The sequence below is a fragment of the Stenotrophomonas sp. STEN147 genome (assembly GCF_056757995.1).
Map to the genome: position 1 here is coordinate 1 of NZ_JBRRCG010000006.1, position 113,013 is coordinate 113,013.

At 67.0% G+C, this 113,013-nt stretch carries 104 protein-coding genes and 8 tRNA genes (1 of these 112 only partly in view); 56 read left to right on the forward strand and 56 right to left on the reverse strand.

What is annotated here, in order from left to right; translation table 11 throughout:
• Positions 1-127: 127 nt before the first annotated feature.
• The 7 genes from ACVOKU_RS08145 to ACVOKU_RS08175 all read right to left on the reverse strand — a co-directional run bounded on the left by ACVOKU_RS08145 (position 128) and on the right by ACVOKU_RS08175 (position 8,009).
• On the reverse strand, positions 128-1,012 hold the full coding sequence (locus ACVOKU_RS08145; protein ID WP_481559591.1) for a hypothetical protein: 885 nt from the start codon (positions 1,010-1,012) through the stop codon (positions 128-130).
• Positions 1,013-1,123: 111 nt separating this feature from the next.
• Positions 1,124-2,824: a D-lactate dehydrogenase gene (gene dld, locus ACVOKU_RS08150; RefSeq protein WP_481559592.1), complete on the reverse strand. Its 1,701-nt coding sequence runs from the start codon at positions 2,822-2,824 to the stop codon at positions 1,124-1,126.
• On the reverse strand, positions 2,821-3,960 hold the full coding sequence (lldD, locus tag ACVOKU_RS08155) for an FMN-dependent L-lactate dehydrogenase LldD (protein ID WP_481559593.1): 1,140 nt from the start codon (positions 3,958-3,960) through the stop codon (positions 2,821-2,823). The genes dld and lldD overlap by 4 nt, the downstream gene beginning before the upstream one ends.
• Before the next feature lie 4 nt (positions 3,961-3,964).
• Positions 3,965-4,729, reverse strand: coding sequence for a transcriptional regulator LldR (gene lldR / locus ACVOKU_RS08160; RefSeq protein ID WP_481559594.1), 765 nt, complete (start codon positions 4,727-4,729; stop codon positions 3,965-3,967).
• Positions 4,730-4,800: 71 nt separating this feature from the next.
• Complete coding sequence (lldP, locus tag ACVOKU_RS08165) at positions 4,801-6,459, reverse strand: L-lactate permease (protein WP_481559595.1); 1,659 nt, start codon at positions 6,457-6,459, stop codon at positions 4,801-4,803.
• A gap of 214 nt (positions 6,460-6,673) precedes the next feature.
• Positions 6,674-7,123 (reverse strand): MgtC/SapB family protein, encoded by a 450-nt coding sequence (locus tag ACVOKU_RS08170; protein ID WP_053517640.1) that lies wholly within the window; start codon positions 7,121-7,123, stop codon positions 6,674-6,676.
• A gap of 127 nt (positions 7,124-7,250) precedes the next feature.
• A complete protein-coding gene (locus tag ACVOKU_RS08175) occupies positions 7,251-8,009 on the reverse strand; it encodes an SDR family NAD(P)-dependent oxidoreductase (protein WP_481559596.1) in 759 nt (252 codons plus the stop codon).
• A 172-nt stretch (positions 8,010-8,181) separates the two neighbouring features.
• On the opposite strand from ACVOKU_RS08175, the gene ACVOKU_RS08180 reads away from it, so the two are divergent.
• Positions 8,182-9,273, forward strand: coding sequence for an alkene reductase (locus tag ACVOKU_RS08180; RefSeq protein WP_459062104.1), 1,092 nt, complete (start codon positions 8,182-8,184; stop codon positions 9,271-9,273).
• Between the two features lie 59 nt (positions 9,274-9,332).
• On the opposite strand, the gene ACVOKU_RS08185 is transcribed toward ACVOKU_RS08180, so the two are convergent.
• Together ACVOKU_RS08185 and ACVOKU_RS08190 are read right to left on the reverse strand one after the other, a co-directional pair.
• Positions 9,333-11,243, reverse strand: a complete 1,911-nt coding sequence (locus ACVOKU_RS08185) for a CocE/NonD family hydrolase (protein ID WP_481559597.1) — start codon at positions 11,241-11,243, stop codon at positions 9,333-9,335.
• 268 nt (positions 11,244-11,511) lie between these two features.
• Entirely contained in the window at positions 11,512-14,307 is a 2,796-nt protein-coding gene (locus tag ACVOKU_RS08190; RefSeq protein ID WP_481559598.1) for a beta-glucosidase family protein, read from the reverse strand.
• A 334-nt stretch (positions 14,308-14,641) separates the two neighbouring features.
• Here ACVOKU_RS08190 and ACVOKU_RS08195 point away from each other — a divergent pair, with 334 nt between their 5' ends.
• The 5 genes from ACVOKU_RS08195 (at position 14,642) to ACVOKU_RS08215 (ending at position 21,026) form a co-directional block, all read left to right on the forward strand.
• The gene (locus ACVOKU_RS08195) at positions 14,642-15,076 is read left to right on the forward strand and encodes a VOC family protein (RefSeq protein WP_053517644.1); all 435 of its coding nucleotides are present in this window, start codon (positions 14,642-14,644) and stop codon (positions 15,074-15,076) included.
• 211 nt (positions 15,077-15,287) lie between these two features.
• On the forward strand, positions 15,288-15,902 hold the full coding sequence (gene imuA, locus ACVOKU_RS08200; RefSeq protein ID WP_053517646.1) for a translesion DNA synthesis-associated protein ImuA: 615 nt from the start codon (positions 15,288-15,290) through the stop codon (positions 15,900-15,902).
• A 9-nt stretch (positions 15,903-15,911) separates the two neighbouring features.
• Positions 15,912-17,321: a Y-family DNA polymerase gene (locus ACVOKU_RS08205; RefSeq protein WP_481559599.1), complete on the forward strand. Its 1,410-nt coding sequence runs from the start codon at positions 15,912-15,914 to the stop codon at positions 17,319-17,321.
• 6 nt (positions 17,322-17,327) lie between these two features.
• Positions 17,328-20,438 (forward strand): error-prone DNA polymerase, encoded by a 3,111-nt coding sequence (locus tag ACVOKU_RS08210; RefSeq protein ID WP_481559600.1) that lies wholly within the window; start codon positions 17,328-17,330, stop codon positions 20,436-20,438.
• Positions 20,439-20,519: 81 nt separating this feature from the next.
• Positions 20,520-21,026, forward strand: a complete 507-nt coding sequence (locus ACVOKU_RS08215; RefSeq protein ID WP_481559601.1) for a hypothetical protein — start codon at positions 20,520-20,522, stop codon at positions 21,024-21,026.
• A gap of 14 nt (positions 21,027-21,040) precedes the next feature.
• On the opposite strand, the gene ptsJ is transcribed toward ACVOKU_RS08215, so the two are convergent.
• Positions 21,041-22,324, reverse strand: coding sequence for a MocR-like B6 salvage transcription factor PtsJ (gene ptsJ / locus ACVOKU_RS08220; protein WP_481559602.1), 1,284 nt, complete (start codon positions 22,322-22,324; stop codon positions 21,041-21,043).
• A 76-nt stretch (positions 22,325-22,400) separates the two neighbouring features.
• On the opposite strand from ptsJ, the gene ACVOKU_RS08225 reads away from it, so the two are divergent.
• The 8 genes from ACVOKU_RS08225 to ACVOKU_RS08260 all read left to right on the forward strand — a co-directional run bounded on the left by ACVOKU_RS08225 (position 22,401) and on the right by ACVOKU_RS08260 (position 29,689).
• Positions 22,401-23,174, forward strand: coding sequence for a YggS family pyridoxal phosphate-dependent enzyme (locus ACVOKU_RS08225; protein WP_481559603.1), 774 nt, complete (start codon positions 22,401-22,403; stop codon positions 23,172-23,174).
• On the forward strand, positions 23,171-23,872 hold the full coding sequence (locus tag ACVOKU_RS08230) for a glutamine amidotransferase (RefSeq protein ID WP_481559604.1): 702 nt from the start codon (positions 23,171-23,173) through the stop codon (positions 23,870-23,872). The genes ACVOKU_RS08225 and ACVOKU_RS08230 overlap by 4 nt, the downstream gene beginning before the upstream one ends.
• Entirely contained in the window at positions 23,869-24,093 is a 225-nt protein-coding gene (locus ACVOKU_RS08235) for a hypothetical protein (RefSeq protein ID WP_481559605.1), read from the forward strand. The genes ACVOKU_RS08230 and ACVOKU_RS08235 overlap by 4 nt, the downstream gene beginning before the upstream one ends.
• A 134-nt stretch (positions 24,094-24,227) precedes the next feature.
• Positions 24,228-24,737 (forward strand): RNA polymerase sigma factor, encoded by a 510-nt coding sequence (locus ACVOKU_RS08240; protein WP_053517659.1) that lies wholly within the window; start codon positions 24,228-24,230, stop codon positions 24,735-24,737.
• Positions 24,734-25,660, forward strand: a complete 927-nt coding sequence (locus tag ACVOKU_RS08245) for a FecR family protein (protein ID WP_481559606.1) — start codon at positions 24,734-24,736, stop codon at positions 25,658-25,660. Before ACVOKU_RS08240 ends, ACVOKU_RS08245 begins: the two co-directional genes overlap by 4 nt.
• 64 nt (positions 25,661-25,724) lie before the next feature.
• Positions 25,725-28,196 (forward strand): TonB-dependent receptor, encoded by a 2,472-nt coding sequence (locus tag ACVOKU_RS08250; RefSeq protein WP_481559607.1) that lies wholly within the window; start codon positions 25,725-25,727, stop codon positions 28,194-28,196.
• 10 nt (positions 28,197-28,206) lie between these two features.
• Positions 28,207-28,983, forward strand: a complete 777-nt coding sequence (locus ACVOKU_RS08255; RefSeq protein ID WP_481559608.1) for a ChaN family lipoprotein — start codon at positions 28,207-28,209, stop codon at positions 28,981-28,983.
• Positions 28,976-29,689: an energy transducer TonB family protein gene (locus ACVOKU_RS08260; RefSeq protein WP_481559609.1), complete on the forward strand. Its 714-nt coding sequence runs from the start codon at positions 28,976-28,978 to the stop codon at positions 29,687-29,689. The genes ACVOKU_RS08255 and ACVOKU_RS08260 overlap by 8 nt, the downstream gene beginning before the upstream one ends.
• 125 nt (positions 29,690-29,814) lie before the next feature.
• On the opposite strand, the gene ACVOKU_RS08265 is transcribed toward ACVOKU_RS08260, so the two are convergent.
• From ACVOKU_RS08265 to ACVOKU_RS08290, 6 genes are all read right to left on the reverse strand, one after another.
• Positions 29,815-32,103, reverse strand: a complete 2,289-nt coding sequence (locus tag ACVOKU_RS08265) for an Orn/Lys/Arg family decarboxylase (protein ID WP_111185977.1) — start codon at positions 32,101-32,103, stop codon at positions 29,815-29,817.
• A gap of 20 nt (positions 32,104-32,123) precedes the next feature.
• The gene (gene adiC, locus ACVOKU_RS08270) at positions 32,124-33,476 is read right to left on the reverse strand and encodes an arginine/agmatine antiporter (RefSeq protein ID WP_053517667.1); all 1,353 of its coding nucleotides are present in this window, start codon (positions 33,474-33,476) and stop codon (positions 32,124-32,126) included.
• 77 nt (positions 33,477-33,553) lie between these two features.
• Positions 33,554-34,984, reverse strand: a complete 1,431-nt coding sequence (locus ACVOKU_RS08275) for a DcaP family trimeric outer membrane transporter (RefSeq protein WP_481559610.1) — start codon at positions 34,982-34,984, stop codon at positions 33,554-33,556.
• Between the two features lie 459 nt (positions 34,985-35,443).
• Complete coding sequence (gene dsbG / locus ACVOKU_RS08280; RefSeq protein WP_481559611.1) at positions 35,444-36,286, reverse strand: thiol:disulfide interchange protein DsbG; 843 nt, start codon at positions 36,284-36,286, stop codon at positions 35,444-35,446.
• 30 nt (positions 36,287-36,316) lie between these two features.
• On the reverse strand, positions 36,317-37,120 hold the full coding sequence (locus ACVOKU_RS08285; protein WP_481559612.1) for a TlpA family protein disulfide reductase: 804 nt from the start codon (positions 37,118-37,120) through the stop codon (positions 36,317-36,319).
• Between the two features lie 83 nt (positions 37,121-37,203).
• A complete protein-coding gene (locus ACVOKU_RS08290; RefSeq protein WP_065182735.1) occupies positions 37,204-38,277 on the reverse strand; it encodes a GlxA family transcriptional regulator in 1,074 nt (357 codons plus the stop codon).
• A gap of 181 nt (positions 38,278-38,458) precedes the next feature.
• On the opposite strand from ACVOKU_RS08290, the gene ACVOKU_RS08295 reads away from it, so the two are divergent.
• The 7 genes from ACVOKU_RS08295 (at position 38,459) to ACVOKU_RS08325 (ending at position 39,796) form a co-directional block, all read left to right on the forward strand.
• Positions 38,459-38,857, forward strand: a complete 399-nt coding sequence (locus ACVOKU_RS08295) for a heavy metal-responsive transcriptional regulator (protein WP_481559613.1) — start codon at positions 38,459-38,461, stop codon at positions 38,855-38,857.
• Between the two features lie 110 nt (positions 38,858-38,967).
• A tRNA-Ala gene (locus ACVOKU_RS08300) sits at positions 38,968-39,043 on the forward strand.
• 54 nt (positions 39,044-39,097) lie between these two features.
• Positions 39,098-39,173: transfer RNA gene (locus ACVOKU_RS08305), tRNA-Glu, on the forward strand.
• A gap of 180 nt (positions 39,174-39,353) precedes the next feature.
• Positions 39,354-39,429: transfer RNA gene (locus ACVOKU_RS08310), tRNA-Ala, on the forward strand.
• A gap of 49 nt (positions 39,430-39,478) precedes the next feature.
• A tRNA-Glu gene (locus ACVOKU_RS08315) sits at positions 39,479-39,554 on the forward strand.
• Positions 39,555-39,596: 42 nt separating this feature from the next.
• A tRNA-Ala gene (locus ACVOKU_RS08320) sits at positions 39,597-39,672 on the forward strand.
• A 48-nt stretch (positions 39,673-39,720) separates the two neighbouring features.
• Positions 39,721-39,796, forward strand: a tRNA-Glu gene (locus ACVOKU_RS08325).
• Positions 39,797-39,834: 38 nt separating this feature from the next.
• Here the strand turns inward: ACVOKU_RS08325 and ACVOKU_RS08330 are convergent.
• A complete protein-coding gene (locus ACVOKU_RS08330; protein ID WP_481559614.1) occupies positions 39,835-40,251 on the reverse strand; it encodes a GNAT family N-acetyltransferase in 417 nt (138 codons plus the stop codon).
• Between the two features lie 77 nt (positions 40,252-40,328).
• Here ACVOKU_RS08330 and ACVOKU_RS08335 point away from each other — a divergent pair, with 77 nt between their 5' ends.
• The gene (locus tag ACVOKU_RS08335) at positions 40,329-41,285 is read left to right on the forward strand and encodes an SOS response-associated peptidase family protein (RefSeq protein WP_481559615.1); all 957 of its coding nucleotides are present in this window, start codon (positions 40,329-40,331) and stop codon (positions 41,283-41,285) included.
• 40 nt (positions 41,286-41,325) lie between these two features.
• On the opposite strand, the gene ACVOKU_RS08340 is transcribed toward ACVOKU_RS08335, so the two are convergent.
• Positions 41,326-41,706 (reverse strand): response regulator, encoded by a 381-nt coding sequence (locus ACVOKU_RS08340; protein ID WP_053520434.1) that lies wholly within the window; start codon positions 41,704-41,706, stop codon positions 41,326-41,328.
• A 140-nt stretch (positions 41,707-41,846) separates the two neighbouring features.
• Here ACVOKU_RS08340 and ACVOKU_RS08345 point away from each other — a divergent pair.
• Positions 41,847-41,932 (forward strand) — tRNA-Leu (locus tag ACVOKU_RS08345).
• Between the two features lie 205 nt (positions 41,933-42,137).
• Positions 42,138-43,574 carry a GGDEF domain-containing protein gene (locus tag ACVOKU_RS08350; RefSeq protein WP_481559616.1) on the forward strand — a complete coding sequence of 479 codons (1,437 nt, stop codon included), beginning with the start codon at positions 42,138-42,140 and terminating at the stop codon, positions 43,572-43,574.
• Here the strand turns inward: ACVOKU_RS08350 and ACVOKU_RS08355 are convergent.
• The gene (locus ACVOKU_RS08355) at positions 43,571-45,406 is read right to left on the reverse strand and encodes a methyl-accepting chemotaxis protein (protein ID WP_481559617.1); all 1,836 of its coding nucleotides are present in this window, start codon (positions 45,404-45,406) and stop codon (positions 43,571-43,573) included. The genes ACVOKU_RS08350 and ACVOKU_RS08355 overlap by 4 nt on opposite strands.
• 426 nt (positions 45,407-45,832) lie before the next feature.
• Between ACVOKU_RS08355 and ACVOKU_RS08360 the strand changes: the two genes are divergently transcribed.
• Positions 45,833-46,921, forward strand: a complete 1,089-nt coding sequence (locus ACVOKU_RS08360; RefSeq protein ID WP_481559618.1) for a DUF5694 domain-containing protein — start codon at positions 45,833-45,835, stop codon at positions 46,919-46,921.
• Between the two features lie 9 nt (positions 46,922-46,930).
• Here ACVOKU_RS08360 and ACVOKU_RS08365 read toward each other — a convergent pair whose 3' ends face one another.
• The 10 genes from ACVOKU_RS08365 to ACVOKU_RS08410 form a co-directional block, all read right to left on the reverse strand.
• Complete coding sequence (locus tag ACVOKU_RS08365) at positions 46,931-47,170, reverse strand: hypothetical protein (protein WP_053517894.1); 240 nt, start codon at positions 47,168-47,170, stop codon at positions 46,931-46,933.
• A gap of 62 nt (positions 47,171-47,232) precedes the next feature.
• Positions 47,233-49,428 (reverse strand): PAS domain S-box protein, encoded by a 2,196-nt coding sequence (locus tag ACVOKU_RS08370; protein ID WP_481559619.1) that lies wholly within the window; start codon positions 49,426-49,428, stop codon positions 47,233-47,235.
• 208 nt (positions 49,429-49,636) lie between these two features.
• Positions 49,637-52,018 carry a Tex family protein gene (locus ACVOKU_RS08375; RefSeq protein WP_481559620.1) on the reverse strand — a complete coding sequence of 794 codons (2,382 nt, stop codon included), beginning with the start codon at positions 52,016-52,018 and terminating at the stop codon, positions 49,637-49,639.
• Between the two features lie 205 nt (positions 52,019-52,223).
• Complete coding sequence (locus ACVOKU_RS08380) at positions 52,224-52,439, reverse strand: hypothetical protein (RefSeq protein WP_005410085.1); 216 nt, start codon at positions 52,437-52,439, stop codon at positions 52,224-52,226.
• A gap of 761 nt (positions 52,440-53,200) precedes the next feature.
• Positions 53,201-53,638, reverse strand: coding sequence for a hypothetical protein (locus ACVOKU_RS08385; protein ID WP_481559697.1), 438 nt, complete (start codon positions 53,636-53,638; stop codon positions 53,201-53,203).
• Positions 53,639-53,649: 11 nt separating this feature from the next.
• On the reverse strand, positions 53,650-53,853 hold the full coding sequence (locus tag ACVOKU_RS08390; RefSeq protein WP_481559621.1) for a PspC domain-containing protein: 204 nt from the start codon (positions 53,851-53,853) through the stop codon (positions 53,650-53,652).
• A gap of 63 nt (positions 53,854-53,916) precedes the next feature.
• On the reverse strand, positions 53,917-54,288 hold the full coding sequence (locus ACVOKU_RS08395) for a YfeK family protein (protein WP_312551313.1): 372 nt from the start codon (positions 54,286-54,288) through the stop codon (positions 53,917-53,919).
• Between the two features lie 32 nt (positions 54,289-54,320).
• Positions 54,321-55,394, reverse strand: a complete 1,074-nt coding sequence (gene phaC / locus ACVOKU_RS08400) for a class III poly(R)-hydroxyalkanoic acid synthase subunit PhaC (protein ID WP_481559622.1) — start codon at positions 55,392-55,394, stop codon at positions 54,321-54,323.
• A 3-nt stretch (positions 55,395-55,397) separates the two neighbouring features.
• On the reverse strand, positions 55,398-56,489 hold the full coding sequence (gene phaE / locus ACVOKU_RS08405; RefSeq protein ID WP_481559623.1) for a class III poly(R)-hydroxyalkanoic acid synthase subunit PhaE: 1,092 nt from the start codon (positions 56,487-56,489) through the stop codon (positions 55,398-55,400).
• 22 nt (positions 56,490-56,511) lie between these two features.
• Positions 56,512-57,126, reverse strand: a complete 615-nt coding sequence (locus ACVOKU_RS08410) for a CDP-alcohol phosphatidyltransferase family protein (protein WP_053517884.1) — start codon at positions 57,124-57,126, stop codon at positions 56,512-56,514.
• Between the two features lie 343 nt (positions 57,127-57,469).
• Between ACVOKU_RS08410 and ACVOKU_RS08415 the strand changes: the two genes are divergently transcribed.
• Positions 57,470-58,120, forward strand: coding sequence for a class I SAM-dependent methyltransferase (locus tag ACVOKU_RS08415; protein WP_481559624.1), 651 nt, complete (start codon positions 57,470-57,472; stop codon positions 58,118-58,120).
• Positions 58,121-58,219: 99 nt separating this feature from the next.
• Here the strand turns inward: ACVOKU_RS08415 and ACVOKU_RS08420 are convergent, their stop codons facing one another.
• The 5 genes from ACVOKU_RS08420 to ppsR form a co-directional block, all read right to left on the reverse strand.
• A complete protein-coding gene (locus tag ACVOKU_RS08420) occupies positions 58,220-59,581 on the reverse strand; it encodes an MATE family efflux transporter (RefSeq protein WP_481559625.1) in 1,362 nt (453 codons plus the stop codon).
• A 115-nt stretch (positions 59,582-59,696) separates the two neighbouring features.
• Positions 59,697-60,326 carry a DUF2239 family protein gene (locus tag ACVOKU_RS08425; RefSeq protein ID WP_481559626.1) on the reverse strand — a complete coding sequence of 210 codons (630 nt, stop codon included), beginning with the start codon at positions 60,324-60,326 and terminating at the stop codon, positions 59,697-59,699.
• 93 nt (positions 60,327-60,419) lie between these two features.
• On the reverse strand, positions 60,420-60,908 hold the full coding sequence (locus ACVOKU_RS08430) for an NUDIX hydrolase (protein WP_053517878.1): 489 nt from the start codon (positions 60,906-60,908) through the stop codon (positions 60,420-60,422).
• 40 nt (positions 60,909-60,948) lie between these two features.
• Entirely contained in the window at positions 60,949-61,461 is a 513-nt protein-coding gene (locus ACVOKU_RS08435) for a DUF1249 domain-containing protein (protein ID WP_481559627.1), read from the reverse strand.
• Between the two features lie 177 nt (positions 61,462-61,638).
• The gene (ppsR, locus tag ACVOKU_RS08440; RefSeq protein WP_053517875.1) at positions 61,639-62,460 is read right to left on the reverse strand and encodes a posphoenolpyruvate synthetase regulatory kinase/phosphorylase PpsR; all 822 of its coding nucleotides are present in this window, start codon (positions 62,458-62,460) and stop codon (positions 61,639-61,641) included.
• Between the two features lie 145 nt (positions 62,461-62,605).
• On the opposite strand from ppsR, the gene ppsA reads away from it, so the two are divergent.
• Positions 62,606-64,984 carry a phosphoenolpyruvate synthase gene (gene ppsA / locus ACVOKU_RS08445; protein WP_481559628.1) on the forward strand — a complete coding sequence of 793 codons (2,379 nt, stop codon included), beginning with the start codon at positions 62,606-62,608 and terminating at the stop codon, positions 64,982-64,984.
• A 150-nt stretch (positions 64,985-65,134) separates the two neighbouring features.
• Positions 65,135-66,028 (forward strand): mechanosensitive ion channel family protein, encoded by an 894-nt coding sequence (locus tag ACVOKU_RS08450; protein ID WP_481559629.1) that lies wholly within the window; start codon positions 65,135-65,137, stop codon positions 66,026-66,028.
• 86 nt (positions 66,029-66,114) lie between these two features.
• Here the strand turns inward: ACVOKU_RS08450 and ACVOKU_RS08455 are convergent, their stop codons facing one another.
• The 4 genes from ACVOKU_RS08455 to tadA form a co-directional block, all read right to left on the reverse strand.
• The gene (locus ACVOKU_RS08455; protein ID WP_481559630.1) at positions 66,115-67,230 is read right to left on the reverse strand and encodes an alkene reductase; all 1,116 of its coding nucleotides are present in this window, start codon (positions 67,228-67,230) and stop codon (positions 66,115-66,117) included.
• A gap of 170 nt (positions 67,231-67,400) precedes the next feature.
• Positions 67,401-68,273, reverse strand: coding sequence for an EcsC family protein (locus ACVOKU_RS08460; RefSeq protein ID WP_481559631.1), 873 nt, complete (start codon positions 68,271-68,273; stop codon positions 67,401-67,403).
• 64 nt (positions 68,274-68,337) lie between these two features.
• Complete coding sequence (gene orn, locus ACVOKU_RS08465; RefSeq protein WP_263174920.1) at positions 68,338-68,910, reverse strand: oligoribonuclease; 573 nt, start codon at positions 68,908-68,910, stop codon at positions 68,338-68,340.
• A gap of 75 nt (positions 68,911-68,985) precedes the next feature.
• The gene (tadA, locus tag ACVOKU_RS08470) at positions 68,986-69,510 is read right to left on the reverse strand and encodes a tRNA adenosine(34) deaminase TadA (protein ID WP_180877036.1); all 525 of its coding nucleotides are present in this window, start codon (positions 69,508-69,510) and stop codon (positions 68,986-68,988) included.
• Positions 69,511-69,621: 111 nt separating this feature from the next.
• Here tadA and ACVOKU_RS08475 point away from each other — a divergent pair, with 111 nt between their 5' ends.
• Positions 69,622-70,059 (forward strand): acetyltransferase, encoded by a 438-nt coding sequence (locus ACVOKU_RS08475; protein ID WP_481559632.1) that lies wholly within the window; start codon positions 69,622-69,624, stop codon positions 70,057-70,059.
• Between the two features lie 10 nt (positions 70,060-70,069).
• On the opposite strand, the gene ACVOKU_RS08480 is transcribed toward ACVOKU_RS08475, so the two are convergent.
• The gene (locus tag ACVOKU_RS08480; protein ID WP_481559633.1) at positions 70,070-70,576 is read right to left on the reverse strand and encodes a GNAT family N-acetyltransferase; all 507 of its coding nucleotides are present in this window, start codon (positions 70,574-70,576) and stop codon (positions 70,070-70,072) included.
• A gap of 312 nt (positions 70,577-70,888) precedes the next feature.
• Here ACVOKU_RS08480 and ACVOKU_RS08485 point away from each other — a divergent pair, with 312 nt between their 5' ends.
• From ACVOKU_RS08485 to ACVOKU_RS08515, 7 genes are all read left to right on the forward strand, one after another.
• A complete protein-coding gene (locus ACVOKU_RS08485; protein WP_481559634.1) occupies positions 70,889-72,100 on the forward strand; it encodes an MFS transporter in 1,212 nt (403 codons plus the stop codon).
• 139 nt (positions 72,101-72,239) lie between these two features.
• The gene (locus tag ACVOKU_RS08490) at positions 72,240-72,509 is read left to right on the forward strand and encodes a hypothetical protein (protein WP_065176253.1); all 270 of its coding nucleotides are present in this window, start codon (positions 72,240-72,242) and stop codon (positions 72,507-72,509) included.
• 128 nt (positions 72,510-72,637) lie between these two features.
• A complete protein-coding gene (locus ACVOKU_RS08495) occupies positions 72,638-72,892 on the forward strand; it encodes a hypothetical protein (protein ID WP_481559635.1) in 255 nt (84 codons plus the stop codon).
• Between the two features lie 108 nt (positions 72,893-73,000).
• A complete protein-coding gene (locus ACVOKU_RS08500; RefSeq protein ID WP_262100293.1) occupies positions 73,001-73,240 on the forward strand; it encodes a hypothetical protein in 240 nt (79 codons plus the stop codon).
• Between the two features lie 4 nt (positions 73,241-73,244).
• Positions 73,245-73,430 carry a hypothetical protein gene (locus ACVOKU_RS08505; RefSeq protein ID WP_481559636.1) on the forward strand — a complete coding sequence of 62 codons (186 nt, stop codon included), beginning with the start codon at positions 73,245-73,247 and terminating at the stop codon, positions 73,428-73,430.
• Between the two features lie 89 nt (positions 73,431-73,519).
• On the forward strand, positions 73,520-75,223 hold the full coding sequence (locus ACVOKU_RS08510) for an ATP-binding protein (protein ID WP_481559637.1): 1,704 nt from the start codon (positions 73,520-73,522) through the stop codon (positions 75,221-75,223).
• Positions 75,224-75,325: 102 nt separating this feature from the next.
• Positions 75,326-77,464: a TonB-dependent siderophore receptor gene (locus ACVOKU_RS08515; protein ID WP_481559638.1), complete on the forward strand. Its 2,139-nt coding sequence runs from the start codon at positions 75,326-75,328 to the stop codon at positions 77,462-77,464.
• Between the two features lie 54 nt (positions 77,465-77,518).
• Here the strand turns inward: ACVOKU_RS08515 and ACVOKU_RS08520 are convergent, their stop codons facing one another.
• Together ACVOKU_RS08520 and ACVOKU_RS08525 are read right to left on the reverse strand one after the other, a co-directional pair.
• The gene (locus tag ACVOKU_RS08520) at positions 77,519-77,917 is read right to left on the reverse strand and encodes a hypothetical protein (RefSeq protein ID WP_481559639.1); all 399 of its coding nucleotides are present in this window, start codon (positions 77,915-77,917) and stop codon (positions 77,519-77,521) included.
• A gap of 20 nt (positions 77,918-77,937) precedes the next feature.
• Positions 77,938-78,630, reverse strand: coding sequence for a hypothetical protein (locus ACVOKU_RS08525; RefSeq protein WP_481559640.1), 693 nt, complete (start codon positions 78,628-78,630; stop codon positions 77,938-77,940).
• 268 nt (positions 78,631-78,898) lie between these two features.
• On the opposite strand from ACVOKU_RS08525, the gene ACVOKU_RS08530 reads away from it, so the two are divergent.
• The 3 genes from ACVOKU_RS08530 (at position 78,899) to ACVOKU_RS08540 (ending at position 82,137) form a co-directional block, all read left to right on the forward strand.
• Entirely contained in the window at positions 78,899-79,453 is a 555-nt protein-coding gene (locus ACVOKU_RS08530; protein ID WP_340043996.1) for a hypothetical protein, read from the forward strand.
• 68 nt (positions 79,454-79,521) lie between these two features.
• Positions 79,522-80,811, forward strand: coding sequence for a retropepsin-like aspartic protease (locus ACVOKU_RS08535; RefSeq protein ID WP_481559641.1), 1,290 nt, complete (start codon positions 79,522-79,524; stop codon positions 80,809-80,811).
• 48 nt (positions 80,812-80,859) lie between these two features.
• Complete coding sequence (locus ACVOKU_RS08540) at positions 80,860-82,137, forward strand: HlyD family secretion protein (RefSeq protein WP_128989242.1); 1,278 nt, start codon at positions 80,860-80,862, stop codon at positions 82,135-82,137.
• On the opposite strand, the gene ACVOKU_RS08545 is transcribed toward ACVOKU_RS08540, so the two are convergent.
• Genes ACVOKU_RS08545 through ACVOKU_RS08555 form a run of 3 tightly spaced genes read right to left on the reverse strand, consistent with a single transcriptional unit; the run spans position 82,052 to position 86,105 of the window.
• Complete coding sequence (locus ACVOKU_RS08545; protein ID WP_481559642.1) at positions 82,052-84,256, reverse strand: peptidase domain-containing ABC transporter; 2,205 nt, start codon at positions 84,254-84,256, stop codon at positions 82,052-82,054. The genes ACVOKU_RS08540 and ACVOKU_RS08545 overlap by 86 nt on opposite strands.
• The gene (locus tag ACVOKU_RS08550) at positions 84,256-85,068 is read right to left on the reverse strand and encodes a Fic family protein (RefSeq protein ID WP_481559643.1); all 813 of its coding nucleotides are present in this window, start codon (positions 85,066-85,068) and stop codon (positions 84,256-84,258) included. Before ACVOKU_RS08550 ends, ACVOKU_RS08545 begins: the two co-directional genes overlap by 1 nt.
• Complete coding sequence (locus tag ACVOKU_RS08555; protein WP_481559644.1) at positions 85,068-86,105, reverse strand: DUF6932 family protein; 1,038 nt, start codon at positions 86,103-86,105, stop codon at positions 85,068-85,070. Before ACVOKU_RS08555 ends, ACVOKU_RS08550 begins: the two co-directional genes overlap by 1 nt.
• Before the next feature lie 169 nt (positions 86,106-86,274).
• Here ACVOKU_RS08555 and ACVOKU_RS08560 point away from each other — a divergent pair, with 169 nt between their 5' ends.
• The gene (locus tag ACVOKU_RS08560; RefSeq protein ID WP_253119975.1) at positions 86,275-86,919 is read left to right on the forward strand and encodes a hypothetical protein; all 645 of its coding nucleotides are present in this window, start codon (positions 86,275-86,277) and stop codon (positions 86,917-86,919) included.
• On the opposite strand, the gene ACVOKU_RS08565 is transcribed toward ACVOKU_RS08560, so the two are convergent.
• Positions 86,916-87,347: a hypothetical protein gene (locus tag ACVOKU_RS08565; RefSeq protein WP_193396701.1), complete on the reverse strand. Its 432-nt coding sequence runs from the start codon at positions 87,345-87,347 to the stop codon at positions 86,916-86,918. The two genes, ACVOKU_RS08560 and ACVOKU_RS08565, sit on opposite strands and share 4 nt — an antisense overlap.
• A gap of 109 nt (positions 87,348-87,456) precedes the next feature.
• The gene (locus ACVOKU_RS08570; RefSeq protein ID WP_481559645.1) at positions 87,457-87,864 is read right to left on the reverse strand and encodes a hypothetical protein; all 408 of its coding nucleotides are present in this window, start codon (positions 87,862-87,864) and stop codon (positions 87,457-87,459) included.
• Between the two features lie 517 nt (positions 87,865-88,381).
• Between ACVOKU_RS08570 and ACVOKU_RS08575 the strand changes: the two genes are divergently transcribed.
• Genes ACVOKU_RS08575 through ACVOKU_RS08585 form a run of 3 tightly spaced genes read left to right on the forward strand, consistent with a single transcriptional unit; the run spans position 88,382 to position 90,622 of the window.
• Positions 88,382-89,572 carry a PAAR domain-containing protein gene (locus tag ACVOKU_RS08575; RefSeq protein WP_481559646.1) on the forward strand — a complete coding sequence of 397 codons (1,191 nt, stop codon included), beginning with the start codon at positions 88,382-88,384 and terminating at the stop codon, positions 89,570-89,572.
• A complete protein-coding gene (locus ACVOKU_RS08580; RefSeq protein WP_481559647.1) occupies positions 89,569-90,084 on the forward strand; it encodes a hypothetical protein in 516 nt (171 codons plus the stop codon). Before ACVOKU_RS08575 ends, ACVOKU_RS08580 begins: the two co-directional genes overlap by 4 nt.
• 28 nt (positions 90,085-90,112) lie before the next feature.
• Positions 90,113-90,622: a hypothetical protein gene (locus ACVOKU_RS08585; RefSeq protein WP_481559648.1), complete on the forward strand. Its 510-nt coding sequence runs from the start codon at positions 90,113-90,115 to the stop codon at positions 90,620-90,622.
• Between the two features lie 37 nt (positions 90,623-90,659).
• On the opposite strand, the gene ACVOKU_RS08590 is transcribed toward ACVOKU_RS08585, so the two are convergent.
• Entirely contained in the window at positions 90,660-91,109 is a 450-nt protein-coding gene (locus ACVOKU_RS08590; RefSeq protein ID WP_481559649.1) for a hypothetical protein, read from the reverse strand.
• A 220-nt stretch (positions 91,110-91,329) separates the two neighbouring features.
• Positions 91,330-91,419: transfer RNA gene (locus ACVOKU_RS08595), tRNA-Ser, on the reverse strand.
• Between the two features lie 158 nt (positions 91,420-91,577).
• Between ACVOKU_RS08595 and ACVOKU_RS08600 the strand changes: the two genes are divergently transcribed.
• Entirely contained in the window at positions 91,578-92,924 is a 1,347-nt protein-coding gene (locus ACVOKU_RS08600; RefSeq protein ID WP_481559650.1) for a DUF7256 domain-containing protein, read from the forward strand.
• 67 nt (positions 92,925-92,991) lie between these two features.
• Here the strand turns inward: ACVOKU_RS08600 and ACVOKU_RS08605 are convergent, their stop codons facing one another.
• Positions 92,992-93,984 carry a LysR family transcriptional regulator gene (locus ACVOKU_RS08605; RefSeq protein WP_053520355.1) on the reverse strand — a complete coding sequence of 331 codons (993 nt, stop codon included), beginning with the start codon at positions 93,982-93,984 and terminating at the stop codon, positions 92,992-92,994.
• A gap of 124 nt (positions 93,985-94,108) precedes the next feature.
• On the opposite strand from ACVOKU_RS08605, the gene ACVOKU_RS08610 reads away from it, so the two are divergent.
• Positions 94,109-94,696 (forward strand): FMN-dependent NADH-azoreductase, encoded by a 588-nt coding sequence (locus ACVOKU_RS08610; protein ID WP_074899233.1) that lies wholly within the window; start codon positions 94,109-94,111, stop codon positions 94,694-94,696.
• Between the two features lie 237 nt (positions 94,697-94,933).
• On the forward strand, positions 94,934-95,284 hold the full coding sequence (locus ACVOKU_RS08615; protein ID WP_481559651.1) for an SH3 domain-containing protein: 351 nt from the start codon (positions 94,934-94,936) through the stop codon (positions 95,282-95,284).
• 103 nt (positions 95,285-95,387) lie between these two features.
• Here ACVOKU_RS08615 and serS read toward each other — a convergent pair whose 3' ends face one another.
• Entirely contained in the window at positions 95,388-96,668 is a 1,281-nt protein-coding gene (gene serS / locus ACVOKU_RS08620) for a serine--tRNA ligase (RefSeq protein WP_414488341.1), read from the reverse strand.
• Between the two features lie 113 nt (positions 96,669-96,781).
• On the opposite strand from serS, the gene ACVOKU_RS08625 reads away from it, so the two are divergent.
• Together ACVOKU_RS08625 and ACVOKU_RS08630 are read left to right on the forward strand one after the other, a co-directional pair.
• Positions 96,782-97,420 carry an energy transducer TonB gene (locus tag ACVOKU_RS08625; RefSeq protein ID WP_279942677.1) on the forward strand — a complete coding sequence of 213 codons (639 nt, stop codon included), beginning with the start codon at positions 96,782-96,784 and terminating at the stop codon, positions 97,418-97,420.
• 119 nt (positions 97,421-97,539) lie between these two features.
• On the forward strand, positions 97,540-98,109 hold the full coding sequence (locus ACVOKU_RS08630) for an energy transducer TonB (protein WP_053515518.1): 570 nt from the start codon (positions 97,540-97,542) through the stop codon (positions 98,107-98,109).
• Positions 98,110-98,254: 145 nt separating this feature from the next.
• Here ACVOKU_RS08630 and aroA read toward each other — a convergent pair whose 3' ends face one another.
• The 4 genes from aroA to ACVOKU_RS08650 form a co-directional block, all read right to left on the reverse strand.
• Positions 98,255-99,562, reverse strand: a complete 1,308-nt coding sequence (aroA, locus tag ACVOKU_RS08635; RefSeq protein ID WP_481559652.1) for a 3-phosphoshikimate 1-carboxyvinyltransferase — start codon at positions 99,560-99,562, stop codon at positions 98,255-98,257.
• Between the two features lie 75 nt (positions 99,563-99,637).
• Positions 99,638-100,834: a prephenate dehydratase gene (pheA, locus tag ACVOKU_RS08640; RefSeq protein ID WP_481559653.1), complete on the reverse strand. Its 1,197-nt coding sequence runs from the start codon at positions 100,832-100,834 to the stop codon at positions 99,638-99,640.
• A gap of 52 nt (positions 100,835-100,886) precedes the next feature.
• A complete protein-coding gene (serC, locus tag ACVOKU_RS08645; RefSeq protein WP_481559654.1) occupies positions 100,887-101,972 on the reverse strand; it encodes a 3-phosphoserine/phosphohydroxythreonine transaminase in 1,086 nt (361 codons plus the stop codon).
• 162 nt (positions 101,973-102,134) lie between these two features.
• On the reverse strand, positions 102,135-102,938 hold the full coding sequence (locus tag ACVOKU_RS08650) for an FHA domain-containing protein (protein ID WP_065176024.1): 804 nt from the start codon (positions 102,936-102,938) through the stop codon (positions 102,135-102,137).
• Between the two features lie 124 nt (positions 102,939-103,062).
• Between ACVOKU_RS08650 and ACVOKU_RS08655 the strand changes: the two genes are divergently transcribed.
• From ACVOKU_RS08655 to ACVOKU_RS08665, 3 genes are all read left to right on the forward strand, one after another.
• Positions 103,063-103,338 carry a polyhydroxyalkanoic acid system family protein gene (locus ACVOKU_RS08655; protein ID WP_053515509.1) on the forward strand — a complete coding sequence of 92 codons (276 nt, stop codon included), beginning with the start codon at positions 103,063-103,065 and terminating at the stop codon, positions 103,336-103,338.
• An 80-nt stretch (positions 103,339-103,418) separates the two neighbouring features.
• Positions 103,419-103,910 carry a phasin family protein gene (locus ACVOKU_RS08660; protein ID WP_053515508.1) on the forward strand — a complete coding sequence of 164 codons (492 nt, stop codon included), beginning with the start codon at positions 103,419-103,421 and terminating at the stop codon, positions 103,908-103,910.
• A 237-nt stretch (positions 103,911-104,147) separates the two neighbouring features.
• Entirely contained in the window at positions 104,148-105,152 is a 1,005-nt protein-coding gene (locus ACVOKU_RS08665; protein ID WP_481559655.1) for a restriction endonuclease, read from the forward strand.
• Between the two features lie 24 nt (positions 105,153-105,176).
• Here the strand turns inward: ACVOKU_RS08665 and hutC are convergent, their stop codons facing one another.
• Together hutC and ACVOKU_RS08675 are read right to left on the reverse strand one after the other, a co-directional pair.
• A complete protein-coding gene (gene hutC / locus ACVOKU_RS08670) occupies positions 105,177-105,905 on the reverse strand; it encodes a histidine utilization repressor (RefSeq protein WP_481559656.1) in 729 nt (242 codons plus the stop codon).
• 27 nt (positions 105,906-105,932) lie between these two features.
• Complete coding sequence (locus ACVOKU_RS08675) at positions 105,933-107,303, reverse strand: formimidoylglutamate deiminase (protein WP_481559657.1); 1,371 nt, start codon at positions 107,301-107,303, stop codon at positions 105,933-105,935.
• A 67-nt stretch (positions 107,304-107,370) separates the two neighbouring features.
• Between ACVOKU_RS08675 and hutI the strand changes: the two genes are divergently transcribed.
• The 5 genes from hutI to ACVOKU_RS08700 form a co-directional block, all read left to right on the forward strand.
• On the forward strand, positions 107,371-108,594 hold the full coding sequence (gene hutI / locus ACVOKU_RS08680; RefSeq protein ID WP_481559658.1) for an imidazolonepropionase: 1,224 nt from the start codon (positions 107,371-107,373) through the stop codon (positions 108,592-108,594).
• Positions 108,591-110,132: a histidine ammonia-lyase gene (hutH, locus tag ACVOKU_RS08685; RefSeq protein ID WP_461289484.1), complete on the forward strand. Its 1,542-nt coding sequence runs from the start codon at positions 108,591-108,593 to the stop codon at positions 110,130-110,132. Before hutI ends, hutH begins: the two co-directional genes overlap by 4 nt.
• Entirely contained in the window at positions 110,129-110,983 is an 855-nt protein-coding gene (gene hutG / locus ACVOKU_RS08690) for an N-formylglutamate deformylase (RefSeq protein WP_481559659.1), read from the forward strand. Before hutH ends, hutG begins: the two co-directional genes overlap by 4 nt.
• The gene (gene hutU / locus ACVOKU_RS08695; protein WP_481559660.1) at positions 110,980-112,647 is read left to right on the forward strand and encodes a urocanate hydratase; all 1,668 of its coding nucleotides are present in this window, start codon (positions 110,980-110,982) and stop codon (positions 112,645-112,647) included. Before hutG ends, hutU begins: the two co-directional genes overlap by 4 nt.
• Positions 112,648-112,787: 140 nt before the next feature.
• Positions 112,788-113,013, forward strand: partial view of a serine hydrolase domain-containing protein gene (locus tag ACVOKU_RS08700; RefSeq protein ID WP_481559661.1) — the start only. 1,208 nt of this gene lie beyond the right edge of the window; the window shows 226 of its 1,434 coding nt (coding positions 1-226); the start codon lies at positions 112,788-112,790; its stop codon lies off the right edge, out of view.

The following is a 113,013-nucleotide window of genomic DNA, read 5'->3' on the forward strand; positions in this document are numbered from 1 at the left end:
CGCTGGTCTCACCCCCCGCGGGGGCTCCTGTACACCCGCGCCCCCGCCCGGGGCCCACCCCCCCCCCCCCGCGCGGGGGCTCGGCTCTACACAGAACGCGCGTCGGGCATGGCCAGCGTGACAGGGCTCAGGGCTCGGTATAACCGGCACAATCCGGCAGTGGCTGGTCGGGGTGAAAACGGCCCTCACTGAAACGGAAAAGACGCGAATAGCTGCACGCCGGGTCCTGCTCGGTGCGCAGGTCCTTCGTCTTCAACGGCCCCTTCGCCAGCGAATCCTCGAAACGCGATGCACCTGCGGGGAAGCGGGTCGCCACCGTCTGGTAACGAAGCACCGGCATGCCCTGCACGGCCGGATCCAGCCCCAGCTTTGCCGAGAAGCCATACTCATCGTGGCAGGCACCGGCACGCTGCCTGATGTCCTGCTCGCTGAAGCAGGCACGGATCATCGCGTTGCCCACCCACGGCACGGTCAGCACATCATCGTCCACCTGGATGCCATCCTGCAGGTGGCGCACGCGTGCCAGCTGCAGCGTCGATGCGTCTGCACCACCGCCGGAGTACATCATGCTGAAGGTGACCGTGGCGCCTACCAGTACGTTCTGGCGGGCACGCGGCTGCGGGTCAATCACGTCCTCATCCGCGCCGACACCGGGTGCCAGGCGTACGATCCACGGCCACAGCTTCAGTTCGCTTTCCTGCGGCACGTCAATGCGGACGTGGTAGCTGTGCGGCTTGCCCTGGCCCGGCACCTTCTCAAGCACTTCCAGCACGGTGGGCCGCTTCCCCTCTTCGGCCACCGGTTGCACGCGTACGCACCAGTTGCCGTCCCGGGTGCACTCATAAAGTCCTGCCGGGCCTGCCTCCTGGGTGATCAGCACCTGCCCCAGCGGCTCCATCACATTGCCGGCGGCATCGCGCTGCTGTGGCAGGATCGAGCCCTGCGCCAACACCAGCAGCGGAGCGGCCAGTAGTGCAGCGCACACGGACGTGCGGGCAACGAGGGGGGGCATGGGCGGCTCCTGCGGTTGGGATTCCGATGGTAACCGTTGCCCTTGTAGAGTCGAGCCATGCTCGACTGCTCCCTGCCGGGAAGAGCAGCCGAGCACGGGCTCGGGTCTACATCATCCGCAGTCGCAGCCACCCCAGCCCTTGGCCTTCGAAGTCTGCCCGATGCCCGGGTTGAAGGTGTTGCTCGGGTCCAACTGTCGGTAGAACCCAGCCAGCGCCGGCTTGGCCGGGTACAGGTGACCGACGTTGTGCTCGGCCGGATACTCGGCCCCGCGCCGGTCGAGCAGTGCCCACATCGCGTGCTCGATCGCCATCGGATCTTCGCCCTTGCGTGCAATGTAGTCCTGGTGGAACACGTGGCACAGGAAGTGGCCGTAGTACAGTTTGTGCAGCAGGCGACTTTCGATGGCGGCGGGCAGCTGCTCGAACCAGTCTGCGTCGTCGCGACGCAATGCGATGTCGAGCGCGACGATGTCCTGCACCTGTTGGCGATGCACCTCGCGATAGCGCACGGCAGCACCGGCCACGGCAAAACGATGCAGGAAGGCCTTGCGCCCTTCTTCGGCCGTGCAGTGGAAATAGCCGCCTTCGTGCTCGGCGAAGAATTGCTGCAACCAGGCCTCGGTCTCCGCTGCATCCTGTGCGGAGACCTTCAGCAGCAGATGATGCTCGTAGCGCTGCCGGAACTCGCCCATGCGCTGGGGCAGGTGCGAGGGCAACAGGCCGGTCAGCACCTGCATTACCCGGTCGGTCACGCCGCGCAGGCCCAGCCGCTCGAACCAGCCGTCAACCCTGCTCTTCAGTGCGAATGCCGCGGGCACCCGTGCGGTCCCGAGCCGGTCGATCAGCAGGAATGTGTCCTTTCCATAGCGCTCGCCGATATCGTAGGCGTCTCGGTGGATGTACTCACCGGCGATCGGCAGCCGATCGAAGCCGGTCAGCAGTTGGCGGCGGATGGCGGTGAAACTCCCGGTACGGTTGCTGCCGATGTAGAAGACCTCGGCGGGCTCCTTCTCAAACGTATCCAGGCGCACCGCGAACACCGCCAGTTTGCCGGCTGAACCCGCCGCTTCGTAGTGACGACTGGGATCGGCATTGAAGCGCGCCGGTGTATCGGCATCGACCCTGCGCACCTCGTCGGCGTAGCGCGGGTCGGACGCGGAACGGCCGTCGCCGTCGCTGACATCGGCGGCATCGTAGTCACCGGCCTGCAAGCGCTGCAGGATCTGCTCGGGCGTATCGCCCAGCGCGATGCCCAGGTGGTTGACCAGCTGCAACCGGCCCTGCGCATCAACCTGCGCATATAGCGCCAGCTCGGTATAGGCGGGGCCACGCCGCACCAGCGCACCGCCGGAGTTGTTGCAGATGCCGCCCAGCACCGAGGCGCCGATGCAGGACGAGCCGATCACCGAATGCGGCTCGCGCCCCAGCGGCGCCAGCGTCTGCTCCAGCCGGTCCAGGGTGGCGCCCGGCAGACACACCACCTGGCGGCCTTCGTTCAACAACTGGATGCCGGTCAGGCGCAGGGTGCTGACCAGCACGACCGGGCGCCCATAATCATTACCATCCGGGGTCGAGCCGCCGGTCAGGCCGGTATTGGCGGCCTGCAGGATGATCGCTGCCCCACCCTGCACCGCCGCCTGCAGCACACGCCACAATTCCAGCAACGTGCCCGGGCGCACCACCGCCAGCACGGCGCCGTCGCCGAAGCGGTAGCCCCGGCGGAAGCGGCGGGTCGCCTTGTCGCGGGTCAGCACATGGCGGCTGCCGACAGCAGCACGCAGCTGCGACAGCATGGCCTCGTGGTCAGTCATGGCAGGCGCACCAGTGAATCACGGCCGATGTCGGCAATGCGGTGCGCGCCGGTCAACGTCATCGCCACGCGCATCTCCCTGGCGATCAGGTCCAGCAGGTTGGCCACGCCGGCCTCACCCTGCGCCGCGAGCGCATAGACGAAGGCACGTCCCAGCAGCACGGTGTCAGCGCCCAGCGCCAGCATGCGCACCACGTCCAGTCCGGTGCGGATGCCGGAATCGGCGAGGATCTTCAGGTCGCCCTGTACCGCGTCAGCGATGGCCGGCAGCGCGCGTGCGGTGGACAGCACACCATCGAGCTGGCGTCCCCCGTGATTGGAGACCACGATGCCATCGGCACCGAATGCAACCGCGTCGCGTGCGTCTTCCGGGTCGAGGATGCCCTTGATCACCATCGGTCCTTTCCAGAACTCGCGGATCCACTCCAGGTCCTTCCACGAAATGGATGGATCGAAGTTGCTGCCCAGCCAGCCGATATAGTCCTCCAGCCCGGTGGGATTGCCGCGATAGGTGGAGATGTTGCCGAGATCGTGCGGACGTCCGAACAGACCCACGTCCCAGGCCCAGCGCGGATGGGTGATGGCCTGGCCGATGCGGCGCAGCGGAGCATTCGGACCGCTCATGCCGGAGTGCGCGTCTCGATAGCGCGCACCCGGTACCGGCATGTCCACGGTGAACACAAGCGTCGTAACGCCCGCCGCCTGGGCGCGCTCCAGGGCGTTGCGCATGAAGCCGCGATCGCGCAGCACGTACAGCTGGAACCACATCGGCCGTTGGATCGCCGGGGCGACTTCCTCGATCGGGCACACCGACACGGTGGACAGGGTGAACGGAATGCCGCGGCTGTCAGCTGCCCGCGCCGCCTGCACTTCACCGCGGCGTGCATACATGCCGGTGAGGCCGACCGGTGCCAGTGCCAGCGGCATCGCCAGCGTCTGGCCGAACAGCTCGGTCTCCAGGCTCAGATCGGACATGTTGCGCAGGACGCGCTGGCGCAGTGCGATGTCGGACAGATCCGAAACGTTGCGCTTCAGCGTGTGCTCGGCATAGGCGCCGCCATCGATGTAGTGGAACAGAAACGGCGGCAGCCGGCGTTTGGCTGCGGCGCGGTAATCGGTGGAGGCGGAGATGATCATGGGGTCAACCGTGTGGGGAAGGCAGGCGCGAGGCCCGCGCGCGCCGGGCTTCGTTGTCGTCGAGTATGCGCAGCGTGGTGTGCACGAACTCCAGGTGGGCATGCGCAGCGGCGCGAGCGCGTTCGGGATCGCCGGCCAGCACCGCATCCATCATCTCGCGGTGCTGGTCGGACAACGGCGAGAAGGTCCTCGCCGAGGTATAGAGTTTCTCGCGGCTCTGCGAGATGTTGGTCTGCAGCAGATCGAACAGGCCACGCATCACCTGCAGCAGCACCAGGTTGTGCGACGCTTCGGCGATGGACAGGTGGAAGGCCGCATCGGCCTCCGCCTCGCCGGAAGGATCATCCTTGCCATGTGCATCCATCATGGTCTGGAAGGCCTGGGCGATGCGCGCCCGATCCTCATCGGTGGCACGCAGCGCTGCATGCCAGGCCGTCGCGCCTTCCAGCGCGTGACGGATCTCCAGCACGTCGAAGCGGTATTCCGGGTCGCCCTGGAACAACGGCAGGTACGGAGCCAGGGGTTCATCCAGCGCCTGCCGCGCGCGCGTGGCCGGCTCTGCCACGTAGGTGCCGCCGCCCACGCGTGCGCTCAGCAGGCCCTGGCTGGACAACTGCGCGATGGCCTCGCGCAGCGCCGTACGCGAGACACCCAGCTGCACCGCCAGCGCGCGCTCGGCCGGAAGTCGGTCACCCGGCTGCAGTTGCCGCTCCTGCACCAGACCACGCAGCTGCGCGGCCACCTTGTCTGAAATCCGTTGCGTGCTCATGGCGCCATTGTGGCCCGAAGCGCCTGGCAGGTGCGGCCCATGCTGCGCGGATAGGTCGTCGGCTGCATGGCTCAGGGAATCATGCAGGTCAGCCAGTACGCCTGCGCGGTGGTGATCAGGCCGACCATCACGGTGAAGATCAGGCTGTGCTTTACGGTGAAGCGGAACAGGTCCGATTCCTTGCCGGCCAGGCCGACCGCGGCGCAGGCGATGGCAATCGACTGCGGCGAGATCATCTTGCCGGTGACGCCGCCGGTGGTGTTGGCCGCCACCAGCAGCACCTCGGACACGCCGATCTGCTGCGCAGTGGTGGCCTGCAGGGCCGAGAACAGCGCGTTGGAGGACGTGTCCGAGCCGGTCAGGAACACGCCCAGCCAGCCCAGGAACGGCGAGAAGAAGGTGAATGCCTTGCCGGTGTGGGCCAGCGCCAGCGCCAGCGTGGCCGACAGGCCCGAATAGTTGGCGATGAAGGCGAAGGCCAGCACCATGCCGATCGAGTAGATCGGTGTGCGCAGCTCGCGCACGGTCTCGCCGAAGGTCTGCAGCGCTGCCTTGGCCGGCATGCGCAGGGCGATGATGGCAATCACTGCGGCGAGGATGATCGCCGTGCCGGTGGCCGAGAACGCGTCGAATTTATAGACCGCCTCGTAGCTCAACGGCGCAGGCACGATCGGTGGCATCTTCTGCACCATCTGGTCCAGGCCCGGCACCGGGATCTTCAGCACCCAGCTTTCCAGCGGGCCACCCGCCGCGAACAGCGACTTGAACGGCTTGATGCTCCACAGCGTGACCATCGCGGTAAGGATCAGGAACGGCGACCACGCCTTGGCGATCTGGCCAACGCTGTAGCGCGGCGCTTCCAGCGCCTGGGCGGCCGCCTCGGCGCTGGTTTCGGTATCAAAGCGGAAGATCCGTACCGGCTTCCAGCGGCGCAGGAACAGGGTCAGGCACACCAGCGACGCCAGCGACGCGGTGATGTCCGGCAGCTCCGGCCCGATGAAGTTGGACGTCAGGTACTGGGCAATGGCGAACGACCCGCCGGCCACCAGCACCGCCGGCCAGGTTTCCCTGACGCCACGCCAGCCATCCATGATCGCCATGATCCAGAACAGCACGATGATGGTCAGGAACGGCAGCTGGCGACCGGCCATCTGGCCGATCTCGAAGGCATCCAGCCCGGTGACCTGTCCCGCCACGATGATCGGAATGCCCATCGCACCGAATGCCACCGGCGCGGTATTGACGATCAGGCACAGCCCCGCTGCATACAGCGGCTTGAAGCCCAGCCCGACCAGCAGCGCTGCGGTGATCGCCACCGGCGCGCCAAACCCCGCCGCGCCTTCCAGGAAGGCACCGAAGGCGAAGCCGACCATCAGCATCTGCAGGCGCTGGTCTTCGGTCACCGACAGGATCGAAGCGCGGATGATGTCGAACTGCCCGGTCTTGACCGAGACCTTGTACAGGAACACCGCGCCGATGATGATCCAGGCGATCGGCCACAGCCCGTAGACGAAACCGAAGCCGGCCGCGCCCAACGCCTGGGTCAGCGGCATGCGGTAGAACAGCAGGGCCACGGCCAGTGCGATGGCCACGGTGATCGTGCCAGCCAGCCAGCCTTTCATGCGCAGCACGGCCAGGGCAACGAAGAAGAACGCGATCGGCAGCAACGCGATCAGGCTGGACAACCACAGGTTGCCGGCGGGGTCGTACAGGTGTTGCCAGGGCTGCATGGAGGCTCTCGACGGGGGCGGAATGTTTCCCCACCGCATGCGGTGGGACGCCGTGGTCACGATTATTGGTATTACCAATAATCAGATTCATCGGACCACTTGAAGCGGATTGAACCGCCATTTCGACGAAGAGCCTATTAGACCATAGAGTTACCGGGCATATTGGTATTACCAATAAAGCGCCGCATGACAGAAGCTGGAAGGGGCTGCCCCGCTAGAGCCGGTCCGCCAACCGTCGCATCACCGCCAGCACCAGCAGGCACAGCACGCTCACGCCAAGGGCAATGACGTACTTGCCGATGCCCACCGCAATCCCGATGGCGGCGGCCATCACCAGCGAACTGGCCGTGGTCAGCCCGCTGACCTGGTCCTCGCGGCTGCCACGCAGGATGGTGCCTGCGGCAACGAAGCCGACGCAGGCCACCACCGCTTCGATCAGGCGCACCGGGTCGACCTGCAGCAGGTCGCGGTAGCGCTCCTGCTGGAAATGCTCGGCCACGGAATCGCCGAGGCCCACGATGAGCGCTGCGGCGCCGGCAATCATCATGTGCGTGCGCAGGCCCGCCGCATGCTTGCCCATCTCGCGCTCGATACCGAGCACGCCACCGAACAGCATCGCGGCGGCCACGCGCAGCAGGATCGATACATCCTGGTTGAGTTCCATCGACGTCTCCGGGAGTTTCCCGGAGCGTTGCGCGTCAGCCGTCGGATCGCGGTGAAGGACGCACCACGGCCCGTTCACCCGGTAGCGCCGGGCCCTGCCCGGCACCACCGTCCCTGCGGTCACCGCATCACTGCGCCAGATAACCGCCATCGATCGCGTAATAGGCGCCGGTCGCGAACGAGGCATCGTCGCTGGCCAGCCAGGCCACCAGCGCCGCCACTTCCTCGGCCTTGCCCAGGCGCTTCAAGGCGTGGCGGTCTTCGAGCGTGGCGCGCACCTTCGGATCCATCTTCTCCAGCAGCGGCGTGGCGATGAAGCCCGGCCCCACCGCATTGACACGGATGCCATCGGCGGCATGCTCCCACGCTGCGGTCTGCGTCAGGCCGACCACACCATGCTTGGCTGCCACGTACGCGGTCGAACCGGCATAGCCCACCTGGCCCAGGATCGAGGCCATGTTGATGATGCTCCCGCCCTTCCCGGCCGCGCGCATGGCCTGGATCTGCGCACGCTGGCACAGGAATACACTGGTCAGATTCACATCGACCACCCGCTTCCAGCCATCGACGGGATAGTCGCCGCTGCTCGCCGCCGGGCCGCTGATGCCGGCGTTGTTGACCGCGACGTGCACGCCGCCCAGCTCCTTCACCGTGCGCTGCACCGCCGCCTCCACGGCAGCCTCATCCGTGACATCCAGGGCGATGCCGATGGCGCGGCTGCCACGCCGGGCCAGCGCTTCCACGGTGGCGTCCACCGCGTCCTGCTTCAGGTCCCACACTGACACCGCAGCACCGGACGCTGCCAGCAGTTCGGCCACGGCCAGGCCGATGCCGGAAACGCCACCGGTCACGATCGCCGTCTTGCCGCCGAGCTGATAGTCGATCATCTGTGTTCTCCATCTATCGGGAATCGATGTGGACACGCGTCCACCCGCGGCCCACGGTACGCCCCGCCGTGTTACGGCCGCGCCACTTCCCGGCGCTGCAACGAACCTTCCCATCGCTGCAACGCGTTCGACCGTATGCTCGACCTCACCCTCCCCTGCTGTGGAAACTCCAATGAATCCCGCTGACGCCCTGCTGTTCACGCCCACTCACCTGGGTGACATCGCTGCTGCGAACCGCATCGCCATGGCGCCGCTGACGCGCAACCGCGCCCTGCCCGACCGCGTCCCTTCTCCGCTGGCGATCACCTATTACCGCCAACGTGCCAGTGCCGGCCTGATCATTGCGGAAGCCACCCAGATCAGCCCTCTGGGCCAGGGCTACCTTGATACGCCGGGCATCTACAGCGCCGAGCAGGTCGCTGCGTGGAAATCCATCACCGACGCGGTACACGCCGAAGGTGGCCGCATCGTGCTGCAGCTGTGGCATGTGGGTCGCATCTCCCACACCAGCCTGCTGCCGGAAGGCGAAGTGCCGGTGGCACCCAGCGCCCTCCGCGCCAACGGCAAAACTTTCACCGCCAATGGATTCGAGGATGTCTCCGCGCCGCGCGCATTGGCGCTGGAGGAAATCCCGCAACTCATCGAGGATTACCGCATCGCCGCGCGCAATGCCATTGCCGCAGGCTTCGATGGCGTCGAGGTACATGCAGCCAACGGCTACCTGATCGACCAGTTCCTGCGCGATGGCAGCAACCATCGGGACGATGCCTACGGTGGAAGCATCGAGAACCGTACGCGGCTGCTGTTCGAGGTGGTCAGCGCGGTCGCCGAAGCAATCGGCGCCGGCCGCACCGGCGTGCGCCTGTCACCGGTCACGCCGGTCAATGATGCCCATGACAGCAACCCGCAACCGCTGTTCAACCGTGCAGTGGAGCGCCTGGACACGATCGACGGACTGGCCTTCATCCATGTCATCGAAGGTGCAACCGGTGGCGATCGGGACAACATCCCGTTCGACTACCCTGCGCTGCGCGCACGCTTCCGTGGCGCCTGGATCGCCAACAACGGATACGACGCTGAGCGTGCCGGGCAGGCCCTTGCCAGCGGCTATGCCGACATGATCGCGTTTGGTCGGCCCTTCATTGCCAACCCGGATCTGGTCGCGCGACTGCGCAGCGGTGCGCCGTTGGCCGAGCTCGACCCGGCCACGTTGTATGGCGGTGGCGAACACGGCTACATCGACTACCCGGCACTGGATGCCTGACAACGGGTGCAAGCCCGGTCCACCGCGACCGGGCCAGGCCCGGCGTTGCCCGCCCCGTTTCAGTACACCGGCAGATCGATGTAGCTGGCCTGCGCCGCGCTGTGCCAGACCCGCTGCGTGGCCTTCTGGTAGTCGCCCGGCTTGGCCAGGTAGATGTTCGGCACATAGGTCTGCGGGTTGCGGTCATACAGCGGGAACAGGCTCGACTGCACCTGCACCATGACCCGGTGCCCCTTCTGGAAGGTGTGGTTGGCGTTGGGCAGGTCGAAGCGGTAGGGCAGTACCTGGTTGGCTGCCAAGGGCTTCGGATCGCTGAAACTCTCACGGTAGCGGCCGCGGAAGATCGCAAGCGAGACCGGCAGCTCATAGCTACCCATCTCCGGCGTCGAGGCTTCCTGGTCCGGATACACATCGATCAGCTTCACCACCCAGTCGCTGTCGGTGCCACTGGTGGACGCCTGCAGGTGCACTACCGGCGCGCCGCCGATGCGCAGTGGCGCGGTCAACGGTTCGGTGACGAAGGTCAGCACGTCGGGACGGCCATCGACGAAACGCTGATCCTTGACCAGCCAGGTCGTCCACATGTCGCGGTCGCCGAAACGCACCGGGCGCGGCACGAACGGCACGGGCTTGGCCGGGTCGGACACGTACTCCTCGAAGTCGCCCTCGCCCGCCGCTGGCGCCTGGAACGCCAGCTTGCCGCCGGCACGCAGATAGAGCGGCTTGCTGCTGGCGGCGCACCCCTGGTCGCAGCTGCGCGGCCAGCCCTTCAGGCGATCCCAGTGGTTTTCACCGGTGTTGTAGATCAGTACCGGCGGTGTGTCCGCCTTCGGCGCGCCGTCCACCAGATACTGGTCGAAGAACGGCTTGAGCACGTCGCGACGGAACTGCAGCGCGGTATCGCCGTCGAACTTCAGCGCGCCCAGTTCGCTGGCGCTGTAGTTCACCTGGCTGTGGCGCCACGGGCCCATCACCAGGTAGTTGCGGTCGTTGCCGCTGTCGCGCCCTTCCATCGCCTGGTAGGCGTGGTTGGCACCCCACATGTCCTCCTGGTCCCACAGGCCCTGCAGCCACAGGGTCGGCACCTTCAACGGCGTCTTGGCCATCACTGCATCCAGCGCCTGGCCCTGCCAGAAGGCGTCATACGCCGGGTGCTCGACCAGCTTCTTCCACCAGGTCAGCTGGTCCACGCCGGTGAAACGGGCGTAGTCGCCAGCCGAGCCGATGCGCAGGAAAGTGCTGTAGTCGTCATAGCCCAGGCTCGGCAGCGGCGTGCCCTTGCCGCGCTTCTCGGTCTGCATCGCGAAGTAGTTGAAGTTGACCTGGCGGAAGGCACCGTAGTTGAGCCAGTCGTCGCCCATCCAGCCATCGACCATCGGGCTCTGCGGTGCCGCCACCTTCAACGCCGGATGCGGATCGGTCAACGCCATCACCACGGTGAAACCTTCATAGGACGAGCCCAGCATGCCGACCTTGCCGTTGCTCTCGGGCACGTGCTTCACCAGCCAGTCGATGGTGTCCCAGGCGTCGGTGGAGTGATCCACCTTGGTGTTGTTCAACGGCCCGCGCAGCGGCCGGGTCATCACGTAATCGCCTTCGGAGCCGTACTTGCCACGGATGTCCTGGAATACGCGGATGTAACCGCTGTCGACGAACACCTCGTCGCCCTGTGGCAGCAGGTCGCGCATGCGCGGCGAGTCACTGCGGTTGGCGCGGCCGGCAGCATCGTAGGGCGTGCGGGTCAGCAGGATCGGCGCGTTATGGGCGCCCTTGGGCACCACGATCACCGTATACAGCCTGGTGCCATCACGCATCGGCACCATCACCACGCGCTTGTCGTAGTCGCGCCCCACATCCGGGGCAACGAAAGGCTTGCCGCTGATGTCCGGGGTCATCGGCGGAGTATCGGCAGCCAGCACGCTGCTGGACAGGCAAAGGGCGATGGCTGTTGCAACGGCACGCACACGCATGGACAACCCCTTCCGGCGGGAAAGAGCCCAGCCTACTCCTGCCCGGCCCTGTGAAGGGTGTGACGGCTTTGCATTCTGCGGCGGATGCGGGCAGGACTGATGGCACATGTGCCTCCGCTGCCGCTGCGCTCGCCGGGCATGGCCCGGCGCTACCGCTCGTGCGGGTCATGGGGTAGCGCCGGGCCATGCCCGGCGAGCGCAGCGGCAGGCCGCAAACAGACACGGCCCCTTGCGGGGCCGTGTCTGCAAGCGTGAGTACCACGCGGTGTCAGCGCAGCACCTGCTCCACCAGTTGCACGTCCGCGCTCTGCAGCGGTTCGGCGGCATTGCGCGACAGCTGCACCTGGTAGGTGCCACCTTCAATCTTCCACTGGCGGGCCTGCGCATCGTAGTGGGCCAGGGTCTTCGGCTCGGCTTCGATGCGGATGCGGCGCTGCTCGCCCGGCTGCAGCTGCACCTTGTCGTAGCCGATCAGCCGGATCGGCGTGCTGCTGCCGGCCGGCAGCTTCAGGTACAGCTGGGCCACGTCGGCACCGGCGCGCTTGCCGGTGTTGCGGATGTCCACGCTGGCGACCAGGCGCGAACCTTCCACACTCACCTTCAGGTTGTCGTAGGCAAAGGAGGTGTAGGACAGGCCATGGCCGAAGGCGAAGGTCGGAGTCAGGCCCTTGGCGGCCATCCACTTGTAGCCGACGTTGGCGCCTTCGATATCGAAATCGAACACATCACCGAACGGCTTAGCCGGCTTGAAGCCCAGGCCATCGATATGCGGGCGCGGCAGCTGCGACTCGTCCGTCACCCAGGTTACCGGCAGGCGGCCGGACGGATTGGCCTGGCCGGTCAGCAGTGCGGCGATGCCCTCGCCACCGCGGATGCCGGGATACCAGGCCTGCAGCATCGCCGGCACCTGCGCCAGCCACGGCGTGCGCACCGGGCCGTTGGTTTCCAGCACCAGCACGGTCTTCGGGTTGGCCTTGGCCACCGCCGAGATCAGCGCATCCTGGTTGTCCGGCAGCTGCATGTCCGGCAGATCCACCGATTCGGCGGCCCACTGCGTGGCGAACACGATGGCGACATCCGCCTGTGCGGCAGCCTTGGCTGCAGCCGCGGCATTGCTGCCGTCCACATACGCGATGGTGGCGTCCGGGCGCGCTGCACGCAGCGCCTCCAGCGGCGAGGACGGATGGAACATCACCGGGCCCGGCCAGGTGGTCGGCATCACGCCCGGCACCGCGTTGGTGCCCTTGGCGGTCACGCCCACCATCGACGAACCGCCACCACCGATCACGCCCTTGTCGGCATGGCCGCCGATGATGACGATGCGCTTCACGCTGTCGGCCAGCGGCAACAGGTTGCCTTCATTGCGCAGCAGCACGCTGCCCTCTTCCACCGTGCGCTGTGCCACGGCAAAACCGGCCTCGGCATCGACCTTCTGGTGCTGCGGCGGGTTGTCGAAGTTGCCGTGCAGGAACATCGTGCGCAGGATGCGCGCCACCATGTCGTTCAGGCGCGCCTGAGGCACCACGCCGCCGTGCACGGCCAGGCGCAGCGGCTCGTCGAAGAACACCGCCGCGTCGAACACTTCACCGGCCGACTGCTGGTCCAGGCCGGCCAGCGCCGCCTTCGAGCCACTGTGCACGCCACCCCAGTCGGACATCACGAAACCGGGGAACTTCCATTCCTGCTTCAGCACCTGGTTCATCAGGTAGCCGTTCTCGCAGCCGTAGGTACCGTTGATCTTGTTGTACGAGCACATCGCCACGCCCGGGCGGCCGGTCTCCAGCGCGATCTCGAAGGCCAGCAGGTCCGACTCGTGCATGGCCTGTTCGCCGATGCGCACGTCATGGAAATTGCGGCGGGTCTCCATGTCGTTCAGCGCGAAGTGCTTCATTGAGGAGATCACGTGCTGGCTCTGCACGCCCTGGATCAACGCGCCGACCATCGAGCCTGCCAGCAGCGGATCTTCGCCGGCGTACTCGAAGTTGCGGCCGTTGCGCGGATCGCGCTGCAGGTTGACGCTGCCGGAAAGCAGGATGTTGAAACGCTGCTGCCAGGCCTCGCGGCCCATCGTCGCGCCGCCTGCGAAGGCCACTTCGCGGTTCCAGCTCGATGCGGTGGACGGGCCGGAGGGCATGGCGGTGGCGAAGTCGCCGGGCCGGATGCCGCCGGGGTTGGTCACACCGACGCCGGCGTCGGCCGACTGCTGCGAGGGAATGCCCAGGCGCGGCACGCCCGGCACGAAACCGGCCGAACCGACCGCGCCGTCCGGCAGCGGGCCGCCGTCCTTGCCCAGCCCGAAGTAGCTGTGCAGCATCTGGAATTTCTCATCCTCGGTCATCGCCTTCAGCAGCAGCGCAGCGCGGGCGTCGGCGTTGAGGGTGGTGTCCATCCACGGCGCATCGCCCCCCTTGTCGGCGGCATAGGCCAGGGTCAGCAGGGTCGCGCGCAGGGCGCTGCCCTCAACCTTGAACGGCGCACTGCTGGCGGCCTGGAAGCCATCGCTGAAGTAGCTGGCATCGGCTTCCAGGGCCACCCGCGCCGGATCGAAACCGGCAGCCTTGGCGGAATCGCCAGCAACAGCGCCGAGCAGCACCGCTGGCGCACCCAGCCGCGAACGCGACACCAGGGCCGGCAACTGCAGGGCACCCGCACCGGCATCGGTGTAGACCGCAACGGTGTGGCGACCGTCATCCAGGCGCAGGTAGTTCAGCCCCGGCTGGTCCGGGCCGGATTCCGCCGCGATCGGCAGCCGGGTCAGCACGGCCTGACCGCGCTGGGTCCGGCCATCGTCCTTCCCGGCGGCGATGAAGCGGTATTCGTAGCCCAGGCCATCGGCCAGCAGCTGCAGCGGATCGACCTGGTCGATGCTGCGCTGCGCCTGCCGCACGCTCACGGCATCCACCTGCAGGGATTCAAGCTGGGTGGCCAGGGCCGGCATCGCTTCGGCCGGCGGCGCCTGCTCCAGGGTCAACACGGTGAACGCGGCGGGATCGGCCCACGCCGGCGCGATGACGGCGGCGGACACGGCGAGGGACAGGGCAAGCGGCTTTGTAAACGTTTTCATCGACGGGCGTAATTCCGTTGCCAAGGCAATCGGTCCAGGGAAAATGCCGCCGAAGGGTGCAGCGTTCATGCCGTACAGGTGTTGCCGGGCAACACCTCAGGCCGGAGAGCGGACCGGTCTGCGCGCGGGACCCTCCTCCCGGCGTGACAACCTGCCTGCCCGGGCCACGCACGTGGCCCAACCTGTGAAGATTGTGCGAGGGCGTTCATGCCTGTCAACAGGACCTAAGGCACAGGCCAACCCCTGCACGCCGGTTATCAGTCCATCACCGGCGGTCATCAGTGGGGTGCGCGGCGCTGCCGATAATGGAAGCCCCTGGCCACGGATCACGCCCATGAACGTACATCGCGACTTCGACCATCTCTGGCGCGACCGCTGTGACACCTCCAGCCAACGCAGCCCGCGCGTGCTGATCCGCGTATTCGTCGCTCCCGGCGAACTGGAGCGCAGTGTGGCGTTCTACGAGCAGCTGCAGGGTGTGGTCGCCGATGCCGGGTTTCCGTTTCCCGATGCAGGACTGCGCCTGGCCATGGTCGGTGCCTTCCTGCTGATCGAAGGCAGCGAGACCGCACTGGCACCCTTCACCTCGACCACGGGCACCCTGCTGGTCGACGATGTCCGGCCCTATCACGACAAACTGATCGCTGCCGGGGCCGAGATCATCTTCCCGCTGCAGATCGTCCCGACCGGTGCGGCGTTCAATGCGGTACATCCCGATGGCACCGTGGTCGAGTACGTGCACCACCGCCCGGATCCGCAGGGGCGGTGAGTGCGGGGCACGTTGATCGATGAACCGCGCCCGCTCTTCAGCAACCTGAAACGCGGCTCCCGAATTCATTAGTAATTCTACTCACAAGGCGAGTAGCATGTCCGGTCTCAGCCCTTGATACCGGCCTGTCGATACTCGCTCCATGCCAGCCGTTTCCGACAACTATTGTCGCTCTCAGCCAGCCCCCCACGCGTTTCCGGACGGTGGGCTGATGGGTGCGGTCATTGCCCTCGACCGTCTCCTGGACGGTCGCCAGCTATGGCGCGGTCCGGCGCGGCACGGCCCGGCCAGCGACCATCTGGCCAGTGGCCACCCCGCCCTGGATGCACGCCTGCCCGGGGGGGGATGGCCGGCCAGCGGGCTGTGCGAGGTGCTGCAGGGCGCGCCGGGTGTAGGCGAACTGGCGCTGGTCTGGCCGGCATTGGCAAAGCTGAGCCGCCGCGAGCGGCCGATCGTGCTGGTCGCGCCGCCTTACCGGCCGCATGCGCCGGCCTGGGCCGCGGCCGGGCTGGATCTGGCGCAGCTGCAGATCATCCAGGCCGGGCCGAAGCAGGCGCTGTGGGCCACCGAACAATGCCTGCGCTCGGCGGCCTGCGCGGCAGTGCTGTGCTGGCCACAGCAGGCCGACGACCGCGCCCTGCGCCGCCTGCAGGTAGCCGCCGACAGTGGCCAGTGCCTGGGCTTCGTGTTCCGCGAGGCGCGTGCGGCCCGCAACCCGTCCCCGGCCAGCCTGCGCCTGCAGCTCGACCACGGCCAGGTCCGGGTCCTGAAGTGCCGTGGCGGATTGCCGCCGGCACAGCCGCTGCCACTGGCCATCGCCCACTGAGGCGGCCGCATGGACTGGGCCTGCCTGTTGTTGCCGCAGCTGGCGCTGGATTGCGTGCTGCGCCTGCAAGCGGATCCGCAGCGGCCACTGGTGCTGCTGCAGGGGCCGGCGCAGCGTCGCGTGCTGCGCGCCGTCAGCCCTGCTGCGCGTGCAGCCGGCCTGCGTCCGGGCATGCTGCTGTCGGCCGCACAGGTACTGGTGCAGGACCTGCAGCTGCATGACTACGATCCGGCCACCGAGCTGCACACCCGCCAGTTGCTGGCCAGCTGGCTGTACGGCTTCAGTTCGCAGGTCAGCCTCGACTTTCCGCATGCACTGGTCCTGGAGATCGGTGCCAGCCGTGCCCTGTTCGGCGATTGGCTGGCGATCGAACGGCGCCTGCGTGATGGCCTGCATGAACTTGGATTCCGTCACCGCCTGGTCGCGGCGCCCAATCCCCATGCCGCACGGGTGCTGGCCAACGTGCATGATGGCCTCGGTATCGATGCAGGACAGTTGCCAGCCCTGTTGGCGCAGCTGCCCTTGCCGCGCAGCGGATTGCCGGCCGATGCGGTGACCGTGCTTGGCCGCTCCGGGCTGCGTACGCTGGGGGCAGTGTTCGACCTGCCGCGCGACAGCCTGGCGCGCCGCTTCGCGCCGGACGTGCTGCAGCAGCTGGACGCGCTGCGTGGCCTGCCCACCGCCCCCCTGCGCTACTACCAGCCACCAGACCGTTTCGACGCACGCATCGAATTCGAGTACGAGATCGAATCCAGCCAGGCCCTGCTGTTTCCGCTGCGGCGCCTGCTGCTGGATCTGGCGGCCTTCCTGTGCTCGCGCGATGGCGGCGTGCAGCGTTTCGACCTGCATTTCGAACACGACCTGCTGCCCGCCAGCGTGCTGACCATCGGCCTGCTCGCACCCGAGCGCGATGCCGCGCTGCTGTTCGAGATCGCCCGTAACCGAATGGAGGCCTTCCCGCTACCGGCGGGCAGCCGGGCCCTGCGCCTGCAGGCCGAACAGCTGCCGCCCTTCGTGCCCGCTGCACGCGATCTGTTCGACACCCGCCCGGCACAGGCGATGCCCTGGACCCAGCTGCGCGAGCGCCTGCGTGCACGGCTCGGCGATGATGCCGTGCAGCCCCTTGCCGTGCAGGCCGACCATCGCCCCGAACGCGCCAGTGGCACCCAGGCACCCGCCAGGCCACCGGCGTACTGGCCGCTGCGCCCCGGCTGGTTGCTGGACACACCGCAGGTGCTGCGTGACCCGCGGCTGCGCGTCGTCACCGGGCCGGAGCGGATCGAATCAGGCTGGTGGGACCAGGCCGATGCGCGCCGCGACTACTACGTGGTGGAAACCGCACACGGCCAGCGCGGCTGGGCGTTCCGTGAGCGCAATGATCCCCATGCACCGTGGATGCTGCACGGCTGGTTCGGCTGAACCACCATGCATGATGAACTGCCCGGCTATGCCGAACTGCACTGTCTGTCGGCCTTCAGCTTCCAGCGCGGTGCCTCCACCGCCGAGGAACTGTTCGCACGTGCCCGCGGCCAGGGCTACCGCGCGCTGGCGATCACTGACGAGTGTTCGCTGGCTGGCATCGTGCGCGCCTGGCAGGCAGCGAAGACACAGGGCGTGGCGCTCATCGTCGGTGCCGAGTTCCAGGTCGAAGAGGGACCGAAGCTGGCGCTGCTGTGCACCGACCAGGCTGCCTACGCCGGGTTGTGCCAGTTGATCACCACCTGCCGGCGGCGGGCCGGCAAGGGCGAGTACCGCTGCCTGCGCGATGACCTGCCCGGCCTGCCCGACGGCCTGTTGTGCCTGTGGCTGGACCGGCAGCCCGCCGCCACCGATCTGCCATTGCTGCGCGCAGCCTTCAAGGATCGCCTGTGGCTGGCGGTGGAACTGCACCATGAGCACGACGACGCGCACCGCCTGCAGCAGCTGCAGGCGTTCGGCGAACGCCACGGCCTGCCGCTGGTCGCCAGCGGCGATGTGCACATGCATGTGCGCCGCCGCCGCGCACTGCAGGACACGCTGACCGCGATCCGTCACCGCTGCAGCGTGGCCGAAGCCGGCTGGCGCCTGTTCCCCAATGGTGAACGCCACCTGCGCCCACGCACCGCGCTGGCCCGGTTGTACCCGCCTGCACTGCTGGCCGAGACCGTGCGCATCGCCGAGCGCTGCCACTTCACCCTGGATCAGTTGAAGTACACCTACCCGCGTGAACTGGTGCCGGAAGGTCATGACCCGGACAGCTGGTTGCGCGAGCTGGTGGAAGAAAAGATTCCCTGGCGCTGGCCGGAGGGCATCCAGGAACCACAGCGCAGGCAGATCGAGCATGAGCTGGCATTGATCAGGGAGAAGAACTATGCCTCCTACTTCCTCACCGTGCACGACATCGTGCGCTTCGCCCGCAGCCAGGACATCCTCTGCCAGGGCCGCGGCTCGGCCGCCAATTCAACGGTGTGCTTCGTACTGGGCGTGACCGAGATCGACCCCGCGCGCAGCAATCTGCTGTTCGAGCGCTTCATCTCCGCCGAGCGGAATGAACCACCGGATATCGATATCGATTTCGAGCATGAGCGGCGCGAGGAAGTCCTGCAGTACGTGTTCAAGCGCTATGGCCGCGAACGCGCCGCGTTGACGGCGGTGGCGATCAGCTATCGCGGCCGCAGTGCGATCCGTGATGTCGCCCGTGCGCTGGGACTGCCGATGGACCAGGTCAATGAACTGGGCGCAGCGATGGACCATTGGGGTGGCAACATTCCGCTGCCGGAAACCCTGCGCGAGCGCGGCTTCGACCCGGAGACGCCGCTGATGCGGCGACTGCTGTCATTGACCGCCGAGCTGATCGACTTCCCGCGCCACCTGTCGCAGCATCCGGGCGGTTTCGTGATTTCCGAACACCCGCTGTCGACCCTGGTGCCGGTGGAGAACGCAGCGATGGCCGACCGCACCGTCATCCAGTGGGACAAGGACGATCTGGATGCCACGGGCCTGATGAAGGTCGACTGCCTGGCGCTGGGCATGCTCACCGCCATCCGCAAATGCCTGGCGATGCTGAAGCAGCATGGCCTGCACGAAGGACGCATGGATGCGATCCCGCCCAAGGATGCGAAGACGTTCGACATGATCTGCGCCGCCGACACCATCGGCGTGTTCCAGATCGAATCGCGCGCGCAGATGGCGATGCTGCCGCGCATGCAGCCGCGCACGTTCTATGACCTGGTGATCGAAGTCGCGATCGTGCGGCCCGGTCCGATCCAGGGCGACATGGTGCATCCCTATCTGGAGCGGCGGCGGATCCTGCGCGAACACGGCCCTGATGCACTGAACGATCCACACAATCCGCTCTACCCACCGCGGCTGGAACGCGTGTTCGCACGTACGCTGGGCGTGCCATTGTTCCAGGAACAGGTGATGCAGCTGGCGGTGGATGCGGCCGGTTACACCCCGGGCCAGGCCGATGCCCTGCGCCGTTCGATGGCGGCCTGGAAGCGCCGCGGCGGGCTGGAACCGCATCGCGAGAAGCTGTTGGCCGGCATGCTGGAGAACGGCTTCAGTCGCGAATACGGCGAGCAGCTGTTCGAGCAGATCAAGGGCTTCGGCGATTACGGCTTCCCGGAAAGCCACGCCGCCAGCTTCGCCCTGCTGACCTATAACAGCTGCTGGCTGAAGTGCCATCATCCGGCCGCGTTCACCGCCAGCCTGATCAACAGCCAGCCACTGGGGTTCTACAGCCCCGACCAGCTGCTGCAGGATGCGCGCCGGCACGGCATCATCGTGCTGCCGGTGGACGTGCGCCACAGCGACTGGGACTGCACGCTGGATTTCAGCAGGGGTCCCGCGGCGATCCGGCTGGGCCTGCGCCTGGTCGATGGCTGCAACGAACAGGTGGCACAGGCCATCATGCGCGAACGTGCGCGACGGCCGTTCGACGATGTCGGCGATCTGTGCCAGCGCACCGTCCTGGACCGGCGCCATCAGGGCCTGCTGGCCGATGCCGGCGCGCTGCGCGGCCTCAGCGGGCATCGTCATCGTGCGCGCTGGGATGTCTCCGGCGTGGAAAACCGCCTGCCGCTGTTCGATCAGGCCCGCACCACCGCTGAAGCACGCGTGCCATTGCCGTTGCCCAGTGCGTGGGAAGACATGCAGGCCGACTACCGCAGCATCGGCACTACCCTGGGTCGCCATCCCATGTCATTCCTGCGCACGCAGCTGCGCAGCCGCGGCTGCCTCGACGCCGCACAACTGGCCGGCCACGGCCATGGCCGCCGCGTACGCATCGCCGGGCTGGTACGCATGCGCCAGCGTCCCCAGACCGCCAGCGGCGTCACTTTCCTTACCCTGGAAGATGAAACCGGCATGGTCAATGCCGTGGTCTGGCGGCACCTGGCCGACCGGCAGCACCGTGTACTGGTCGATACCCAGTTGATGCAGATCGACGGCCGCCTGGAGCGTGTCGATGGCGTGCAGCATGTGATCGTGCAACGCATGCACTGCCTGGATGAACTGCTGCAGGGCCTGCGCAGCCGAAGCCGCGACTTCCACTGAGGACACACCGCCTCACACAGCGAACTGGTCATGAGCGGCCCGCTTCCGTTATCGTCGGCACATCCAAGGAAGGACGATCCGATGCCCCGCGTACTCACGCTGACCACGCTGCTGGTCTCCACCCTCGCCCTGCTCGTTTCCGGCTGGACTGCCTGGAGCCTGCATCGCAGCCAATCGCCGCAGCGGGTGATCGAAGCCCGGGGCCTGGTCATCCACGATGGCGCCGGTCAGGCGCGGGTGATCCTGGGCGCCCCGGTGCCCGACCCACGCAGTCATGGCCAGGTGCAGGGAACACGTGCCAGCGCCCTGTCCGGCCTGGTTCTGCTGGGTCCGGACGGCTCCGAACGCGGCGGCTACGGCACGACCGACCACGGTGGCGAAGCCCTGCTGACGCTTGACGATGCAGCCGGCACCACCGAAGTGTTCAAGGTGGTCGCCAACCCCGACCGCGGCGCCAGCCTGATGGTCAAACACCAGAACAACACCGGCGCGATGCTGACCTCCTGGCAGGGCAAGCCGGAGTTGATGTTCGTGGATGACAGCGGGCAGTCCTACTACGTGCGCCCCGGCGTCAGTGCCGCGCCCTGAAGGACGCGGGTTCATCATTCCAGCACGGCCGCCAGGTCATCGGCCAGCTGTCGCTGCTGCGGTGTTCCCAGCGCCGCACAGGTGATGCGCAGGCCATGGCCAGGGGCGGAAACCGCGAACACTTCGCCGGCGCGCACATGCCAGCCGCGGGCGGCCAGCGCCAGTACCTGCGGGCGGCTGTCATCCGGCAGCGGCAACCACAGGTTCAATCCCTCCATCGGCACGGCCTGCTGCACGCCCCGCGCCTGCAGCAGCATCTGCAGCGACTGCAACCGCTGCTGGTAACGCACGCCGGCCGAAGCGATCTTCGCCCGCTGCGGGGCTGATTCCAGCACCGAGACCGCCGCGTCCTGCAGCAGGTGACTGACCCAGCCGGTTCCCGCTGCCAGCCGCAGGCGCAGCCGTACCGCGGTTTCCTCATCGCACGCCAGCCATGCCAGGCGCAGATCCGGGCCCAACGGCTTGGACAGCGAGCGCAGCAGTGCCCAGCGCCGGCCATCGACGGGCAGCACCGAGTGGTAGGCCTGCTGCGAGAGCAACGCGTAATGATCGTCGATCAGCACCGCCACCTGCGGGTAGCCGGCCAGCAGCTGGCGCAGTGCCCGCGCCCGCTTCGCATCCAGGCTGGCGCCGGTAGGATTGTGTGCGCGCGGCGTCAGCAATACCGCGCGTGCGCCAGCCTCCAGCGCCCGCCGCAGCGACGCCACCTGCATCCCATGCGTGTCCATCGCCACGGGCAGCGGCGTGTGGCCAGCGGCATTGAGCACGTTGAGGCTGCCAAGGAAGCAGGGATCCTCCACAGCGATGCGGTCGCCGGGCAGCAGCCAGGCAGCCAGCAGGCGTTCGATGCCATCGACCGCACCGTGGCTCAGCTCCAGGGCATAGCCCTGCGGACAATCGGCATCCAGCGACGCACGTGCCAGCCGCTGCATGCGCGGGTCAACCGTACCCACGCCATACAGCCGAGGTGGCGCCGGTGCCAGGCGCAGGCTCGGCAACAGCCGTGGGTCCGGATTGCCACCTGCCAGATCGTGCAGCGCCAGCCCCGGCGGACTGCCTTCGCGCGCGACGGGGGCCGGCACGCCACGCACCGTGGTACCGCGCCGCCCCCCCGTACTGGCCAGGCCCGCCGCGTCCAGCCGCTTGTACGCGGCCGCCACCGTGTTGCGGTTGACGCCCAGCCGCTCGGCCAGTTCGCGTACCGGCGGCAGCACGCTGCCGGCGGTCAGCCGCCCGTCGCCGATGCCCTCGCGGATGCTGTCGAAGATCGATTCGGCACTGTGCCCGGTGATTTTCATTTTGTCCTATGCCAAAATAAATCTTGTCCTGTGCCAGTGTATCCCACCCTGGCCACCCTGCATTGGAGGTGCACGCATGCCCCTTGCCGCCGCCGACTGGCCTGTCGCCCAGTCCGTCGAACAGATCGCCACCAACCTGCTCACGGTGCGCCAGCGCATCGCGCGTGCCTGTGCCCGCGCGGGCCGCGACCCGCAGAGCGTGCGCCTGCTGCCGGTCAGCAAGACCGTGGATGAGGCGCGCATCCGCATGGCCGTAGCTGCCGGCTGCCATGAGCTGGGTGAGAACAAGGTGCAGGAGGCACAGCGCAAGGCCGAGTCGATGGCCGACCTTGGCGTGCACTGGTCGGTGATCGGCCACCTGCAGACCAACAAGGCCCGCCATGTGGCGCGCTTCGCCAGTGAATTCCAGGCGCTGGACAGCTTGCGCGTAGCCGAAGCGCTGCAGCAGCGCCTGCTGCTGGAGGACCGCACTCTGGACGTGTTCGTGCAGGTCAACACCTCCGCCGAACCCAGCAAGTACGGCCTGGAGCCCGGCGCCGTCGACGCTTTCGTGCAGCAGCTGCCCATGTTCGACCGCCTGCGCGTACGCGGATTGATGACCCTGGCCATCTTCACTCCGGAGGTGGAACGCGTACGCGCCTGCTTCGTCCGCCTGCGCACGCTGCGCGACCAGCTGCAGCGCAGCGCGCCGACCGGCATCGACCTGTCGCAGCTGTCGATGGGCATGTCCGGCGACTTCGAGGTCGCCATCGAGGAGGGCGCCACCGTGGTCCGCGTCGGCCAGGCCATCTTCGGGGCACGCCCGACACCGGACAGCGCCTACTGGCCCACCCGTGGAGGGGCCGCATGAAGCACGCGGTCGTCCTGCAACACGTTGCTTTCGAAGACCTCGGCACGCTGCAGCCGCTGCTGTTGGCCCAGGGCTGGCAGCTGAAGGTTCTGCAGGCCGGCATCGATGCGCTTGACGCGGCCGAAGCGGCTGATCTGCTGGTCGTACTGGGGGGGCCGGTCAGCATCAACGATGGCCTGCTCTACCCTTTCCTGGCTGACAGCATCGCGCTGCTGCAACGGCGCCTGCACCTGCAGCGGCCAACCCTCGGCATCTGCCTGGGTGCGCAGCTGATGGCACGTGCGCTGGGGGCGGAGGTGGCGCCCAGCGGAGGCAAGGAAATCGGATTCGCGCCACTGCTGCTGACCGACGAGGGCCAGCGTTCTCCCCTGCTGGCATTGCAGGGCATTCCTGTGCTGCATTGGCATGGCGAAGCCTTCGAACTCCCGGACGGTGCGCACCGTCTTGCCAGTACACCCGCCTGCCGCCACCAGGCCTTTTCCATCGGGAAGCATGCTCTGGCCCTGCAGTGCCACCCGGAACTGGACGCGCGGCAGTTCGAACGCTGGCTGATCGGCCACACGCTCGAGCTGGCCCAGGCGGGCATCGACCCGAACGATCTTCGCGCCCAGGCACGTCGCTATGGCGCCCCGCTGGCCGCAGCCGCGACTGCGATGTTCAACCACTGGCTGCAGGAACTACAGGAGAACGCTCGATGAACTACCGCCTGCTGGTCCACCGTCACGGCGCCTACTGGGGTCATTTCGACTGCCAAGGGGCCGACGCGCTGCAACGCATGGAGACCATCGCCGCGCACCTGCCCGACGCAGCGGGATTCCAGCTGCAACGCCAGAAGGGCATTGGCGAAGAACGCATCCTGTCCAGCAGCGCCGAAGGCCTGCGCGTGCTCGCTGCACAGATCCAGTACCGCGACCTCTGACGCAGAGCGCGCTGCCGGCCCGCTCGCCTTCGATGCACCGGCACCATGGATGCAAATGATTCTCTTTTACTGTAAGGTGCAGGCGCTGCCCTTGCCGCCGCGGGCTGTTCCCTTTCCCAGTTGTAGCCCGCCCCGTGTCCACGCCTGTCGAACCGACGGATGTCGCGCATCTGTGCGCCGCCCATTACCGGCCGCTGCACGCCCACGTCCGCCGCAAACTCCCGCAACGCAGCGATGCCGATGACGTCGTCCAGGAGACCTGGCTGCGTGTCGTCAAGGTCGCCGCCAGTGGCCTGCTCAGCAATGGCCGCGCCTACCTGTACCGCGTCGCCCACAACCTGATCGCCGACCATTACCGGCAACGCCAGCGCCGCCGGGAAGACCCGCTGGACGAAGCATCTCTGACCACCCTCGCCGATCCGGCGCCCCTGCCGGAACAACGCCTGCTCGATCTCGAGCAACTGCGTCACCTGGACGCGATCATCGCCGCCCTGCCGCCGCGCTCGCGGCAGGTGTTCCTGCTGGCCCGGGTCGAACAGATGGCCTTGGCCGAAATCGGTCGCCAGCTCGGCATCAGCCGGCAGACCGTGCATGGACACCTGCTGCGCGCGCTGGTCGCGCTGCAACAGGTGCCCGGCCCATGAGCCAGGACACGATCGCACGCGAAGCCGCACGCTGGTGGCTCGACGGCCATGACGGTACGCGCGACGAGCGCGCGTTCGCCCACTGGTATCAGGCAGACCCGCGCCATGCAGCACAGTACCTGCACCTGCAGCAGCTGTGGCAGGCCGGTGCCGGCCTGCCCAGCCTGCAACGCCAGCAGCAGCGTCACCGCCGGCACGCCCTGCGCGAGGCGGGCATCGGCGCCGTGCTGCTGTGCGTGCTGGGCCTGTCACTCCGCCAGGACGCACCGCCGACAGAACTGGTGCTGCGCACCACCGTCGGCGAGATCCGCGAGACACCCTTGCAGGACGGTTCGCGCGTCGTGCTGTCTCCGGGCAGCGAGGTGCGCGTCCGCATCGACGGGCAGCGCCGGCAGTTGCAGCTCAAGAACGGACAGGCCTGGTTCCAGGTTGCCGCCGATGCCGGCCGGCCGTTCCAGGTGCGCACGCCGCATGGCAGGGTCACCGCGCTGGGCACCGCATTCGATGTCGCCGTGCAGAACGGCAGCAGCGTGGTGACCGTCACCGAACACCAGGTGCGGGTGGACAGCGGCAGCGGCAGCGGAGAGGCAAGCCAGGGCGAACAACTGCGCTTCGATGGCCAGACACCGGGCACCCCGTCGGCCGCACCGGCAGGCGTGCTCGCCTGGCGCGAGCGGCGCCTGCACTGGGTATCGGCCCCATTGGAGGATGTCGCCCGGGGGCTGGACCGCTGGGACGGGGGGCACACCTGGATCATGGGCGCGCACCTGCGCCAGCAGCGGGTCACCGTGCTGGGCAATGCCGCCGGCGCCACCGGCACCCGCGACCAGCTCGCCCGGCAATTGCAGGTCCGCGTGCTGCGCATCGGTCCCGGACTGCAGCTGTGGCTGTCATCAACGCACGGCACCGGCCATGCACCCTGACATCGTCCCTGCCCGTGCGTCTTCCCAGGCTGACGACGCTCTGCGTCACTCCCTGGAGACCTCGATGCTGTCCCACCGCCCCCTTGTCCTGGCCTTGTCGCTGGCCTGCGCCAGCCCGGTTCCGTTCCTGTCCGGCCACGCCCAGGCACAGACCGCAACCCGCCACTACGACCTGCCTGCACAACCGCTGGCCGGCGCACTGGATGCCTACAGCCGGCTCACCGGCATCGATCTGGTGATCGGTGGCGCGCTGCCCCAGCGCCAGATGGCGCCCGCCCTGCGCGGCAACTTCGACGACAGGCAGGCGCTGTCACAATTGTTGGCCGGCACCGGCCTGCGGCCCCGCTTCATCGACGCACGGCGTGCCACCCTCGAGCCGGCGCCTGCCGAGTCCAGCGATGGCAGCCGCCGCACCGGTCCGTTGCGCGTGCAGGGCACTCCTGCACAGGGCCATGCGCCCGGCACCGGCGCCAGCCAGTACGTCCCCGCCACCCGCGATGGCTTCGCGCCAGCCGTTGGCAGCGAACGCGTGGCGATGGCCGAACGCCAGGAAGGCAACAGCCTGCTGCGCTCGATGCCCGGCACGCACAGCTTCCACTCGCGCAGCCAGCCCGGCCTCCAGGTCAACATCCGTGGCATGACCGGCGCCGGCCGCGTCAACACGATGATCGACGGTGTCACCCAGACCTTCCGCAACAACGCCGGGCACGGCTCCGGGGGCCCGTTCGCCTATGTCGATCCATTCCTGCTGGCCGGGGTGGATGTGCAGCGCGGTGCCGTCGCTGGCGGCGATGGCGCTGGCACCCTGGCCGGTACCGCCAACTTCCGCACGCTGGATATCGATGACCTGCTGGGTGAGAGCCGCGACTGGGGCCTGCGCGCCGGCTACCGGCACGGCGACAACGGCTATGGCAGTGGCCGTACCTTCGCCGGCGCCTGGCGCCACAGCGAGGAAGGCGGTGACCGTCAGTTCGGCCTGCTTGCGGCGGCCAGCAGCAGCCGCAGCAGCGAGTACGCGACCGCCAACGGGCAGAAGAACAGCGCCGACCCGGGCAGCCAGCACCCCAGAAGCTGGCTGCTCAAGGCCCGCCTGCAACCCAGTGAGCTGCACCGGCTGGACCTGAGCCACATGCGCTACGAGAACGACTTCTATCACAACTACCCGTGGCAGATTTCGGCACGCAACCAGCGCGCCAGCTATCACTACACGCCCTATACACCGTGGATCGATCTGCGCGCCAGCTTCGCCGCCAACAAGACGCGGCTGTTCTATCCGCCGGTGGAAGTGTCCAGCTACATCGGCCGGCGTACCCACAGCAGCCTGAGCAGCTGGAACATCGACAACACCAGCCGCTTCGAGATCGGCTCGCTGCAGGCACGCTGGAACACAGGGCTCAAGCACCAGTCGGACATTTTCGTTGCTGATACGCCCACCCTGCGCGGCGCCAACCCGCAGGGGCGCAGCCAGCTGGACAGCGTGTTCAGTACGCTCGAACTGCAGTACGGCATCTACGCACTGACCACCGGGCTGCGCCAGGATCGCTACGGCATCCGCGGGCATATCCCGACCTGTTCGGATGTTCCGGGCCAGTGCACCCGGATCAACGGCGGGGGCATCGACATCCACCGCCGCCAACATGCACTCAGTCCCAGCCTCTCGGTTTCGTTGCAGGCAACCGACTGGCTGCAGCTGTACGCCGAGGCCTCGCGGACATCGCGGCCGCCACGCGTGCAGGAGATGTTCTTCGAGAAGATTCCGCTGGAAGGCATGAGCGATGCCGATGGCGTAGGCGCCAATCCATTCCTGCGCCGCGAACGCTCGCGCAACCTGCAGTTCGGCGCCAACCTCAGCATCGACTCGCTGCTGCGCGACGGCGACCTGGCCCAGTTGCGGGTGACCCGCTTCGACAACCGCATCCGCGACTACATCAAGCCGCAGTACCTGCTGATCGTGCATCCACCGGAAATCGAGCCCGTCGTGGTACCGATCGACAGCGACCCGCAGCTTTCGGCCTGGACCGATGCGCTGGATGTGGACGACTTCAGCGTCACCACCCGCTGGATGAACGACCCGGGCGTGGTGCGCATGCGTGGCATCGAGCTGGAGGCCCACTACGCCAGCGAGCACTATCACGCGACGCTGAGCTGGACACGATCACACACCAGCGCGCCCACCATCGAGTTCGTCAACCTGGAAGACATCACCGCGCTTCCCGACCGCTACTGGACGCTGGACGTCGGCGGTCGCTGGTGGCAGCAACGCGTGCAGGCCGGCGTGCGTGCCGAATACTCCGGCCCCACCGAGGAAGGCTACGACTTCTTCCAGACCCGCAAGACCCGCGGCACGGGTGTGCTGCTGGACTTCTACGCCAGCTTCAAGCCACAGGCCAGCACGACCGTGTGGCTGAACATCGAAAACCTGCAGAACAAGGCCTATGACAACAATGCCTCGATCGACAGCATCTTCAGCCCGATCCTGGACCGCGGCAACGGCCGCGGCCGCACCATCTCGATGGGCGTCAACGTGGCGTTCTAGCCGACGCTGGTTGCCGCTGTGCCTGCTTGCCGTGCTGGTGACCGGACAGGCCCAGTCGATGCCCGGCACAGTGATCGACCTGGCCAGCGGCCGGCCGTTGCAGGAAGCGGCGTTCGTGCAGCGCGTCGCCGCCGCCCAGCACCTGCTGCTGGGGGAACGCCATGACGTCGCCGCCGACCATGCCGCCGAACGCTGGCTGTTGCAGGTCCTGCACCAGCAGCGACCACAGGGTGCGCTGGTCCTGGAGATGATCGGCAGTGAACGCCAGCCCCGCCTGCAGCGCGTGCAGCGCTGGCTGGACAAGGGCAACCGTGCCGACGGGCAACACCTGCAGGAACTGCTGGGCTGGGACCCCCGCTGGCCGTGGTCGGCCTATGGCGGACTGGTGCAGGATGCCGCCGCTGCAGGCATCGCCCTGCACGGTGGCAACCTCTCGCGTGCGGAGGTCGACGCGCTGCTCGCTTCGTCGGCACCGGCGCGCTTCCCGGTGCCTGGCGCACGCCACCGCCTGTCGAACGTAGTGCTGGCCCAGCACGCCGACGCCGCACCGCTGCTGGAAGGCATGCTGGCCGTTCAGCAGGCCCGCGATTCGCGTATGGCGCAGGTACTGGCGGCCGCACAGACACCCGCGCTGCTGGTTGCCGGCCGCTGGCATGTGCTGCGCGGCACCGGCGTACCGGGCTATCTGCCCGCATCCGCGCCTGCGCTGGTGGTCGCTCTGGCATCGGCGGAAGAAGCCATCGACGCCAGCGACGCCGACCTGCTGTGGGTGATCGCAGATGAGTGAACGCAGGCAACACTGGCAGGCAATGGCGATCACCGTCGGGATCCACCTGCTGCCGCTGCTGCTGCTCGTGCACTGGGTGGCAGTCCCGCCTACGCTGCCGCCGCCAGAGCAGGATGTGCGCATCAGCCTGCGCCTGCTTGCGCCGGCTGCACCGCCACAGCCTGTGGAGGAACGCCAGGCCGAACAGCCCAGCCAAGCGCAACAGGCGCGCGCCGCGCAGCCACGGAAATCGCCGCCGCCACCCGCGCCGACCCACGCGCATGAAGGCGAACTGGCCGCCAGCGAGATCGCCGGCGCCGGCCGGCAACCCACGCGGGTCGCCCCACCTGCGGCCGCGGCCGATGCCCGTCCCGCACCGGCATCGATCACGGCCGCGCCGCCTGCTCCAGACGCCCCACCCGCGGACGTCCAGGCCGGCGCTGCCAGCGACCAGTGGGAAGCGCGGCTGATGGCACGACTGGAGCGATACCGCTACTACCCCTCCAGCGCCAGATCGCGGCGCCAGCAGGGCACCAGCTGGGTCCGCGCCAGCATCGACCGCGACGGACGCCTTCTGGCGCTAAGGCTGGAGCAGTCCAGCGGCCAGTCCCTGCTCGATGACGCGGCGCTGCAGACCTTCCGCCGCGCACAGCCGCTGCCACGCATTCCCGACGAAATGAAGGCACCGCAGGAACTGGTGGTGCCCGTGGAGTACTACCTGCGCTAGGCGCTGTACGCTTACGCTTCGATCTCCAACAGCATGACGCAGCAGCGGAATCGGCGTGCCCGTGCACGGGTTCGCCGCCCGGCAGTCCTCCGCACCGCGTTGCGTGCGGAGGACCAGGGAACGGCTCAGGCCTTCAGCACTTCCACCTTGTACGAAACGGTCTCGCCGTCGTGCTCGATGATCAGTCCATGCACGTCCGACTCGAAGCCCGGGAAGCGCGCATTCTGCTCGCGTGCGATGCGCAGCGACTCGATGATGGGCTCATCGCTGGCACCGAAGCGCTCGCCCGGCATGATGGTAGGAATGCCGGGCGGGTACGGTACCAGCATGGTCGCCGCGATGCGGCCACTGAGCTGTTCGATGTCCACCCGTTCGATTTCCCCCTTCACCAGATGGTTGTAGGCATCGGCCGGGGTCATCACCGGCGTCGGCAGGTCCACGTACATCTCGCGCATCACCCGGGCCACTGCGAACTCCTGGTTGAAGGCGTGCAGCGCATCGCAGAGGTCGCGCAGTCCCCAGCCGGCGTAGGCAACGGGATAGTCCGCCGCCAGCGTGGGCAGCGCCTGGCTCAGGGGGGCGTTGCGGTCATACAGCTCCTTGAACGCCATCAGCTCGGTGACCAGCGTGCTCCACTTGCCCTTGGTGATCCCCATCGAGAACAGGAACAGCACCGAGTAGAGGTTGGTCTTCTCCACAGTGATGCCACGGCCCCACAGGAACTTGCTCAGCACCGCCGCTGGAATGCCCAGCCGGCCCATTCCGCCATCCATCGACAGGCCGGGGGTCAGCAGGGTCACCTTGATCGGATCGATCAGTACATAGTCGTCCACCAGATTCTCGAAACCATGCCAGTGCCCATCCGGCTGCAGGTACCACTCCTCCCGCTTGGCCACCATCGGCGCCGGCGTGTCGCCCTTGTCAAGGCTGCGCTCGACCTTGGTCGGCTGCCACACGCTGAACCACCAATCATCACGGCCGAGATCGTCGCGCACATGCAGCATGGCGCGCCGGAATGCGATCGCCTCGTCGTGCATCTCCTGCACCAGCGAGCGACCGGCCTCGCCCTCCATCATCTTCGACGCGACATCACAGGCAGCGATCACGCCGTAGTGCGGGCTGGTGGAGGTGTGCATCATGAATGATTCGTTGAAACGCTCGGCATCCAGATTGCGCTGTGCCGAGTTGCGCACATGGATCATCGAGGCCTGCGAGAACGCGGCAAGCAGCTTATGGGTGGAGTGCGTGGTGAAGATGATCGCATCCTGCTCGCGCGGCTTGCCCTTGGCCATGCCGTAGTGGTTCTCGTAGAAGGGATGGAATGCGGCGTAGGCATACCAGGCTTCATCGAAGTGCAGAAAGTCCACCGCACTGCCGATCTCGTCGGCGATCTTCTCGGCGTTGTAGCACAGGCCATCGTAGGTGGAGTTGGTGACCACGGCGATACGCGGCTTGGAGCCCGCCGTGTATGCCTTGCTCGCCAGCGGGTTCGCGGCGATGCGCTGCTGCAGCGATTCCGGAGTGAACTGGTCCAGGCTGATCGGGCCGATGATGCCGTGCGCGTTGCGGCTGGGCGTGAAGTACACGGGTACCGCGCCCGTCATGATCAGCGCATGCAGGAGCGACTTGTGGCAGTTGCGGTCGACGAACACCACATCGCCCCGCGCCACCGTGCCGTGCCAGACGATCTTGTTGGCCGTGGAGGTGCCATTGGTCACGAAGAACGTATGGTCGGCGCCGAAGTTGCGGGCCGCTTCGTTCTCGGCGTCCTTGATCGGCCCGGTGTGGTCCAGCAGCGATCCCAGCTCCGGCACCGAGATCGACAGATCGCTGCGCAGCGTGTTCTCGCCATAGAACTGGTGGAATGCACGGCCAACCGGCGATTTGGTGAAGGCCACGCCACCGGCATGGCCGGGCGTATGCCAGGAGTAGTTCGACTCGGCGGCATGATGGATCAGTGCCTTGAAGAACGGCGGCAACAGGTGCTGCATGTAGTCTTCAGCGGCCCGCATCACCTGCCGGGAGATGAAGTTCTTGGTGTCCTCGAACAGGAAGATGAAGCCGTGGATGTACTTGAGCAGCTTGCTCGGTACCTTCTCGATGGTACGGCGCTCGCCATACAGGAAGACCGGCAGGTTCGCGCGGCGCGCACTCTGCTCGCGCAGGAACGCGGTCAGGCGCTGGAACTCGCCATCAACCTCTTCGCTGCCATCGATCGATATCAGCACGGCCGACGCCGCGACATAGGTGCGCGCTCCTGCACGGGCATCATCCAGGTTCAACCCGCACAGCACGCGCTGGTCGTTGCTGCGCAGCTCTTCCACCAGCGCGCGGATCAGGATGCCGCCGATGCGCGGTGAGTCGTAATCACCGTCGATGACTATGATCGGATAGTCCAATGACTTGAAATACACGTTGTTTCTCCTTGTCCGAATCAGGAATGCTGCGCGCCGGCAGAAATCGCCGCCGCCTCGCGGGCACGCTGCCGCTGCTGGCGGCGCTCCTCGCTGAAGAAGGGATAGAACACGGTGATGAACAGGACGAACAGGAAGGCGTACTGCACGATCGTTCCCGACGAGCCATAGATCGCCCACAGGCAGTACACGACGGTGAGGCTGGTCAAGGTCCAGAACGCGCCGGTATGCACCAGGGTGTGCGAGCGTTCGACCACGAAGTAGCAGGCCACGCAGGAATAGATGTAGGGCAGCAGGGTCAGCACCACCGCGGCCGAGGTGATCACATCGAATTGCGCGGATGCCGTTTCCGAGGTGGAGGTGACCAGCACGGCCAGCGTCATCAGCACCGCCACGATCAGCACACCCTTGACCGGCACGTCATCCTTGTTGGTTTTGCTGAAGATGCTCGGAAACAGGCCATCGTCCGATGCGGCCTTCGCACTCTGTGCGGTCAGCAGGATCCAGCCACCGAGCGAGCCGGCCGCACCGATGAACGCGCACAGGCTGACCAGCGCACCGCCCCACCCCCCCACGGCCTTGGCCGCCGCCAAGGCGAACGGCGCGTCCGAAGTCTGCAGTTCACCGTTGGGGACCATGCCCATGATCACCGACGAACTGGCGATGTAAGCGATGGCCGCAAGGAACACGCCGGCCAGCGTAGCGCGCGCGACATTCTTCTCCGGGTTCTCGACCACGCCGGCGGTCACCGATGCCGACTCCACGCCGATGAACGCCCACAGCGTCAGTGCGGCTGCACTGGAGATCGCACCGAAGTTGGATTCACCGGAGACGTTGTAGGCCCCTTTGAAGATGTCGGCATCGAAGAAGAACCAGCCGAAGATGGCGATGCCCAGGATCGGCACCAGCGCGAAGCTGGTGGTGACGGTCTGCACGCGGCTGACGAAGGCCGGACCGATCACGTTGGCGAAACTCAGCGCCCACACCAGCACCAGGACCGCGATGCAGCGCACCAGCGGCTCGGACAGGATCGGGAAGAAGTAGCTGAAGTAACCCACCGCCGCGATCGGGATGGCGACATTGCCGATCCAGTTGGCGAACCAGTAGATGGTATTGGTCTGGAAGCCCATGTAGGGGCCGAACCAGTCGCGCGCATAGGCATAGGGGCCGCCGGCCTTCGGGGCCAGCTTGCCCAGTTTGGCGAACACGAACGCCAGCAGCAGCGCACCCGCCGTGGTGATCAGCCAGCCCCAGATCGAGGCGGTACCGATCTTGGCCAGGCTGGAAGGCAACAGGAACACGCCTGAGCCCATCATGTTGCCCGCGACGAGGAAGGTGGCTCCCACCACCCCGATCTTCTTTGCTTCTGCCATGACAATCTCCTGTACCGGCATCAGCCCGGTTGCGCCGGGCGTGGGGGTTGGCTGCGCTGGCGTGCTGCCGCTGGCGCCTACTTGATGAAGTTGTACTGCAGGCTGCCCTGCACTCTTACCGTGTCGCCGCGTGCACCGTCCTGCTGCTGCAGGCGACCGTAGAGCAGCTCCATGCCCATCGTCCAAGAGGGTGCGGGGCTCCAGATCAGGTTGAATACGCCATAACGGCTTTGCCGGAATGCGTCACTGGCAAGAGCGGCGTTCCGCTCCAGCGTGAGCTGCCCGAAAATCAGATTCGAGCGCCACAGATCGGACCAGTAATGGGTGTAACCGACGAAGCCGCCGTGCAGATCCAGTGCCTCCAGGCGACCGTCCGCATCCACCACAGCATCCAGGCCGGAGCCGGTCAGATCAGCGGTGTAGCGGCTCAGGCCGCGGCCGCCCAGCACACCGAACAGCAGCAGGTCGCGCGTGCCCACGGAAGCAGAACCGCTGAGCTGCAGGCCGCCGGCGATGCGCCGGTCGCGCTGGTCCTGGCCGTCATAGGCGAGACTGCGAGCCACCGCACCCAGCTGCAGGTGGCCCCAATCGCGCTCCATGCGCGCGGTTACCGTGACGTCCGGCAGCCGGTTCACCGCCGCCAGCGTCTCGCTGGCCCCGGCCAGTTCCGTCTCCGGGTCTTCGGCAGCGATCGTCAGCGTGCTTCCCTTGCCCAGCGCGAAACTGTGGTGGATGCCGGCCACCAACAGGTAGCCAGCACCTCCCGGGCCTGCGAAATCCAGCGTATCGGGCAGGCTGTCGGCATCCATGAAGCTGGAGTAGCCATAACCGGCATAGGTATTGCCAAGCTGCCCATAGGCGTGGCGCAGGCGGAACTGGTATCCGTCGCTGCTGCCGAAGAAATCATTCTCCAGATAGAAGCGCAGGTTGCCGTGCGTGGTCGGTCGGCGCGCCTCGAAGCTGAACCGCGTCTGCTTGGCGTGGATGTTGAAGTTGGAAACGTCGCGATGGCTGTCCCCTATCGGCATCGATGAAGGGATGAACTGGTCCTCGTCCCCCGCCCGGCGCGAGTCGGCGATGGCATCGAGCTTGGCATAGCCGCCGATGCGGATGACCGTGTCGGTTCCGGGGATGGCGAAGAAGCCTTTCAGATCCGCGTCGGTGGGGCTGGCAGCGTTATCTGGACGCGAGGCGGCCGTCGACGGGTCCGCCACTGATTCGCGCGCCGGCAGCACCGGTTGCGCCACGCCGGGCACGCGGGTGGGCTGCAGTGTGGCGGCCGTCGTCGCCGGAGCTGGCGACACGGGCGTAGCCGTAGCAGCAGGCGCGACGCCCGCATCATGCCGCTCGAGCTGGTCCAGGCGTTGCTGCATGCCTTCCAGGGCCTGTCGCATCGCCGCAATCTCACGGCGCAGCGCCTGCGCGTCGTCGTCGGCAACCGCCTGCGCCTGCAGCGGCGCAGCGGCCAGCGCGGCCAGGCAGGCAAGACTCAGTACTGCCATGCGCATTGCATCCCCCGTGCACGAACACTCGCCACGCGATGCCGGACCGCACGCGTGCGCCATCCTGGCTTCGCTCCGCCGTTGCTGGAAATACGGATACTGCGTTTAAGACAGATGGCCGCCGGCAGGTTCGCACCGCCGATGAGGCAGCGACCGGAGCGGTCTGGGTAGCAAGCGCAGAGTGAGAGTGTCGTGAATTGCCATGCAGGCGTGCTCTGCATAGAGCCCTGCGTGCGCAGCCGTGCAGAGGCGATATCGCTGTATTTCATGCGTCACAGGCTAATGCGCATGTCGTTTTTGGCCTTGATTGGAATCAAGGCACGATGCTTGATCTCAGTCACGATTCAGACGTGACGGCGAACAAGCACTGCGCAGCCGTTCACGCTGTCATGGCCATGCAAACGTAGCAGGCCCGCACGTTTCCGTACGGGCCTGTCGATGACACCCTGCATGCAGGATCGCTTTTCAGCGTGGACCCAGCACCGTCTGCAGATCGGCACCCTGTGGAAGACCGGAGCGACGCTGCACCTGGCCCTGCGCGTCCTGGAACAGGATGCCCGGCGTACCCTGGAAGCCCAGCTCGATCATCAGGACCTGGTTGGCATCCAGCTTCCCGGCGATCTCGCGGCTGATGTTCGGCAGCGGTTTGATGCCACCGCGGTCGAACTGGCGCTCATTCTCCAGCAGTGCCGCGCTGGGGTCGCGTGCGGCCAGAATCGCGGCCGCCTTGGCCGGGCTGTCCTCGCGGATCACACCGACCATCACATGACGCAGCTGCACCTTCCCGGCATCTACCCATGGGCGTGCCGCCTCCCAGAACGTGTGGCAGTACGGGCAGTTGGCATCACTGAACGTGTAGACCACGCGCGGTGCATCGGCCTTGCCATCCCGCACCCACGCACTGGCGTCCAGCTTGCTCCACATCTTGGCCGACATCGGCGCGGCCACCAGCTTTTCCACTGCATCAGCGGCGACATCGTTACCCTCGGCATCGAACAGACTGCCTACCACCACGTGCTTGCCGTCCGCGGTCACGTAAGCGGCGGCAGGCTGCTGGCCACCGACCACGCCGGCAAAGCCGCGCAGCCCACTCGGTGCGTCGAACTCGGCGACGACCTCGAAACCATGCTTCTCGATGCCCTTCAGGACCTCCGGGCGATCCCCCTTGGCAGCGGAGGCCGGCGCACCGGCTGCCGGCGCAGCTCCTGCCTTGCCCGGTGGCGTCTGCGCCTGGCTGCAGGCGGCCAAGGCCAGCAGGGCCGGCAGCAACAGCACCGCAGGAACGGTGCGCAGGGAAATCAACGACATGGGAACTCCATAGTGGGATGCCAGCGCAGGCTACCGCAGCCGGCGCAGTTTGTGTTCAAGCCCTGCCATGGTCAGTTCACCCAGATGCAGCTCCTGCAGGCGTCCGTCAGCATCGAAGAACAGGGTGGAAGGATACGCCTGCACCCCGAGCGCCGCAGATGCGGCAGCATCGCCATCCAGCAGCACGTTGCGCAGCTGCAGGCGCTCGCCGGCAATGAAACCCTGGACCTCGTCCAGACTTTCTCCCTGATTGAGAAACACGAACCGCACATCGTCATGTGCGTCCTGCGCGGCTGCCAGCACGGGCATTTCACGTCGGCACGGACCACACCACGTCGCCCAGAGATTCACGACAACCGGTCTGCCACGGAACTGCTGCAGATCGATGACACGGCCCTGCAGGTCCATCACCTCCAGCCTGGGCAGCGGCATATGCCGCGCCTGCCACCCGGACACGCCGTGAGTGGCCGCGCCCCACAGCAGCGTACCTGCCAGCGCTGCTGCCAGTACCGGCCGGCGCAGCGCAGGATGTCCACGCAGCCGCCACAATCCCCACGCCAACGCAGCCATCAGCACGACGACCAGGTGGTATCCACCATCGGTGATCTGCAGAACGCTCCATGGCGAGTCGCGATACAGCGCCGCATTGACGGCGACGAAGCTGATGCGGCCACACAGCAGCCCCACCAGCAGCATATCCAGCACCATGCCGGCCGCCGAAGGCTGCGGCCCCTGCGCACGGCGACCGGGCCAGAGCCGGGCGATCGTCATCGCAATCAGTAGACAGATCAGAATCAGAACGACCGGCATCGGCACCGGCCCAACGCTGGACATCACTCCACCCACTCGACGATCGACTGACCGCATGGTCGAAGCGTCGCGCCTGCGATGCAAGCGCGACGACAGACCGTCAATCGTCAAGCCGCGCTGCGCCCCATCTGAATGCCCGGCGTCGGCGCCGGCGCCAATCCGCGCAGGCTCCCTGCCACGGAGGGCAGCAGCGGGCGCTCGCGACGCTTGTTGCTGACATGACGTCGATAGTTCGCCGGCGTCATGCCGACGATGCGCAGGAACAGTCGCCGGAACGCACTCTGATCGGCATAGCCGACCCCCCAGGCCACTTCATCGATACCCGCCCCCTGCTGCAGCAATGTCTGCGCCTTGGCCACCCGCAGTCGCTGGCAGTATTCGATCGGACGCAGCCCGGTCGCTCTCAGGAAGCGGCGCTGCAGAGTGCGCGGCTCCAGCCCGGCCACTTCACAGATCGAAGCGAGTGTGGCGCCGCGCGCCGCCGTGGTGTGCAGCCAGCGCTGGGCCTTCAGCACGTCGCGGTCCCCATGGGCGAAGTTGGCGCTGAAGCGCTCCAGATCCTGCTGGATCGGCTCCGGAACGGTGATCGCGAGCTGCGTGGCCACCGCGCTGGCCACGCCCTGACCGAACAGCCGGTGCAGCAGTCGCAGGCCGAGAAAGCGCCATGCCTGCACACCTGCGACGGTCAGCAGATCACCATCGTCCACCAGTGCGCGTTCGCTGGGTACCCAGCTGACAGCCTGCGCCACCAGTCCGGGATGGCGGCTGAGATCCGGACCCGACACGGTCCGGCCCGCCAGCAGGCCGGCCCGGGCCAATACGCTCACCCCATCCGCCGCGGCGGCCAGCAGACTGCCGCCGTCGTAGTGCGCACGGAGCCAGTCGAGCAGGATTTCATCGGTACGAAGAGAGGCCGTCGAACTGACTTGGCCCGGAACCGCGATCACCGCGGGAATAGCGGCATCCAGCATGTCCGCGCCCGCGATGCGATGTACCCCGCTGCGGCTGGCCGGCACGATCCAGCGGGTCACCAGCACCCGCTTGAACGGGCGCCGCTGCTGCTGCGCCACGCGGTTGGCCACATGTGCCATTTCAGCCAGTACCGATGCTGCCGACGGGTCGCCACCGGGGTACTCGACCACCCCCACTTCAACGAACCCCTCGCTCCTGATTCCCTCCACGGTGCACCTCCTCGGTTCTGGCCAGCGAATGACCGGTTCAGGTGCAGGGTAGAAAGTGCTCCATCGGCGAGGCTATGAAGAAAGTTGCAAAGTGCACTGGATGCGTATCTCACACATCGCATTGACCCTGGACCAGACTCAAGGGTTCAGAATGGCGGCCGGAAACCCGAGGACTTCCGCCATGAACATTGGTCAGCTGGCGCGCCGGGCCGGCGTCCCGATCGATACGGTCCGCTACTACGAGCGCCAGCAGCTGTTGCCCACCGCGGCACGTTCGGCCGGTGGCTACCGCATCTTCGGCGAGCAGGACCTGCGTCGCCTGCGTTTCATCCGCCGTGCGAAGTCGCTCGGTTTCAGCCTGGAGGAGATCGCTGAACTGCTCGCACTGAGCGACCAGCACCAGCACGACATGGGCAGCGTGCGTGACACCGCACGGACGCGCCTGCTCGACATCGAGCAGCGCATGAGCGAACTGCAGCGCATGCATGCGGCACTGTCGCGACTGGTCGAGGCCTGCCCTGGCCACGGTGCGCTGGTGCACTGCCCGATCCTGGCGGCGCTGACCGAAGACGGCGAGTGACCGGACACCCGGCGGAACGATGGCGCACCCGGCCGCGGACGTGAAGAAAAGTGCAACAAATGCTTGCCAACCCCAGGGGGCATCGCTATTATTTCGCTCCTCAGCGACGTGGGGCCATAGCTCAGCTGGGAGAGCGCCTGCATGGCATGCAGGAGGTCAGCGGTTCGATCCCGCTTGGCTCCACCAATCTTTCGGCATTAGGCCGTCGAAAGGTCGCTAAAGAACATTGATGAGAATTGCGTCCCCATCGTCTAGAGGCCTAGGACATCACCCTTTCACGGTGGCGACCGGGGTTCGAATCCCCGTGGGGACGCCACTCATCACGAACAACGAGGACCCGGCCGATAACCGGGTCTTTTTTGTTCACCGCCAACCGGCATTCAGGTTGTGGCGTCACGGTGGTCTCCCGGATCGTATGCGGAGCGCCGGAACGAAAAAAGCTCAAAAGGCTTCCACAAACGTGAACACGCAGGTATGATAGGCGGCTCGGTAACACGGGGCCATAGCTCAGCTGGGAGAGCGCCTGCATGGCATGCAGGAGGTCAGCGGTTCGATCCCGCTTGGCTCCACCACTTTCGACATTAGGCCGTCGAAAGTTCTACAACTTGAAGTTTTTCGTGCGTCCCCATCGTCTAGAGGCCTAGGACATCACCCTTTCACGGTGGCGACCGGGGTTCGAATCCCCGTGGGGACGCCAGTTTCAAAAGGACCCTGCTCCCGGCAGGCATCCTGGTTTCATGGGGCCATAGCTCAGCTGGGAGAGCGCCTGCATGGCATGCAGGAGGTCAGCGGTTCGATCCCGCTTGGCTCCACCACTTTCGACATCAGGCCGTCGAAAGTTCTACAACTTGAAGTTTTCGTGCGTCCCCATCGTCTAGAGGCCTAGGACATCACCCTTTCACGGTGGCGACCGGGGTTCGAATCCCCGTGGGGACGCCAATTTCTGAAAACCCCGGCTTCGGCCGGGGTTTTTCTTTTCAGAAGCGTCGATACATTCCGATCGAGGCTGGCGCCGTCGGCGCGAATCCGTACTGCGCATACAACCGATGTGCCTCGCCATCGGCGAGCAGGCTCACATAGGCCGAAGGCGGAAGGGTGGCCTGCATCCATTCGTCCAGACGCCGCATCACCTCCTTGCCCAGTCCCTGCCCCTGCAACCGCGGCAGTACGGCGATATCACAGACCTGCAGGTGGCAGCCGCCATCGCCGACGATCCGGCCCATCGCCACCAGCTCACTGCCCTGATAGGCGCAGACACCGAACAGGGTATTGGGCAGCGCACGTGCAGCCGCTTCGGCGGTCTTGGCGCTGAGCCCGGCCAGCGCCCGGAGCTGGCAATAGGCCTCGACCGTGGGCGCGCCTTCACGGAAATGGCAATGGGCCGGATCGTTCATGCGGAATCTCCCTGAGTGTCAGGCTATCCTGCCGCATCCGCGTCGCAGCTGCAGCGACCCACCCCGACAGATATCGCATGTGCTACTCCGCTTTGATCCGGGCCGACTACGCCAAGCTGGTGCGCGAGTTCGGTGCCGTGCTGTCGCTTGAGGAGTTCGCCGAGCTGTACGCGTACGACCCCGGCAAGAAGCAACCCAGGACGCCCAAGGCCATGGATGACGGCTTCGCTGGCGCGCGCACGGAGCTCGGCCGCGACATCGTGGCCCGGATCCAGCGGTGGCATGCACAGGAGCAGGCCACGCTGGAAGCCGAGCTGGCCCAGCAGCGCGAACGCCGCGACATCGCAATCGCAGCCCTGGCCACCCGTCCCACACTGAAGGCGCGCAACGAGCTGCGCATCGCCGGCAACCGCATCGATCGCGCGCAGACCCGGCTCGACGACCTGCATCGCGTGCAGCTGCTGCCACGCGACAACCGCATTTTCCCCGGCACCTACGCGCCGGTGATGGTGAGCGAGAACGGGCAACGGGTGATCAAGCCGATGCGCTACCGGTGCCGTCTGCCGGATGCGCCCGCGCGCAACGACGTGCTCTATCCGGGCAGTTACAACGCCCGCCGTGACAGCCTGGAAGGCTACTGGCGCGGCGCGTTCGGGCAGCGTCATGGCGTGGTCGTCATCCAGGCCTTCTACGAGCATGTGTCCCGGGATGCGGTTGGCGGACGTGCACCGGCCCCTGATGGCAGGACGGGGGACGTAGTCCTTGAGTTCCGCCCCGACCCGCCCCGCGACCTGCTGGTCGCCTGCCTCTGGTCCGAGTGGGACGGCCCCGAAGGACGCCTCCTCTCATTTGCGACCATCACCGATACGCCGCCGGCCGATGTCTCCGCCGCCGGCCATGATCGCGGCATCGTGCCGATCCGGCCTGAGCACCTCGATGCATGGCTCAATCCGGAACCTGGCGATCTGGCCAGCCAATACCGCATCCTCGACGATCGCGAGGAGATCCGTTACGTCTTCGAGGAGTCCGCCTGAGCACGCACTGCGGCCGGATCGTCCGGGCACCGCGCCTGGATCAGGCGCGGGCGCTGGAGTGCCCGACCGCGCGGGCCAGCGCCTGCGACAGCTCCGCGGACAGGTAGGGCTTGACCAGCAGCACACCCGACTGCATGGCCTGTGGCAGCTGCTCCGCCGACATGCCGGTCGCGAGCACGAAGGGCACGCCGCGGGCGGCCAGCGCCGCCGCGACCGGCTCACTGGTTTCCTGGTGGGCCAGGCGATAGTCCAGCAGCGCCACGTCCGGCGTGGTTTCTTCCAGCAGCCTCAGCGCTTCGCCGACGCTCGCAGCCAGCCCCACCACCTGTGCACCGGCCTGCACCAGTTGCATCTGCAGCAGGGCCGCGCTCATCTCGTCGTTCTCGACCACCAGTACCCGCAGGTCCTGCAACGCCGCCATCGATTCCCGCTCCTGTGCATATCACGCCGGCGCAGTATAGCGATCACGGGGGCAATGCCGGCAGATTCGGCCGCGATCGTCCCGCGCCGGGCAGCCCCTATGAAAGTGCGCTCGACCTCGGGTAAAATCACCCGCTGCCTGCCGGTGTGGCGGAATGGTATACGCAGCTGACTCAAAATCAGCCGGGGGCAACCCCATGAAGGTTCGAGTCCTTTCACCGGCACCATGCATCAAAGGCCAGGTCCACGACCTGGCCTTCTGCATTTCCGGCCCGTCACCTGCCTCGCCCCTCCCGCGCGGCGACCGCCCGGCGCCGCCACCGTGCGCGCCCCGGCTGACAACGTTGCCAGCGGATCCACGCCGCGGAATTCTTGCAAGGCGCACGCGCATCTGCCTATCGTGACTGGCCGTACCTGGGGGCGGGGGAATGCATGACGTTGCCGGCAGCACTGCTTTTTCTGGTCACGCATGCATTCGTCGTCGGCCTGGCAGGCCCTGGAGATCCGGTGGGTTCGTTCCTGATGTCGAGCGCCGCGCCGCTGCTGGCGGCCATGGCATGCGCGCGCCGTGCGCGTGACAGCCACGCCGCCTGCAAATGGCGGACCTTCGCTTTCGCCGTCAGCCTGTTTCCGGTCGCACTGCTGCCACTGCTGTTTCCCGGCATCACCGATGCCTGGCCGGCGCAGGTCGCACTGACATCGTTGATCCTGTACGTGTTCTATCGCATCCCGCTGACCTACGTGGCCGCCAGCGCCGACAGCAGGAACCGCCATGTCCGCAGCGTCGACCTGTCGATCATCTGCCTGCTCTGGCTGCTGTACTACACGCATGCGCAATCGACTGCGCAGCTGGATACCGCGCTGTGGACACATGGCCTGAACCCCATCAGCACCACGCAGAACAGCCTGCTGTTCAGCTTCGCGGTGATCCGCTACCTGGCCGAGGACAACGCAGATCGCCGCGACTTCTTCCGCACCCTCACCCTGTTCCTGCTCGGCTACTTCCTGATCGAACAGTACGTCAGCCGGTATCGGCCGCAGACCCCGGACGGCGGATGGGGAGATCTGCTCATCAGCGGCCTGTTCCTGCTGCTGGCGGTGATCGCCGGCAGTCCGCGGCGCAGGACCGCGCCGCCTGTACCGCGCAACCTGCGGCGTTTCGTCGAGGCCAGCGTGCCGTTGATGCTGCCGCTTCTGCTGATGCTGGTTGCATTGCTGATGGCGCGTACGAACCAGACGATGGCGACGGTGGGCTTCATCGGCGCCATGCTGGGCTATGCACTGCGCAGCGTGCTGAGCCAGGTGGACATCCAGCGCCAGCGCGACGAGCTGGCAGCGCTGGCCCGGCGTGACCCGCTGACCGGGCTGGGCAACCGCCGCAGTTTCGATGAATCGCTGCCGGGTGCCCAACGGCGCGCGCGGCGCCAGGGCCTGGGCCTGGCGGTGCTGATGATCGACATCGACCACTTCAAGCGCCTCAACGATACCTACGGGCACCCGGAGGGCGATCGCCGCCTGCAGGCGGTGGCCGCGATCATCGATGGCTGCCTGCAGCGCGGTGACGACCTGCTCGCCCGCTACGGCGGCGAGGAATTCATCGCTGCGCTGCCTTCCCCCGACGTGGCCCATGCAATGGCCATGGGCGAGCGCATCCGCCTGGCGGTCGAAGACGCCGCGCTGCCGTCCGGCCCGTCCAGCGTGACCGTCAGCATCGGCGTGGCATGGTTGGCTGCCGATGCTCGGCAGGACCCGGACAGCGTGGTCGAACGTGCCGACCAGGCCCTGTACCGGGCCAAGCGCGCGGGCCGCAACTGCGTCTGCGGCGACGCTTTGCCGGAACGTACAGCGACCCCTGCCCTGCGCGCCTAGACCACGCGCAGGGTCGGCACGCCATGCTGCAGGGCAGCGCCGCCCGCCGCCCCCTGCACACGGAATCCGGCGACGGTCTGCAGCAGGTGGGCCGACTGTTCTTCCATGCTGCGCGCCGCGGCAGACGCTTCCTCGACCAGCGCCGCGTTCTGCTGGGTTCCCTGGTCGATCAGGTCCACCGCGTGGTTCATCTGCTGGATGTCATCGCTCTGCTGCTGCGAGGCGCTGCTGATCTCGGTGACCAGGTCACTGACCCTGCGCACGTTGAGCACGATCTCGTCCATCGTGCGGCCAGCACTTTCCACCTGCGCAGTACCCGCACCGACATTGGCCACCGATGTGTCGATCAGCTGCTTGATCTCCTTGGCGGCGCTGGCCGAGCGCTGCGAAAGTTCGCGGATCTCGGTGGCGACGACCGCGAACCCACGGCCGTGCTCGCCGGCACGCGCCGCCTCCACGGCAGCGTTCAACGCCAGGATGTTGGTCTGGAATGCGATGCCGTCAATCACCCCGATGATGTCGACGATGCGACGCGAGGAGGCGTTGATCAAGGCCATCGTCGCCACCACCTCGTGCACCACGCTGCCGCCGCGCGCAGCCACCTCCGCTGCGCCGCCGGCCAGCTGGCTTGCCTGGCGCGCATTGGCCGCCGTGCGCTGCACCGTATCGGCCAGGCCCTTCATGGACACGGCGGTTTCTTCCAGCGAGGCCGCCTGCTGTTCGGTGCGCTGCGACAGGTCGCTGTTGCCCTGCGCGATTTCGGTCGCGCCGACCGCAATGGTATCGGCAGCGAACTTGATCTGGCCGATGATGCCCGCCATGGCTTCGACCAGCGCGTTGACGCCATCGCACAGCTCGGCGATGGGGCCACTCTTGTCGGCAATGGCGACGGTACGGGTCAGGTCGCCCTGCTTGGCCGCCGCCACGACCTCCCGGGTCTGCGCCACCGCACGCTGCATGGCCTGGTTCTCATGCACCTGCGCGGTGATGTCGGTAGCGTATTTGACGACCTTGAAGGGCCTGCCGTTGCCATCCAGGATGGGGTTGTAGGAGGCCTGGATCCAGATCTCGCGGCCGCCCTTGCCGAGCCGCCGGTACTGCCCGGCGTCGTACTCGCCGCGCCCGAGCTTTTCCCAGAACCGGCGGTACTCGAGGCTGCCGCGAAGCTCGGGCTCCACGAACAGCGCATGGTGTTGGCCGCGCACCTCTTCCAGGCTGTAGCCGGTGGCGGCGAGGAAGTTGGCGTTCGCCGAGAGAATGTGCCCGTCCAGGCTGAACTCGATCACCGCCTGCGACTTGTCGATGGCGGCAAGCTGCCCCGCCCAGTCCGCGGCCTGCAGCTTCTGCGCGGTGATGTCGGTCGCGAACTTGACGACCTTGAAGGGCCGGCCCTGCGGGTCCAGCACCGGGTTGTAGGACGCCTGGATCCAGATTTCGCGCCCGCCCTTGCCCAGCCGTCGGTACTGCCCGGCGTCGAACTCGCCACGTCCCAGCCGGGCCCAGAAGTCCCGATACTCGGCGCCGGACGCCTGATCGGGGTCGACGAACAGCGAATGATGCCTGCCCTGGATTTCGTCCAGACGATAACCCACCGCCTGCAGGAAGTTGTCGTTGGCCTGCAGGATGGTGCCATCCAGATCGAATTCGATCACCGCCTGCACGCGATGCAGTGCGGCCACCTGGGCGGCCAGTTCGGCGTGGCCGCGGTCGCTGTCGACACTGCCGGGCCGAGGCGGTCCCGCCAGCGCGCCCAGCAGGGAACGCCACGGCGACCAACGGGCGTGCAGCTCGGCTGACGCCTGTGCGCCTGCCGTAAGGCCTGGAGTGAGCATTGTCTGATCCTCGGTGTCCGGTAAGCGGTTGCGATCCGGCAGGCGGGATGCCCGACGGCGACATCAATTGCTTGGACTACAGGTGCCGGCAGGCACCTCTCGAGCAACGGGCAAGAACATCTGGGGGCGGGTGCGATCGGTATCCGGGAGCGGCGGAACACACTGCGCGGGCCGCCCGACGGGGCAGCCTGGGGTCCTGCAGCGGGTGACGGGAGCGGGATCCAGTGAGGTTATCGGCACCTCCGTTCCGGGCTTTAGGCCCCTCCGCAGCAGGCCCTGTCCAGCCCCCTCCCCCCCTGCAGCGCCTGACGGCGCCCGCGATGCAGCCTGCAACGAAAAGGTTGCCATGACCAACGGGGCTGTCGGCAAGGGGGTGGACAGGCAAGGATGCGCCCATCACGGACCGTCCATCGACACGGAGATCGCATGTTTTCACGCCTGGCTGCTCTTTTCGCCCTCGGCCTGTGCAGCAGCGGCGCGCTGGCCGCCGATGCAGGCTATCGGCCGAGTTTCAATCCCGCACAGCTCAAGGGCCCGCCCGCCGGCCGCGTCAACGAAGTGCTGGTGCTGGGCTCACCGCACCTGTCCGGCCTGCCCCCGACCTTCCAGCCGGCAATGCTGGAGCCGCTGCTGCAGCGCCTGCAGGCATGGCGGCCGACGGCGATCGCGGTGGAGAACCTGTCCGGACTGCAATGCGATTTCATGCGCCGCAATCCCGCCCGCTATGCCGAGAGCGTGGAAAGTTACTGCGTCGATCCTGCACCTGCCCAGGCCGCCACCGGTCTGGATGTTCCAGCGGCCAATGCCGAAGTCGATCGCGTGCTGGCGGCATGGCCCGCCACACCGACGCACGCACAGCGTCGCCGGCTGGCCGCACTGTTCCTGGCCGCAGGTGAGAACGGCTCTGCGCTGGTGCAGTGGCTGCGCCTGCCGCCGCAGGAGCGTCGCGCCGCAGACAGCCTGTCACCGCAACTGGTGCAGTTCCTCGACAAACGCGCCGTGCGACGCAACGAAGTCAGCCTGATCGCGGCCGAGCTTGCCGCACGCCTGGGCCTGGAACGCCTGTGGGCAGTCGATGACCACACCGCTGATTCGCCCACCCCTGCGGCACTGGAGAAGGCGGCTGGCGAAGCCATCATGAACGCCTGGAACAATCCCGCCAGCAAGGCACGACGGGCCGCCGATACGGCCCTGCACGCCGAACTCGGCAGCACGGATGGCCTGCTGGCGCTCTATCGGAACTACAACGCGCCCGACACCATCGCCCAGGTCTACAACAGCGATTTCGGCGCGGCCCTGGTCGAACCATCGCCAGAAGGCTTCGGCCGCAACTACGTCGGCTACTGGGAAACCCGCAACCTGCGCATGGTCGCCAACATGCGCGAGGTGCTGGGCCAGCACCCGGGCACCCGCATGCTGACCCTCGTCGGCGCCTCGCACAAGGGCTACTACGAGGCCTACCTCAACCAGATGCACGACGTGCGGCTGGTTGATGCCAACAGCGTGCTGGACTGAGCGCCAGGGCTAGCAGCGTGCCGGCGCATCCCCGCGCCGCGACCGCCACAGCAGCACGCAGGCGGCCACGATGGCACCCAGGGTCAGCATCAGCAGCACCACCACGCCGCCCTGCAGAGTGGGCAGCAGCGCCTGCGCCCGGGCATCGCCGTGCAGTTGCTCCAAACGCAGGCAGGCGGCTACCGCCAGCCACCAGCCGACCATTGCCGGCGCGAAGGCACGCAGGGCATCCGGGGTCCAGAAACGCATGTCGCTCTCCAACGGGGTGGGTGTGCGCGCAGTATTCGCGGCCGCCCTCTCACAGACTGAGATCAGCCGCCACCGGCGTCGCTGTCCACGCCCTCAGCCGGCCATTCGCCGGCTTCCCCCTGCACCTGCACGTTGTTGCGTCCCATTGCCTTGGCCCTGTAGCACTGCGCATCGGCCGCAGCCACGGCCTGGTCCACCCCCATGCCGCCCAGCAGCGGTGCGATACCGATGCTGGCGCCCACCCGCAGGCGGTGCTGGTCCCAGGGAATGGAGAGACTGGCCAGGGTCTGCAGCAGTTCGCCGCCGATCCGCGCCGCGCGGCGCGGCGTGCAGCCGGACAGGATCACCGCGAACTCGTCCCCGCCCAGCCGGGCCACCACGTCCGAATCGCGCACGCCGTGGCGCAGCACGCTGGCCACCGCCCACAGCACCGCATCGCCGGCCAGGTGGCCCCAGGTGTCGTTGACCGGCTTGAAGCGGTCCAGGTCGATGTACATCAGCGATGCCGCCTGGCCTGTCCGCTCGACCCGGGTGATGGCCTGCTGCAGATGGACTTCGAACCCCCGCCGGTTGCTCAGTTCGGTCAGCGGATCGATCTCCGCCAGCTGGCGCGCTTCGCGCTGCCGTGCACGCTGCTGGGTATCGTCGCGCAGCACCCACACCGCACCGCGCACATGGCCCTCATCGTCGCGCAGCCAGGCGCGGGTCAGATCCACCGGCACCGTCGCCGTGCCCAGCCGCAGCAGCAGGTCGGCATGCAGGTCGACCGCGTTGCTTTCCGGGTCCAGCAGTACGGCCACGTCCAGCATCGAGCCGGGGGCGTACTCGGTGGTCAGTTGCAGCACCTCCTGCACCCTGTAGCCGGCCAGCGCCTGTGCGCCGTCGCCGGCCAGCATGCGCACGGCAGCGGCATTGGCATATTCGATGCGGCCCTCCAGGCTGACGCTCAGCACCAGGTCGGCGACGGCATCGAGGGTGATGCGGCTGCGCTGCTCGCTTTCAAACAGGCGCTGTTCACTGCTGCGTTGTGCGCTGATGTCCTGGATCTGCGAGACGAAATGCACCGGCTCACCGCGTTCGTTGCGCACCAGCGATACCGACAGCCGCGTCCAGATCACCCTGCCGTTGCGATCGAGAAAGCGCTTCTCCAGGTGGTAATGGCTGCACCGGCCTGCCAGCAGGTCCTGCACCAGGGCCAGGTCGGCCTGCAGATCGTCCGGATGGGTCAGCCGCTGGAAATCGACCTGCAGCAGCTCCTCGCGCGCATAGCCCAGGATGCGGCACAGCGCGTCATTGACATCCAGCCAGCGTCCTTCCAGCGAAACCAGCGCCATGCCGAGCGCAGCCGAGGTGAAGGCGCCTGCGAACTTCTCCGCCGCCATGCGTGCTTCCGCACGTGCCTGCAGGATCTCGGTGATATCGATGGCCATGCCGACATAGCCGATGCGCGCGCCATCGGCGCCGTCCATGCGGCTGATCGAAAGCCGCACCTGGCGTTGCCGGCCATCCTTGCGCAGCAGCGTCCATCGCCGCGAATAGGTCTGCCCTTCGGCATGCGCACTGAGGGCCTCGAACACGTCCGGCAGGTGACCCTGCGAGTCGGCCTGCGGTTGCAGCCAGGCCTTCAGCTCATCCGGCTCATGAAACGCATCGAGCCTCCGTAGGCCGACCACCTCGGCGGCGCTGTAACCCAGCAGGCGCTGCGCCCCCGTGTTGAACAGGGTGATGGTGCCATCGGTATCGGTCGCGATCACCGCGACGTCGTCGGAAGCGTCCACCACCGACTGCAGGCGCTGGCGGCTCTCGGCCGCGTCCTGTCGTGCCTGCTGCAGCTCGGTGACGTCGGCGTGGGCACCTGCCATCCACAACGGCCGCCCCTGACCGTCCCATTCGAACACGCGACCACGGTCATGGACCCAGATCCACTGGCCGTTCTTGTGGCGCATGCGCACCAGGCAGGCGTAGTTGTCGCTGCGCCCGTCGAAATGCTCCTGCAGCGCGGCGTCTGACAGCGCGATGTCGTCCGGATGCACCAGTGCCGCGAAGGTCTTCTGGCAGATCGGCTCCAGCTCTTCCAGCCGGTAGCCGACGATCTCGGCCCAGCGCGCGTTGACCCGCATTTCGCCGGTCTGCACGTTCCACTCCCAGGTGCCCGCAGCGGTGCCTTCGATGATCATCGCAAGCCGCCGACGTTCCTCGGCCAGCGCATGCAGACGGCGTTCGAGCAGATCGTTGCTGTTGTTGCCCTGACCCGCCATCAAACCCTTCTCCGTCCCGCGCAGGCGTGAGCGAGCCGCAGCAATCCGCTGCAGCTGTCACGGAATCGGACGGGGCGTGCTGGCGTCATGGTCCTCCCCAGCGACAGCGGGTCGGCCACGCGCCTCCCCAGATGCGCAAGTGTGCGCAATCACGGGGAAAATCGACAAGTCCCCCGTCCCGGTTCAACCGTGACGGGGGACACGCTCCTCAACTGCGCTTGGCGCGGGCGAAGGCTTCAGCCAGTGCGTTGTTGGCCGGGGCTGCCGAGGGGGCGGGCCGACCGCCGTTGCCCTGGCCCCGCCCTGGGCTCCGGCCCGGCCCGCCAGCGTCACGCCGAGGGCCCTGACCACGCTCGTCACGGCTGCCGGGGCGACTGGTGGCCTGGCCGGGGGTATCGTCCAGGCGCCGGGTCAGCGCGATGCGCTTGCGCGGCACATCCACCTCAAGCACCTTCACCTTGACGATATCGCCAGCCTTGACCACGTCGCGCGGGTCCTTCACGAAGGTGTCCGAGAGCGCCGAAATGTGGATCAGGCCGTCCTGGTGCACGCCGATATCGACAAAGGCACCAAACGCGGCGACGTTGCTGACCACGCCTTCCAGCACCATGCCCTCGCGCAGGTCCTTGATGTCCTCCACGCCTTCGGCGAAACGTGCGGCCTTGAACTCCGGGCGCGGGTCACGGCCGGGCTTTTCCAGCTCCCTGAGGATGTCGCGCACCGTCGGCACGCCGAAGGTCGCATCGGTGAACTGCTCGGCCTTCAGCCCACGCAGGAAGCTGCCATCGCCGATCAACGCCTTGATCGGGCGCTGGGTACTGGCGACGATGCGCTCGACCACCGGATAGGCTTCCGGATGCACGGCCGACGCGTCCAGCGGCTCGTCGCCGTCGGCAATGCGCAGGAAGCCGGCACACTGCTCGAAGGTCTTCTCACCCAGCCGGGCGACTTTCAGCAGGTCCTTGCGGCGCTTGAACGGACCATTGTCATCGCGATGGCGCACGATGTTCTCGGCCACCGTCGCCGAGAGGCCGGACACGCGCGACAACAGCGCGGCCGAGGCGGTGTTCACGTACACCCCGACCGCGTTCACGCAGTCCTCCACGCGTGCATCCAGCGCGCGCGCCAGGCGGTACTGATCGACGTCATGCTGATACTGGCCCACGCCGATGGCCTTCGGTTCGATCTTGACCAGCTCCGCCAGCGGATCCTGCAGGCGGCGCGCGATCGACACCGCGCCACGCAGCGAAACGTCCAGGTCCGGGAACTCCCTGGCTGCGAGCTCGGAAGCCGAGTACACCGAAGCACCGGCCTCACTGACCACCACCTTCTGCAGCTTCGGGTTGCCGACCGCCTTGATCGCTTCGCCGGCCAGCTTGTCGGTCTCGCGGCTGGCGGTTCCGTTGCCGATCGCGATCAGTTCCACGTTGTGCCGGATACACAGCTGCCGGATCGTCTGCAGCGACTGCTCCCACTGGCGCCGGGGCTCGTGCGGATAGATCGTCTCGGTGGCGACCAGCTTGCCGGTGGCATCGACCACTGCGATCTTGCAGCCGGTGCGGATGCCTGGATCCAGCCCGAGCACGGTCTTCGGGCCCGCCGGCGCAGCCAGCAGCAGATCCTTCAGGTTGTCACCGAACACGGTGATCGCGTCCGCTTCGGCCTTTTCGCGGGCCTGGTTGAACAGGTCCAGCAGCAGGTGCATGTGCAGCTTGGCACGCCAGGTCAGGCGGCAGGCATCGAGCAGCCAGCGGTCGGCGGCACGGCCCTGGTCGGCGATGCCGGCCTTGCGGGCCACGCGCCCTTCTGCGTACTGATGGCCTGCCTCGGCATCGCTGCCCGGGTCCAGCTCCAGGTACAGGATCTCCTCGCGACGCGCGCGGAACAGCGCCAGCAGGCGATGCGACGGAATTTTCGCCAAGGCTTCGGCGTGCTCGAAATAGTCGCGGTACTTGGCGCCCTCGGTCTCCTTGCCCTCGGCCACGCGGGCGCGGATCACGCCGTGTTCGCCCAGCCAGGTGCGCAGTTCGCCCACCAGCGCGGCATCTTCCCCCCAGCGCTCCATCAGGATCGCCCGCGCGCCCTCCAGCGCCGCCTTGGTATCGGCCACGCCCTTGTCGGCATCGACAAAGCTGGCCGCGAAGGCCTGCGGGTCCTGCGTCGGATCGGCAAGCAGTCCATCGGCCAGCGGCCCCAGGCCGGCCTCGCGGGCAATCTGCGCGCGGGTACGGCGCTTGGGCTTGTAGGGCAGGTACAGGTCTTCCAGACGGCTCTTGGTATCGGCGGCGAGGATGTCGTTGCGCAGTTCGTCGCTGAGCTTGCCCTGCTCGTCGATGCTGGCCAGCACCGCCGCACGGCGGTCTTCCAGTTCGCGCAGGTAGGTCAGGCGCACTTCGAGATTGCGCAGCTGGGTGTCGTCCAGGCCACCGGTCACTTCCTTGCGGTAGCGGGCGATGAACGGAACGCTGGCACCTTCGTCAAGCAGGCCGACCGCGGCGCGCACCTGGCTGGGCTGGGCACCGATTTCCTCGGCGATGGTCTGGGCGATCTGCTGGGCGAGCGCGCTCTGGGCGTTCTTGGCGTCGTGCATTGCTTCAGGTCTGTGCCGCGTTACGGGAAGACCCCATTCTGGCAATCCGCGACGGAGCCGGACAAGGCATTGACAGCAGACGAGGTTCAGCGGCATTGCCGGTCTGGACGCCGGCATCCTGGCGGGGAGGGCTCGGACTGGCCCGAGGCTGGGATGCCGGCGCGGGCGCGCGATGGTGGGCGCGCCCTGCCGCGTGTTGCGAGGGTCAGCGGTAGTGGCGGGCGGCGCGCTGCATGACGATCTCGTCACGCATGCCTTCCAGTGCCATCAGCCTGACCTTGCCGACACCCTGCAGTTCCATGAACCGCTCGGTGTAGAACTCCGGCCCCAGCGCGGTGTCGGCGCGCGATTTGCTGAAGCCATAGGGCACCACGCCCTTCTCGCCATCCTTGCTACCACCGACATAGAGAACGATTGCCATGTGATGTATTCCTCCAAATTGCTACTGCGTACTGCACTCGATGAGCGATGCTGCGAGCCCATCGGAGAGGAGCTTACCGCGTCGTACCTGACTGGAACGTCACGCAGGCTAATGACGATCGGTTGCATGCAGATGACGGCGGGATCGCAGCAGAATGCTTACGGATCTTTAACTTCCAGCTAACGAATTCCAAGGGAATTCCCGCCAACGGCGCAGCCCCTCGCGGGCGGTCGTGTAACGCGTTTCATGTGATTGGGCCGGGCGTGGTGGGTTCGCGGGACACGCCGTAAACCCATCCCTGGGGGCTCGATGGCGCCATCCATGGCGCCAACGGTCCCGCGAACCCACCCCGCCCGGCCACTGACAGTTCTTCGGGCACGTTCACCCGCGGAAAAGAAAAAGAAGATCAAAAGCAAAAGCAGCCTGGCCGGCTGCATTTTGTAGAGCCGAGCCCACGCTCGGCTGCTTTCAGGTCAGTCCACGAAGCCGAGCGCAGGCTCGGCTCTACACAAGCACGCGCAGCGGGCGACCGGCTTCTGCTGTTCTATCTTCTTTTCCGTGGGTGGTGCAGGCCACAGCCCTCTATCAGAGGGCGGTCGGGTTGGGGTCGCGGGGTATCCGCGCCATGGATGGCGCGGCTAAGCCCCCAAGGACGGGTTCACGGCGTCCCCGCCAGTCCCACCCACCCGGCCAGCCCACAGTAGACCGACTTTCCGCAACCCACTTCGCTACCCACGAGGGGCTGTGCCGTTGGCTGCAGACTACGGCCACCAGCCGTGCCCGAACCGGGCGTAATGATCCGCCGCCCGCTCGAACGGGTTGCGCGCACTCACCCCGCCGCACAGCAGGTACACCGGCAGGTACAGCGGCCCCAGCACCAGGTACTGGTAGACGTGCGCGCGCTCATGGTCATCCAGCCGGATCAGCGGCTCCGCCCCCCACCCCGCCTGATGCGCATAGGTCCGGCACGGCATGGCCAGATCATGGCCGGTATGCAGGATCACGTTGCCCAGGGTGATCGCGCCGCCGGGCCCCCACGGCCAGCGATCGAACACCAGCGCGCAGTCACGGCCGCTCCAGCGCACCGTCGCACCGCCCAGCAGCCCGGCCAGGCCTCCGACCAGGCCGATCAGCGAATTGGGGACGGTCCAGGCTGCGCCCAGCACCTGCAACGCACGCAGCCAGATCGGCCGGACCATGGCAGGACGGTTCAATCGGCCTCGTTGGGAATCAGCAACCACAGGATCAGATAGACCAGGATGCCGGGGAATGCCGCCGATGCCAGCGACACCACTACGAAGACCACCCGCAGCAGCGTGGAATTCCAGCCGAAGCGATGCGCGATGCCGCCCATCACCCCGGCGATCATCCGGTCGTTCAGCGAACGCGACAACGTGCGGGGCGCGGTACTCATGGCGGTTCCTCCTGGGAGTGCATAACGCAGTCGAACAGGGCTCGACTCTACACCGCCCCCTGTCTACGGCGTGCGTTGGCGCAGTGCCTGCAGCCGGGCGCTGAACCATGCGGCCGACGCCTGCTCCGGTTGCCCGGGGCACTGGATGCGGTAGGCCTTGCCGCTCATGCTGCTCTGGGTGGCCGCGCGTTCGATGAACTGCTCGGCGCTGTCCACCAGATCCTTCTTCAGCAGGTAGTCGTACTTGCGCTGCAGGTGCGCGCGCGCACTGCTGCCGTCGTACCAGCGGCCGTTGCGCTGGAAACGGCACTGGGACCCGTCCAGGCTGGAGATCAGCTGCGCGATTTCGCCGCGCGCTACGGGGCCCGGGGCGGCATGGGCCCATGCAGGGGTCAGCAGCAGCGCTGCAACCAGCAGTGATTTGCGCGACAGCATCGTTGGCTCCAGCCCGTCCAGGGCGCCTGAGACTAGCCCTTCCCGTCCCGGGCCTTCAACCAGCCATCAATCGTGGCCGGCACTTCGCGCTGCGCCCGTCCGGACACATAGATTCCAATATGCCCCCCGCGGAAACTGGACTCGGTGTAGTCCTTCGTGCCCAGGCGCCCCCGCATCGCGCGCGACGCATCCGGTGGCACCAGATGGTCCTGTTCGGCATAGATGTTCAGCACGGGCAGGGTCACCTGCGACAGATCCACGGCTTCCTCGCCGATCCGCACCGTACCGTTCACCAGCGCGTTGTCCTGGTAGAACTGCTTGATGAAGTCGCGGAACGCCTCGCCCGCCAGATCCGGCGAATCGAAGATCCATTTCTCCATGCGCAGGAAATCCTCCAGCGCGGCCTTGTCATCGAGGATGTCCAGCAGGCCCACGTACTTCTGCACGTTCAGGCGGAACGGCTTGAGCATCAGGTAACTGGCATTCATCAGGTCGGCCGGGATGTTGCCCAGCGTGTCCACCAGCAGGTCCACGTCCACCTGCCGCGCCCAGTGCGAGAGCATGTTGTCGGCGGTGTGGAAATCAACGGGCGTCACCATGGTGATCAGCTTGCCCAGCTTCTGCCGGCGCAACGCTGCATAGCACAGCGCGAACACACCGCCCTGGCAGATGCCCAGCAGGTCCACCGGGCCGCCGCTGCGCGCGCGCAGGGCATCCACCGCGCCCTCGATGTAACGCAGCAGGTAGTCCTCCAGCGTCTGGAACCGCTCGGATCGATCCGGGTAGCCCCAGTCCAGCACGTACACATCCTGCCCCAGTGCCAGCAGCTTCTGCACCAGCGAGCGATCGGCCTGCAGGTCGACCATGTAGGGGCGGTTGACCAGTGCGTAGACGATCAGCAGTGGTGTCCGCCGGGTCGGTGCCTGTTCGCCGACGAAGCGATAGAGCACCACCTTGCCATCACGCCAGACTTCCTCGCGGGCGGTCACCCCGTAATCGACATCTTCCACCTGTGGCAGCAGCTTCAGCCCTTCCATCAGCTTGCGCTGCATGGCCAGGGTCTCCTGCATCAGGTCATCGGCATTGAAGCCCAGAGGTCCCTTCATCGGTCATGTTTTCCGCGAGGAAGTACGGGATGTCGCCTTCCTGGCTGGCGCACGCTTTGCAGTGGCCTTCTTGACTGTCGCCTTCTTGACTGCCGCCTTAGGCGTTGGCGCCGCCTTCTTCGCGGCCGCCCTGCGAGTGCCAGGCTTCACCCTGGCCGGGGCCGGCTGTGCGGCCGGATCCACCGTCGCCGTGCCCGCCAGCACCGTCACCTGCGCCTGCAGGCGACGCAGGCTGCGCTCCAGCTCGGCAATGCGACGGTGCGCGGCATCCATTTCGGAACGGGTCGGCAGGCCGATCCGCTCACTCACCTGCTCCACCTCACGCTGCAGCCCAGCGCGCAGGCGCATCTGTGCGTTGCCGAGGGCGGCGTAGACCTGCTGGAACGGCTCGGACAGGGCCACCTTGGCGTAAGCCTCTTCGGCCGCCTCGATCCACAGGTCGAACATCGCCCGCGCGCTGGTCAACTGGCTGCCGGGCTGCTCATGCTGGGCCAGCCGCTGCTCGAACAGCTCGAAGGCCTCGTCCAGCGCCTGCCGGATCTGTTCGACATAGGCGCGTGACTGCTGCTGGTAATCCTCCTGCGCGCGCAGCAGGGCCTGCCAGCGCGCCTGGTGTTCACGGCCGGGACCGAAGGCGGGGCTCTGCAGCCACGGGCCCGCCTGCAGCTGCCATTGCTGCAGCCAGTTGGCGAACTCCGGCAACGAACCGCCGGCCTGGGTGCTGCCGCGCGCGCCCTGCAGCATCCATTGCAGCAGGCCATCCCCCTGGCCCTGCACTGCCTCACGCCAGGCCTGTGCCACTTCTGCGCTGCTGGCATCGCGACCGGCGAAGCGGCTGGCGACCTCCTGCATCGTGCCGTACCAGCTGCCCGCCTGCTCGCGGAACCGGCGCACCGCGTCCTCCGGCGCACCCGGCCCCTGCTCGGGCAGCATCTGGCTCCAGCCGTCAAACAGGCGCTGCCAGCTGCCCGCATCGCCGCTGCCCGGCGCACCAGCGGCGGAGGCATGGCGCAGGGCATCGCCCCAAGCCCCGAAATACTGCCGGGCCAGCGTCTCGAAATCGCTGCTGCCGGCGTCATGGGCCGAACTGGTCATCGCAGGCCTCCGCAGGATGCCGTCATGGCTTGGGAATACGCAGGGTCTTGCTGATCATCAGCGACCCGGACAGGGCGAACAGCAGCACCATCGGATGCAACTGCCACGGACCCAGCTGCCATTGGCCAAGCCAGATGTCCGGGCCGATTGCGTCGGTACCCGCCGCGATGGCCAGCACGATCACCAGCACCAGGCTGGTCGGGATCGGGGTGCCCTCGAAAAACTTCACCTTGCCCTCGTCGCCGGCCAGCGCCTCGGCAGTCACGTTGTAGCGGGCCAGGCGGCTGACGCCACAGCAGACGAAGTAGCTCAGCACCAGCCAGTCCCACCCGCCCTGCATGCCACAGGCATAGGCCAGCGCGGCCGGGGCCACGCCGAAGGAGATCACGTCAGACAGCGAATCCAGCTCGCGGCCCAGCGTCGAACTGGATTTGCGCCAGCGCGCGATGCGGCCGTCCAGCGCGTCGAAGATGAAGGCCAGCGGGATCAACGCCATGCCGAACAGCAGGTAGCCACGCTCGCCATCCTGCAGGAAGCGCATGGCGGCGAACACCGCGCCGGTGCCGCAGAAGGCGTTGGCCAGGGTGAACCAGTCCGCCAGCTGGAACTCGCGCAGCATCGAGAAGTGACGTTTCATGAAGTCTCACGGGGCATCAAGGGCCACAGGTTACCGCGAGCGCAGCCGCTGGCGACAGCACGGCCCGCGTTCCGCCTTCACCGGTCGCTCACGCATCGTCACCAGCGGTGAATTTTTCGCCACCCATCTTGACAGCCTAGGGGGGTGGCGCCTGTCGAGGCTTATCCACAAAGTTGCCCACGCGTAATCCACACCCCCTGTGGACAACCCGTTCTCACCGACTGCGACGGTGGACATTTGCTCATCACTTCTGGCGGGGTTTCCGCCCTTCCCAAGCCGGCTCTCTGGCGCTATGGTCAGCGGCGGACCCGCCGCCGCCACGTCCTGATCCCCTCACCGGACGATGCCGATGCTGGACGCAGCCACCCTGGCCGCTCAACTGCGGATGCCCCATGGCGACCACGCCCTGGACGTGGCCGACGCGATGAACCGCAGCAATGGCGGGCTCAACCAGGCCGCCATCCGCCTGCTCGCGACCGCTGCAGGCGAGAGCGTGCTGGAAATCGGCCCGGGCAATGGCGCGTTCGCGCCCCTGCTGCTGCAGGCGGCCAACAGCCGCTACCTCGGTATCGAGTTGTCCACCGCCATGGTTGCGGCCGGCAACCAGCGACTGGCCTCGGCCGGCCTGGGTGACCGCGCGGCGTTGCGCCATGGCGACGCCCACGCCCTGCCCGTGACCGATGCCTGCATGGACGCGGCGCTGAGCGTAAACACCCTCTACTTCTGGCCAAACCTGGCACCGGTGCTGGACGAACTGGCGCGGGTGCTGCGCCCTGGCGGGCGCCTGTGCCTGGCGTTCGGCGATGCCACCTTCATGCGCGGCCTGCCGTTTGCCTCGACCTTCCACCTGCACGAACTGGAGGCGGTGGAACGCGCGCTGCGGATCTCGGGCTTCCGTGTTTCGGCCTGGCGGGCACACCGTGAAACCGCGGAAGGCAACGATGGCCAGCAGCGCGAGAAGCACTTCCATCTGCTGCTGGCGCACCGGCAGTGATCGTTTTCCGTCGGGGATGGCCCGGCGCTACCTCAAGGATGCCGGCCCGGTAGCGCCGGGCCGTGCCCGGCGAGCGCAGCGGCCAGGCGCCCCAGGCGCTCAGCCGGCAATCCGGCGCCGCCAACCGGCGAAGCAGAACAGCTGCAGCACCAGCATCATCACCAGTCCCAGCGGCCAGGCCCACCACAGTCCCGCCAGGCCATGCCGCGCATGCAGCCAGGCCGCCAGCGGCAGTTCCAGCAGCACGATGGCCGCCATTCCGAGCAGCGCCGGCCACACGACCGTGCCGCTGCCGCGCATCACGCCGACCAGCACCGAAGCGCCGCCCATCGCCAGCACACCCCAGGCCACCGTGCGCAGCTGCGCTGTCGCCAGCGCGCGTACGTCCGGTGCGTCCAGGATCAGGCCGACCAGCCATGGTGCCGACAGCATCACCAGCCCCACCACCGCGGCCAGCAGCCCGCCCCCCAGCCACGCACCGGTGCGGGCGATCGCAGGCAGCCGGGCCGCGCGCCCTGCGCCCATCGCGTGCGCAGCCAGTACGGTGGCGGTGATGCCCAGCGACATCGCCGGCAGCTGCACCCAGCTCATCAGCTGGTTGACCGCGCCATAGGCGGCGGTCGCCAGGTACCCGTGCCGGTTGATCCAGCCCAGCAGTACGATTTCGGCAACGGCCAGGCTGAGCATCTGCAGCGACGACGGCACCCCGATCCTCAGCATCGATCGCGCCGTGCCCGCATCCACGCGCACCGCACGCAGCAGATCACGGTCGGGTGCCAGCGGATGCCCCTGTCGGCGCCAGCGCCACAACAGCCAGGCCAACGCCAGCGTGGAAGCCAGCACCGCGGAGAATGCGGCGCTGGCTGCTCCCATCCTCGGCAGGCCTGCAGCACCGACAATCAGCAAGGGTGTACACAGCAGGCCGATCAAGGTGGCGATCAGCAACGCGTGCAGCGGCGACATCGCATCGCCCACCGCGCGGCTGACCGACGTTGCCAGCCAGAGCAGGAAGATCACCGGTACGCCGCCCAGCATGATGCGCGCGTAGGCGATGGCCTCACCCAGGATCGGCGCCGGTGTGCCGAGCGCCTGCAGCAGCTGCGGTGCGAACAGGTTGCCGACCACCATCACCAGCAACGACACCGCCAGCATCAGCGCGACCGCCGTTCCGGCGACCCGCCGCACCCGCACCACATCGCCGCAGCCCCACGCCTGCCCGATCAGCACCGTGGCGCCCGTAGCCAGGCCCATCGCCAGGGCCAGCAACAGGAAGAACATCGGAAACACCGCTGCCGCCGCGGCCACTGCATGCGCACCGAGCAGGTGGCCGAGGTAGACGTTGTCAAGCGTTCCAGACGCCAGCTGCAGGGCGTTGGTCAACAGCATCGGCAGCAACAACCCGAGATAGGCGCGCCACAGGGAGGGCGCCACAGGCGGTGCGGACAGTGATGTGGGATTCATGGGCATTCCATCGGCAAGGCGTTGCCCTGCCCGGCCAAGGGGCCAGCAGGAAACGCAGGTGGGAGGAGCGATGGCCCGCGGTCAGCGCGGCCGCTTGCATCTGCGGGGCGGCAGGTCAGTCGTCGGTGCTGCCGGCAGGTTCGTCGAAGGCCAGGCGCAAAGCGTGACTGCGTACGTCGACGGGCCAGCTTTCCAGCACGGCCTGCAGGCGCGTGCGGTCATGCGCGAACAACGCACGCGTGGCTTCCTCGAAGCCGGGCAGATCGCCGCCGATGGTCTGCAGGAAGTGATACGCGCGTTCGGCGTTGCGGCGCTGCCGGTCCAGATCGGCACCGGTCCGGCTGGCCGCTTCCACCAGCCGCCGCAGCGCCACCGAGGCGCCGCCCGGCTGTCCGGCCAGCCAGGTCCAATGACGCGGCAGCAGCGTGACCTCGCGTGCAACCACGCCCAGTTTCGGTCGCCCGCGCCCGCGCGCCACCGGTTCATCGGTGGCCGCCGTCTGCACATCGGCGTCCGGGTGTGATGCCGGGAAGGCCTGGGCGATACGCGCCAGCAGCTGCGCGACGCTGCCACGCGTGTCGAAATCCCGGGTCAGGCCGGTGGCGTTGTCGAACACCAGCAGCGGGCCGGCAGCCGCATCGGCACGCAGCTGCCTGAGTGCCAGCGCGGCGACGTCCGGCGTACCGGAAGCGACAAGTCGATGACCGTCGAAGCAGCTGAACGGCGGAAGGGGAGCATTGGACATGGCACGGGCACCGGGGCGATGCGGAAATATTACCCGGGCAATTTTATGGCGTCAATATTCCCCGGGTATTAATCAGCGCTGCCTTGATGCGATTCACAGCCGGCTGAACGACCAGCTCTGCATGCGTCCGTCCTTGTAGGGCATCACCCCGTGGAATGGGCGCGGGTCCGCATCGAACACCAGCGGCAGGAAATTGCGGTCGCCCTCCCACATCGGCAGCGTGTCGAGCTTGTCCAGGTCCACCCACTCCAACGTGCCCTCATGGTTGCCGCCATGCGGGCTACCTTCAAAGCCGTCGATCACGAACACGAACCCGAACCAGTCCTCACCGTGCTTGCCGAAACCCGGCCAGCTGATGGTGCCGCGCAGGCGCATCGAGGTGCACGCGATGCCGGCTTCCTCTGCGATTTCGCGGCGCATGCCGGCTGCCACGTCCTCGCTCGGCTCGATCTTGCCCCCCAGGCCGTTGTACTTGCCCAGATGGTGGTCGCCGGGGCGGGTATTGCGATGGATCATCAGCACCTGGCGCCCGTCGGGCGAAAGCACATAGCCCAGGGTGGCGACGATCGGGGTATACGGCATGGCGGCATCCGGCGGCGGGTCAGCCCCGGATTATGGCCGATCAACGCACCAGCGACAGGCGACGCTCGCCATCGACTGCCGCGCTGCCGTCCGGATCGCGGCGCAGGGTGGCCACGCCATGGCCACGCTCGGCCAGGTATTCCAGCCACTTGCCGAGGAAGGTGTTCATCCGCATGCGATGGCTGATCAGTTCGGCCGGCGGCGGATACAGGCCCATGGTGTCCTGCCAGCGGCGGCCGACGTAGCAATGGGTGGTTTCAGCCTGGCGTGCGTCGCGGTACAGGCGCACATAGGCCGACGGGTCCGGCTCGCCGGTCACCGGGTCGGCCAGGTCGTAGGTCAGGCGCAGTTCGACGGTGTAGCGATGGCACTCGATCACATCCAGGCGCACATCCAGGCCATCACCCACCGAAGAGATGTAGCTGCCCGCAACCAGCTCGGCCGGTGCGAACAGGCGCACCAGATGCCGGTAGTTTTCCGCATACAGGCCCATGAGCCAGCTCAGCCGGCTCAGGCGGGGAATGCGTTCGGTACGGGGCAAGGCTCGGGCCATGGGTCGATCCTACACGTTGGTGGTTCAACGTGGGGGCGGTTCAAGCCGCAGCCAACCCACCGGCCGCGATCGTCCCTGTGCAGCCACGCGCCGACGGGTAGCGCCGGGCCATGCCCGGCGAGCACGCAGCGCAGCCATCAAGCGTGGCCCGGCATCGCCGGCGCCGCCGGGACAGGATCAGTACATTTCGCGCTGCAGCCCCAGCGTGCCCAGCACCTTGCTGGAGATTTCCTCGATGGAGGTGTGCGTGGTGCTCAGGGTCGGAATCCTCTCCATGCGAAACATGGTCTCGGCCGCAGCCACCTCGCGCCGGCAGGTTTCCAGATTGGCGTAGCGCGAGTTCGGCCGGCGCTCCTGGCGGATCTGCTGCAGCCTGTCCGGGTCGATGGTCAGGCCGAACAGCTTGCGCCGGTAGTTGCGCAGCCGCGCCGGCAGGCGGTCGCTTTCCAGGTCTTCATCGGTCAGCGGGTAGTTGGCCGCGCGCACACCGTAGTGCAGGGCCAGGTAGATGCAGGTCGGGGTCTTGCCGGCCCGCGACACCGCCACCAGGATCACGTCGGCATCGTCGTAGTTCACCGCGATGCCGTCGTCGTGGGTCAAGGCGAAGTTCATCGCATTGATGCGGCGGTGGTAGGTGTCGAAATCGACCATGCCGTGGGCCTGGCCGACCCGGGCCAGGCGCGGGCTGGACAGTTCCCGCTCCAGCGGCTCGATGAACGGTGCGAATACGTCCAGCATCAGTGCCCCGCTGTCGGCCAGGATCAGGCTCAGGCTCTGGTCCACGCAGGAGTTCACCACGATCGGCCGGACCTGGTAGCGCTCCCCCGCCGCCTGGATCCGGGCACAGGCTTCACGGGCCTTTTCGGGGTCATCGACGAACGACATGCGATCGGTAATGAAGCTGAACCCGGAGAACTGGGTCAGCAGGCTATGTCCAATGGTTTCAGCGGTGATACCGGTTCCATCGGAAACATAGAACACCGGGCGGATGGTCGACATGCGCGCTTTTACCCCCTACGAAGCCTAAAAAGGCCGCCAGCACAAGCTTGTGCCGACGGTACTCTGCCCGGCATCATATCGGCTTCTTCCTACGGACGCGGCCATTACAGCCCGCCTCGGGCGATGGCCAAACGGAGCATCGCGCTTGAACGAGAACATCCTGTGGTTGCACGAACTGCGTCTGGCCGACCTGGCCCGCGTAGGCGGCAAGAATTCGTCGCTGGGCGAGATGATCGGCAATCTGGCCGGTCTGGGCGTGTCGGTGCCAGGCGGTTATGCCACCACCGCTGAAGCCTTCAAGGACTTCATCGCGCACAACGATCTGTCCAAGCGCATCTTCGACAAGCTGGCCACGCTGGACGTCGAGGACGTTACCGCGCTGACCGCGGCCGGCAAGGAAATCCGCGGCTGGGTGATCGATGCCCCGCTGCAGCCGCAGCTGGACCAGGACATCCGCGCCGCCTATGCGCAGCTGAGCAACGAGAACGGTGGCGGCGACGTGGCCGTGGCGGTGCGCTCCTCGGCGACCGCCGAAGACCTGCCGGATGCCTCCTTTGCCGGCCAGCAGGAAACCTTCCTCAACGTCACCGGTGCCGACGATGTCGTGCACAAGGTCAAGGAAGTGTTCGCTTCGCTGTACAACGACCGCGCCATCGCCTACCGCGTGCACCACGGCTTCAAGCATGAGGACGTGTTCCTGTCCGCCGGCGTGCAGCTGATGGTGCGCTCGGGCGTGGGTTCCTCCGGCGTGCTGTTCACCCTGGATACCGAATCGGGCTTCCGCGACGTGGTGTTCGTCACCTCGTCCTTCGGCCTGGGCGAAATGGTCGTGCAGGGCGCGGTCAACCCGGACGAGTACTACGTCTACAAGCCCACCCTGCAGGCCGGCAAGCCGGCGATCCTGCGCCGCTCGCTCGGCAGCAAGGCGATCCGCATGGTGTATTCGGACGTTCCCGGCGAGCGCGTCAGGATCGAGGACACTCCGGCCGAACTGCGCAACACCTTCTCGATCAGCGACGAGGACGTGCAGGAACTGGCCAAGCAGGCGCTGGTGATCGAAAAGCACTACGGCCGCCCGATGGATATCGAGTGGGCCAAGGACGGTGTCAGCGGCAAGCTGTTCATCGTGCAGGCGCGCCCGGAGACCGTGAAGTCGCGCAGCCACGCCACCCAGATCGAGCGCTTCGCGCTGACCGAGAAGGGCGGGAACGTGCTGGCCGAAGGCCGTGCCGTGGGCGCCAAGATCGGTTCGGGCGTGGCCCGTGTGGTGAAGACGCTGGACGACATGAACCGCGTGCAGCCGGGCGACGTGCTGATTGCCGACATGACCGATCCCGATTGGGAGCCGGTGATGAAGCGCGCTTCGGCCATCGTCACCAACCGCGGTGGCCGTACCTGCCACGCCGCGATCATCGCCCGCGAGCTGGGCGTACCGGCCGTGGTCGGCTCGGGCAACGCCACCAAGGTCATCGAAGACGGCCAGCTGGTCACCGTCAGCTGCGCTGAAGGCGATACCGGCTTCATCTACGAAGGCAAGCTCGGCTTTGAGCGCACCACCACCGATCTGGGCAACATGCCGCCGGCTCCGCTGAAGATCATGATGAACGTGGCCAACCCGGAACGTGCCTTCGACTTCGGCCAGCTGCCGAACGCCGGCATCGGCCTGGCGCGCCTGGAAATGATCATCGCCAGCCACATCGGCATCCATCCGAACGCGCTGCTGGAGTACGACCGCCAGGACGCGGCAACGAAGAAGAAGATCGACGAGAAGATCGCCGGCTACGGTGACCCGGTCAGCTTCTACGTGGACCGCCTGGCCGAGGGCATCGCCACCCTCACCGCGTCGGTCGCGCCGAACCCGGTGATCGTGCGCCTGTCGGACTTCAAGTCCAACGAGTACGCCAACCTGATCGGCGGCAGCAACTACGAGCCGCACGAAGAGAACCCGATGATCGGCTTCCGCGGCGCCAGCCGTTATGTCGATCCGAGCTTCTCGGCCGCCTTCGCGCTGGAGTGCAAGGCCGTACTGCGCGTGCGCAACGAAATGGGCCTGGACAACCTGTGGGTCATGATTCCGTTCGTGCGCACCCTGGAAGAAGGCCGCAAGGTGGTGGAAGTCCTCGCCCAGAACGGCCTGAAGCAGGGCGAGAACGGCCTGAAGATCATCATGATGTGCGAAGTGCCGTCCAACGCACTGCTCGCCGATGAGTTCCTGGAGATCTTCGACGGCTTCTCGATCGGCTCCAACGACCTGACCCAGCTCAGCCTGGGCCTGGACCGCGACTCGTCGATCGTCGCCCACCTGTTCGACGAACGTAACCCGGCGGTGAAGAAGCTGCTGTCGATGGCGATCAAGTCGGCACGGGCCAAGGGCAAGTACGTCGGCATCTGTGGCCAGGGCCCGTCCGATCACCCGGACCTGGCCGAATGGCTGATGCAGGAAGGCATTGAGTCGGTGTCGCTGAACCCGGACACCGTGGTCGATACCTGGCTGCGCCTGGCCAAGTTGAAGGCCAACGCATGATGCGTTGAAGCTGCAGGCTGACGTCGTTTTCATCGACGTATGCCCATACTGCTGCTGCATGCAAGCCCCGCCTCTGCGGGGCTTGCTGTTTCTGGCGTGCGCGCACGCCCTGCCCTAGGCAGCCCACTTCCGCAGCAGAGGACTACCCGCATGATCGCCGCCGCACCCGCTACGCCCGCCACATCCTCCTGGTTCCACACCTTGAACTGGGAGCGACTGCTGGAAACCTATGGCGTGCCCCTGCTGGCCGCCATCGTGGTGCTGCTGGTCGGCCTGTGGGTGGCACGCCGCCTGTCCAACGCGATGCCGCGCGCGACCGCGCGAATGGGCGCCGACCCGATGCTGGGCAGCTTCCTGCGCAACATGGTGTATGCGGCGTCGCTGGTGATCGTGGTGGTGCTGGCCATCGGCACGCTGGGCGTAAAGATCACCCCGCTGCTGGCCGTGCTCGGTACTGCAGGCCTGGCCGTCGGCCTGGCGCTGAAGGATTCGCTGTCCAACATCGCTTCAGGTGTGATGCTGGTGACCCTGCGCCCGTTCCGCGTGGGCGATGTGGTGACGGTCGCCGGCCAGACCGGCACGGTACGCGAAGTGCGCATTTTCCAGACCGTCATCACCGGCGCTGACAACCAGCACACCACCATCCCGAACACCCTGATCACCGCGGCGCCGATCATCAACCTCACGGCCGAACCGACCCGTCGCGTCGAGCTGGTGGTCGGCATCGGCTACGACGACGACATCCAGCTGGCGCGCGATACCGCCCTCGCGCTGATGAAGGCCGACCCGCGCGTACTGCAGACGCCGGTGCCGGACGTGGTGGTCTACGAGCTGGGCGCGCACGCGATCAATCTGGGCATCCGCTGCTATGTGAAGTCGGCCGACTGGTTCGGCACCAAGGTGACGCTGCTCGAGCAGATCAAGCTGGGCTACGACAAGGCTGGCATCAACATTCCTTACCCGCAGCAGGACATGCATCTGTACCTGCACGGCAAGGACGGTGGCGTGGTCGAGGCCGACGCACTGGTGCGCGATACGCCCTGAACGCCGCGCTCGCCGGGCATGGCCCGGCGCTACCTGCTCAACCGGCCGGCAGGGGTAGCGCCGGGCCATGCCCGGCGGATGCGGAATCAGGCAGCGACGCTCTCTTCCAGCGTCGGGTAATCGGTGAAGCCCACCGCTCCGCCTCCGAAGAACGTCGCGCGGTCCGGCAGGTTCAGTTCCGAACCTTGGCGCAGCCGCTCCGGCAGGTCCGGGTTGGCGATGAACGGCCGGCCGAAGCCGATCAGGTCAGCCCAGCCTTCGGCCAGTGCCTGCTCGGCGCGCGCGGCAGTGTACTTGCCGGCGTAGATCAGCGTGCCCGGATAGACCATGCGCAGCGCCTGCTTGAATGCCAGCGGCATCGGTGGTGCGTCGTCCCAGTCGGCTTCGGCGATGTGCAGGTAGCCCACGCCCAGCCCACCCAGCAGATGCGCGGCCGCCAGATAGGTGGCCTGCGGCGTATCGTCCACCGCCCCCTGCAGCGTGGTCAGCGGCGCCAGGCGCACCCCCACCCGGTCGCCGCCCGCCACCGCGACTACCGCCCGCGTCACCTCACGCAGGAAGCGCAGCCGGTTCTGCAGCGCGCCACCATAGCCATCGGTGCGCTGGTTGGCCTGCGAATCGATGAACTGGTTGATGAGATAGCCATTGGCCCCATGCAGCTCGACCCCGTCGAAGCCCGCCGCCAGTGCATTGCGTGCCGCCCGTGCGTAGTCCTCGACGATGCCAGGAATCTCGTCCTCGCGCAGGGCGCGCGGCATCGAGTGCTGGATCATCTCGCCGACGCCGGCCTCCGGGCCGGCACCGGTCGGGTCAACGAACACCTTCACGCCTTCGGCCAGCAGTGCCGACGACGACACCGGCGCCTCACCGTTCGGCTGCAGGGCAATATGCGAAACGCGGCCCACGTGCCACAGCTGCGCATAGATGCGTCCGCCCGCCGCGTGCACCGCATCGGTGACCTGGCGCCACCCCTGTACCTGTTGCGGACTATGGATGCCCGGGGTCCAGGCATAGCCCTGGCCCTGCGGGCTGATCTGGGTGCCTTCGCTGATGATCAGGCCGGCGCCGGCACGTTGCGCGTAGTACGCCGCCATTTCGGCGGTGGCAACATTGCCGTGGGCCGCACGCGAACGGGTCATCGGCGGCATCACGATGCGGTTGGGCAGGGTCAGTGCGCCCAGGCGGTGGGGAGTGAACAGCATATCGGCCATCTCTTGCGGGGGAGTGCCGGCAAGGATGGAGACGGCGACCGCGCGGCAACAGGTGCGCGCTGGCAAAACAGTTGTTCCGCCGGGGCAATGATAGGCTCGCCCGAGGTCTCGCCCGGGGTCAGATGCCTTTGCACGGCAAAGGGACCTGCTCCCGACACCGGTTACAGTGTCGGCTCGATCAGGGCGCCGCCCTGTGCCACGCGGTCATAGCAGGTGCGCACTACATCCTCACCGTACTTGCGCTCCAGCCGGCGCACGATAAAATGCCCGCGTGCCATGTCCTGGTAGTAGTCGGTGAACATGGTGTTGAGCGTGGCGCCGGCGGCAGCACCCACGATGGGAACCGCCTGCGCGGCGAACTTCTCGGTCACCACCACACCGAAACGCGCGGCGACCTTCTCCACCAGCTTGGCCAACAGCTTGCCGGCCTCCTTCGGGGCCACGCCCAGGGTGAGGTCGCGGCCTGTCACCACGCGGCCGGCCAGCTCGGCCGACAGGTGGCGCATCACATCGGTGGTGAAGCCGCGGGCCAGGTAGTAGCCGGTCTCGCTGGCGTCGTCACGCGGCGAATTGCCGCCCAGCGCGAACACCTCCAGACAGGCCTGGCGGGTGCTGAACTCGGACAGGTCGAAGCCTTCGCTGCGCGCCACATCGGCCACGGCGCGCATCATGATGGTGGTCGACACCGGCAGTTCGATGAACAACGCGGCAAACCCGAAGGCACCACCGACAGCGCCGGAGGTTGCGGCAGCCACCTTGTGCCAGCGGGTGGATGCGCGCTTGCCGGGTGAATTGTCCATGCTCCACAGCGCCGCCTGCGCGGATTTCGACAGCGCCGCCTGCACCGCGCCGTGGATGCGGCTGGACACCGACGTCGGCAGGGCCTTCACTGCGAACTCCAGCGGCGTGCCGACCAGGTTGGCCATGCGCGCGGTGAGGGTCGGCGCCTCCAGCAGGGCCACCGCCCGCTGCAGGTCGGACCAGTCGCGGGCGTCGTGGGCGATATCGCGCGGGAGCAGGATCGGCTCGTTCATGGGCCGATAGTAGCGCCACGCGGTTGAACGATGGGTAGCGCCGGGCCATGCCCGGCGTCGTCGTTCAGGCGGCCGGCAACCCCGAAAGCGCGCCCATGAACCGGCGGTAGTGGCGCAGCTCGTTGATCGAATCATGCACGTCGCTGAGTGCGGTGTGGCTGCTGTTCTTGCCGACGCCAGCAGCCACGCCCGGCGCCCAGCGCCTGGCCAGTTCCTTCACCGTGGACACGTCCAGGTTGCGGTAGTGGAAGTACTTCTCCAGGCGCGGCATCTGCCGGTGCAGGAAGCGGCGATCCTGGCAGATCGAATTGCCGCACATCGGCGACAGGCCAGCCGGAATCCACTCCGCCAGGAAATTCACCGTCTGCGCCTCGGCCTGGGCAAGGGTCACGCTGCTGTCCAGAACACGCTGCCACAGGCCGGAGCGACGATGCTGGTTGCGGTTCCACTCGTCCATCGCCTCCAGCGTCTCCAGCGGATGATGGATGGCGAACTCTGGGCCTTCGGCCAGCACGTTGAGCTGGGCATCGGTCACTACGGTGGCGATCTCGATGATCGAATCGTTGTCGGTATCCAACCCGGTCATTTCCAGGTCGATCCAGATCAATCGCTCGTTGGCCGCGCCGTTCTCCACCATCGTGTCGTCTCGCTGCAGGGCTGGCCCGCGGGCCGCCGGAAAAGGAAAGGGGCGCCCATCATACCCTTTCGCTGCTCAACCCTCGTCCGCCGGGCGTTCCAGCAACAGGGGCGGCTTGCCGCGCTTGGCGCGGAAGTAGTTGGTCAGCCGCGTGCTCGCCTCCTTGGCCAGCACCCCGCCGTGGATCTCCACGCGGTGGTTGTGGCGCGCGTCGCCCAGCAGGTCGAACACGCTGCCACAGGCACCGGTCTTCGGGTCGCTGGCACCGTAGACCAGCCGCGACACACGCGCATGCACGATTGCCATCGCGCACATCGCGCAGGGCTCCAGCGTCACGTACAACGTGCTGCCCAGCAGCCGATGGTTGGCCAGCGCCTTGCCGCCGGCACGCATCGCCACGATCTCGGCGTGCGCGCTGGGATCGTGCGAAGCGATATTGAGGTTCCAGCCCTCACCCAGCAGTTGGCCGTCGGCACCGACCAGCACCGCACCGACCGGGATCTCGTCGAACTCGCGCTGCGCGCGCTCGGCCAGCGCCAACGCATGGCGCATCCACTGTTCGTCGGCGTCGTGCACCGGTACACCCGGAGCGTCGGTCATGGCAGTTTCCGTGAGGCGGCGGAGCTCAGGCGCACAGTGTAACGCCGGGCTGCGCAGCGGATGCCAGAATGACGTCATACTGTGCCGCCTGCCCGCTTCACGTTCCCGCCCATGACCACCCTGCGCCCCTCGCGCGCCGATGACGGTGCCGCACTCGTCGACCTGTGGCGACGCGCCGTCGACGCCACCCACGACTTCCTCAGCCCTGAAGACCGCCTGGCCATCGATGCCGAAGTGGCTGGTTTCCTGCCCCAGGCGCCGACCACCGTGGCCGTGGATGCAGATGATCGTCCTCTGGGCTTCATGTTGATCGACGGGATGCATCTGGACGCCTTGTTCATCGACCCGGACGTGCGCGGCACCGGCATCGGCCGTCAGCTGCTGCAGCACGCACTGGCCGTGCATCCGCAGCTGAGCACCGACGTCAACGCACAGAATGCGCAGGCAGTGGGGTTCTACCTGCGCATGGGCTTCATCGAGACCGGCCGCTCAGCGCTGGATTCGCAGGGCCGTCCGTATCCGCTGATCCACCTTCGGCACGCGGGCTGAACGCCCGCGATCAGGCGGTCGCTTTGAACGCCGGGGAGTAGCGCACCTCTCCCTGCGCCAATGGCGGCTGCAGGCACAGCGCCTGGAAGTACTCGGCGGGAACGCCCGGCAGCACCAGCCCCGGCTCGGCGCGGAAACCGAAACGACCGTAGTACGCCGGCTCGCCCAGCAACACGCAGCCTCGCGCGTGCTGCTGGCGAAGGGCCTCGATGGCTGCGCGCATCAATGCGGTACCGATGCCCTGCCCCTGTCGCTCCGGCAGCACCGAGATCGGGCCCAGGCCGTACCAGCCGCTGCTGCCGTCGCTGACGGACACCGGCGAAACAGCGACGTGGCCGATGACTTCTCCAGCCGCGTCGGCCACCAGCGAGATGCTCAGCTCGCCGCGCTCGCGCAGCGCATCAACGATGTACTGCTCGGTGTGACTGCTGTGTCCGGCCGTGGCGAAAGCGGCGGTGGTCAGGGCATGGATGGCGGCGATGTCGGCCGGCGTTTCAGTACGGATGGAAAGTGTCATGGAGCACCTTGAGCTGGGCCACGTGTCGGCCCGGAGGCCGCCGCGACAGGGAACGAAAGGGTGTATCGACCGTGCATCCGCGATTGTCCAACTGAGGAAGTGTCGCGGGGAACGGCGCTGCAGCTGCTTTGGGCGAGTACATGCCGTGTGCTCTGCTCCGCTATGAAGATATTCACTGAAATGGAGATTCCCTCAACATGCGCTGCGCAGCACTACCAGTGGCCAAACGCTGATTCTTGGCAGCCGGCGATGACCCCTGCTGCGGTGCAGCAGTACAATAGGCTGCTCCCCCGCCCCCCCTGCGTCCCCCGCATGAGCCCCAATTCCTCCCTGGCCGCGCAGCTGACGCCCCGCCAGCGCACCCTGATCATCCTCGCCCTGTCGCTCGGCGGCTTTGCCATCGGTACCAGCGAGTTCGCCAGCATGGGCCTGATGCTGGAAATCAGTCGTGGCCTGTCGATCACCGAAACACAGGTCGGCCATCTCATCAGCGCCTACGCCATCGGCGTGGTGGTCGGTGCACCGATCCTGGCGTTCGTCGGCGCCAGCTTCCCACGCCGTCGCCTGCTGCTGGCGCTGATGGGCTTCTACGCGGTCGGCAATCTGGCCAGCGCGCTGGCACCGAACTACGCCACCATGCTCATCGCGCGCTTCGTCGCGGGCCTTCCGCATGGCGCTTACTTTGGCGTGGCGATGCTGGTGGCGGCGGCAATCAGCCCTGCCGGCCAGCGTGGCCAGGCGATGTCGCGCGTGCTGCTCGGCCTGTCCATCGCCATCCTGATCGGCAACCCGCTCACCACCTGGCTTGGCCAGCAACTGAGCTGGCGTACGGCGTTTGCGCTGGTCACCCTGCTGGCCATTGCCACCGTTGCGATGATCGCGCGCTTCCTGCTGCCCGACCCGGAGGAGGTGCGCACCTCGCCGATGCGCGAGCTGCGCGCCTTCAACACCACGCAGGTATGGCTGGCACTGGCCATCGGCGCGGTCGGATTCGCCGGCATGTTCTGTGTGTTCACCTATCTTGCGCCGACCCTGGTGCAGGTGACCGGGGTTGCCGAATCGTGGATGCCGCTCGCCGTGGGTGTGTTCGGCATCGGCGCCATCATCGGCAACATCGCCGGCGGCTGGCTGGTGGACAGATTCCACTTCAAGGCTGCCGCGCTGGTACTGGCGTGGTCGATCGTGATGCTGCTGCTGTATCCGCTGGCTGCGCAGTCGGTGTGGACCATCGGCCCGATGATCATCACCGTGGGCACCATGGGTGCGCTCGCCGCCGTTCTGCAGACCCGCCTGATGGATGTGGCGGGAGAAGCGCAGACGCTGGCTGCGGCCTCCAACCATGCCGCGTTCAACACCGCCAACGCGCTGGGGCCGTGGCTGGGTGGCATGGCCATCAGCGCCGGCTTCAGTCCCGCCACCACCGGCTATGTCGGCGCAGCCACGGCCTTCGGTGGCCTGCTGCTGTGGTGCGTAGCAGTGATGCTGGAAAAGAACCGCGCACGCACGGTCGCCCGCAGTCACTGACACTCCTGTCCTCCGGCCGTGCCGCAGCGCCGCACGCGGCGGGCATTCCTGCGGCGGCCGCCGACGGGACTACACATGGCGTGGATATCCGTTCGGGCAGACTTCGATCACCCCCCCCTGGTCGATCGTCCGGACCGCAATGCCTCCCCGCCGTGCCCCTGCCCACCATGACGCGGTCGCCCTGCAGGCCGGCGTGCTGGGCAGTGTGCTGGGTATCGCGCTGTTCAAGGCGTCCGCCCTGTCAGCCATCGCTGCGGGGTCACTGATGACCATCGGCCTGTGGCTGCTCACCTGCGTCCTGCTGGCGGCCTGGGCCCTGGCCGCCTGCCTGGCCTGCCTGGCCCTGAGCCGACGGGTCTTCATGCTGATGCTGGCGCTGTCCGCACTGTTCATGATCTGCGTCGCGTAGCCCGCAGATGCCACAACCGCAGAGTATCGCCACACTTGTTACTGAATAACAAGTGCAGGTGGGCCGATTGCGTCGGCACGGGGTCACATCATTGAATCAGGGCACCCCCTCTTTCCAGGATGCCGTCCATGTCGATCTGCTCCGCCCCCGCCGCGCTGCGCGCCTCGGTCTGTGCCGTCATGTTCGCCTCGCTCGCTGCCTGCGCCACCTATGACGACACGGCCATGCATTCGGGCTGCCAGGAGTCACCGCACCTGAAGGACCTGCCGCCGCAGGTCGCCGCACGCGAAAGCCGCTGCAACAGGAGTCTTGAAGTCTGGTCCAGCGAGCGCAAGGGCGATGACACGCCATTGGATCTGAGCGGCAAGAAGAAGGACCTCTGAAGGAAGGAGCTCTGGCGGTGAGTATCTTGATCCGGTCGATGCACGCAGCTGACTGCGCCGTCACGGATGGCAGGCGAGGATGCGGACGTGTACTACTCGCGAGTGGTTATGTCCCACCCTGTCATCCGCGCTTTCGAAGCCGTCTTCAACCTGTCCGGTGGCGTTGAACGCATCACCGCGCTCACCGTCACCTGCCACCATTGCGCGGAGACCACCTCCGCCAGTGAGGACACACTGCTGCAGCTGCCAGGCGGTGCCCTGTTCCGCTGCGAGCGTTGCGGCTGCCACCAGCCGATCAGCCACGCGCGTGTTTCGGAGTGGCGGCTCCCGTCGCTGCTGGGGGTATGAGGCGATGGAGCTGACTGCAGCGCAGATCAGGATCCTGCAGGACATCGCCGACGCGCAGCCGGTGCGGGGTGACGCTGCGACCTGGGCAGTGAATGCCGGCTTCGCGGTGCAGGCCGAGGATGCGGACATCGACCTGGCGCCGGCAGGCCGGCACGCCCTGGCCGGGCAACCCGGCCAGGAGCCAGGCTAGCCGCTGCGGCTGCCCCGACGCATTGGCGATGTGCAGGCCCTGCTGACATCGGTTCGGCTATGCTGCCGCACCTTCCCGCGCCGACGGCCATGCATCCTTTCCCCCTTCCCGTCTCCGCACCCGACCAGCTTGCCTATCGCCTGCTGCAGGACAGCGACTGGGCACGCTCGCCGGCGGCGGCACAGGCGCCCTGCGAGCTGCGCACGCTGCTTGCGATGATCCTCGACTCTCCGGAACCTCTGTGGATCGCCTGGGGCCAGAGCGAAAAGGCATTCTTCTTCAACGATGCCTACCTGCCGATGCTGGGTGACAAGCTGCACGGCGCCATGGGCAACCGCCTGGACGTGGTGTGGTCTGACGTCTGGGCCGATGTGGAGCATGCCGTCGATGCGGCGTTCGCGGGCCGCAGCCGCAGCTTCAAGAACCTGCCGCTGATGATGGACCGCGACGGCACGCTGCGGGAGACCTTCTGGACCTTCTCCTATTCGCCTCTGCGCGATGCCAGCGGTGCCGTCGCCGGGATCATCTGCGTGGTCAGCGAGCAGACCGAACGCGTGATCGAGCGCGACCTGCACAGCCGCCAGGTGGCCGCGATCACCGAACAGGCGCGCGAGGCGCACCTGGAACTGGTACGGGCCCGCGAGCAGCTCAGGCAGTCGCAGAAGCTGGAAGCCATCGGCCAGCTCACCGGAGGCGTCGCACACGACTTCAACAACCTGCTGCAGGTCATCACCGGCTCGGTGGACATGCTGCTGCATACCTGGCCAGAGGAAGATCCGCGACGCCGCTACGTGCAGGCGATCGGCAACGCGTCGGACCGCGCCACACGGCTGACGGCGCAGCTGCTGGCCTTCTCGCGCCGGCAGAGCCTGTCACCGGAGGTCTTCGACCTGTGCGAGAGCGTGCAGGCCCTGTCGGACATCATCACCACGGTACTGGGGGCACGCATCCAGGTGTCGGTCAACCTGCCTGATCGCCCGCTGCCGGTGCTGCTGGACCGCACACAGCTGGACACCGCGCTGATCAACATCGCCGTCAATGCGCGCGATGCGATCGACGGCCACGGCACGGTCACCATCGACGTCGAGCAGGTTACGGCGGTGCCTTCGGTCCGCTTCGCGGCACCGCTGAAGGGTGACTTCGCCGCCATCAGCGTCACCGATACCGGCTCCGGCATCGACCCGGGCGTGGTGGATCGCATCTTCGAACCCTTCTTCACCACCAAAGGTATTGGTGCCGGCACCGGCCTGGGCCTCAGCCAGGTATTCGGTTTCGTCAAGCAGTCCGAAGGCGAGGTGGACGTCAAGAGCGAGGCTGGCGTCGGTACCCGGTTCACGCTGTATCTGCCGCTCACCCGTTCCAGCGAGACAGTGGCGCGGCCGGCGGCACAGCCGGGCCTGCTGCACGGGCACGGGCTGTGCGTGCTGGTGGTGGAGGACAACGTGGATGTGGCCGAGTTCGCGGTCGGAGCCCTGCGCGAACTCGACTATGAGGTGGTACTGGCCCGCAACGCCAATGAGGCCCTTGCCGAACTGGAACAGGACGCCACGCGGTTCCATGTGATGTTCAGCGACGTGGTGATGCCCGGCACCAACGGCCTGGAACTGGCCCGGCACGTGCGCGATCGCTTTCCGGATCTACCCATCATCCTGACCAGCGGCTACAGCGAGTTGCTGGCACGCGACCCCGGCCACGGCTTCACCCTGCTGCGCAAGCCCTACTCGCTCAAGCAGCTCGCCGTCGTGATGACCGAGGCCGCGGGCCGGAGGGAGGTTGCGACGATACGGGCGTAACGTCCTCCGCACGGGCCCAGACGTCCATCGCGCCATCAGGGAATAGGCACAGCATCACTGCAAATGCTAATCTTTCTCATTTGCGGCTGCCAATCCCCTCCCATGACCCTGTTCCCGCTCCGCCGCCGCGCGCTGTGCGCGGCCCTCGCCCTGCCCCTGGCCCCCCTGGCACAGGCCGCCCTCCCCACCACCGCGACCACCGAGCTCGACAAGGTCGAAGTGCGTGGCCGTGCGCAGACGCTGTACCGGGTTGACGACGCCGCGGTTGGCACCCGCACCGATACCCCACTGGAACTGGTGCCGCAATCGGTGCAGGTGGTGCCGCGCGAGTTGATCGACGACCAGGCTGCGCGCCAGGTGACCGACCTGTACCGCAGCATCAGCGGCATCAGCTTCTTCAGCTATGCGGGCGTGACCCTGCGTGGCTTCCGGCAGGAAAACGTGCTCTATGACGGCCTGCGCGGCGACCCGTATGCGGGCTTCGCGGTGCCCCAGCTGTTCAACATCGAGCGGGTGGAGGTGCTGAAGGGTCCGGCCGGCGCACTGTATGGCGGTGGTGATGCCGGCGGCGTCATCAATTATGTGACCCGCAAACCGCGGGCCACGGCTGAGCGCCGCATCGAAGTCCAGCTGGGCAACGAGGATTTCCGCGCCGGCTCGGTCGAGGCCACCGGCCCCCTGGATGCGGCCGGCCGCGTGCGCTACCGCGCCGGTCTGTACGGCGACACCGAGCAGGGCGTGCGCTGGAACACCGACAGCGAAAGCGTGATCGGCGATGCATCGTTGGCCTTCGATGTGGGCGATACCGGCGAGCTGACCCTGCAGTTCACCGACATCACCCAGAACCTGGGCGGCAACCGCCTGCGGGGTGTACCGGTGAATGACGCAGGTACGTTCCTGACCGATCGCCGCTGGAACCACAACGAGGCCAGCGACTTCCTCGACATGCGCGCGAAGGTTGCTCTGGCGCAGTATCGCTTCGCGCCGGCCTCGAATCTGGATGTGGATTTCGCCGCGCGATGGTTCACCAACAACGAGCATCAGATGTATCACGAGCCCATGGGGCTGATCGACCGCGATCGCGATGGCGTGGCCGAGTGGATGACGCGCCAGCTGCGCAACCAGATCCGCGACAACGAGGCGTTTACTGTCAACGGCAATGCCGTGTGGCGGGTCAGTACCGGCCGCATCGAGCATAAAGTGCTGTTCGGCGCTGACGTGTACCAGCTCGATGCCGACTTCACCGCGCAGACCGCCAACAGTGCCGACCTCGCGCGCGGTGCGGGGCCGGTGCGTGGCATTGACCTGTTCAATCCAGTGTATGGCGCCAGCACCTGGCACGACTACGCTCTGGCTACCCTGCCCTGGCGCAGCACCTCCACGCGCAGCACACGCTACGGCGGCTACCTGCAGGACGAACTTGCCCTGGGCACGCGCTGGCATGTGCTGGCCGGCCTGCGCTGGGATGGCTTCAAGGACGAGGATCGCCTCGGCGGCAGCAGCGTGGATGGGCACGACCTCAGCTGGCGGCTGGGCAGCACTTTCACTGTGCGCGAGGGGCTGAACCTGTACGCGAACGTGGCCAGCGGATTCGTGCCACAGAGCGCGGCCAACCAGGACCGCGCTGCCGGCGGCCCGTTCGACGCTGAACGCAGCAAGCAGTGGGAGATAGGCATGAAGTCGCTGCTGGCCGAGCGTGTCACCCTGAACATGGCGGCCTACCGCATCGACCGCAGCAACATCGTGCAGGCCACCGGTGAAGTGATCGCAGGCGTGAACCAGCTCGCCGCGCTGGGCCTGGTGCGCAGCACCGGCATGGAACTCGATCTGCTGGCCGATGTGACCGATCGTTGGGTGGTGAACCTCACCTACGCGTACAACGACGCACGGGTGAAGGATGCGGGCCCGAACGGCATCACCAACGCCTCCGGAGACCGCTTCGCCAATGCACCGCGCAACACGCTCGGCCTGTGGACGCGTTACGACCTGCCCGCACTGAACTCGGCCATTGGTTTCGGTGCCGACCATGTCGGCGAGCGCATCAGCCTGGACGGGCAGAGCGTGAAGGCCTACACCGTGTTCGACATGAGCTGGAAGACCACGTGGAAGCAGTGGCAGTTCCAGGCCAACGTCAAGAACCTGTTCGACAAGGTGTATGCGGCCAGCGGCTTCATCGCGCGCAACGGGCACTTCCCCGGGGAACCGCGCCGGGTGTACGTGCAGGCGGCCTACCGCTTCTGACCGGCGGTCGCGCTGCCGGCCCCGCGCAGGGGCCGGCAGCCTGCAGCACCTGCGTTACCGGACGGGTGCCGCCGGAACCAGCACGCCATCCTTGAACGAAAGCGGGATGGTCACTGCCCCCTGCGGCGATGACAGCTGAAGGGTCAGCGACTGGCGGGCCGACGTGCAGGACGAGGCGATGCCCTGAAACCAGGAGCGCTCCGGTACCTGTGCATTGATGGCCTGCAACTGCGCGGCAGGAACCGCGACGCCATCCACCTTCAGGCCAGTCAACCTGACCGGACCCGGCGATTCCACCACGAGCTCGAACACGCGGCTGCCACAACTCATCTGGTGCTGCGAGGTGTAGCGGTTCGCAGGCACTCCATCTTCGCTGCGCAGCACCGCCAGCCCTGGCGAATCGGCACGCGCCACCGGCGCACAGGCTGCTGCGCCCACGGCGAGAACGGCCATCGCCCATGCGGCCTCTATCTTCATAGCGTCGTACCCAGCGTTTCCGCATCGCGGTCGTTGAAATCATACTCACGGGTCACACCATCGGGCCCGATGATGTAGTAGCGGAACTCTTCGGCATTCATGCCGTTGTCGCGCAGCAGATCGGCCACGCCCCAGTCCCCGCCTTCGTAGGCCACGCCGCCAACGGTGCGGTTGTCAGACGGGTACTTGTTGACCTCATGCGTCTCCGACGGGAAGACCCCGGCCGGATGGGAATGGATGATGCCCACCACCTGGCCCGGCGAGATGCCCCACTCCAGCAGCGGATAGCTGATGGCCCCGGGATTGCTGGCATCACCGCGCGCCATCGGGCTGGACTTGATTTCACCGGTCACTGCGTCGCGGTAGATCACCGTGCCCAGCTCCTGGCTCTGGTAACCCGGATCGGCCTTGATCAGTGCCTCCACCTCGCGCGCGACGGTGTCAGCCTGTGCATCGACCTGCTCATACGCGCTCGGCGGCGCTTCGCCACCACCACCACCACCGCCGCCACCACCGCCATCGCCCGGGTCCCACGGATCGGTCCAGTCTGGCGGATCGATATCCGGCCAGCCCCCGTCATCCGGCGGCAACGCATCCACCGGCGGCAGATCGGTGGTATCCATCTGCGCACCGCCAGAAACCAGTGCGAGCTCCTCCAGCGACAGCTCGCGAATTCCATTTTCCTGCATGCGTGCAACTCCTTGCTTCGTGCGTGAGGTGTGGTGTTTAACGCAGCAACTGCGTGAAGGTCAAATAGCACATTCGCATTACTTCAAGATGAAGACTCGTCGTTGCGCAAGTGCGATGCGCGTTCATTTTTGTCGTATATCACCCTTCCGTCCGAATCAGATTTTTCTGACAGAGCACCACCCACTTCGTGTGATAAATGTCCGAGGGCCGCATGAAGGCGGCAACGACGCATCCGTACTCAGCATCGGACAAACAAGGAGTTGTGAGATGTCTGCAAGTGGAATTCGTGATCTCTCCCCCGAAGAACGTGCACTGGTCTCCGGTGGCGCGCAGGTGGATACCACCGATCTGCCGCCGGTCGATGTGACCCCGCCGGACGACTGGGGTCCCAACCCGGATCCGCCGGACTGGACTGATCCGTGGGATCCGGGCGATGGCGGCGGTGGTGGCGGCGGCGGCGGCGGTGGTGGTGGCGACGGCGGTGGCGAGACCACCTTCAGTTCCAACGCCAGCATTGATGGCAACGGTGTAGCCAGCGCGACCCAGACATGGGTCTTGCAGGACTACAACCTGACCTTCAACCTGACCGAGAACCTGAATCTGACCAATGGCAACTGGGGCCTGGCCGGTAGCGGCAGCTTCCAGTATGCAGGCCAGACCTACACCCTGGGCCTGACCACCGATCACTTCAATGTGAGCAACTACAACGCCAGCTTCAACCAGGACTTCGGTAACGGTGTGTCGTTCAACATCGGCCTGACGTTCGATCCGAACACCAACTCGTTCACCGGCCAGTTCAACCTGGTCATCAGCGGGTTCTGACGCTGCACCGGAACGTCGGCCGCCCGGGAGACCGGGCGGCCGATACGTGTCACAGAGGAGCTGAGGCAATGAAATTCCTGATGTCCGCAGTGATCGCACTGGGCGTGGCCGCCCCCGCCGGAGCCCGCGATGTGGTCGCTGAAGACAGCCATGGCATCACCGTAGCGGTGATGCAGGGCAACAGCGCGGCCCTGGAGCGGATCGGCAAATCCAATACCACGGCACGGCTGGCCGCACGTGCCGGCTACCACCGCACGCGTGGCGAAATCGCCCAGTCCAATCGCTGGGCCGACACCTGTATCGCCGACGCTGCCGTGGTGGCCGAGAAGAGCCAGGGGGTCATGTACCTGTGCCGGAGCCTGCGTGCCGGCAACCGTCTGCTGGAAGGCGACATCGCCGGCTGGGCCGCCGACATGCAGAAGGTCCGCGCGCTCTATCAGCAGCATGTCGCGCCGTCGCTGCGTGCAGGCGAGGAAGTACGCGCCATCACCGTCCCCGCGTTCGAGTCCTTCAGCCAATGGCCGCGATCGGCCAGGCTGGCCGCACCGCCGCCTGCCGGAACCCGCCTGCCGCTGTCGGCCAAGGCCGGTGTCCCTGTCATCCGCGGCAAGATCCGGGGCGGCCAGGATGGAAAGCAGCGCGACATCGACTCCGATTTCATCATCGACACCGGCGCCACCCGTTCGCATATCAGCCGCAAGGCCGCACAGGCGATGGGCCTGGCGGTGACCGACAACTTCGCCACCGACAATTCGCGGCCCGGGCAGACCGTGGCGATCGGCCTGGCCGCTCCGGTCGATGTGCAGCTGGGCGATCTGCACTTCAGCAACGTCGCCTTCACGGTCACCGACCAGATCGAGTTCAACATCATCGGCCTGGACCTGCTGTACCGGCTGGGTCCGCTGGTGCTGCGGCCCACCGAGCTGGAGCTGCTGAAGGCACTGCCGGCCGATACCTGCCGGCAACCCCTGGCAACCACCTCCGCACTGTGGGGCGGCCAGTACTCGCTGCGCCTGCCGATGCGCATCGGCAAGCGCGACGAGCTCGTCCTGCTCGACACCGGCACCGATGTCGCACTGGAAGCCTCCGGGGTGAACCTGTCCACCTACCCACAGGCCAGCCTGGTGCAGCGACGCCGCTGGACGATGCACGGCCTGCAACCGGTCCGCTACGCCGAAGCCACCGCACCGGTCACGTTCAATGGCCGCACGGTCACGCTGCAGACCCAGGTCTCCGACCAGCCCGCCAACGTGTTCCCGATCTCCTGGCGGGTGGGCTTCGGTCTGCGCGACGATTACGACTACTACGTCGACGTGGCCGGTGGCCGTGGCTGCCTTGCACCCCGAACCGCGCGATGATGCCCCTTCCCATCCCACTCTCCGCAACGACGCGGCACCGCAGGCCACATGGAACCAGCCAGGAAGGATGAGACGGCGGATGTGATTCCGCTGTTCCGCAACGAAGCGATCGAGGCCGCCACGCAGCGCTTCGGCTCCCCGGTGCAGGCCCCGGGCGTCGGCATGTGGCTGGCCACCGGCTTCGTGGTTGCGCTGCTGGGCCTGGCGGTACTGTTCCTGGTGACCACCTCGTTCCCGCGCAAGGAAACCGTATCCGGCGCGCTGGTCCCCTCGCGCGGCCTGTTGCCGATCATCAGCCAGCGTTCGGGCATCGTCAGCAACGTGCATGTGGAGGAAGGCGCGAAGGTCCGCCAGGGCGACCCCATCGTCAGCGTCTCGGTGGATTCGGTGATCGACACCGGCGAAAGCACCGGCGCCACCCTGTCCGGCATGGCCGAGCGCCTCACCCAGGCGTCGGTCGATCGCGAACGCGCCACCGAAGCATCCCTGGAAAGCCAGGAGGCCGGCATCCGCGAGCGCATGCTGGGCACCACCCGCCAGCTTTCGGTACTGCGTGACAACGTCACGCTGTACCAGCAACAGCAGGCCATCGCCGAGAAGACCGTGCACGACCTGGGCCGCCTGCGCGCGGACAAACTGGTGTCCGAACTGCAGTACCGCGACGCGGAAGTGCGGGTTCTGAACGTGCGCCAATCGGTGGCCGAAGTGCAGACGCGCATTGCCCAGCTGGAACAGGAGCACGAGCAGATGCGGCACGAGCTGGGCCGCCTCAAGGCCGAGCGTGACGCCAACCGCGCCACCGCGCTGTCCGAACTGCTGGGCGCACGCGAGAAGGCGATCAACTACAAGCTGGGCACGCAGTTCAATCTGGTAGCGCAGTCCGCCGGGCAGGTCACCTGGCTGCAGGCCAAGCCGGGCGCCACGGTCACCGCCGGGCGCACGCTCGGGGTGATGATGCCGGAAGGCTCGCAGCTGTTCGCCGAGCTGTGGGTGCCCTCCTCGGCCATCGCCTTCGTCAATGTCGGCACCGACGTGCGGCTGATGTACGACGCCTTCCCCTACCAGAAGTTCGGCGTCGGCCGCGCCCGGATCGTCAAGATCGCGCGCTCACCGACCGCACCGGACGAACTGCCCGCCGATCTGCAAGCCGTGGAAAGCCAGTACCGGCTGCTGGCCGCGCTGGACGACCAGCAGATGCAGGCCTATGGCAAGGCGCTGGCACTGACCCCGGGCATGCGCCTCAAAGCCGATCTGGTTCTGGAGAAGCGCTCGCTGCTGGACTGGCTGCTGGAACCGCTGCTGGCGGCGAAACGACGGCAGGAATGAGGTTGACGGCCGGCGCTGCTGTGGGCGCCGCTGCGGTGGGCTTGCGGGTATCGCCCACCACCCTGCCCTGGTCGATGCGCACCAGACGGTCGGCCAGGCGCATGGTGTCGGGGCGGTGGGTGATCAGGATGCGGGTGATATCCAGCTGCGCCAGCGCCTGGTAGATGCGGCTCTCGCGCGCTACGTCCAGGTTCGCGGTGGCCTCATCCAGCACCAGGATGCTGGGCTTGCGGTACAGCGCGCGGGCCAGCAGCAGGCGCTGCTTCTGGCCACCGGAGAGGGTCGAGCCCATGTCGCCCACCAGCGTTTCCAGCTGCATCGGCATGCGCTGCACATCCTCCTTCACTGCCGCCATTTCCAGGCACTGCCAGACCAGCGCGATGTCCGGGCGCTCGGCGAAGAAGGTCACGTTCTCAACGATCGAACCGGTCAGCAGCTCATCATCCTGCATCACCACGCCCATCCGCTGACGGACCACGCGCGGCCCCCAGCTGGCGATGTTCAGCCCGTCATAGAGCAGCTCGCCGGCGCTGGGTGGGTACAGCCCGGTCAGCACCTTCACCAGCGTGCTCTTGCCACAGCCGGACGGGCCGGTGATGGCCACGAACTCGCCCGGCGCAATGGCCAGATTGATGTCCTTCAGCGCCGGCGCTTCCTGTGCCGAGTACTGGAAGTACACCGAACGCAGCTGGATGTGCCCCTCCAGGCTGTCCGACGCCGAAGGATCCTTGCTGAAGCCCTCTTCGCTGGGACTGAGCGCGATATCGGCAATGCGGTCCGAATGCAGCTCGGTCAGGCGCCAGGCGATGCACTGGTCCACCAGCGTGGTCAGCCGGTTGCTCAGCTGCTGCCGGTAGGCCACGAAGGCATACAGCGCGCCTACTGTCAGCGTGTTGGCCAGTACCGCCTGGGCGCCGATGTAGACGATGGCCACCAGGCTGAGGCCATCAAGCAGGGTGCGCCCGGCGCCGATGCCGATCTGCAGGTTGGCGCTGTTCAACGAAGCGCGCACCAGATCGGCGTACTTGTTGGCCCAGATCGATTCGCGCGAGAACTCGCCGCCCATGGTCTTGATCGACTGCATCGCGCGCAGCGTTTCGATGCGCGTCCCGCGTTCGGCGATGTTCGCCTGCAGGCTGGCCATGCCCATCTTCATCGACATCGGGATGGCGGCCACCCGCATCAGCACGTACAGCCCCAGCGCAGTCAGTGCGACCAGACTCATCAGCGGCGAGTAGACGAACATCAGCACGATGATGCCCAGCGCCAGCACACCGTCCAGCAGTGCGCCGATGAGCCCGTTGGCGATCAGCTGGCGGATCGGGTCGATCGACTCCATCCGCGACAGCGCATCGGCCAGACGGCGTCGATGGAACCAGGTCAGCGGCAGGCTGACCAGATGATGGAACAGGCGCCGGCTCATGTCCCAGCCCATCAACGCCGACGCCCGCTGCAGCGTGACCCCGCGCAGGGCCTCGGCCAGGCTGTTGAACACGGCCACCGCACCGAACCCCAATGCGAGCGCCATCAGGAAGCCGCGGTCGCCGCGCAGCACACCCTCATCCACCGCCAGCTGCATGAAGAACGGCGACAGCAGCACGAAGCCCTGCAGCAGCAGCGTATAGACCAGCGTATGGAACAGCGCGGTGCCGACGCCGCCCTTGAAGCGGATCATCGACCAGATGTTGAGCGGCGAACGCTGCTTGCGCGGCCGGAAGCTGGGCGAGGAACTGACCTCCACCGCGATGCCGGTGAAGGCCTGGGACAGCTCCGCTTCGCTGAAGGACAGCGAGCCATGGGCCGGGTCGATGATGTGGTAGCGGCCGCGTGAGACCTTCTCCAGCACCACGAAATGATTGAGCTTCCAGTGCAGGATGGCCGGCGTGCCCAGATGCTGCAGATCACTGGGCTCGCAGCGCACCGGCCGGCACTGCATGTCCAGCGCGCTGGCCAGCGCGATCAGCTGGTTCAGGTCCACACCGCGCTGGGAGTTGTGGTACTTGCGCCGCAGCTCGCTCATTTCCAGATCCGCGCCCAGCATGGACGAGCAGATCGCCAGGCATGCCAGCCCGCATTCGCTCACTTCAGACTGCACCCGCCAATAGCGCTTGTTGAACATCAGACATCCTCGTTCCGGTCGGGCATGGCCGGCTGCTGTTCCAGCCATGCATACAACTCGATTGCCGTGCAGTGCCAGGCGTACAACCCTTCCCAGCGACCGTACAGTTCCGCCTCGCGCAGGCGCACTTCGTAGCCGCCACGGGACAGCACCGTCAGCACCTTCAGCGGGATGAAGCAGGCCTGCGGAAGCCCGGCGCGATGCAGGCAGAAATTGAACAGCGCGCGCCCCAGCCGGCCATTGCCGTCGGCAAAGGCATGCGCATTGTTGGCCAGCGCCAGCAGCTGCACCGCAGACCGCAGATCGGGCGCGGCCCGTTGCCGCAGCAGCTCGTCCCAACGCGCGGCCCCCTGCGGGGCCGGCACCATCGGCAGCTGCGCGCGCCCATTACGGGCGCGGATCCATACCGGCCCGCTGCGCAGCGCGCCGTCACCGCCGGTGCTGAGCGAGATGAAGCGCTGCACATCGGCCATCGACAGCGGCCCCTGCACGGTGCGGTGCCACTGCCGATAGACGTCGGCCTCGGCCGCCTCCGCCGCAGCCAGCGCGGCCAGATCGAACGCCGGCATCTGCATGTGCGCCGACAGCGGATGGCGCAGCTGCTGCACCGCCGCCCGCAGCCGCGGATGCCCGCGGTGGGACCACAGCGTTTCGCAGGGCTGCACGCAGGGCAGCAGCGCGGGCAGCCTGAGGTTGCACGCCTGCAGCCGCTCTGCCAGCGCCGGGGACGGCGGCGGCGGCGGCAGCGGCATCAGCCCCCGTTCGGTGGCGACGGGGGCATCCGTGGGCGCGGTGGCGAGGCGTGCGGTCATCACTGCCCCGTCCCGGTACCCGGCAGCAACAGCACCAGGCCATGTTCGCGCGCTTCCGTGCCCGGCCGGCGCGATTGATACAACTGGGTGAAGTACGAGGTCAGCTTCACCATCAGCCACGGCTCGGCGTCGCACGGCACGAAGCGCATGTCGATGTGTTCAAGCAGGAATTTGCGGGTCAGCCGCTGCAGGGCACGCCCCGGCTCGAAGCGGACGTCTGGCCGCGCACTGTAGAACACCACGATGTCCAGATCGTTCGGCACGGCGTTGGAGACGTCCACGAAGCTGCCGCCCACCAGGCAGCAGTGCACCTGTACCACCTGCGCCAGATCGGCGAGTGCGCGCCCCAGCGCCGCAAGCCGCACCTGGCGCAGGCTGCTGCCGCCGAACGCGCGCTCGAAGGCCGCACGGTCGGCCAGCCAAGGCGAGGCATTGCCCGGCGTACTGGCGGCGATGGGCAGCAGGTACTGCGGCAGGCCCGCATCCACGATGTGCTGGAAGGGGGTTTCCACGGCACCGGCCGACCGGGCAGCGGGCGCCGGGCCCGCAACGCCCAGGTAGGCACGGATACGCCCTGCCTGTGCGCGCACCAGCGCGGCCTGGTCCGGGAACACCGCGACCGAGACGTAGGCGAAGCGGTCGGCCACTGAAAGTGAAAGCGCATCGAATGCCTTGCGCACTGCGATGCGCTCGTCGGCAGGGAAATCACGCTCCGGGAAGCGGGCGGCATCGGCCGACGCCGCCGTCGGCGCCGAGCATCGCTGATACAACCCGGCGTTGACGATGGCCAGGTCCAGATCGGAAAACGCGGGATCGAATGCCGCGCCATCGCGCAGCGAAAAGCCGAATCGGGCCGAGCCGACAATCTGCACATCGGCCACCGGCACCGCCAGCAGCTGGCTCACTCCCCGCAGCAGCGGCGCAAGGCTTTCGCTGTCGCCGGCACACAGTGCCGGCCCATCCAGCGCGGCCTCGGCGATCTGCTCGGCCGCCACACTGCGCGCGTGCTGTTCGCGAATCCATTCAGCGTAGTTCATCAGGCATCCAGGCCAACGGTGGAACATCTCAACGCTAGCATATCCACGCGTCGGGCTTGTGCACGCAGCCCCGCAAATACATGCCTGAACAGGCAGCGCAATGCGTCGGACCGGCACCGCTGCCGCAGAGCGTGGTCTACTGTCGTCCCCCAAGGATGAGGCACATCGCATGATCCACCCCCGTTCCGCGCTCGGACGCGCGTTGCCGCTGGCCCTGCTGGCCCTGCTCTCGGCCTGCCAGAGCGAGAAGGTCGGCGAGTTCTTCAACCCGCCGCAGGAGGTGCAGGCGCACAGCGAGTTCCGTGTCAGCGGGCTGCCGGCGCTGGCCTACCCGAACCTGGTCTCGTCGGCCTCGGTGGAAGGCGGGCAGGCCCGCGTCGATGGCAATGGCCCCGGTTACATGGACCTCCAGTTCTTCCCCATCACCTCCGCCGATGCGCTGGACAGCACCGACGCTGCGTGGGCCCGGCAATCGCAGTACCGCGCGCCGGATCTTTCCGGCATCGACTTCAGCACGCAGTTCGCCTTCCTGGTGGCGCACCCGGAACTGTCCGGCTATGCCGCGATGACCAGCGGCCAGTACGCCACGTTCTTCAGCACGGTGAAGGTGGCGTACCTGGACGACCGCGTCGTGGTGCATCTGGACGCCAGCCGGCTGGGCAACATCAATCCGATCACGGCCTTGGGCAGCCCCTGGGCCGGCAAGCTGTACACCCTTGAACGGCGCGGCCGGACGCAGCTGGAAGTGAAGCTTTACGAGAACCGCTACCGGTTCACGCTGGTGCCGGAGACCGCGCCTCCGATGGCGCCCTAGCGGACCTTGTACAGCACCGCGGCGCCAGGGCGCGGCTCGAAGGCCGGCACGGTCTGCTGGCTCAGCGCCCTGCCCTGGGCATCCCACACCAGGGTTTCCACCGGGTACTCGTCCTTGCGCGTCATCGCGTCGATCTGGCCGATGACCACGGTCGCTGCCGCTGGAACGTCCGGGTTCCAGCCGAACACACCTACCCGGCCGTAGAACACGGCCGGCGCGCTGGCGTCCAGGCGCCGGTCCGGGCACATCACCAGGCCACGATCCAGCATCACCCGCAGCGCGCCGACCGGGACCTTCTTCACCGTGGGCGTGGTGCGCTCGGCGCTGTGGCCGGGGCAGACATTGGCGGCGCGGGTGACCATGTGTTCGGCCACCTCGCGATCGGACTGGGCGAAGGCCAGCGTGGGGGCGAGGCAGAGTGCGAGCAGCGTGAGCGAGGACATCCGGGTCATTGCAGGTTCCTGTTCGGGGTGCGCAGCGACCTTAGCAATGGCGGACGGCGGAAATGCAAACGAGGCGTGAGGGACAACAGGCGGCTCAGGGAACGAGGCAGCGCTCGATCTGCATCGACAGCGCATGGCAGGCGTCGAACATGCCATGGACCAGCGCCGCCGAGGGATAACAGTCGGGATCGTCGTTTTCCCGGGCCACGTGGGATGCCTGCAGCACTGCCGTCAGCGCGGTGATGCCGGATGCGCATCGGGTCGCCAGGGCCAGATCGAACGCACGCCCCGGGCTGAGGCGGGTTTCGGTCCAGGGCTGGCCATCCGCGCGCAGGTTCCTGCCATGGCCCAGCAGATGGGTGAAGAACGCGGACGGTGGCGAGGACGCGGCGGCATCGCTGAGGGCGTCCTCCATCTTTTCAGCAAGGGTGTTGGGTAGATCACGCAGCGCATCGCCGAGCAGGGCGTGCAGGCGGGGATAGTCGGGGCGCAGATCAGGCATGGCGGCAACCTCACAGGTGGGCCACCCGCGGAGGCAAGGTGGCGGACGGTGCGGGTTGGCGTGCCGGATACATGCCGCAGGAAGCCGGCGGATCAGTGATCCCCACGCACCATCCGCCATGAACTGGCAGAGTGATGCATTGTCGCGATTGCAGTTTTCACCGCAACCGCGACGCCGCGCGTCATGTAAGTTCGGGACGCCAATCCCGGCCAGGGCGGGTGCCTTGGCGCGGCCATCGTTTGCCCTGCGCGGCCTGTGGAAAAGAGGCAGATGCGGCATTTGGCGCAGCACGCGACAGAGCGCCGCGAGTGAAACATCAACTTGTGACCGCTTTCACTCGACGCCGCTGCCCGAGGCACGCCTACGTTGAACCAGAACCCGCAGCACAACGGCGGGTCGCGACACAGTGCGGCCTGCCATCCGCCTCGCCGCGTATTCAGCCAACCCGACCTGAACCGGCGCATCATGGAGCCCTGGTCTGCAATGGAAGCGAACCATGGGACGGAACTGGATTGTGATGGGGGACCCGACCTCCAGCGGCGGACGGGTCATCACGGCCTCAAGTGAAACCGACATCGGCGGCATCGGCGTCGCGCGGGTCAGCGACAAGGCGACCTGCCCTACCCTGCATAAAGGCGTCTTTCCAATTGTTGAAGGCGATGCCACCTTGATGGTGGACGGCCAGCCGGTGGCGTTGCACGGCAGCGCGCTGGCCTGCGGCTGCCGGGTGTTGTCCAGCCAGCAGGCCGTGGTGCATGTCACGGGGGGCGGAGGGGGTGGTGGCGGCGGCGGGGCCGCAGGCGGTGCCGGCAAGGCGGCCGTGGTCGCCAGCACGGCCGCACAGCTGGCGCGCGCACTGCCCACCGCGTTCGATCAGGCCATCCGTTTTCTCGGCGTGCAGGGCGCACCGTTGGCCGAGGTGCCGTACACGCTGCATCTGGCCGATGGGCAGACCCTTTCCGGCACCACCAATGCGCAGGGCGAGACGGCGCGGGTATCGACCGCGCAAAGCCAGGCCATCGTGCGTGCCGAACTGCGCCCGCCGACACAGCCGACCGGCTGCTGTGCGCGCACGGCACCGGCCAGCACCGACGAAGCAGAAGTGTTCGATGTGGACGGTGTGGTGACCACCGCCGAGGGCATGGGCACCTCCGTGGCACCGGTAAGCGCGCCTGGCCACGAACGCGCCATGACCGCCGGCGAGATCGAGATGGCACGCCTGGTGTTCGGCGATGCAGTCGACTACAGCACCGTGAAAGTCCATAACCACGGCTACTGGATGTTCTTCGGCTTCCAGGACAAGGACACCGCCGTGACGCCCAACGGGCAGATGTATTTCCCGAAGGGCATCTATCGGGAGGATTACTCGCTGGATACCGTGAGATTCCAGGCGTTCTTCATCCATGAGATGGCCCATGTCTGGCAGTATCAGCTTGGGTACAACGTCAAGCTGGTGCGGGCACCCCGGCCGAACATGAGCTACGACTACGTGCTTGACGAGACGCGGCTGCTGCACGACTACAACATGGAGGCGCAGGGTGACATTCTGGCGGACTACTTCCTCGTCACGTTCCGTGGCTCACAGTCGAGCATGAACAACACCCGTTATCGCGCGACAGCTGGCATCGGCGCACAACTGGAGCGCGCGCTCTCCCAGTTCCTGGCCGACCGCAGCAGCAAGGACAACCTGCCGAGGACGACCCGATGATGCGACTACAACTGCCGGTGGCTCTGCTGGGGCTGCTCCTGCCGATGATGGCCAGCTGCTCCTCGCCAGCCGGTCGCTACCAGCAGGCGACGATACAGGGCCGTGATGGCGTGCCCTGCTTCGGCGTGCCCGATACCCATGAAACGCGCGTCAACGCCCCCCTTGTCACCGGCGTGTCCGTGATGGAAGTGGGCACTGGCGGCACCCCGCTATGGGAACATGATTTTCTGCGCGAGGGCACAGCCGAACCTGCGCTGCCCCCCAGCCAGTGCCTCACCTACGGCGAGGGCGCGGCATCCGCCCCCACGCTGCGGCCGGGCAAGCGCTACCAGGTGGAGATATGGGGGCGCACACCTGGCACGCCGGGCAAGAAGGATGAAGCACAGGCGCGTGTGTTCAGTGCCTGCTTCCACATGGTGGACGTGGCCGGCAAGAGCATGAAACCCGTCATATCGGACTGCGCGACCGCACTCTCGTCTGGACCGCCCCCCGTGCGCGAAGACGGCACGTAAGCGGATGCCTCTCCGAGGTGACCCGTTGATGCGACAGACGGTGGCCCTGGTGATCCTGCTGTTGCCAATGATGGCCGCGGGTTCACAGCCCCATGGGACCTATCAGCGCGCCACGATCCAGGCACACGATGGCGTACCGTGTTTTGGCGTGCCTGACACGCGTGAGACACGTGCTGCCCCGCCGATTATCGCAGGCGTGACAGTGACGGAAGTTGGCAACGGACATCAGCCTGTCTGGCAGCGCATCTTTCTGCGCGAAGGGTCTACCGAGCCTGCGCTGGGTCCTGGTCAGTGTCTGCCGTACGGTCAGGAGGGAGAGCCTGCACTCGGCACAGCTTTGCGTGCGGGAAAGCACTATAGGGTGGTTGTTTCCGGCTACACCCCAGGCACCTCCGGCACCACGAATGGTGCGGAGAAGCGTGTGTTCAGCGCCTGCTTCCACATGGTGGAAGCGGCTGATGCTGTGAGACCTGTCGAATCGGACTGCTCAACTGCGGCTTCTGCCGACCTGCGCCTGGGTGACGCGAAGTTCAATTGACGCGACTCGCCAGTCTGAACATGCGCACGGACAGAAATTATCCCGCAAGGCCACGCAACAGAATGCCTGCGACCGCGATAACGTTTACTGCGAGGTGATGAACCACCGAGAACCAGTAGCCTGCCACTCGCCGCTCCGCGCGAAGAATGAGGACGCTCATGAAAAAGAAGCCCGGAAACACCGCGATGTAGGCCGCCTGCCCTGACGCCAAGACATGTATCAGGGTCCAAGATAAGGCAGCAAACACCGAGATCAGATAGCAGCCTCTCAGAACCTTTGCCAGCAAAGCGATTCCCCCCCAGAGGAGGAGGTTCTCGAGCATTGGCGCCACCGAAAGCGCATACACCATCTTGCCCGCGCTGACGTTCTCTTCAAGGTGTGCCCAACCGCCACTGGGCATTGCGCCGGGAAAACGCAACTCCACCAACCAAACCAACGCACTTGATGCAAGGAATGATAGGGGAGCGGCAACGAGCGCCGCGATCAAGAGCTCTTTTTTCGTTCTAAACAAGAGGCGCTCACATCACGTCCGTTTGCCGACGATGCCGCGCATGTCCGTCAAAACGTGCATGCGAAACTGCTAGCGACCAGTGGAAGATCGAATGAGATGGCTTGGTAATCGCATCGAGGTTGCGCCCCGGTTTGCGTCCCAAACCGCCTTTCAAACGCCGAAAAAATATTGTTTAAAAACAAACACTTATTCAGTCTGGCGGAGAGAGTGGGATTCGAACCCACGGAAGGTTTAACCCTTCGCCGGTTTTCAAGACCGGTGCCTTAAACCGCTCGGCCATCTCTCCGTATCGGCCCGGCACTGCTGGCCGGGAACGCATTCTCGCACGGCCGGAGGAAATGCCCAAGGCCCCCGCCACGGCTGGACCTCCAAGTCGCAACAATGTTCATAGCTAGCACTGTCCTAGACCACTAGCCTGCTCATTTCCGCTCGGCAATGGCCCACATGAACTCTCTCGACCTCCTCTCCATCCGGCCTAGCATGCCCGCCAGCGCGCTGGCCAAGCTACTGGGACATCGCTGGCGCGAACCGGATGAACAGGGCCGTCTGACCTGCCTGACAAAGGATGTGTTCGCCCGACTGGATGAGGAGCGTGCCGTTGGATATGTCCTGTTCTCCTGTTCGATGCCAAGGACGCTCCTGATTGAAGGATTGCGCACGGGCATGCTCATCAGCGATGCTCTGGCCGCCAACCCTCGCCTGACAGCACTTCCGGAAGATCCTGATACGACAGAGGCCGGGTGGACGCGCTATGGCTTCATCTCGGACGGTGGGATGAAGGTCACCGCGAACGTGAGCACACAGGACAACACAGTCAGGAGCGTGCGCCTCGACAATCCTGGTGCCGTCTACTGTGAGCCAGCCCTACCCGTCTTCGATCCGACGCTGACCCATGCCTTCGACCTGGAGCTGGGTCCGCAACGGGTACTCCCCAGGGTTGACCGGGGCGACGAATGGAGCGGCGGTTGGACCCTCGGCCTGCCACCGGGCATCTCCTCCGCGCAATGGCCGCTCAGTGCAAGCAACGGGCAGCCACTGCGACACGCCTTCACCCTGCACCTGCCCCCGGAGTACCGAGTCAAGGGAGAGCAATGGGTTGCCCTGTGCATGTTTGTCGACGATCAGCAGGAGGAGCTGTCGCACGTGGAGGAGATCGCTGCGTTCTTTGACAGTCCGCTTGCAATGACACCGCCCGATGACAGCAACCTGCTTCCCTTCTGGCATTACCGCCATGCCAAGCATCCCCACAGCCGCACCATGGAGGACATCCTCGGCACACAGTACTGTGCGATCTGGCTCACACAGCAGGAATTTGAAGGCGAACTGAGCTTGCCCCCCAAGTCGCTCTCGACCCTGCTGGAAGACCCGCCCGGCTGGATAGAGAAGGACTACGCCAGCTACTTCCACGACAGCTGGCTGTACACCAGAAACGGGGACGAGACTATTCCTGGCGCGGGAATTGGCGCTGCTGCCAATCCGTCAGTCGCGTTGCCGATCAACGCGGTCATCCGCGCTGATGATCCCAATGTGGGCAGATCGCCCCGCGAATGGGAAAGCGAATGCGCCATCAGTGGATACATCGAGGCATTCAGCGATCTCGGACAAGAACTGAATCTGAGTCGCTGGGATTCCGTTGCCCACCTCGGTGGAACAATGCTGCCCCAGCAGGGCTACCCTGAGTTCGGCCCCTATTACCTCGAGTTCGAGGAAGGCTTCGGTGGCTTCAACTTTGGCTGCGGCAACGCCCAGCTCGATCTTGAACAGATGAAGATCGATTGGGCTTGCGGATGACAGCTACGCATTGAAACAAGAAGCTCCGGGACATGGCCGGGGCTTCTATTCTCTATTCGCTCCAGCCTCAGCCCGCATCCACCGCCAGCGCACCCAGCGCGCTGGCCTTGATGCGTTCCTTGGCCTTCTCGCAGGCGCCATCGCAATGCAGGCGCGAGGCCTCCAGCTGCGGCGGCAGGTGCTCGGCCAGGAAATCGATGAACACGCGCACCGCCGGCAGCAGGCCGCGACGCGAGGCAAACACGGCGTGGCACACGCCCTGTGGCAGCGACCAGTCCGGCAACACCACTTCCAGTTCGCCATTGCGCACGGCGTCCGCGCACACGGTCTCCGGCAGCATGGTGATGCCGAAGCCGTCCTTCACCATGCTCTGCAGCAGCGGGAAGTCGAAGCCGGCCACGCGCGGCTGCAGGTCCACCCGGCGCACTTCGCCTTCCGGGCCATGCAGTTCCCAGCGCTGGCGCGCCTCATCCTCACTGATGCTGAGGGTGACGTGCTGGGTCAGCTCTTCCGGCTCCTTCGGGCGGCCGGCGCGGTCCAGGTACTTCGGGCTGGCCACCAGCAGTTCCTGCACCTGGCCGAAGCTGCGCATCACCAGGCTGCCGTCGTCGTCCAGGCGCGAGCGCACGCGCAGGGCGACGTCGTAGCCTTCGTTGATGATGTCCACGCGGCGGTTGCTGATGTTCAGCTGCAGCCGCACCTTCGGGTACTGCTCCAGGAACTTGGGCAGCAGCTTGGGCAGCTGCATCTGCGCCAACGATACCGGCACGCTGGCGCGGACCACGCCGCGCGGCTCCGCACTGAGGCGGTCCACCACTTCGCGTGCGGCCTGTGCTTCGGCCAGCATGGTCTGCGCGTGACGGTGCACGCTGGTGCCAACGTCGGTGACCGCGAAGCGGCGCGTGGAGCGCTGCAGCAGGCGCACGCCCAGGTCGGTCTCCAGCTGGCTGATGCGGCGGCTCAGGCGCGATTTGGGGATGCCCAGGGCGCGCTCGGCCGCGGCGAACCCGCCGTGGTCGACCACCATTGCAAAGTAGTACAGATCATTCAGGTCATGCATACCCGAGTTCCATATCTAGAACAATACGTGGCATTCAACCATCTTTATTCCGCCTTTGCAACAACCTATTGTTCTCTCCGTCGGCGGCAAACCCGCCCCTCCTTCCAGAACATAGGTGACTGCCATGAAGCTTCTGCATCTCGACGCCAGCGTGCTTGGCGACAACTCCGTCTCCCGCCAGCTGTCGGCAGCGGTGGTGGCCCGGTTCAAGGACCAGATCGACGGCCTGCAGGTCGATTATCGCGATCTTGACGCCAATCCGGTACCGCATCTGCGCAGCAGCTCGCTGGCCAAGACCGATGCGGCCGAGGCGACCGATGCTGAACAGGTGATGCAGCAGTTCCTCGATGCCGATGTCGTGGTGATCGGCGCGCCGATGTACAACTTCAGCATCCCCTCCACCCTGAAGGCCTGGATCGACCGCGTGGCCGTGGCCGGCCGCACCTTCAAGTACACCGAGAATGGCCCGGTGGGTCTGGCCGGTGGCAAGCGGGTGATCATCGCCAGCAGCCGTGGCGGCATCTACACCGATTCGCCGGCCGACTTCCAGGAGCCGTTCCTGCGCCAGGTGTTCGCCTTCATGGGCATCAATGAGGTCGAGTTCGTGCGTGCCGAGGGCATCGCCTACTCGCCGCAGCACCGCGAAGATGCCATTGCCGGTGCACTGGCTGCGCTGCCCTCGCATGAGGCGGCGGAAGCGGCAGCGGCGTAACGCGTTCCAGCGTTCAGCGCCCCTCTCTCCTCGTCTGGGCGTTGAACGCGGGCCGGGATTCCCCTCCCCCCTCCCGGCCCACCCCGGCGGCCCCGCAATGCGGGGCCGTTTTTTTGTGGGCCGGTTCCCGCCCGCCGGGCATGGCCCGGCGCTACCCGATCGGTGTGCTGACGCCGGGCCGCACCCGAACGGTGTGGTAGCGCCGGGCCCTGCCCGGCGGAGACGGTACAGTGGGCCATGAACTACATCGTGACGACCACGCACCGCAGCGAATTCCCACACCCGATCACCCTGCGCCGCGGCCAGGCACTGGTCGTAGGCGAGCGTTATGAAGGACCGGAGGGCTGGGAGGACTGGTTCCTGTGCCAGGCCGAGGGGCAGCAGCCTGGATTCGTGCCAGCACCGGTGATCGGTCGCGATGCGCAGGGTGAAGCGCTTGCCACGGAGGATTACTGCGCGCGGGAACTGGATGTGAATCCGGGGCAGAGGCTGCGCGGGCTGCGCACACTGAATGGTTGGGCGTGGTGCATGCCCGAGGCGGGCGAAGCGGGATGGGTGCCGTTGGAGAAGGTGCGGGTTGTGGAGTGATCCCGGAGTTCATCCACGCAGGGCGTGGATGTAGCCGCATTGCAGATCCACGCCATGCGTGGATTCGGTGCCATGCAAGCATGGCACCCACCTGAGCCGGTTGTCAGGCGATGGTTTCCAGCCCACCCATGTACGGGCGCAGCGCCTCCGGCACCGTGATGCTGCCGTCGGCGTTCTGGTAGTTCTCCATCACCGCGATCATCGCGCGGCCGACCGCCACGCCCGAGCCGTTCAGGGTGTGCACCAGCTCGGGCTTGCCGGTGGCCGGATTGCGCCACCGCGCCTGCATGCGGCGGGCCTGGAAGTCACCGCAGTTCGAGCACGAGGAGATCTCGCGATAGGTTTCCTGCGACGGCAGCCAGACTTCCAGATCGTAGGTTTTCACCGCCGCGAAGCCCATGTCGCCGGTGCACAGCAGCACCTTGCGGTACGGCAGGCCCAGCTTTTCCAGCACGACTTCCGCACAGCGGGTCATGCGCTGGTGCTCGGCCTCGCTGTCTTCCGGCTGGCAGATCGAGACCAGCTCGACCTTCTCGAACTGATGCTGGCGGATCATGCCGCGCACGTCGCGGCCGCCGCTGCCGGCTTCGGCACGGAAGCACATCGAGTGGGCGGTCATGCGCAGCGGCAGGCGCTCGGCGTCGACGATCTCGTCGCGCACGATGTTGGTCAGCGGCACTTCCGAGGTGGGGATCAGGTAGCGCGTGGACTCGCCGACGGCCGTCTTGAACAGGTCATCCTCGAACTTCGGCAGCTGGCTGGTGCCGCGCAGCGATTCGGCGTTGACCAGCAGCGGTACGTTGGTTTCCTCGTAGCCGTGTTCGCCCGTGTGCAGATCGACCATGAACTGGGCCAGCGCACGGTGCAGGCGCGCGATCGGGCCGCGCAGCACGGTGAAGCGCGAACCGGACAGCTTGGCGGCGGTTTCGCCATCCAGCCAGCCGTTGCGGGCGCCCAGTTCAACATGGTCCAGCACCTTGAAATCGAACTGGCGCGGGGTACCCCAGCGCGCCTGCTCGACGTTGTCGTTCTCGTCGGCACCGGCGGGTACGTCGTCGGCCGGAATGTTCGGAATACCCAGCGAGATTGCTTCGATCTTCTCGCGCAGCTCGTCCAGCGCCACTTCCGAGGCCTTCAGTTCGTCGGCGAAGGCGGCGACCTCGGCCATGATGGCCGAGACGTCCTCGCCCTTGGCCTTGGCCTGGCCGATGGCCTTGGAGCGGCTGTTGCGCAGGCTCTGCAGCTCCTGGGTCCGCACCTGGATGCGCTTGCGATCGGCCTCCAGGGACTCCAGGGCAGACACGTCGAGCTCGAAGCCGCGGCTGGTGCGCAGGCGTTCGGCGAGGTCGGCGGGCTGGTGGCGGAGCAGGGCTGGATCAAGCATGGCAGGTGTCGTGGTGGGTGTCAGGACCGGGATTATCGCCTGTTATGCGGATTTCTGCCGCCCGGTTCATTCGGGCCGTGGCAGAATCGGGCTATTCCGTACTGGTCCGGTCCATGTCTGCACCCCGCTCGTCGTCCGCCAAGTCGTTCACTGTGCATATTCCGCGCAACGCCCTGAAGATCGCCGGCATCGCTTTCGGCGTGGGGGTGCTGCTGTTCGTGGTGGTCTGGCTGACCGGCCGCGACAAGGAATTCTTCCGCGCCGACCCTGCGGCACAGACGCCGCAGGAAACGGCCCAGGTGGAGCCCCTGCCGGAGCCCCTGCCGGCGGCAGCCGGGTCCAGCGACATGCCCGACGCCAAGCCGGCGCCGGCACCGGAAGACGCCCCGAAGCTGGTGGAAACCGCCCCGCCCCCGCCGCCCGCAACGACTGAACCGGTACCCGCTGCGCCCGGCACCGCGCCGGTCGCCGGTGGCGGCAGCCAGCCCATGCCGATCGCGGGCCAATCGCCGCCGCCGGCCTATCCGGCCGCTGCACTGCGTGCGGGCGAAACCGGCAGTGTGGTGGTGCGGGTGGAGGTGGACGCTACGGGCTATCCGAACAACGTCACCGTCATCCAGCGCAGCGGCTCGCGTGACCTGGACCGCGCAGCGACCGACGCGGTGCGCCGCTGGCGCTTCACCCCGGCGCAGAGCAACGGGCAGGCGGTGCCGGGCACCATTGAAGTGCCGTTCGACTTCAAGACCCAGTAACTGAACGCATACCGGAAGGCAAACTGAACCCTCCCGGTTGCGTTGACGCAACACTGACACTTTTCTTCGTGGCCTCGGGCAACACTCGGCACGTCGTCAACCGACGTAAGGAGTTTGCGATGACTGTCACCACCCATGAAGACCTTCATTCGCCGCAGATGCAGCAGGACGGTACGCCGCGCCGGGCCACGTCGCCCTGGCTGTGGGTCGCGCTGATCGTAGCGATGTTCGCGGCCGCGCTGCTCTGGCTGCGTTATTCCGGACCGGATGAGGTGGCGCCTGCGCCGGTCGGCGAGCGCATGCTACCCGCCACCGAACAGACGCCCGTTGCCGAAACGGCACCGCCTGCCGCACGACAGGCCACGCCGGCCACGAGCGAGCGCAAGGCAGTGCCGGCGGTGCGCAACCGCGAGGCGCGCCCGCTCGCCAGCAACAGCAAGCCGGACTATCCGGCGGCTGCGCTTCGTAACGGTGTGCAGGGCAGCGTGATCGCCAGCCTTGATGTAGATACCCGCGGCAACGTCACCAACGCTGCGATCGTGTCGCGCAGTGGCGAACGCAGCCGTGATCTGGATCGTGCGGTCCTGCGCACGGTGCAGAACTGGAAGTTCCAGCCGGCCATGCAGGATGGCCGTGCTGTGGCCAGTGTGGTGCGGGTCCCGGTGGATTTCCGTACCGAGCAGCGTTGATCGCGGACGAGGGGTTCGTGATGTTCGACGGAGGCTTCGGCCTCCGTCCTTTTATCTGCACGCCTGATGCCTGCTCGCCGGGCATGGCCCGGCGCTACCGATTCGGCGGGCCTGGCTGGGCCTGGCCCGGCGGTTGCGGTGCCGGTCAGGCCAGATTGAATCCGGCGCTGCGTGCCAGGCCGTCGAAGTCGGGGAACGAGGTGGCCACGTTGGCGATGTCGTTGATCCGCACTTCGCCGTCGCTGATCTGGCCGGCAATGGCAAAGGCCATGGCGATGCGATGGTCGCCGTGGCTTTCGATGGTGCCGCTGCCCAGACGCGTGCCGCCATGCAGGGTCGCGCCGTCTTCGGTTTCATCCACCTGCATGCCCAGCGCGCGCAGGCCGGTGGCCATCGCTGCCAGGCGATCCGATTCCTTCACCCGCAGCTCTGCTGCGCCGCTCACCACGGTCTGGCCTTCGGCGGCGGCGGCGGCGACGAACAGGGCCGGGAATTCATCGATCATGTCCGGCACCAGCGCTTCAGGAATGCGCGCGCCCTTCAGCGGCGCGTAGCGCACCACCAGGTCAGCGACCGGCTCGCCGCCCTGCTCGGCTGGATTTTCTTCGGTGATGTCCGCCCCCATCAGCCGCAGCGCATGCAGCAGGCCGGTGCGACGCGGGTTCAGGCCCACCTGCTTCAGGCGCAGCTCGGAGCCGGGAATGATGCTGGCGGCCACCAGGAAGAACGCTGCCGAGGAAAAATCGGCGGGCACCGCGATGTTGGTGGCACGCAGGCGCTGGCCACCACGCAGGCGGGCCTTGCCCGGCGAGAACTCGATCTGCACGCCGAACGCGGACAGCATGCGCTCGGTGTAGTCGCGGGTGGGGTGCGGCTCGACGACGCTGGTTTCGCCCTGTGCATACAGGCCCGCCAGCAGCACGGCCGACTTGATCTGCGCGCTGGCCACCGGCGAGGTGAACGCAATGCCGTGCAGTGCCTGGCCGCCGTGCACGTGGAGCGGCGGCGTGCCATCGTCCTGGGTATCGATCTTCGCGCCCATCTGCGACAGCGGGCCGGTGACACGGCGCATCGGCCGGCCGGACAGCGATTCGTCGCCGATCAGGGTGCAGTCGAACGACTGCCCGGCCAGCAGGCCCGCCAGCAGGCGCATGCCGGTGCCGGCGTTGCCGCAGTCCAGCGCTGCGCTGGGCGCCTGCAGGCCATCGATGCCGACGCCGTGGACGATGCGCTGCGACGGGCTGGGGGTTTCGATGCGCACGCCCAGCTGGCTGAAGATGCGCGCGGTGGCGCGGGTGTCTTCGCCTTCCAGGAAACCCTCGATGTGAGAGGTGCCGTCGGCCAGTGCGGCGAACATCACCGAACGGTGCGAAACCGACTTGTCGCCGGGAATGGTGAGGCTGCCCTGCAGCGGCTGGCCCTTGCGGGCGATCCAGTGTTGCGCGTTGCTCATCGTTCGATCATTCCGTAGACGCCGGCGGGCCGGCGGTGCATCAAGGGGCGGTGGCCGCGGCCACCGCGGCAGGCATCAGGGCACGGCCACCGGATAGGAGCCGAGGACCTTGATCTGCGCCGAGTGGGCTTCCAGTTCGGCCAGCGCGGCCTGCATCGGCGCGTCGTCGATGTGGCCGGCCAGGTCGATGAAGAAGCCGTACTCCCACTTGCCGTGGTGCGATGGCCGCGACTCGATGCGGTTCATGCTGATGCCGTGGCGCGCGAACGGACTGAGCACGTCGAACAGCGCACCCGGCTTGTCATGGATGAAGACCAGCACCGAGGTGCGGTCATGGCCAGAGGTCGGGAAGATGTTGCGGCCCACCACCAGGAAACGGGTGGTGTTGTCGGCATCGTTCTGGATCGGTTTGGTCACCACCTTCTTCAGGCCGTACACGTGGCCGGCACTTTCGCCACCGATGGCCGCCGCATCGTCGGCGTTGCGCGCGCGGCGTGCGCCTTCGGCGTTGCTGGAGACCGGAATCTTCTCGGCCTTGGGCAGATTGGCGCGCATCCACGCCGAGGTCTGCATGAACGACTGCGGGTGGCCGTAGACGCGTTCGATGTCCTCGATGCGGCCGCTGCGCGACATCAGGTACTGCTGCACGCGCAGTTCCACTTCGCCGCAGATCTTCAGGTTGGAGGTCAGGAACATGTCCAGGGTGATCTGGATGGTGCCCTGCCCCGAGTTCTCCACCGGTACCACGCCGAAATCGGCGTTGCCCGCTTCCACTTCCTGGAAGACTTCTTCGATGCTGGCCAACGGCAGGCCCAGCGCCGAGCGACCGAAATGCTTGAGCACGGCCTGCTGGCTGAAGGTGCCTTCCGGGCCGAGGTAGCCGATCTTCAACGGCTCCTGCTGGGCCAGGCAGGCCGACATGATCTCGCGATAGACGTGCACCAGCACTTCATCGCTGAGCGGACCTTCGTTGCGGTCCACCACCATGCGCAGCACCTGTGCTTCACGCTCGGGGCGGTAGTAATCGACGGCGGCGGCAAGCTTGCCCTTGGCCTTGCCGACCTGGTGGGCGAACTGCGCGCGCTCGGCGATCAGGCGCTGGATGTCACGGTCGATCTGGTCGATCTTCGAACGCACGTCGGCCAGTGCCAGCGGCGCCTGGGTGGGGGCCGGCGTCGATGCAGCCGTGGCCTTGGACGTGCCCTTGGACGCAGCGCTGTCCTTGGCCGGTGCGGCCTGCTTCGGCGCCTTCTTGCTGGATTTGCTTGCCATCGGAATTCCCTGTTGCGTGGGCACGCACCCGACGGTGCGCGCCGTTCATTGCTCAGCCGTAGCGCTGCTGGAAGTCGGCCATGAAGGCGACCAGCGCCTCCGCACCCGCCAGCGGCATGGCGTTGTACAGCGAAGCACGGATGCCGCCGACCACCTTGTGACCCTTCAGCGCCAGCAGGCCGGCGGCCTTGGCCTCGGCGACGAAACGCGCATCGAGGTCGGCGTCGGGCAGGAAGAACGGGATGTTCATCCGCGAGCGCGCCGCGTGCGCGACTTCATTGCGGTAGAAGCCGCCGGACGCATCGATGGCGCCGTACACCAGCGCGGCCTTGGCCGCATTGCGCCGGGCGAACTCGACCACGCCGCCTTCGGCCAGCATCCACTTGAACACCAGCCCGGCCAGGTACCAGTTCCAGGTGGGCGGGGTGTTGAGCATCGAGTCGCGCGCCACGTGCGAGCGGTAGTCGAAGATGTCCGCGCGCGGCTGGCCACTGCGCTCCAGCAGGTCGCGACGGATGATCATCACCGCGATGCCGACCGGGCCCAGGTTCTTCTGCGCGCCCGCGTAGATGACGCCGTAGCGGCGCACATCCAGCGGTTCGCTGGCGATGGACGAACTGAAATCGGCCACCAGCGGCACATCGCCGGTATCGGGCACGTCACGGAATTCGACGCCGTGGATGGTCTCGTTGGCGGTGATGTGCACATAGGCCGCATCGGGCGAAAGCTGCCAGCTGCTGCGCGCGGGCAGCTCGCGGTAGCCCCCGTCCTCGCTGCTGCCGGCGATGTTGACGTCCACATAGGGGCCGGCCTGCTTGACCGCCGTCCTGCCCCAGTGGCCGCTGACCACGTAGTCGGCACGCTGGCCGGGGCTTGCGAAATTCAGCGGGATCAAGGCCTGCTGGGTGGTGGCGCCGCCGGACAGGAACAGCACGGCGTAGTCATCGGGAATGTCGAGCAGGCGGCGCAGGTCCGCCTCGGCCTCGGCGGCGACGGACATGAATTCCGCACCGCGATGGCTCATTTCCACGATCGAGGCGCCGGTACCGTGCCAGTCCAGCATTTCCGCCTGCGCCTGGCGCAGGACCGATTCCGGCAAGGTTGCAGGGCCGGCACTGAAGTTGAACGCGCGCGTCATGTCACACCTGTGGGGCAAGATCCCTAGTATGCCGCAGTGCACCAGCCTTGCGGCCTTGCGCGGCAAGGGAAATTTGGTTTCATCGGAATCCATCGCCCGCGGCACTGCGCCGGCAGCCGCCGACCTGGGCCGGCGCTTGCCCGAAGCACGGAGACGACAGGCTCAGCGCGCGCCGAACCAGAGCAGCAGGCTGAGCAGCGCAGCCAGCAGCAACGCGCTGACCAGCAGCCACGGCCAGCGGCGGACCCGGCGCGGAGGAAGGGGCTCGGCAGGCGCCCGTTCGGCCTCGTGGCTGGACTCATCCTCGGCCGCCAGCGGCCGCCGGCGCGGATCACGCGGCACTTCCAGCACGAAACGGTGCTGGCCATCGAATACCACCTGGTCGCCCGGCTGCAGCCAGCAGTGGCGCACGGCCACGCCGTTGACGCAGGTGCCGTCGGCGCTGCCCAGGTCACGCAGCAGGACGCGATCGCCGTGCACTTCCACGCGCGCGTGCTGTTCGGCGAACGCCGGATCGTCGATGGCGATGTCGGCCTCGGTGCCGCGGCCGATCACGCGGGCGCGCGACAAGGTGAAACTGCGGCCATGGTGCAGGCCACCGACGCCCCGCAGCAGGCGCTGCTCGTCGCCGGCATCCTCGCCATCCGGTGACGGCGCCTGCAGCAGGCTCTCGGCTTCGCCCCGCAGGACCATTTCCACGCCATCGACATACACCGCATCGCCGGCGCGCAGCAGCGCCATGCGACGTACCGGACGGCCGTTGACATGGATGCCGCGGATGCCGTTGCCGACCTGCAGCCAGAGGCCGCGATCATCCATGCAGAACTGCGCCAGCAGCAACGCGCCGTTGCCCGCTTCGCCCAGCCGCACGCTGCCGTTGGCATGGCGCACGATGCGTTGCACCCCGGGCCGCAGCGGCTGGTCGGGCTGTTGTTGTTGACTGAAGTGAACAAGCAGGTTCTGCACGCGGCGCAGCCTAGCAGGTTGGCCGGCATCGAAGAAGAACCCCGGATGAGCGCTTGGCGCGGACGCGATCGATGCGCACAATGCTCGCCCTCTCTGATCACCCCGCCCTGCGCCAGGAGCCTGCATGTCCACCATCGATGTCCGCCACGCCCACGCTCTGCCCGACGCACAGGCGCGCGAGGCGATCGAACAGGTTGCCGCCAAGCTGGCCGAGCGCTTTGGCCTGAAGTCCTCGTGGAGCGCCGATGTGCTGAATTTCTCCGGCAGCGGCGTGGACGGCGCGATCGAGCTGCAGCCGGGCGCCGTGCGGGTGACCGCCAAGCTCGGCTTCCTGCTGTCGGCAATGAAAGGCATGGTCGAAAGCGAAATCCAGCGCGTGCTGAAGGAAAAGCTGGGCTGAACCACGACAGCGGCCGTCACGGCCCTGCAACGGCGGCGCGCGCTATTCTCGGGGCAGGTCCAACTCCCACGGGAAGTGCGATGAACCGCTACGAAAACGACGACCGCCGCGACGACGACGCCACCTTTGGTGAACAGGCCGGACGCTTCTCACGCAAGCTGAGCGATTCGGCCCAGCAGGTCTGGCTGGCCGGACTGGGTGCGCTGGGCCGGGCACAGGCCGAAGGCAGCCGTTTCTTCGACGGGCTGGTGAAGGAAGGCGAGGCCTGGGAGGCCCGCCGCCGTGAGCGCGCCAGCGAGCAGGGCCCGGGATGGCGTGACAACGTCGAGTCCTCGCTGGATGAGGCGCGCGAGAAGGCCTCGGGCACCTGGAACAAGGTCGAAAAGGCCTTCGACGACCAGGTGCAGGGCGTGCTCAAGCGCCTGCATGTGCCCACCGCCGACGAGCTCACCGCGCTGGAGGCACGCCTGGACGCCCTGCATGCGCGCCTGGCCAAGCTGGAGACGCGGGCGGCCTCGGGCAGCGATGCGCCGGCCCCGGGCAGCCACCAGTCGCCGGGCAGCGTGCCCTGACGATCGATTGTTGCAATGCAATAAAATTTGCCTGACAATCGCGAGCAACCCGCCAATCGCTTCGCCTGCCGTTTGTTCCCTCCCCTCACGGCTTCAGGATTGGCGGGTTTTTCGTGCCTGCGGAACGCCGATCTGAGCGTTCCATCACGCTTGCTGTGGGGAACGTCCTGACCCTGCCAGGCAGTGCGCGCTTTACACTGTCTGCTTCCGTTTTCGCCCCTTCCGCGCGCTCCCTGCATGCTTCCCTGGATTCTGGCCCTGCTGTCGGCCCTGCTTATCTGTTCCCTGGCCGTGGTTCACCTGTGGTGGATCAAGCGGCGGCAGAAGGAGATGCAACTGGGCCTGCAGGCCTTGGCCGGCATGCACTGGCGGGAGTTCTCCACGCTGGTCAAGCGGATGCTGCGCGAGCAGCGCGGCCTGCGCGAACTGGAGGTTCCTGCCGAGGATGCCCGCGAGCCCAGCAGCGATTTCCTGCTCAGCGATGGCCCCAACACCTGGCGGGTGTCCTGCAAGCATGGCCTGGCCTATCGCATCGGTACCGCTGCGGTGAACGAACTGGGCGCGGCAGCGCGGCTGGCCGGGGCCAAGGGCGGCGTGCTGATCACCGAAGGCCGGATCCAGCGCGATGGCCGTAGTGCCGCCGAGCTGCAGGCCGTGGAGGTGCTGGACGGCCCGCGCCTGTGGCCATTGCTGCAGCCCTATCTGCCAGCCGACATCGATGCGCGCGTGCGTGCCACTGCGCGTCATGAGGCCCTGCGTCGCATCGCCATTGCCGCGTTGGCCTCGGTAACCGTCGGCCTGCTGGTCGGCCTCGGCCTGCAGGGCCTGCACCTGGCGTCACCGGCGCCGCAGGCGGTGACCGCCCCAGCCTCCGCCGACATCGCCGCCGCGGCACCTGCCGCTGTCTCCCAGGCGGCCGCATCGGCAGCGGCGGCGCCTGCTGCTGCCGTTTCCACGCCGGCAGACGATGGCCACAGCGACCCCAACCCGGATATGGCGACCCTTGACCGCTACCAGGCGGATCTGGCCCGGGCGCTGGCTGGCCAGCCCGGCATTGCCAGCGGCGTCTGGCTGACCCGGCAGACCCTGGCGATCAACCGCACCGGCGAACTTGACGATGTATGGCCGCGCGTCTGCACGCAGGTCCTGCGCTACCCCGCCCTGCGCACGGTGCGCGTGCAGCTCAATGCCCGCCCCGGCGTGGATGAGCCGGTGCGCTGGCGGCAGTGCGCGACGTATTGATCTGAACGCGCGGAAGCGTGCGCTCTAGCGCGCGCCGGGCGCGAAGCGGGCCACCAGATCCCAAGCATCGCCGAGGAACACCTGGCGCACCCGGGTGATGGGCTGTTCGCCCCGCCAGGTCAGGCGTTCGATCACCAGGCAGGCGGTGCCCGGCTTCACGTCCAGCAGGCGGGCAGACGCCGTGTCCGCACCCCACGCGCTGATGCGGTGCTGGGCCCGGGTCCAGGACACGTTCTGCAGCAGCCAGCTGCCCGGCGCGGTGGTGCTGAAGTCCACCTCCAGCACCTCCGGTACACCCACCGGGCTGATCAACCGGTGCTCCAGCGCCAGCGGGCGGCCGTCGGCCAGATGCAGGCAGCGCATCGCCAGCAGCATGTCACTGCCGGCCAGCTCCACTTCACCGGCATTGCCGGCGTCGGCTAGGCGCAGCTCGCGCTGCAGCAGCCGGTACCCGTACTGGTGGCCACGCGAGCCGACCTCCATCGCGATGTCCGGAATCTCCAGCGCCACCTGTTCCAGATGCGGTGGCTGCCGGGCGACGAACGAACCGGCCCGGCGGCGACGCTCGATCATGCCGCTCTCGGCCAGCGCGGTCAGCACCTTGTTGACGGTCATCCGCGAGCAGCCGTACTGCTCCATCAGTTCGTGCTCATACGGGATGCGGAAACCCGGCGCCCACTCTCCGCTGAGAATGCGGCTTTCCAGGTCGCTGCGGATGCGCTGGTTGAGCGTGGCGGACTTGCTGGCCTTCACGTGACAGGTCTCGGTGGCAGGAAGCGATCAGCCCAGCACGCCGTGCAGGGCGGTAGCGAAGGCGGTGGTGATCGCCTCGCGCTGGAGGTGGCGGCCTTCGGCCACGCATTGGCGGCCATGGCGCCAGACCGATCGCAGCGCGCCATTACGTGCGGCGAACACCCAGCTGTCAAGCCATGCGTCATCCCGTCGCGCCTGCAGCGCGGGATGTGCGGCGTCCAGTTCGAGCAGGTCGGCACTGGCCCCGACCTGCAGACCGGCGGCCACGCCCAACGCCTGTGCGCCGCCGTGCAGCGCCCCCTCGAACAGGAATCTGCCGCTGCTGCGGCGGGCATCGGCAGCCAGCACGTTGCGCCCGCGCAGCGCCAGGCGTTGGCCGTATTCGAGCAGGCGCAGTTCCTCTGCCGCATCGATCAGCACGTTGGAATCAGACCCCACGCCGAAGCGCCCGCCTTCGCGTGCGAACGCCTGCATCGGGAACAGGCCATCGCCCAGATTGGCTTCGGTGATCGGGCACAGGCCGGCGACGGCCCGGCTGGCGAGGATGGAGGCGCGCTCGTCATCGGATATGTGGGTGGCGTGCACCAGGCACCAGCGCGCGTCCACCTCGGTGTGCGCGTACAGCCACTGCACGGGACGCTGTCCACTCCACGCCAGGCAGGCGTCGACTTCGCGCACCTGCTCGGCGATGTGGATGTGCACCGGGCCCTCGTTCAACGGCAGCAGTGCTGCCAGTTCATCGCCGGTGACGGCCCGCAGGCTGTGCGGGGCGATGCCCAGCACCGCATCGGGCAACGCGGCCAGCGCAGCACGGGCACCCTCCAGCAGCCGCGCAAAACCGTCCACGTCGTGAATCAGCCGACGCTGGGCCGGGTTCGGCGCTGCACCACCGAAATCGGCGTGGGCATAGAACACCGGCAGCAGGGTCAGGCCGATGCCGGTCTGTGCCGCGGCTGCGGCAATACGTGCACTCATCTCGGCCCGGTCGGCGTAGGGCCGCCCCTCCGCATCGTGGTGCAGGTAATGGAACTCGCCGACACGGGTGAAGCCGCTTTCCAGCATCTCCATGTATGCCTGGGCAGCGATGGCCTGCACTGCGTCCGGGCGCAGGCGGGCAAGGAAGCGGTACATCAGTTCGCGCCAGCTCCAGAAACTGTCGCCGTCGCCGCCCCCGATCTCGGTCAGGCCGGCCATGCCGCGCTGGAACGCATGGCTGTGCAGGTTCGGCAGGCCCGGCACCAGAATGCCGACCCGGGCATCCCCATCCTGCGCGGGCTGCCCCACGTCGATCGCGGCAATGCGCCCCGCCTGCACCTGCAGGCGGACATCGCGGGCCCAGCCATCGGCGAGCAGCGCGTGGGCGGCATGGAAACAGGACGGGGAACGCGAATCGGACATGGCTGGACAACCCGAAATGGACACCTATATTGTATAGACATATAAGCACAGCCGCAGTGTGGATGCCATGCATGTCGATACCCTCTGGTCCAACGTCCATCTGATCACCCTCGACGGTGAGGGCCTGGGTGTCCTCCGTGACGGCGTGCTGGCCTGCGCGGGCGGCCGCATCGTCCACGTCGGCCCGGCCGGCAGCGATGCCCATCTGCAGCCGACCACCCGCATCGACGGCGAAGGCCGCTGGGTCTCGCCCGGCCTGATCGACTGCCACACCCACCTGGTCTACGCCGGCAACCGCGCCAACGAGTTCGAGCAGCGCCTGCAGGGTGTGAGCTATGCCGACATCGCCCGCGCGGGCGGCGGCATTGTCTCCACCGTGCGCGCCACCCGCGCCGCAACGCCAGCCCAGCTTGCCGCCGAGAGCCGTCCTCGCCTGCTGGCGATGCGCGCCGAAGGCGTGACCACGATCGAGATCAAGTCCGGCTACGGCCTGACCCTGGACGACGAGCGCAAGCAGCTGCAGGTCGCATGCGAGCTGGGCAAGGAATGCCGGGTGAATGTGGTGCCGACCTTCCTGGGTGCCCATGCGGTTCCCCCGGGCCGCCAGGCGCAGGAGTACATCGACGAGGTCTGCGACGTGATGATTCCGGCCATCGCGGCCGAGGGCCTGGCCGAAGCCGTGGACGTGTTCTGCGAGAACATCGCCTTCTCCCCTGCGCAGGCGCGGCAGGTGTTCGACGCCGCACGCGCGAACGGACTGGCGGTGAAGATCCATGCCGAGCAGTTGAGCAACCAGCACGGCGCAGAGCTTGCCGCCGGCTTCGGCGCGCTGTCGGCCGATCACATCGAACATCTGGATGACGCCGGTATCGCCGCGATGGCGGCGGCCGGCACCGTTGCCGTGCTGCTGCCGGGCGCGTTCTATTTCACCCGCGATACCACCCCGCCGCCGATTGCCGCGCTGCGTGCAGCCGGTGTGCCGCTGGCACTGGCCACCGACAGCAACCCGGGCACCTCGCCGCTGACCAGCCCGCTGCTGGCGATGAACATGGGCGCGACCCTGTTCCGCCTGACGGTGGACGAGTGCATCGCCGGCTTCACCCGCGAAGCAGCGCGTGCGCTGGGCCATGGCGACCGCATCGGGCGCCTGGCCGTGGGCATGGACTGCGACCTGGCGATCTGGGACATCGACGCGCCGGCCGACCTGGTCTACCGCATTGGATTCAACCCGCTGCACGCGCGCGTGGTGCGCGGTCAGCCCGACCTGCCTGCCTCCTGGAGCAACACATGAGCAACACCCTGGTTCTTCGCCCCGGCCATGTCACCCTCGCCCAGTGGCGACAGGTCTATCGCGGTGCGCCGCTTGCGCTGGATCCGGCGGCGCTGCCGGTGGTACGCGCCAGTGCCGCCGCCGTGGCGGCCATCGTCGCCAAGGGTGCGCCGGTGTACGGCATCAATACCGGCTTCGGCAAGCTGGCCAGCGTGCGCATCGAGCGCGAGGACCTGGCCACGCTGCAGCGGAACATCGTGCTGTCGCACGCCGCAGGCGTGGGTGAGCCGATGCCCGCCAGCGTGGTGCGGCTGATGATGGCGCTGAAGCTGGTCAGCCTGGCCCAGGGGGCTTCCGGTGTGCGCGAGGAGACGCTGCTGCTGCTGGAGGCGATGCTGGTCAAGGGCGTGTTGCCGGTGGTGCCGGCGCAGGGCTCGGTCGGCGCATCGGGTGACCTCGCACCGCTTTCGCACCTGGCCAGCGTGATGCTGGGCGTGGGCGAAGCCTTCATCGGCGATGAGCGGCTGCCGGCCCGGGACGCACTGGCGCGGGCCGGCCTGCAGCCGGTTGAACTGGGCGCAAAGGAAGGCCTGGCCCTGCTCAATGGCACCCAGTTCTCCACCGCCTATGCACTGGCCGGCCTGTTCGAGATCGAGACCGTGTTCCAGGCCGCGCTGGTCACCGGCGCACTGTCGGTGGAAGCGGCGAAGGGATCGGATACACCGTTCGATCCGCGCATCCATGCCATTCGTGGCCAGCGCGGACAGATCGCCACGGCCGCCACGCTGCGCACGCTGATGCAGGACTCGGGCATCCGTGAATCGCATCGCGACAACGACGTGCGGGTGCAGGATCCGTATTGCCTGCGCTGCCAGCCGCAGGTGATGGGTGCGGCACTGGACATCCTGCGCCAGGCCGCCACCACGCTGGAAATCGAAGCCAACGGCGTGTCCGACAATCCGCTGGTGTTCACCGACACCGGCGAGGCGCTGTCCGGCGGCAACTTCCACGCCGAGCCGGTGGCCTTCGCAGCCGACATGCTGGCGATGGCGGTGTGCGAGATCGGCTCGATCAGCGAACGCCGCCTGGCCATGCTGGTGGATCCGGCACTGTCCGGCCTGCCGGCTTTCCTGACCCCGCGCCCCGGCCTGAATTCCGGCTTCATGATTCCGCAGGTGACCGCCGCCGCGCTGGTGTCCGAGAACAAGCAGCGGGCCTATCCGGCCAGTGTGGATTCGATCCCGACCTCGGCCAATCAGGAAGACCACGTGTCCATGGCCGCACACGGTGCGCGCCGGCTGATGCAGATGGCCGAGAACGCGGCCAATGTGATCGGCATCGAGCTGCTGGCCGCCGCACAGGGCTGTGATTTCCATGCGCCGCTGCGCTCCAGCGCTGCACTGGAGAACGTGCGCGCCACCCTGCGCGCGCAGGTGCCGACCCTGCAGGACGACCGCTACTTCCACCCGGACATGGGGGTTGCGACCTCGCTCGTGCGCAGCGGCGCGCTGGCACGGGGCCTGGAGGCTGTCCTGCCGACCGTGGAGCCGCAGGCATGAATGCCCACCCCGACTGGCTGACGGTGCACGAGGGCGATGCCCCACTGATCGTCAGCTTCCCGCATACCGGCAGCGAGCTGCCGCACGATCTGATCGGCGACTATCACTCGCCGTGGCTGGCGCGTCGCGACGCCGACTGGTGGGTGCACGAACTGTACGACTTCGCACGCGGCATGGGCGCGACCACCGTGCGGTCGGCGATCTCGCGTTCGGTGATCGATCTCAACCGCGATCCCAGCGGGGTATCGCTGTACCCGGGCCAGAACACCACCGGCCTGTGCCCGCTGACCACCTTCGACAACCAGCCGCTGTACCACGCCGGGCGCGAGCCGGACGAAGCGGAAATCGCGCGCCGTCGGGACACCTATTTCGCGCCTTACCACGACGCGCTGGCCGCGCAGATCGCGCGGCTGCGCGCCCGTCACGGCACGGTGGTGGTGTATGACGCGCACTCGATCCGCTCGCATATTCCGCACCTGTTCGAGGGTGAACTGCCGCAGTTCAATCTCGGCACCGCCGGTCCGTCCGGCGCACCGGATACGTCCTGCGACAACGCACTGAGCGACGTGGTGGAGAACCTGCTGAAGATCAGCGGCATGAGCCAGGTGCGCAACGGCCGCTTCAAGGGCGGCTGGATCACCCGCCACTACAGCAACGTGGCCGGCGGCGTGCACAGCCTGCAGATGGAGCTGGCCTGTCGCGGCTACATGCACGAACCCCTGCCGGACCAGGTGGACGAGCACAGCTGGCCCACCCCGCTCGACCCCGACCACGCCGCACCGCTGCGCCACACCCTGGCGCAGGTGCTCAATGCCTGCCTTGAATTTGCTACGAACCGGAGCGCCGCATGACCCGCAACGACCCGTCCCGCACCCTTGCCGCACCGACCGGCACCACGCTCAACGCCAAGAGCTGGCTGACCGAAGCACCGCTGCGCATGCTGATGAACAACCTGCATCCGGACGTGGCCGAACGGCCGCAGGAACTGGTGGTGTACGGCGGCATCGGCCGCGCCGCGCGCGACTGGGAGAGCTTCGATGCCATCGTCGAAACGCTCAAGCGCCTGGACGATGACCAGACCCTGCTGGTGCAGTCGGGCAAGCCGGTGGGCGTGTTCCGCACGCATGCCGATGCGCCACGCGTGCTGATCGCCAACTCCAACCTGGTGCCGCGCTGGGCCAACTGGGACCACTTCAACGAGCTGGATAAGAAGGGCCTGGCCATGTACGGCCAGATGACCGCCGGCAGCTGGATCTACATCGGCGCCCAGGGCATCGTGCAGGGCACCTACGAGACGTTCGTGGAAATGGGCCGCCAGCACTTCGGTGGCGATCTCACCGGCAAGTGGTTGTTCACCGGCGGCCTGGGCGGCATGGGCGGCGCGCAGCCGCTGGCGGCAGTGATGGCGGGTGCCTCCTGCCTGGCGGTCGAGTGCCGCAGGAGCAGCATCGACATGCGCCTGCGCACCGGCTACCTGGACACCTGGACCGACAACCTGGACGAAGCACTGCGCCTGATCGATGAAGCCTGCAAGGCGGGCACGCCGAAATCGGTGGGCCTGCTCGGCAACGTTGCCGATGTGCTGGCAGAACTGCTCAAGCGCGGCGTGAAGCCGGACCTGCTGACCGACCAGACCTCCGCGCACGACCCGGTGAACGGCTACCTGCCGCAGGGCTGGACCGTCGAGCAATGGGACGAGAAGCGGGTTTCCGCGCCGAAGGAAGTGGAAAAGGCCGCGCGTGCCTCGATGGCCAACCACATCCGCGCCATGCTCGGCTTCCACGCACTGGGCGTGCCGACCGTCGATTACGGCAACAACCTGCGGCAGATGGCGCTGGAGGAAGGCGTGGCCAATGCCTTCGATTTCCCCGGCTTCGTCCCGGCCTACATCCGTCCGCTGTTCTGCCGCGGCATCGGCCCGTTCCGCTGGGCCGCGCTGAGTGGCGATCCGGAAGACATCGCCAAGACCGATGCCAAGGTGAAGGAGCTGATTCCGGACAACCCGCACCTGCACCGCTGGCTGGACATGGCCGCCGAGAAGATCAAGTTCCAGGGTCTGCCGGCGCGCATCTGCTGGGTGGGCCTGGGTGACCGTGATCGGCTGGGGCTGGCCTTCAACGAAATGGTCGCCAACGGTGAGCTGAAGGCGCCGGTGGTGATCGGCCGCGACCACCTGGACAGCGGCAGCGTCGCTTCGCCGAACCGCGAAACCGAAGCCATGGCCGACGGCTCCGACGCAGTCTCCGACTGGCCGCTGCTGAACGCGCTCCTCAACACCGCCAGCGGTGCGACCTGGGTATCGCTGCACCACGGCGGCGGCGTGGGCATGGGCTTCTCGCAGCACGCCGGCATGGTCATCGTCTGCGATGGCACCGAGGCGGCCGCCAAGCGCATCGGTCGTGTGCTGTGGAACGACCCGGCCACCGGCGTGATGCGCCATGCCGATGCTGGGTATGAGATCGCGATTGAGTGCGCGAAGAAAAAGGGGTTGGATCTGCCGGGAATCCTGGGCTGATCGTGACCCGGGTGTCGCCGGGCCTGGCCCGGCGCTACCGGTGGCGGTACCTGCGACGCCGGGCATGGCCCGACGTCATGCGCTTGACCCCGCCTCCGCCGCTGACCAAGATGCGCCATCGCCACTGACGGATCATCGCGATGTACCGCGCCCTTGCCGCGCTCTTCTGTGCCTTGACCGTTGCCCTGCCTGCTCTGGCGGGGGATGTTCGCAACGATCTTCCGACCCGGCTGGATGCGCAGTTGCAGGCCAACCGCGAACGCTATGGCATCGCTGGCCAGGCGGTACTGGTCGCACACAACGGCCAGATGCTGTACCAGGGCGCCAGCGGTGAACGTGATCCCGCTACCCATTCACCGGCCACCG

Bases quoted from the DNA above. Each gene is read 5' to 3' on its own strand.
- ACVOKU_RS08145 (WP_481559591.1), bottom strand. From the start codon at position 1,012: ATGCCCCCCCTCGTTGCCCGCACGTCCGTGTGCGCTGCACTACTGGCC.
- dld (WP_481559592.1), bottom strand. From the start codon at position 2,824: ATGACTGACCACGAGGCCATGCTGTCGCAGCTGCGTGCTGCTGTCGGC.
- lldD (WP_481559593.1), bottom strand. From the start codon at position 3,960: ATGATCATCTCCGCCTCCACCGATTACCGCGCCGCAGCCAAACGCCGG.
- lldR (WP_481559594.1), bottom strand. From the start codon at position 4,729: ATGAGCACGCAACGGATTTCAGACAAGGTGGCCGCGCAGCTGCGTGGT.
- lldP (WP_481559595.1), bottom strand. From the start codon at position 6,459: ATGCAGCCCTGGCAACACCTGTACGACCCCGCCGGCAACCTGTGGTTG.
- ACVOKU_RS08170 (WP_053517640.1), bottom strand. From the start codon at position 7,123: ATGGAACTCAACCAGGATGTATCGATCCTGCTGCGCGTGGCCGCCGCG.
- ACVOKU_RS08175 (WP_481559596.1), bottom strand. From the start codon at position 8,009: ATGATCGACTATCAGCTCGGCGGCAAGACGGCGATCGTGACCGGTGGC.
- ACVOKU_RS08180 (WP_459062104.1), top strand. From the start codon at position 8,182: ATGAATCCCGCTGACGCCCTGCTGTTCACGCCCACTCACCTGGGTGAC.
- ACVOKU_RS08185 (WP_481559597.1), bottom strand. From the start codon at position 11,243: ATGCGTGTGCGTGCCGTTGCAACAGCCATCGCCCTTTGCCTGTCCAGC.
- ACVOKU_RS08190 (WP_481559598.1), bottom strand. From the start codon at position 14,307: ATGAAAACGTTTACAAAGCCGCTTGCCCTGTCCCTCGCCGTGTCCGCC.
- ACVOKU_RS08195 (WP_053517644.1), top strand. From the start codon at position 14,642: ATGAACGTACATCGCGACTTCGACCATCTCTGGCGCGACCGCTGTGAC.
- imuA (WP_053517646.1), top strand. From the start codon at position 15,288: ATGGGTGCGGTCATTGCCCTCGACCGTCTCCTGGACGGTCGCCAGCTA.
- ACVOKU_RS08205 (WP_481559599.1), top strand. From the start codon at position 15,912: ATGGACTGGGCCTGCCTGTTGTTGCCGCAGCTGGCGCTGGATTGCGTG.
- ACVOKU_RS08210 (WP_481559600.1), top strand. From the start codon at position 17,328: ATGCATGATGAACTGCCCGGCTATGCCGAACTGCACTGTCTGTCGGCC.
- ACVOKU_RS08215 (WP_481559601.1), top strand. From the start codon at position 20,520: ATGCCCCGCGTACTCACGCTGACCACGCTGCTGGTCTCCACCCTCGCC.
- ptsJ (WP_481559602.1), bottom strand. From the start codon at position 22,324: ATGAAAATCACCGGGCACAGTGCCGAATCGATCTTCGACAGCATCCGC.
- ACVOKU_RS08225 (WP_481559603.1), top strand. From the start codon at position 22,401: ATGCCCCTTGCCGCCGCCGACTGGCCTGTCGCCCAGTCCGTCGAACAG.
- ACVOKU_RS08230 (WP_481559604.1), top strand. From the start codon at position 23,171: ATGAAGCACGCGGTCGTCCTGCAACACGTTGCTTTCGAAGACCTCGGC.
- ACVOKU_RS08235 (WP_481559605.1), top strand. From the start codon at position 23,869: ATGAACTACCGCCTGCTGGTCCACCGTCACGGCGCCTACTGGGGTCAT.
- ACVOKU_RS08245 (WP_481559606.1), top strand. From the start codon at position 24,734: ATGAGCCAGGACACGATCGCACGCGAAGCCGCACGCTGGTGGCTCGAC.
- ACVOKU_RS08250 (WP_481559607.1), top strand. From the start codon at position 25,725: ATGCTGTCCCACCGCCCCCTTGTCCTGGCCTTGTCGCTGGCCTGCGCC.
- ACVOKU_RS08260 (WP_481559609.1), top strand. From the start codon at position 28,976: ATGAGTGAACGCAGGCAACACTGGCAGGCAATGGCGATCACCGTCGGG.
- adiC (WP_053517667.1), bottom strand. From the start codon at position 33,476: ATGGCAGAAGCAAAGAAGATCGGGGTGGTGGGAGCCACCTTCCTCGTC.
- ACVOKU_RS08275 (WP_481559610.1), bottom strand. From the start codon at position 34,984: ATGCGCATGGCAGTACTGAGTCTTGCCTGCCTGGCCGCGCTGGCCGCT.
- dsbG (WP_481559611.1), bottom strand. From the start codon at position 36,286: ATGTCGTTGATTTCCCTGCGCACCGTTCCTGCGGTGCTGTTGCTGCCG.
- ACVOKU_RS08285 (WP_481559612.1), bottom strand. From the start codon at position 37,120: ATGTCCAGCGTTGGGCCGGTGCCGATGCCGGTCGTTCTGATTCTGATC.
- ACVOKU_RS08295 (WP_481559613.1), top strand. From the start codon at position 38,459: ATGAACATTGGTCAGCTGGCGCGCCGGGCCGGCGTCCCGATCGATACG.
- ACVOKU_RS08330 (WP_481559614.1), bottom strand. From the start codon at position 40,251: ATGAACGATCCGGCCCATTGCCATTTCCGTGAAGGCGCGCCCACGGTC.
- ACVOKU_RS08335 (WP_481559615.1), top strand. From the start codon at position 40,329: ATGTGCTACTCCGCTTTGATCCGGGCCGACTACGCCAAGCTGGTGCGC.
- ACVOKU_RS08340 (WP_053520434.1), bottom strand. From the start codon at position 41,706: ATGGCGGCGTTGCAGGACCTGCGGGTACTGGTGGTCGAGAACGACGAG.
- ACVOKU_RS08350 (WP_481559616.1), top strand. From the start codon at position 42,138: ATGACGTTGCCGGCAGCACTGCTTTTTCTGGTCACGCATGCATTCGTC.
- ACVOKU_RS08355 (WP_481559617.1), bottom strand. From the start codon at position 45,406: ATGCTCACTCCAGGCCTTACGGCAGGCGCACAGGCGTCAGCCGAGCTG.
- ACVOKU_RS08360 (WP_481559618.1), top strand. From the start codon at position 45,833: ATGTTTTCACGCCTGGCTGCTCTTTTCGCCCTCGGCCTGTGCAGCAGC.
- ACVOKU_RS08365 (WP_053517894.1), bottom strand. From the start codon at position 47,170: ATGCGTTTCTGGACCCCGGATGCCCTGCGTGCCTTCGCGCCGGCAATG.
- ACVOKU_RS08370 (WP_481559619.1), bottom strand. From the start codon at position 49,428: ATGGCGGGTCAGGGCAACAACAGCAACGATCTGCTCGAACGCCGTCTG.
- ACVOKU_RS08375 (WP_481559620.1), bottom strand. From the start codon at position 52,018: ATGCACGACGCCAAGAACGCCCAGAGCGCGCTCGCCCAGCAGATCGCC.
- ACVOKU_RS08380 (WP_005410085.1), bottom strand. From the start codon at position 52,439: ATGGCAATCGTTCTCTATGTCGGTGGTAGCAAGGATGGCGAGAAGGGC.
- ACVOKU_RS08385 (WP_481559697.1), bottom strand. From the start codon at position 53,638: ATGGTCCGGCCGATCTGGCTGCGTGCGTTGCAGGTGCTGGGCGCAGCC.
- ACVOKU_RS08390 (WP_481559621.1), bottom strand. From the start codon at position 53,853: ATGAGTACCGCGCCCCGCACGTTGTCGCGTTCGCTGAACGACCGGATG.
- ACVOKU_RS08395 (WP_312551313.1), bottom strand. From the start codon at position 54,288: ATGCTGTCGCGCAAATCACTGCTGGTTGCAGCGCTGCTGCTGACCCCT.
- phaC (WP_481559622.1), bottom strand. From the start codon at position 55,394: ATGAAGGGACCTCTGGGCTTCAATGCCGATGACCTGATGCAGGAGACC.
- phaE (WP_481559623.1), bottom strand. From the start codon at position 56,489: ATGACCAGTTCGGCCCATGACGCCGGCAGCAGCGATTTCGAGACGCTG.
- ACVOKU_RS08410 (WP_053517884.1), bottom strand. From the start codon at position 57,126: ATGAAACGTCACTTCTCGATGCTGCGCGAGTTCCAGCTGGCGGACTGG.
- ACVOKU_RS08415 (WP_481559624.1), top strand. From the start codon at position 57,470: ATGCCGATGCTGGACGCAGCCACCCTGGCCGCTCAACTGCGGATGCCC.
- ACVOKU_RS08420 (WP_481559625.1), bottom strand. From the start codon at position 59,581: ATGAATCCCACATCACTGTCCGCACCGCCTGTGGCGCCCTCCCTGTGG.
- ACVOKU_RS08425 (WP_481559626.1), bottom strand. From the start codon at position 60,326: ATGTCCAATGCTCCCCTTCCGCCGTTCAGCTGCTTCGACGGTCATCGA.
- ACVOKU_RS08430 (WP_053517878.1), bottom strand. From the start codon at position 60,908: ATGCCGTATACCCCGATCGTCGCCACCCTGGGCTATGTGCTTTCGCCC.
- ACVOKU_RS08435 (WP_481559627.1), bottom strand. From the start codon at position 61,461: ATGGCCCGAGCCTTGCCCCGTACCGAACGCATTCCCCGCCTGAGCCGG.
- ppsR (WP_053517875.1), bottom strand. From the start codon at position 62,460: ATGTCGACCATCCGCCCGGTGTTCTATGTTTCCGATGGAACCGGTATC.
- ACVOKU_RS08450 (WP_481559629.1), top strand. From the start codon at position 65,135: ATGATCGCCGCCGCACCCGCTACGCCCGCCACATCCTCCTGGTTCCAC.
- ACVOKU_RS08455 (WP_481559630.1), bottom strand. From the start codon at position 67,230: ATGCTGTTCACTCCCCACCGCCTGGGCGCACTGACCCTGCCCAACCGC.
- ACVOKU_RS08460 (WP_481559631.1), bottom strand. From the start codon at position 68,273: ATGAACGAGCCGATCCTGCTCCCGCGCGATATCGCCCACGACGCCCGC.
- orn (WP_263174920.1), bottom strand. From the start codon at position 68,910: ATGGTGGAGAACGGCGCGGCCAACGAGCGATTGATCTGGATCGACCTG.
- tadA (WP_180877036.1), bottom strand. From the start codon at position 69,510: ATGACCGACGCTCCGGGTGTACCGGTGCACGACGCCGACGAACAGTGG.
- ACVOKU_RS08475 (WP_481559632.1), top strand. From the start codon at position 69,622: ATGACCACCCTGCGCCCCTCGCGCGCCGATGACGGTGCCGCACTCGTC.
- ACVOKU_RS08480 (WP_481559633.1), bottom strand. From the start codon at position 70,576: ATGACACTTTCCATCCGTACTGAAACGCCGGCCGACATCGCCGCCATC.
- ACVOKU_RS08485 (WP_481559634.1), top strand. From the start codon at position 70,889: ATGAGCCCCAATTCCTCCCTGGCCGCGCAGCTGACGCCCCGCCAGCGC.
- ACVOKU_RS08490 (WP_065176253.1), top strand. From the start codon at position 72,240: ATGCCTCCCCGCCGTGCCCCTGCCCACCATGACGCGGTCGCCCTGCAG.
- ACVOKU_RS08495 (WP_481559635.1), top strand. From the start codon at position 72,638: ATGTCGATCTGCTCCGCCCCCGCCGCGCTGCGCGCCTCGGTCTGTGCC.
- ACVOKU_RS08500 (WP_262100293.1), top strand. From the start codon at position 73,001: ATGTCCCACCCTGTCATCCGCGCTTTCGAAGCCGTCTTCAACCTGTCC.
- ACVOKU_RS08505 (WP_481559636.1), top strand. From the start codon at position 73,245: ATGGAGCTGACTGCAGCGCAGATCAGGATCCTGCAGGACATCGCCGAC.
- ACVOKU_RS08510 (WP_481559637.1), top strand. From the start codon at position 73,520: ATGCATCCTTTCCCCCTTCCCGTCTCCGCACCCGACCAGCTTGCCTAT.
- ACVOKU_RS08515 (WP_481559638.1), top strand. From the start codon at position 75,326: ATGACCCTGTTCCCGCTCCGCCGCCGCGCGCTGTGCGCGGCCCTCGCC.
- ACVOKU_RS08520 (WP_481559639.1), bottom strand. From the start codon at position 77,917: ATGGCCGTTCTCGCCGTGGGCGCAGCAGCCTGTGCGCCGGTGGCGCGT.
- ACVOKU_RS08525 (WP_481559640.1), bottom strand. From the start codon at position 78,630: ATGCAGGAAAATGGAATTCGCGAGCTGTCGCTGGAGGAGCTCGCACTG.
- ACVOKU_RS08530 (WP_340043996.1), top strand. From the start codon at position 78,899: ATGTCTGCAAGTGGAATTCGTGATCTCTCCCCCGAAGAACGTGCACTG.
- ACVOKU_RS08535 (WP_481559641.1), top strand. From the start codon at position 79,522: ATGAAATTCCTGATGTCCGCAGTGATCGCACTGGGCGTGGCCGCCCCC.
- ACVOKU_RS08540 (WP_128989242.1), top strand. From the start codon at position 80,860: ATGGAACCAGCCAGGAAGGATGAGACGGCGGATGTGATTCCGCTGTTC.
- ACVOKU_RS08545 (WP_481559642.1), bottom strand. From the start codon at position 84,256: ATGTTCAACAAGCGCTATTGGCGGGTGCAGTCTGAAGTGAGCGAATGC.
- ACVOKU_RS08550 (WP_481559643.1), bottom strand. From the start codon at position 85,068: ATGACCGCACGCCTCGCCACCGCGCCCACGGATGCCCCCGTCGCCACC.
- ACVOKU_RS08555 (WP_481559644.1), bottom strand. From the start codon at position 86,105: ATGAACTACGCTGAATGGATTCGCGAACAGCACGCGCGCAGTGTGGCG.
- ACVOKU_RS08560 (WP_253119975.1), top strand. From the start codon at position 86,275: ATGATCCACCCCCGTTCCGCGCTCGGACGCGCGTTGCCGCTGGCCCTG.
- ACVOKU_RS08570 (WP_481559645.1), bottom strand. From the start codon at position 87,864: ATGCCTGATCTGCGCCCCGACTATCCCCGCCTGCACGCCCTGCTCGGC.
- ACVOKU_RS08575 (WP_481559646.1), top strand. From the start codon at position 88,382: ATGGGGGACCCGACCTCCAGCGGCGGACGGGTCATCACGGCCTCAAGT.
- ACVOKU_RS08580 (WP_481559647.1), top strand. From the start codon at position 89,569: ATGATGCGACTACAACTGCCGGTGGCTCTGCTGGGGCTGCTCCTGCCG.
- ACVOKU_RS08585 (WP_481559648.1), top strand. From the start codon at position 90,113: ATGCGACAGACGGTGGCCCTGGTGATCCTGCTGTTGCCAATGATGGCC.
- ACVOKU_RS08600 (WP_481559650.1), top strand. From the start codon at position 91,578: ATGAACTCTCTCGACCTCCTCTCCATCCGGCCTAGCATGCCCGCCAGC.
- ACVOKU_RS08605 (WP_053520355.1), bottom strand. From the start codon at position 93,984: ATGCATGACCTGAATGATCTGTACTACTTTGCAATGGTGGTCGACCAC.
- ACVOKU_RS08610 (WP_074899233.1), top strand. From the start codon at position 94,109: ATGAAGCTTCTGCATCTCGACGCCAGCGTGCTTGGCGACAACTCCGTC.
- ACVOKU_RS08615 (WP_481559651.1), top strand. From the start codon at position 94,934: ATGAACTACATCGTGACGACCACGCACCGCAGCGAATTCCCACACCCG.
- serS (WP_414488341.1), bottom strand. From the start codon at position 96,668: ATGCTTGATCCAGCCCTGCTCCGCCACCAGCCCGCCGACCTCGCCGAA.
- ACVOKU_RS08625 (WP_279942677.1), top strand. From the start codon at position 96,782: ATGTCTGCACCCCGCTCGTCGTCCGCCAAGTCGTTCACTGTGCATATT.
- ACVOKU_RS08630 (WP_053515518.1), top strand. From the start codon at position 97,540: ATGACTGTCACCACCCATGAAGACCTTCATTCGCCGCAGATGCAGCAG.
- aroA (WP_481559652.1), bottom strand. From the start codon at position 99,562: ATGAGCAACGCGCAACACTGGATCGCCCGCAAGGGCCAGCCGCTGCAG.
- pheA (WP_481559653.1), bottom strand. From the start codon at position 100,834: ATGGCAAGCAAATCCAGCAAGAAGGCGCCGAAGCAGGCCGCACCGGCC.
- serC (WP_481559654.1), bottom strand. From the start codon at position 101,972: ATGACGCGCGCGTTCAACTTCAGTGCCGGCCCTGCAACCTTGCCGGAA.
- ACVOKU_RS08655 (WP_053515509.1), top strand. From the start codon at position 103,063: ATGTCCACCATCGATGTCCGCCACGCCCACGCTCTGCCCGACGCACAG.
- ACVOKU_RS08660 (WP_053515508.1), top strand. From the start codon at position 103,419: ATGAACCGCTACGAAAACGACGACCGCCGCGACGACGACGCCACCTTT.
- ACVOKU_RS08665 (WP_481559655.1), top strand. From the start codon at position 104,148: ATGCTTCCCTGGATTCTGGCCCTGCTGTCGGCCCTGCTTATCTGTTCC.
- ACVOKU_RS08675 (WP_481559657.1), bottom strand. From the start codon at position 107,303: ATGTCCGATTCGCGTTCCCCGTCCTGTTTCCATGCCGCCCACGCGCTG.
- hutI (WP_481559658.1), top strand. From the start codon at position 107,371: ATGCATGTCGATACCCTCTGGTCCAACGTCCATCTGATCACCCTCGAC.
- hutH (WP_461289484.1), top strand. From the start codon at position 108,591: ATGAGCAACACCCTGGTTCTTCGCCCCGGCCATGTCACCCTCGCCCAG.
- hutG (WP_481559659.1), top strand. From the start codon at position 110,129: ATGAATGCCCACCCCGACTGGCTGACGGTGCACGAGGGCGATGCCCCA.
- hutU (WP_481559660.1), top strand. From the start codon at position 110,980: ATGACCCGCAACGACCCGTCCCGCACCCTTGCCGCACCGACCGGCACC.